The organism is Mariniflexile sp. (assembly GCF_041583155.1).
In the GTDB taxonomy this organism is placed as follows: Bacteria; Bacteroidota; Bacteroidia; order Flavobacteriales; family Flavobacteriaceae; genus Mariniflexile.
This window is the reverse complement of record NZ_JBFHGK010000001.1, coordinates 1-115,343: the sequence shown is the minus strand read 5'-3', so window position 1 is coordinate 115,343 and position 115,343 is coordinate 1. Positions and strand designations below refer to the sequence as shown.

93 protein-coding genes and 2 riboswitches (1 of these 95 running past the window's edge) are annotated in these 115,343 nt (G+C 33.9%); of the genes, 62 read left to right on the top strand and 31 right to left on the bottom strand.

What is annotated here, in order from left to right; all coding sequences use genetic code 11:
• The 22 genes from ABYI63_RS00465 to ABYI63_RS00360 all read left to right on the top strand — a co-directional run.
• A protein-coding gene (locus tag ABYI63_RS00465; RefSeq protein WP_372752274.1) for a hypothetical protein crosses the window boundary here: on the top strand, positions 1–810 show its 3' portion. It extends 741 nt beyond the left edge of the window; only the last 810 of its 1,551 coding nucleotides appear in the window; the start codon falls outside the window, past its left edge; its stop codon occupies positions 808–810.
• 118 nt (positions 811–928) lie between these two features.
• Positions 929–1,053, top strand: a riboswitch (SAM riboswitch).
• A 122-nt stretch (positions 1,054–1,175) separates the two neighbouring features.
• Positions 1,176–2,450 (top strand): O-acetylhomoserine aminocarboxypropyltransferase/cysteine synthase family protein, encoded by a 1,275-nt coding sequence (locus ABYI63_RS00460; protein WP_372752272.1) that lies wholly within the window; start codon positions 1,176–1,178, stop codon positions 2,448–2,450.
• Between the two features lie 54 nt (positions 2,451–2,504).
• Complete coding sequence (thrA, locus tag ABYI63_RS00455; protein WP_372752270.1) at positions 2,505–5,906, top strand: bifunctional aspartate kinase/homoserine dehydrogenase I; 3,402 nt, start codon at positions 2,505–2,507, stop codon at positions 5,904–5,906.
• Between the two features lie 98 nt (positions 5,907–6,004).
• Positions 6,005–7,180, top strand: coding sequence for a PLP-dependent aspartate aminotransferase family protein (locus tag ABYI63_RS00450; protein WP_372752267.1), 1,176 nt, complete (start codon positions 6,005–6,007; stop codon positions 7,178–7,180).
• Between the two features lie 124 nt (positions 7,181–7,304).
• Entirely contained in the window at positions 7,305–8,243 is a 939-nt protein-coding gene (locus ABYI63_RS00445; protein ID WP_372752266.1) for a polysaccharide lyase family 7 protein, read from the top strand.
• A gap of 42 nt (positions 8,244–8,285) precedes the next feature.
• The gene (locus ABYI63_RS00440; RefSeq protein ID WP_372752264.1) at positions 8,286–8,699 is read left to right on the top strand and encodes an Rrf2 family transcriptional regulator; all 414 of its coding nucleotides are present in this window, start codon (positions 8,286–8,288) and stop codon (positions 8,697–8,699) included.
• 175 nt (positions 8,700–8,874) lie between these two features.
• Positions 8,875–9,138 carry a DUF2061 domain-containing protein gene (locus tag ABYI63_RS00435; protein ID WP_372752262.1) on the top strand — a complete coding sequence of 88 codons (264 nt, stop codon included), beginning with the start codon at positions 8,875–8,877 and terminating at the stop codon, positions 9,136–9,138.
• 8 nt (positions 9,139–9,146) lie between these two features.
• Positions 9,147–9,767, top strand: coding sequence for a phosphoadenosine phosphosulfate reductase family protein (locus ABYI63_RS00430; RefSeq protein WP_372752260.1), 621 nt, complete (start codon positions 9,147–9,149; stop codon positions 9,765–9,767).
• A 75-nt stretch (positions 9,768–9,842) separates the two neighbouring features.
• A complete protein-coding gene (gene cysD / locus ABYI63_RS00425; RefSeq protein ID WP_372752258.1) occupies positions 9,843–10,748 on the top strand; it encodes a sulfate adenylyltransferase subunit CysD in 906 nt (301 codons plus the stop codon).
• Positions 10,749–10,837: 89 nt separating this feature from the next.
• Positions 10,838–12,085 carry a sulfate adenylyltransferase subunit 1 gene (locus tag ABYI63_RS00420; RefSeq protein WP_372752256.1) on the top strand — a complete coding sequence of 416 codons (1,248 nt, stop codon included), beginning with the start codon at positions 10,838–10,840 and terminating at the stop codon, positions 12,083–12,085.
• Positions 12,086–12,177: 92 nt separating this feature from the next.
• Entirely contained in the window at positions 12,178–14,265 is a 2,088-nt protein-coding gene (locus tag ABYI63_RS00415) for a HEPN domain-containing protein (RefSeq protein WP_372752254.1), read from the top strand.
• 24 nt (positions 14,266–14,289) lie between these two features.
• Positions 14,290–15,054 (top strand): uroporphyrinogen-III C-methyltransferase, encoded by a 765-nt coding sequence (gene cobA / locus ABYI63_RS00410; protein ID WP_372752252.1) that lies wholly within the window; start codon positions 14,290–14,292, stop codon positions 15,052–15,054.
• A 47-nt stretch (positions 15,055–15,101) separates the two neighbouring features.
• Positions 15,102–15,695, top strand: a complete 594-nt coding sequence (locus ABYI63_RS00405) for a bifunctional precorrin-2 dehydrogenase/sirohydrochlorin ferrochelatase (protein WP_372752434.1) — start codon at positions 15,102–15,104, stop codon at positions 15,693–15,695.
• Between the two features lie 17 nt (positions 15,696–15,712).
• Entirely contained in the window at positions 15,713–16,765 is a 1,053-nt protein-coding gene (locus ABYI63_RS00400; RefSeq protein WP_372752250.1) for an NAD(P)/FAD-dependent oxidoreductase, read from the top strand.
• 83 nt (positions 16,766–16,848) lie between these two features.
• Positions 16,849–17,619, top strand: coding sequence for a serine O-acetyltransferase EpsC (gene epsC / locus ABYI63_RS00395; protein ID WP_372752248.1), 771 nt, complete (start codon positions 16,849–16,851; stop codon positions 17,617–17,619).
• A complete protein-coding gene (gene cysM, locus ABYI63_RS00390) occupies positions 17,606–18,496 on the top strand; it encodes a cysteine synthase CysM (protein WP_372752246.1) in 891 nt (296 codons plus the stop codon). Before epsC ends, cysM begins: the two co-directional genes overlap by 14 nt.
• Positions 18,497–18,593: 97 nt before the next feature.
• Positions 18,594–18,708, top strand: a riboswitch (SAM riboswitch).
• 51 nt (positions 18,709–18,759) lie between these two features.
• Entirely contained in the window at positions 18,760–19,767 is a 1,008-nt protein-coding gene (locus ABYI63_RS00385; protein ID WP_372752244.1) for a homocysteine S-methyltransferase family protein, read from the top strand.
• Positions 19,768–19,784: 17 nt separating this feature from the next.
• On the top strand, positions 19,785–22,460 hold the full coding sequence (gene metH / locus ABYI63_RS00380; RefSeq protein ID WP_372752242.1) for a methionine synthase: 2,676 nt from the start codon (positions 19,785–19,787) through the stop codon (positions 22,458–22,460).
• A 77-nt stretch (positions 22,461–22,537) separates the two neighbouring features.
• Entirely contained in the window at positions 22,538–22,777 is a 240-nt protein-coding gene (locus tag ABYI63_RS00375) for a hypothetical protein (protein WP_372752240.1), read from the top strand.
• Positions 22,778–22,929: 152 nt separating this feature from the next.
• Positions 22,930–23,886 carry a methylenetetrahydrofolate reductase [NAD(P)H] gene (gene metF, locus ABYI63_RS00370; RefSeq protein ID WP_372752238.1) on the top strand — a complete coding sequence of 319 codons (957 nt, stop codon included), beginning with the start codon at positions 22,930–22,932 and terminating at the stop codon, positions 23,884–23,886.
• Positions 23,887–23,923: 37 nt separating this feature from the next.
• Positions 23,924–25,024: an acyloxyacyl hydrolase gene (locus ABYI63_RS00365; RefSeq protein ID WP_372752236.1), complete on the top strand. Its 1,101-nt coding sequence runs from the start codon at positions 23,924–23,926 to the stop codon at positions 25,022–25,024.
• A 1-nt stretch (position 25,025) separates the two neighbouring features.
• On the top strand, positions 25,026–25,772 hold the full coding sequence (locus tag ABYI63_RS00360; protein WP_372752234.1) for a head GIN domain-containing protein: 747 nt from the start codon (positions 25,026–25,028) through the stop codon (positions 25,770–25,772).
• Here the strand turns inward: ABYI63_RS00360 and ABYI63_RS00355 are convergent.
• The 3 genes from ABYI63_RS00355 to gldA all read right to left on the bottom strand — a co-directional run bounded on the left by ABYI63_RS00355 (position 25,758) and on the right by gldA (position 30,143).
• Complete coding sequence (locus ABYI63_RS00355; RefSeq protein ID WP_372752232.1) at positions 25,758–26,945, bottom strand: acetate/propionate family kinase; 1,188 nt, start codon at positions 26,943–26,945, stop codon at positions 25,758–25,760. The genes ABYI63_RS00360 and ABYI63_RS00355 overlap by 15 nt on opposite strands.
• A 4-nt stretch (positions 26,946–26,949) precedes the next feature.
• A complete protein-coding gene (pta, locus tag ABYI63_RS00350) occupies positions 26,950–29,040 on the bottom strand; it encodes a phosphate acetyltransferase (protein ID WP_372752230.1) in 2,091 nt (696 codons plus the stop codon).
• Positions 29,041–29,246: 206 nt separating this feature from the next.
• Positions 29,247–30,143, bottom strand: coding sequence for a gliding motility-associated ABC transporter ATP-binding subunit GldA (gldA, locus tag ABYI63_RS00345; RefSeq protein ID WP_372752228.1), 897 nt, complete (start codon positions 30,141–30,143; stop codon positions 29,247–29,249).
• Positions 30,144–30,427: 284 nt separating this feature from the next.
• Here gldA and ABYI63_RS00340 point away from each other — a divergent pair, with 284 nt between their 5' ends.
• The 4 genes from ABYI63_RS00340 to ABYI63_RS00325 all read left to right on the top strand — a co-directional run bounded on the left by ABYI63_RS00340 (position 30,428) and on the right by ABYI63_RS00325 (position 34,506).
• Positions 30,428–31,255 (top strand): prephenate dehydratase, encoded by an 828-nt coding sequence (locus ABYI63_RS00340; protein WP_372752226.1) that lies wholly within the window; start codon positions 30,428–30,430, stop codon positions 31,253–31,255.
• Positions 31,252–32,397: a pyridoxal phosphate-dependent aminotransferase gene (locus tag ABYI63_RS00335; protein ID WP_372752224.1), complete on the top strand. Its 1,146-nt coding sequence runs from the start codon at positions 31,252–31,254 to the stop codon at positions 32,395–32,397. Before ABYI63_RS00340 ends, ABYI63_RS00335 begins: the two co-directional genes overlap by 4 nt.
• Before the next feature lie 67 nt (positions 32,398–32,464).
• Positions 32,465–33,316 carry a prephenate dehydrogenase gene (locus ABYI63_RS00330; protein ID WP_372752222.1) on the top strand — a complete coding sequence of 284 codons (852 nt, stop codon included), beginning with the start codon at positions 32,465–32,467 and terminating at the stop codon, positions 33,314–33,316.
• Between the two features lie 107 nt (positions 33,317–33,423).
• Positions 33,424–34,506, top strand: a complete 1,083-nt coding sequence (locus ABYI63_RS00325) for a chorismate mutase (protein ID WP_372752220.1) — start codon at positions 33,424–33,426, stop codon at positions 34,504–34,506.
• 50 nt (positions 34,507–34,556) lie between these two features.
• On the opposite strand, the gene ABYI63_RS00320 is transcribed toward ABYI63_RS00325, so the two are convergent.
• Positions 34,557–35,219, bottom strand: a complete 663-nt coding sequence (locus ABYI63_RS00320; RefSeq protein ID WP_372752218.1) for a hypothetical protein — start codon at positions 35,217–35,219, stop codon at positions 34,557–34,559.
• Between the two features lie 97 nt (positions 35,220–35,316).
• Between ABYI63_RS00320 and rsgA the strand changes: the two genes are divergently transcribed.
• From rsgA to rlmN, 6 genes are all read left to right on the top strand, one after another.
• Positions 35,317–36,267, top strand: a complete 951-nt coding sequence (gene rsgA, locus ABYI63_RS00315) for a ribosome small subunit-dependent GTPase A (RefSeq protein WP_372752216.1) — start codon at positions 35,317–35,319, stop codon at positions 36,265–36,267.
• An 87-nt stretch (positions 36,268–36,354) separates the two neighbouring features.
• A complete protein-coding gene (gene dtd / locus ABYI63_RS00310) occupies positions 36,355–36,807 on the top strand; it encodes a D-aminoacyl-tRNA deacylase (RefSeq protein WP_372752214.1) in 453 nt (150 codons plus the stop codon).
• Positions 36,808–36,812: 5 nt separating this feature from the next.
• On the top strand, positions 36,813–37,139 hold the full coding sequence (locus ABYI63_RS00305; RefSeq protein WP_372752212.1) for a nucleotide pyrophosphohydrolase: 327 nt from the start codon (positions 36,813–36,815) through the stop codon (positions 37,137–37,139).
• A gap of 120 nt (positions 37,140–37,259) precedes the next feature.
• Complete coding sequence (gene aroA, locus ABYI63_RS00300; RefSeq protein WP_372752210.1) at positions 37,260–38,486, top strand: 3-phosphoshikimate 1-carboxyvinyltransferase; 1,227 nt, start codon at positions 37,260–37,262, stop codon at positions 38,484–38,486.
• A 112-nt stretch (positions 38,487–38,598) separates the two neighbouring features.
• Positions 38,599–39,648: a tRNA preQ1(34) S-adenosylmethionine ribosyltransferase-isomerase QueA gene (gene queA, locus ABYI63_RS00295; RefSeq protein WP_372752208.1), complete on the top strand. Its 1,050-nt coding sequence runs from the start codon at positions 38,599–38,601 to the stop codon at positions 39,646–39,648.
• Positions 39,649–39,937: 289 nt separating this feature from the next.
• Complete coding sequence (gene rlmN, locus ABYI63_RS00290; protein WP_372752205.1) at positions 39,938–40,978, top strand: 23S rRNA (adenine(2503)-C(2))-methyltransferase RlmN; 1,041 nt, start codon at positions 39,938–39,940, stop codon at positions 40,976–40,978.
• Positions 40,979–41,036: 58 nt separating this feature from the next.
• Here rlmN and ABYI63_RS00285 read toward each other — a convergent pair whose 3' ends face one another.
• Positions 41,037–41,858, bottom strand: a complete 822-nt coding sequence (locus ABYI63_RS00285) for a T9SS type A sorting domain-containing protein (protein ID WP_372752203.1) — start codon at positions 41,856–41,858, stop codon at positions 41,037–41,039.
• A gap of 152 nt (positions 41,859–42,010) precedes the next feature.
• Between ABYI63_RS00285 and ABYI63_RS00280 the strand changes: the two genes are divergently transcribed.
• Positions 42,011–42,988, top strand: a complete 978-nt coding sequence (locus tag ABYI63_RS00280; protein WP_372752201.1) for a polyprenyl synthetase family protein — start codon at positions 42,011–42,013, stop codon at positions 42,986–42,988.
• 51 nt (positions 42,989–43,039) lie between these two features.
• Here the strand turns inward: ABYI63_RS00280 and yccS are convergent, their stop codons facing one another.
• The 5 genes from yccS to ABYI63_RS00255 form a co-directional block, all read right to left on the bottom strand.
• Positions 43,040–45,175: a YccS family putative transporter gene (gene yccS / locus ABYI63_RS00275; RefSeq protein ID WP_372752199.1), complete on the bottom strand. Its 2,136-nt coding sequence runs from the start codon at positions 45,173–45,175 to the stop codon at positions 43,040–43,042.
• 188 nt (positions 45,176–45,363) lie between these two features.
• A complete protein-coding gene (locus tag ABYI63_RS00270) occupies positions 45,364–45,753 on the bottom strand; it encodes a hypothetical protein (RefSeq protein ID WP_372752197.1) in 390 nt (129 codons plus the stop codon).
• Between the two features lie 129 nt (positions 45,754–45,882).
• Entirely contained in the window at positions 45,883–46,860 is a 978-nt protein-coding gene (locus ABYI63_RS00265) for a transglutaminase domain-containing protein (protein ID WP_372752195.1), read from the bottom strand.
• Between the two features lie 15 nt (positions 46,861–46,875).
• On the bottom strand, positions 46,876–47,802 hold the full coding sequence (locus ABYI63_RS00260; protein ID WP_372752193.1) for an alpha-E domain-containing protein: 927 nt from the start codon (positions 47,800–47,802) through the stop codon (positions 46,876–46,878).
• Between the two features lie 22 nt (positions 47,803–47,824).
• Positions 47,825–49,267, bottom strand: coding sequence for a circularly permuted type 2 ATP-grasp protein (locus ABYI63_RS00255; RefSeq protein ID WP_372752191.1), 1,443 nt, complete (start codon positions 49,265–49,267; stop codon positions 47,825–47,827).
• Positions 49,268–49,650: 383 nt separating this feature from the next.
• Here ABYI63_RS00255 and ABYI63_RS00250 point away from each other — a divergent pair, with 383 nt between their 5' ends.
• The 4 genes from ABYI63_RS00250 (at position 49,651) to dnaG (ending at position 54,270) form a co-directional block, all read left to right on the top strand.
• Positions 49,651–50,217, top strand: a complete 567-nt coding sequence (locus ABYI63_RS00250) for an RNA polymerase sigma factor (RefSeq protein ID WP_372752188.1) — start codon at positions 49,651–49,653, stop codon at positions 50,215–50,217.
• Positions 50,204–50,926, top strand: coding sequence for a hypothetical protein (locus ABYI63_RS00245; protein ID WP_372752186.1), 723 nt, complete (start codon positions 50,204–50,206; stop codon positions 50,924–50,926). The genes ABYI63_RS00250 and ABYI63_RS00245 overlap by 14 nt, the downstream gene beginning before the upstream one ends.
• A 104-nt stretch (positions 50,927–51,030) precedes the next feature.
• The gene (locus ABYI63_RS00240; RefSeq protein ID WP_372752184.1) at positions 51,031–52,125 is read left to right on the top strand and encodes a hypothetical protein; all 1,095 of its coding nucleotides are present in this window, start codon (positions 51,031–51,033) and stop codon (positions 52,123–52,125) included.
• Positions 52,126–52,311: 186 nt separating this feature from the next.
• Positions 52,312–54,270 carry a DNA primase gene (gene dnaG, locus ABYI63_RS00235; RefSeq protein WP_372752182.1) on the top strand — a complete coding sequence of 653 codons (1,959 nt, stop codon included), beginning with the start codon at positions 52,312–52,314 and terminating at the stop codon, positions 54,268–54,270.
• On the opposite strand, the gene ABYI63_RS00230 is transcribed toward dnaG, so the two are convergent.
• Together ABYI63_RS00230 and nadE are read right to left on the bottom strand one after the other, a co-directional pair.
• Positions 54,265–54,894 carry a response regulator gene (locus tag ABYI63_RS00230; protein WP_372752180.1) on the bottom strand — a complete coding sequence of 210 codons (630 nt, stop codon included), beginning with the start codon at positions 54,892–54,894 and terminating at the stop codon, positions 54,265–54,267. The genes dnaG and ABYI63_RS00230 overlap by 6 nt on opposite strands.
• A 105-nt stretch (positions 54,895–54,999) precedes the next feature.
• Positions 55,000–55,788, bottom strand: coding sequence for an NAD(+) synthase (gene nadE / locus ABYI63_RS00225; protein WP_372752178.1), 789 nt, complete (start codon positions 55,786–55,788; stop codon positions 55,000–55,002).
• Between the two features lie 93 nt (positions 55,789–55,881).
• Between nadE and gldB the strand changes: the two genes are divergently transcribed.
• Positions 55,882–56,844, top strand: a complete 963-nt coding sequence (gene gldB / locus ABYI63_RS00220) for a gliding motility lipoprotein GldB (protein ID WP_372752176.1) — start codon at positions 55,882–55,884, stop codon at positions 56,842–56,844.
• Entirely contained in the window at positions 56,844–57,179 is a 336-nt protein-coding gene (gene gldC / locus ABYI63_RS00215) for a gliding motility protein GldC (RefSeq protein WP_372752174.1), read from the top strand. The genes gldB and gldC overlap by 1 nt, the downstream gene beginning before the upstream one ends.
• Before the next feature lie 5 nt (positions 57,180–57,184).
• Here the strand turns inward: gldC and ABYI63_RS00210 are convergent, their stop codons facing one another.
• The 10 genes from ABYI63_RS00210 to ABYI63_RS00165 all read right to left on the bottom strand — a co-directional run bounded on the left by ABYI63_RS00210 (position 57,185) and on the right by ABYI63_RS00165 (position 67,244).
• A complete protein-coding gene (locus tag ABYI63_RS00210; RefSeq protein ID WP_372752172.1) occupies positions 57,185–58,009 on the bottom strand; it encodes a dienelactone hydrolase family protein in 825 nt (274 codons plus the stop codon).
• A gap of 58 nt (positions 58,010–58,067) precedes the next feature.
• The gene (gene def / locus ABYI63_RS00205) at positions 58,068–58,694 is read right to left on the bottom strand and encodes a peptide deformylase (RefSeq protein WP_372752170.1); all 627 of its coding nucleotides are present in this window, start codon (positions 58,692–58,694) and stop codon (positions 58,068–58,070) included.
• A 34-nt stretch (positions 58,695–58,728) separates the two neighbouring features.
• Positions 58,729–60,003, bottom strand: a complete 1,275-nt coding sequence (rodA, locus tag ABYI63_RS00200) for a rod shape-determining protein RodA (protein ID WP_372752168.1) — start codon at positions 60,001–60,003, stop codon at positions 58,729–58,731.
• A 38-nt stretch (positions 60,004–60,041) separates the two neighbouring features.
• Positions 60,042–62,018: a peptidoglycan D,D-transpeptidase FtsI family protein gene (locus tag ABYI63_RS00195; RefSeq protein WP_372752166.1), complete on the bottom strand. Its 1,977-nt coding sequence runs from the start codon at positions 62,016–62,018 to the stop codon at positions 60,042–60,044.
• Positions 62,015–62,521, bottom strand: a complete 507-nt coding sequence (locus ABYI63_RS00190) for a rod shape-determining protein MreD (RefSeq protein ID WP_372752164.1) — start codon at positions 62,519–62,521, stop codon at positions 62,015–62,017. The genes ABYI63_RS00195 and ABYI63_RS00190 overlap by 4 nt, the downstream gene beginning before the upstream one ends.
• Positions 62,514–63,338: a rod shape-determining protein MreC gene (mreC, locus tag ABYI63_RS00185; RefSeq protein WP_372752162.1), complete on the bottom strand. Its 825-nt coding sequence runs from the start codon at positions 63,336–63,338 to the stop codon at positions 62,514–62,516. Before mreC ends, ABYI63_RS00190 begins: the two co-directional genes overlap by 8 nt.
• Positions 63,339–63,349: 11 nt before the next feature.
• Complete coding sequence (locus tag ABYI63_RS00180; RefSeq protein WP_372752160.1) at positions 63,350–64,378, bottom strand: rod shape-determining protein; 1,029 nt, start codon at positions 64,376–64,378, stop codon at positions 63,350–63,352.
• A gap of 379 nt (positions 64,379–64,757) precedes the next feature.
• Positions 64,758–64,928, bottom strand: coding sequence for a hypothetical protein (locus ABYI63_RS00175; RefSeq protein WP_372752158.1), 171 nt, complete (start codon positions 64,926–64,928; stop codon positions 64,758–64,760).
• Between the two features lie 201 nt (positions 64,929–65,129).
• Positions 65,130–66,662, bottom strand: a complete 1,533-nt coding sequence (gene purH, locus ABYI63_RS00170; RefSeq protein ID WP_372752156.1) for a bifunctional phosphoribosylaminoimidazolecarboxamide formyltransferase/IMP cyclohydrolase — start codon at positions 66,660–66,662, stop codon at positions 65,130–65,132.
• Between the two features lie 123 nt (positions 66,663–66,785).
• A complete protein-coding gene (locus ABYI63_RS00165) occupies positions 66,786–67,244 on the bottom strand; it encodes a GAF domain-containing protein (protein WP_372752154.1) in 459 nt (152 codons plus the stop codon).
• A 36-nt stretch (positions 67,245–67,280) separates the two neighbouring features.
• Here ABYI63_RS00165 and xrtF point away from each other — a divergent pair, with 36 nt between their 5' ends.
• The 9 genes from xrtF (at position 67,281) to ABYI63_RS00120 (ending at position 77,796) form a co-directional block, all read left to right on the top strand.
• Positions 67,281–67,892, top strand: a complete 612-nt coding sequence (gene xrtF / locus ABYI63_RS00160) for an exosortase family protein XrtF (protein WP_372752152.1) — start codon at positions 67,281–67,283, stop codon at positions 67,890–67,892.
• A complete protein-coding gene (locus tag ABYI63_RS00155; RefSeq protein WP_372752150.1) occupies positions 67,885–68,313 on the top strand; it encodes an exosortase F system-associated protein in 429 nt (142 codons plus the stop codon). Before xrtF ends, ABYI63_RS00155 begins: the two co-directional genes overlap by 8 nt.
• Before the next feature lie 58 nt (positions 68,314–68,371).
• A complete protein-coding gene (locus ABYI63_RS00150) occupies positions 68,372–68,779 on the top strand; it encodes a hypothetical protein (RefSeq protein ID WP_372752148.1) in 408 nt (135 codons plus the stop codon).
• Between the two features lie 99 nt (positions 68,780–68,878).
• A complete protein-coding gene (locus tag ABYI63_RS00145) occupies positions 68,879–71,374 on the top strand; it encodes a heavy metal translocating P-type ATPase (RefSeq protein ID WP_372752146.1) in 2,496 nt (831 codons plus the stop codon).
• 4 nt (positions 71,375–71,378) lie between these two features.
• A complete protein-coding gene (locus tag ABYI63_RS00140) occupies positions 71,379–73,631 on the top strand; it encodes a TonB-dependent receptor domain-containing protein (protein ID WP_372752144.1) in 2,253 nt (750 codons plus the stop codon).
• Positions 73,632–73,754: 123 nt separating this feature from the next.
• A complete protein-coding gene (locus ABYI63_RS00135; protein ID WP_372752142.1) occupies positions 73,755–74,108 on the top strand; it encodes a heavy-metal-associated domain-containing protein in 354 nt (117 codons plus the stop codon).
• Between the two features lie 155 nt (positions 74,109–74,263).
• On the top strand, positions 74,264–76,474 hold the full coding sequence (locus tag ABYI63_RS00130) for a S9 family peptidase (protein ID WP_372752140.1): 2,211 nt from the start codon (positions 74,264–74,266) through the stop codon (positions 76,472–76,474).
• A gap of 72 nt (positions 76,475–76,546) precedes the next feature.
• Positions 76,547–77,083, top strand: a complete 537-nt coding sequence (locus ABYI63_RS00125) for a redoxin domain-containing protein (protein ID WP_372752138.1) — start codon at positions 76,547–76,549, stop codon at positions 77,081–77,083.
• A 17-nt stretch (positions 77,084–77,100) separates the two neighbouring features.
• A complete protein-coding gene (locus ABYI63_RS00120) occupies positions 77,101–77,796 on the top strand; it encodes a thioredoxin family protein (RefSeq protein ID WP_372752136.1) in 696 nt (231 codons plus the stop codon).
• Positions 77,797–77,945: 149 nt separating this feature from the next.
• On the opposite strand, the gene ABYI63_RS00115 is transcribed toward ABYI63_RS00120, so the two are convergent.
• Together ABYI63_RS00115 and ABYI63_RS00110 are read right to left on the bottom strand one after the other, a co-directional pair.
• The gene (locus ABYI63_RS00115; protein WP_372752134.1) at positions 77,946–78,707 is read right to left on the bottom strand and encodes a helix-turn-helix domain-containing protein; all 762 of its coding nucleotides are present in this window, start codon (positions 78,705–78,707) and stop codon (positions 77,946–77,948) included.
• 45 nt (positions 78,708–78,752) lie between these two features.
• Positions 78,753–79,895, bottom strand: a complete 1,143-nt coding sequence (locus ABYI63_RS00110) for an MFS transporter (protein ID WP_372752132.1) — start codon at positions 79,893–79,895, stop codon at positions 78,753–78,755.
• Positions 79,896–80,202: 307 nt separating this feature from the next.
• On the opposite strand from ABYI63_RS00110, the gene ABYI63_RS00105 reads away from it, so the two are divergent.
• Positions 80,203–81,096 (top strand): hypothetical protein, encoded by an 894-nt coding sequence (locus tag ABYI63_RS00105; RefSeq protein WP_372752130.1) that lies wholly within the window; start codon positions 80,203–80,205, stop codon positions 81,094–81,096.
• Positions 81,097–81,248: 152 nt separating this feature from the next.
• Here ABYI63_RS00105 and groL read toward each other — a convergent pair whose 3' ends face one another.
• The 7 genes from groL to miaB all read right to left on the bottom strand — a co-directional run bounded on the left by groL (position 81,249) and on the right by miaB (position 88,227).
• Positions 81,249–82,877, bottom strand: coding sequence for a chaperonin GroEL (gene groL, locus ABYI63_RS00100; RefSeq protein ID WP_372752128.1), 1,629 nt, complete (start codon positions 82,875–82,877; stop codon positions 81,249–81,251).
• A 124-nt stretch (positions 82,878–83,001) separates the two neighbouring features.
• Positions 83,002–83,277, bottom strand: a complete 276-nt coding sequence (groES, locus tag ABYI63_RS00095; protein ID WP_372752126.1) for a co-chaperone GroES — start codon at positions 83,275–83,277, stop codon at positions 83,002–83,004.
• A 146-nt stretch (positions 83,278–83,423) separates the two neighbouring features.
• Positions 83,424–83,762, bottom strand: coding sequence for a preprotein translocase subunit SecG (secG, locus tag ABYI63_RS00090; protein ID WP_372752124.1), 339 nt, complete (start codon positions 83,760–83,762; stop codon positions 83,424–83,426).
• Positions 83,762–84,727 (bottom strand): hypothetical protein, encoded by a 966-nt coding sequence (locus ABYI63_RS00085; RefSeq protein ID WP_372752122.1) that lies wholly within the window; start codon positions 84,725–84,727, stop codon positions 83,762–83,764. The genes secG and ABYI63_RS00085 overlap by 1 nt, the downstream gene beginning before the upstream one ends.
• A gap of 79 nt (positions 84,728–84,806) precedes the next feature.
• Entirely contained in the window at positions 84,807–85,316 is a 510-nt protein-coding gene (locus tag ABYI63_RS00080) for an LptE family protein (RefSeq protein ID WP_372752120.1), read from the bottom strand.
• 111 nt (positions 85,317–85,427) lie between these two features.
• Positions 85,428–86,699 (bottom strand): sigma-54 interaction domain-containing protein, encoded by a 1,272-nt coding sequence (locus ABYI63_RS00075; RefSeq protein ID WP_372752118.1) that lies wholly within the window; start codon positions 86,697–86,699, stop codon positions 85,428–85,430.
• A 79-nt stretch (positions 86,700–86,778) separates the two neighbouring features.
• Positions 86,779–88,227 carry a tRNA (N6-isopentenyl adenosine(37)-C2)-methylthiotransferase MiaB gene (miaB, locus tag ABYI63_RS00070; protein ID WP_372752116.1) on the bottom strand — a complete coding sequence of 483 codons (1,449 nt, stop codon included), beginning with the start codon at positions 88,225–88,227 and terminating at the stop codon, positions 86,779–86,781.
• 627 nt (positions 88,228–88,854) lie between these two features.
• On the opposite strand from miaB, the gene topA reads away from it, so the two are divergent.
• From topA to ABYI63_RS00005, 13 genes are all read left to right on the top strand, one after another.
• Positions 88,855–91,362: a type I DNA topoisomerase gene (gene topA / locus ABYI63_RS00065; protein ID WP_372752114.1), complete on the top strand. Its 2,508-nt coding sequence runs from the start codon at positions 88,855–88,857 to the stop codon at positions 91,360–91,362.
• 160 nt (positions 91,363–91,522) lie between these two features.
• Positions 91,523–92,689: a formimidoylglutamase gene (locus ABYI63_RS00060; protein ID WP_372752112.1), complete on the top strand. Its 1,167-nt coding sequence runs from the start codon at positions 91,523–91,525 to the stop codon at positions 92,687–92,689.
• Between the two features lie 160 nt (positions 92,690–92,849).
• A complete protein-coding gene (gldK, locus tag ABYI63_RS00055) occupies positions 92,850–94,211 on the top strand; it encodes a gliding motility lipoprotein GldK (RefSeq protein WP_372752110.1) in 1,362 nt (453 codons plus the stop codon).
• A gap of 89 nt (positions 94,212–94,300) precedes the next feature.
• On the top strand, positions 94,301–94,939 hold the full coding sequence (gene gldL / locus ABYI63_RS00050; protein WP_372752108.1) for a gliding motility protein GldL: 639 nt from the start codon (positions 94,301–94,303) through the stop codon (positions 94,937–94,939).
• A gap of 50 nt (positions 94,940–94,989) precedes the next feature.
• Positions 94,990–96,549: a gliding motility protein GldM gene (gene gldM, locus ABYI63_RS00045; protein ID WP_372752106.1), complete on the top strand. Its 1,560-nt coding sequence runs from the start codon at positions 94,990–94,992 to the stop codon at positions 96,547–96,549.
• 51 nt (positions 96,550–96,600) lie between these two features.
• Positions 96,601–97,491, top strand: a complete 891-nt coding sequence (gene gldN, locus ABYI63_RS00040; protein ID WP_372752104.1) for a gliding motility protein GldN — start codon at positions 96,601–96,603, stop codon at positions 97,489–97,491.
• Positions 97,492–97,862: 371 nt separating this feature from the next.
• The gene (locus ABYI63_RS00035; RefSeq protein WP_372752102.1) at positions 97,863–100,811 is read left to right on the top strand and encodes a DNRLRE domain-containing protein; all 2,949 of its coding nucleotides are present in this window, start codon (positions 97,863–97,865) and stop codon (positions 100,809–100,811) included.
• 301 nt (positions 100,812–101,112) lie between these two features.
• Positions 101,113–103,752: a carbohydrate-binding protein gene (locus ABYI63_RS00030; RefSeq protein ID WP_372752099.1), complete on the top strand. Its 2,640-nt coding sequence runs from the start codon at positions 101,113–101,115 to the stop codon at positions 103,750–103,752.
• Positions 103,753–103,767: 15 nt separating this feature from the next.
• Entirely contained in the window at positions 103,768–107,250 is a 3,483-nt protein-coding gene (locus tag ABYI63_RS00025) for a carbohydrate-binding protein (RefSeq protein WP_372752097.1), read from the top strand.
• Between the two features lie 194 nt (positions 107,251–107,444).
• The gene (locus ABYI63_RS00020) at positions 107,445–109,691 is read left to right on the top strand and encodes a T9SS type A sorting domain-containing protein (RefSeq protein ID WP_372752095.1); all 2,247 of its coding nucleotides are present in this window, start codon (positions 107,445–107,447) and stop codon (positions 109,689–109,691) included.
• Positions 109,692–109,714: 23 nt separating this feature from the next.
• Entirely contained in the window at positions 109,715–112,078 is a 2,364-nt protein-coding gene (locus ABYI63_RS00015) for an Ig-like domain-containing protein (RefSeq protein ID WP_372752093.1), read from the top strand.
• 163 nt (positions 112,079–112,241) lie between these two features.
• On the top strand, positions 112,242–113,993 hold the full coding sequence (locus ABYI63_RS00010) for a leucine-rich repeat protein (RefSeq protein ID WP_372752091.1): 1,752 nt from the start codon (positions 112,242–112,244) through the stop codon (positions 113,991–113,993).
• 238 nt (positions 113,994–114,231) lie between these two features.
• Positions 114,232–115,343: sialate O-acetylesterase (locus ABYI63_RS00005; protein WP_372752089.1), on the top strand; the 1,112-nt coding region annotated here is incomplete at its 3' end.

The window sequence follows — 115,343 nt, the reverse complement described above, 5'->3', positions numbered from 1 at the left end:
TATGCCACCAAATGGGTTGATTTATTTTATGAAAACAAGGATCAAATTATTTTAAACCCAGTGTTTTTCTTGAGGGGAAACCATTACTTGTTAGAAGCCTTATTTTATTTAAGTCATTATGATAAATTCAAGGAATCACTCGTAAGACTGGAAACGGTTACAAAAGAAAAATGGTTTCCAATGGATGATAATCTAGATGGATTAGCTTTTTTATATATATACAATAATAAATTTAATTTGCACTTTATTGAAGGTAGCTTTAAAGAGGGTTTGCCTTTAATTGATGAGGTTTTAGAACGCTTAAAAGATTATAGTGACCGGATAGATGAGCATCACGTTATGGTGTTTTATTATAAAATTGGAAGTATGTATTTTGGGGCAGGTGAAAATAAAAAGTGTATTTATTATCTCGAGAAAATCATTAATAACAAATCGTTACAAATGCGTGAAGATTTGTTGTGTTTTGCCAGAATATTGAATTTAGTTGCGCATTATGAGGCGGGAATGGATTATAATTTGGATATCCTAATTAGAAGCACTTATAAGTTTTTAATTAAAATGGAAGATTTGTATGAAGTGCAAAAAGAGTTTATCAAGTTTTTAAGAGGTTTAGGAGATATATATCCGCATGAAGTTAGAAATGAGTTTATAAAACTTCATAAGAAACTTAAGGAGTATGAAAATGACCCTTACCAAAGTAGATCCTTTTTGTATTTAGATATTATTTCTTGGTTAGAATCCAAAATTCAAAATAGAGCCATCAGTTTAGTGATTCAAAACAAGTTTTATGATAAGCGGTTTAATAAGTGATAATCAGTATCTTGCTTAAATTTTTTTTGTAAAATTTTTAAAATTATTTAAAAAAAATTAGGATTTTTAAAATTTCTAACTGAATATTTGCATTCACAAAGTTCAAACACTTACTGAAATGTTATCAAGAAAGGTGGAGGGATTGGACCCTTTGAAGCCTTAGCAACCCTTTAAATTTATTAAAGAAGGTGCTAAATTCTACTTAATTTTTAATTCATTTATTAAAAATTGGATAGATAACCCAAAACTATTTTTTAATAATAGTTGTATTTTCTTTTTAACATTTTTCTATTTTAAGTACATCAGTAACATGATGCATTTGGCTTTTGGTTTAATCAATTTATTAACTAAAAAAAGACAGAAAAATGAGTACACAAAAATTAGCAACAAACGCACTACACGCAGGACACGACGTTAAAGCACATGGCGGCACCAGAGCAGTGCCTATTTATCAAACATCATCGTATGTTTTTAACAATTCCGATCATGCTGCTAACCTATTTTCATTAAAAGAATTAGGGTTTATTTATACCAGACTTAACAATCCAACAAATCAAATTTTACAAGAACGATTAGCTGCTGTTGAAGGGGGTATTGGAGCCGTTGTTTTTGCTTCTGGAACTGCTGCAATTTCAACAGGTTTATTAACTTTATTAAAAGCAGGTGACCATATCGTGGCATCAAGCAGTTTATATGGAGGTACCTACAACTTGTTAAAAGTAACATTACCGAGATTAGGAATTACAACCACATTTGTTGATGCTGATAACCCTGATAACTTTGCAAATGCTGTACAGGATAATACTAGAGCTTTTTTTGTAGAATCATTAGGAAATCCAAAACTAGATGTTTTAGATTTAAAATCAATTTCGGTTCATGCTAAAGCTGCAGGTGTACCATTTATTGTGGATAATACGGTAGCAACACCAGTGCTTTTAAACCCTATAGAGTATGGGGCAAATATTGTTATTCATTCATTAACCAAATACATAGGCGGCCAGGGAACATCCTTAGGAGGCGCTATTATTGATGCAGGAACTTTTGATTGGGCAAATGGAAAATTCCCTGAATTTACAGAGCCTTCAGCAGGATACCACGGTTTAGTATATCATGAGGCATTGGGTGCAGCAGCATATACTTTTAAATTAATTCTTGAAGGATTAAGAGATTTTGGCGGTGCTTTAAGTCCAACGAATGCCTTTAATATTATACAAGGTTTAGAAACGCTTCCAGTAAGAATTAAACAACATAGCCAGAATGCACTGGAACTAGCAAAATGGTTGGAGGAACAACCAGAAGTGGCTTGGGTAAATTATCCGGGGTTAGAAAGCAGCAAGTACAAAGCATTATCCGATAAATATTTGCCAAAAGGTCAGAGTGGAATTGTTACCTTTGGAGCCAAAGGAGGATATGATGCAGCAAAGGCTATTGCCGATAATTCAAAATTATTTTCATTATTAGCAAATATTGGCGATACAAAATCACTTATTATTCACCCGGCAAGCACAACGCATCAACAATTAACAGAAGCAGAACAAGCGGCAGCGGGGGCTCCAAAAGACTTAATCCGTCTATCTGTTGGATTAGAAGATATCGACGATTTAAAAGCCGATTTAAAAGAAGCTTTCAAATCCATATAACTCATAATTTGGCAAGGTTGTTTCCTTGCATAAAATTTTAAATTTATTTTTTACTTGAAAAAAGAATTGCAACATATCATTATTAAAAACTATACCACGGAAAATAAGGTGCTTATCCCAGAAATAAAGTTAAGCTATCAATTATTTGGTAAACCTTTGGGTACTGCGCCTATTGTGTTGGTAAATCATGCTTTAACAGGTAATAGTAATGTCGCGGGAGAAGATGGTTGGTGGAAAGATTTAGTGGGCGATGATAAGGTTGTTGACACCAATTTATATACCATCTTGGCATTTAATATTCCTGGGAATGGATTCGATGGTTTTGTAATTGACAATTACAAAGATTTCGTTGCCCGAGATATTGCCAATCTGTTTTTAATAGGCTTAAAAGAATTAAAAATCGATAAGTTATTTGCGCTTATTGGCGGTTCGCTAGGTGGTGGAATTGCATGGGAAATGGCAGTGTTAAGTCCTGATATAACCGAAAACTTAATACCAGTGGCAACCGATTGGAAATCGACAGATTGGTTAATTGCCAACTGTCAGATTCAAGAGCAATTCTTATTGAATTCAAGAAATCCAGTGCATGATGCCAGAATGCATGCCATGTTATGTTATAGAACCCCCGAATCTTTTAATGAGCGTTTTCAACGTTCAAAAAATGAAGAACTAGAGATTTTTAATGTGGAAAGTTGGTTGCTTCATCATGGGAATAAGTTACAGGAACGTTTTCAGTTGTCAGCTTATAAATTGATGAATCAATTATTAAAAACCATTGATGTGACTAAAAATAGGCCATCGGATTTTAATGTGTTGGAAAACATTCATGGAAATATTCACATTATAGGTGTAGATTCCGATCTGTTTTTCACTGCTGAAGAAAATAGGCAAACCCATAAGCAATTGGCAGTATCAAACCCGAATGTTACTTATAATGAAATTCATTCTGTTCACGGGCACGATGCATTTTTAATGGAGTATGAGCAATTAGAAAAAATAGTAGAAGGCATTTTTGTGCCTAATTCGAAAAAAAGACGCATGAAAGTATTAAAATTTGGAGGTAAATCTTTAGCTAACGGCGATGGATTGAATACCGTTATTTCAATTATAGAAAATAAGGTAAAAGAAGGAGAAAAAATTGCTGTGGTGGTTTCAGCAAGAAGCTCAGCAACCGATGATTTAGAAGATATTCTAAACAAAGCCGTAAAAGGGCATCCATATAAAGAAGTATTACAGGTTTTTAAAAACTATCAAACAGAACCATTTAAGGATGTTGATTTTTCAAAAGAATTTTCAACCTTAGATAAATTGTTTGAAGGTGTTAGCCTTTTAGGTGATTACAGTCAAAAAACTAAAGATGAAATTTTAGCTCAAGGCGAATTGCTTTCGGTAAAATTAATTGCAAGTTTGTTAAACCAGAAATCAATAAAAGCAGCGGCAGTTGATGCGCGCGTTTTAATAAAAACGAATGACACTTTTGGAAATGCACAGCCTATATCTCAACTCTCAAAAGACAATGTTAAAAAATATTTTAAAGAAGCAGGTAGCGATGTTGTAAATATTGTTACCGGTTTTATTGCCTCAAACTCTAAAAATGAAACCACTACATTAGGCAGAAATGGTAGTAATTATACAGCTGCTTTGTTAGCTAATTATCTGGATGCTGAAGAGTTGCAAAATTATACTCATGTAAATGGGATTTATACAGCAAACCCTGATTTGGTTGAAGATGCCAAAAAGATTAGAGAATTATCATTTAGTGAAGCGAATGAGCTTGCCAATTTTGGAACTGAAGTTCTGCATGCAAAAACTATCATTCCTTTAGTTGAAAAGAATATAAACTTACGAATTTTAAATACCTTCAACCCAAATGATGAAGGGACGCTTATTACTGCAAAACCAAATTCTAAAGAAGTGACCTCTTTATCGGTATTGGATAACGTTGCTTTATTAAATTTAGAAGGTCGTGGGTTATTAGGTAAAAGTGGGGTAGATGCCAGAATATTCGGAGCCTTGGCAAATCATAATATAAGCGTGAGTATTATTTCGCAAGGTTCTTCAGAAAGAGGCATTGGTTTAATTATTAATGCAGACCAAGCAACTCAAGCTGTAATTGCGTTAGAGCGTGAGTTTGAAAAAGATTTCTACTCACAAGATGTTAATAAAATTGCGGTGGTTGATGATGTATCGGTAATTTCTATTATTGGTATCGAGTTAAGCTCGTTTCATAAACCTTTCAATGCGCTAATTAAAAACCAGATTACCCCGTTGTTATTCAACAATACGGTTACTGGGAAAAATGTAAGTTTGGTGGTTAGAAAAGATCAACTTCACAAAGCAATGAATGTGATACATGGTGAGATTTTCGGAATTTCAAAGAAAATTAACATCGCTATTTTTGGTCACGGGTTAGTAGGAAGTGCACTTATTTATCAAATTTTAAAATCGAAAGATGATATTGAAAAACGCAAAGGCATTAGTTTAAATGTGTTTGCTATTGGAAATTCAAAAAAACTACTTTTAAATAAAAAAGGCGTAGATAGTAATTGGAAAACAACAATCCAAACATCGCCTTTAGAGAGTTCTATTGAAGATGTTATTGCGTTTGCAAAAACCCATCATCTAGAAAACCTAATTGCGGTTGATAATACGGCGAGTTCTAGTTTTTATAAAAATTATATACCACTTGTAGAAGCCGGTTTCGATTTAGTATCATCAAACAAAATAGCCAACACAATATCGCATCAGTTTTATACCGATTTACGTTCTAAATTAAAAGAACAAAACAAGCAGTATCTTTATGAAACTACGGTTGGTGCCGGATTACCGCTTATTGATACTATTAAGCTGTTACACGAATCGGGTGAAAACATTACCAGAATTCGCGGGGTGTTTTCCGGTACGTTAAGTTATTTGTTTAATAATTTTTCGGTACAAGACAAACCGTTTAGCGCTATTATTCAAGAAACAATTGATAAAGGATTTACGGAGCCAGATCCAAGAGAAGATTTTTCAGGAAATGATGTGGCTAGAAAGTTGTTAATTTTAGCTAGAGAATTAGATTTGCAAAATGAGTTTGAAGATGTATCGGTTCAGAATTTAATTCCTGAAGCATATCAAAATATTTCTGTTCAAGAGTTTTTAGGTCAGTTGAATGTTCTAGATGAGGAATTTCAAAAGATAAAAGAAGCCCAAAGTCCAGGATATGTTTTAAGATACATAGGTGATTTATCGGGCGACTTATCGAAAGATAAAGGTCAGTTAGAAGTGAAATTAATATCAATCCCTAACGATAGCACTTTAGGGCAAATTAAAGGTTCTGATGCTATTTTTGAAATATTTACAGAAAGTTATGGAGAGCAACCAATTGTAATTCAGGGTGCTGGCGCTGGCGCAGAAGTAACAGCTAGAGGTGTTTTTGGTGATATCTTAAGATTGTCAAAACACATAAACTAATGTATTTACCTTAAGAAGGAACCTGAAATAAAAAAAATAAATTCACTAATGTTTTATTTATCATTATTAGCGCATTAGTTGAAAGAAAAAAAAGAAAAATGAGCGAGGAAAAAAAACAATTTGAAACAGAAGCAATTCGTACACAACTTAATCGTACTGAATTTTTAGAGCATACAAGTCCAATTTACTTAACGTCTAGTTTTGTGTTTGAAGACGCTGAAGATATGCGTGCCTCTTTTACAGAAGAAAAAGAGCGCAACATTTACAGCCGATTTACAAATCCAAATACTACCGAATTTGTAGAAAAGATATGTAAAATGGAAGGGGCTGAAACTGGTTATGCTTTTGCCACGGGTATGGCTGCAATATTTTCAACTTTTGCTGCTTTACTTAAGAGTGATGATCATATTGTATCTGCTCGCTCGGTTTTTGGTTCAACCCATACTTTATTTACAAAGTATTTACCAAAGTGGGGAATTACAACAAGTTATTTCAACATCAACGAGCCAGAAACTATTGAAGGGTTGATTACTCCAAGCACAAAAATTTTATATGCAGAGTCTCCTACGAACCCTGCCATTGATATTATTGATTTAGAGTTGTTAGGGAATATAGCTAAAAAGCATAATTTAATTTTAATTATTGATAACTGTTTTGCAACACCGTATTTACAACAACCTATAAAGTTTGGAGCCGATTTGGTAATACATTCTGCAACTAAATTAATTGATGGTCAAGGACGTGTATTAGGAGGTGTAACGGTAGGAAGAGCCGATTTAATTAGGGAAATTTATCTGTTCGCAAGAAATACAGGGCCAGCAATGTCGCCTTTAAGTGCTTGGACATTGTCTAAAAGTTTGGAAACACTTGCAGTTCGAGTAGACAGACATTGTGAAAATGCATTGAAAGTTGCTGAATTTTTAGAAAATCATCCAAAAGTAAATTGGGTAAAATACCCGTTTTTAAAGTCACATCCTCAATATGAAGTGGCCAAAAAACAAATGAAATTAGGAGGAAACATAGTAGCTTTTGAAGTTAAAGGTGGAATTGAAGCGGGTAGAAACTTCTTGAATTCTATAAAAATGTGTTCGTTATCTGCTAATTTAGGAGATACCAGAACGATTGTTACACATCCAGCATCAACCACACATCATAGCTTGGGTGAAGAAGCGCGCTTAGTAGTTAATATCACCGATGGTTTGGTTCGGATTTCTGTTGGCTTGGAACACGTGGATGATGTTATTAACGATTTAGATCAAGCTTTATCTAATTAAGCAGACTTATTTCATGTGATTCTTGGTTTTACTCATTTGGTTTGATTGTTAAAATTTTGAGTATTTTTAGGTTAATATCATCTTTAGGGTTTATTTTTAAGCAAAAAAAATGAACATGAAATCAATGAAAACAATTTTTATGCTTCCAGTAGTTACACTCCTATTAGGTTGCAGTGCTTCAGATTCAATTGAAGTCGAGCCAGAAGAAGAGGTAATTGTTGTTGAGGAAGATAATACACCTTCAGCTAATTTCGATTTATCAACTTGGAATTTAAGTATCCCAGTGAATAGTGGAAATGGTACCGCACAGACCATTACTGTAGCTCAGCTAAATAACAAATACGAAAACGCTACATATTTTTACACCGCTAATGATGGGGGAATGGTTTTTAAATGTCCAATAGCTGGTTTTAAAACATCAACCAATACAAGTTATACCAGAGTAGAATTACGTGAAATGCTTAGAGGGGTAAATACAAGTATAAGTACGCAGGGTGTTAACAAGAATAATTGGGTTTTTGGTACAGCTCCTGCAGCAGATAAAGCGGCCGCTGCTGGTTATGATGGAGAAATGAGTGCCACTTTAGCTGTAAACCATGTTACTACCACAGGAAGTAGTAGTCATATAGGACGTGTTATCATTGGGCAAATACACGCTAATGATGATGAACCCGTTAGGTTGTACTACAGGAAATTAAAAGACAATCAACTTGGCTCTATCTATTTTGCACACGAACCCGCAGAAGGTTTTGGTAGTGAACAATGGCATGAAATGATTGGCTCGAGGAGTAATAGTGCTTCAAATCCGTCAGATGGCATCGCATTGAATGAAAAATTTAGTTACACCATCAAAGTTGTAGGAGATATTTTAACAGTTACCATTAGCAGAGATGGGCAAACCGATGTTGTTAAAACTGTAAATATGGTAAATAGCGGTTATAATGTAGGTGGTCAATTTATGTATTTTAAAGCAGGTGTTTATAATCAGAATAATACTGGTGATGATGATGACTTCTCGCAGGCCACATTTTACGCTTTAAAAAAATCACATACAATGAATTAAATTCATGCTTTTTGGATTTCATAAAATACTTATCTTCGCAACATGTTATCTAAAAAAACAAAATACGGATTAAAAGCACTAACCTTTATTGCTAGAACTGGTAGCGATGTACCTGTGCAAGTAGGTGAAATAGCTAAAGGAGAACACATTCCTCAAAAATTTTTAGAAAGCATTCTGCTTACTTTAAGAAAGGCGGGCATATTAGGTTCAAAGAAAGGCAAGCATGGGGGGTATTATTTAAGAAAAGACCCTTCGGAAATTTTAATGACGGAGGTAATGCGCGTTCTTGAAGGTCCAATTGCCATGGTGCCTTGTGTAAGCTTAAACTTTTATGAAAAGTGTGATGACTGTCCTGATGAAGATTCGTGTAGTGTTAATAAACTGATGATACAAGTTAGAGATAGTACATTAGAAGTATTTAAGAATACAAGTTTAAAGGATTTGTCAGAGCGATAAACGTAGCCTAAGCTAATATATCAATAATGAAATTCATATTTTTTGCTGGAGTTCATTATAAAGTGTTAAAAAGCCGCATAGCGAAAAAAAACAAAAAAATATTTTGATAAAATATAAAAAGTATTAAATTTGCAAACCCTACTAAATCGATAGGATTAATATAATACTAAGTAAAATGATTGAGCAAGTGTTAACAAATTCAAATCAAAAAGAGAAAACCAGTTATAAAACAGATATTACAAAAGAGAAGCCTTTAAGAAGCGTTGTAAAGTCTATTAGTTGGAGAATTATAGGAACTTTAGATACTATTCTTATTTCTTGGATAATAACAGGTCACTTAACCTTAGCTTTTAAAATTGGTTCCATAGAGTTAGTTACAAAAATGGTATTGTACTTTTTTCACGAACGCATTTGGAATTCTATTAAATGGGGAAAATAATATAGAGTATGATTACACAAGAAGTTATAAACGAATTAAACACGCTTTTGAAGGACGCTAAGCCATCTGAAATCATTCAGAAGGCTTTTGAGCTTAATAAAGAAGCGGTAGTAACAACTAATTTCAGACCTTACGAGGCAGCAATATTACATGCGGTGTCTTCAATAGAAGCCACAATTCCAGTGGTTTGGTGCGATACAGGTTACAATACCCCTCAAACTTATAAGCATGCCGAGAAGGTAATAAATGATTTGAACCTAAACGTATTCTTATATGTCCCAAAACAAACAACAGCACATCGTGATGTGGTTATGGGAATACCTACTGTAGATGCTCCAGAACATGCTTTGTTTACAGAACAAGTGAAGTTGGAGCCTTTTAAGCGTGCCATGGAAGAGCACAAGCCAAAAGTGTGGTTTACGAATTTACGTCAAGGTCAAACCGCATTTAGAGACAGTATTGGTATTTTTAGTGTTAGTAAAGATGGTGTTTTAAAGGTGAGTCCGTTTTATTATTGGACGGATGCAGAATTAGATAAATACCTAGAAGAAAATAACTTGCCAAACGAATTTAAATATTTCGACCCAACAAAAGCATTAGAGAATAGAGAGTGTGGTTTACATGGTTAATTAGGGTTGAACTAAAAAGTATAAAAAAAGAAGGTCACAGCACAGATAGTATTCGTGACTAACAAAAATAAGATTATGAAGAAAGACACATCAAATATTAATTCACTAGAAAACGAAGCAATTTACATTATTAGAGAAGTTGCTGCGCAGTTTGAAAAACCTGTGTTATTGTTTTCTGGAGGTAAAGATTCTATCACATTAGTACGTTTAGCGGTAAAAGCATTTTACCCTGCTAAAATTCCATTTCCATTAATGCATATTGATACCGGACATAATTTTCCTGAGACTATTGAATTCCGCGACCGTTTGGTTAAAGAATTAGGTTTGGAATTAATTGTTAGAAACGTGCAAGATTCTATTGATGCAGGTAAAGTTAAAGAAGAATCAGGAAGATATGCGAGTAGAAACCAACTTCAAACCACTACGCTTTTAGATGCTATTGAAGAATTTAAATTTGATGCTTGTATAGGTGGTGCACGTCGTGATGAGGAAAAGGCCAGAGCAAAAGAACGTATATTTTCTGTGCGTGATGATTTTGGGCAATGGGATGAAAAAAACCAACGTCCAGAGTTGTTTGATATGTTGAATGGTCAAATTAATTTAGGTCAAAATGTACGGGTGTTCCCAATTTCAAACTGGACAGAATTAGATGTTTGGTCTTATATTGAAAAAGAAAATATTGAAATCCCATCGATTTATTTTGCTCATAAACGTAAAATATTTTTAAGAGATGGCATGATTTGGTCTGCAGAAGATGATGTTGTTTATAGAGATGAAAGTGAAGAGGTAATTGAAAAGATGGTACGTTTTAGAACCGTTGGGGATATGAGTTGTACAGCAGCTGTATTGTCTGAAGCTTCCACAATTTCTAAAGTGGTTGAAGAAATTAGAGATTCAACTATTTCAGAACGTGGTGCTCGAATAGATGATAAACGTTCGGAAGCAGCCATGGAAAAACGTAAACAACAAGGTTACTTTTAGGTTATTGAAAGTAAGTTCTGGACCAATATAAATAAGATAAAGTCAGATTGCTTAACGCGCAGGCGTAAAGCATAAAGCATAAAAATAAAATGGAAGTATTAAAAATTGCAACAGCAGGAAGTGTAGATGATGGAAAAAGTACCCTAATAGGGCGCATACTTTATGATACAAAGTCATTAACTACCGATAAATTAGAGGCTATAGAAAAAACAAGTAAACAAAAAGGTTATGATTACTTAGATTTTTCGTTGGCTACTGATGGATTAGTGGCAGAAAGAGAACAAGGAATCACCATTGATGTGGCACACATTTATTTTTCAACAGCCAAAAAAAGTTACATTATCGCAGATACACCTGGCCACGTAGAGTATACACGTAACATGGTTACAGGTGCTTCAACATCACAAGCATCTATCATCTTAATTGATGCAAGAAAAGGGGTGATTGAGCAAACAAACCGTCACTTCTTCATCAATAATTTGTTAAGAATTAAAGATGTGGTTGTTGCTATTAATAAAATGGATTTGGTTGATTACTCTGAAGAGGTTTACAACAAAATTAAAGCAGATTTCTCCGAGTTAATGAGTAAGAGAGATTACCAAGACCAAAAAATTACATTCATCCCAGTAAGTGCTTTAAAGGGAGATAATGTTGTTAATAAATCTGATAAAATGCCTTGGTATAAAGGAGATGCTTTATTGGAACATTTAGAGGAATTAGATAAAAAAGATATATTTAATGTAGGTACCCCACGTTTTCCTGTACAATACGTTATTCGTCCTAAAACAGAAGATTTTCATGATTTTAGAGGTTATGCGGGTAAAGTATATGGAGGAGAATTAAGTGTTGGAGATAATATTTTGGTATTACCATCAAAAACAAGATCGAAAATTAAAGACATCTATTTCTACGATGAAAAATATCAAACGGCTTCAAGACGTTCATCTGTAACTATCACTTTAGAAAACGATATTAATGTTAGTAGAGGCGATATGATTGTTAAAGAAGGCGATTTACCAACTATCGATAAACAATTTACGGCCAATATTTGCTGGATGGATTCTACGCCATTAGAAGCTGGTTCAAAATATGTGTTACAACATGGCGTGAATAAAGTTTTGGCAAGAGTAGAATCTATCAATCATAAAATAAATCCAGATTATTCCGGAATAGAAAAGAATGTTAAAGGTTTAGAAGTGAATGATATTGCATCGGTTACTTTTAAATTTAACAAACCATTGTTTTTCGATCAATTTAAAAACCACAGAACTAACGGGTCTTTTATTTTAATTGATACTCAAAATAACCATACTGTAGGAGCCGGTTTTATCCAGTAAAGAAGTATAAAGTTAAAAAGTTTGAAAGTGAAAAGTTGATAAGCTAACTACTTTTCAACTTTAAGACTTTCAACATTCAAACAAAAAAGAAAATGCAAACTTTTAGAACAGAAATAGAGAATCCAGTTGTTGCAAATGAAATTTTAGAGTTATCTAAAAAGATTGAGTTATTCAATACCGGCAAAATTGATGAAGAAAAATTTAGAAGTCTTCGTTTAGCACGTGGTATTTACGGTCAGCGTCAAGAAGGGGTGCAAATGATTCGTATTAAACTGCCTTACGGAAAAGTGAAAAGTAATCAGTTGCGAAGAATTTCAGATGTTTCTGATGAGTATTCTCGTGGCCGTTTGCACATAACTACACGTCAAGATATTCAAATTCATTACGTGGATTTGAACAGAACCCCTGAGCTTTGGGCCGAATTAGATAAAGATGCAATTACCTTAAGAGAGGCTTGCGGAAATACAGTTCGTAACGTAACGGCTTCAGAATTGGCAGGTATAGATCCAAACGAACCTTTTGATGTGTCGCCTTATGCTGATGCTTTATTTCGTTTCTTCTTAAGAAACCCTATCTGTCAAGAAATGGGACGTAAGTTTAAAGTATCTTTTTCATCTTCTGATGAAGATACAGGACTTTCATACATGCACGATTTAGGTTTTATCGCTAAAATTGAAAATGGAATTCGTGGTTTTAAGGTTATGATTGGTGGTGGCTTGGGCTCACAACCGCGTCATGCAGACGAACTTTATAACTTCCTGCCTTCAGATAAAATCATTCCTTTAATGGAGGGTGTTGTTCGTGTTTTTGATCGTTATGGCGAGCGTAAAAGTCGTGCTAAAGCCAGAATGAAATTCTTAATAAAAGACATTGGTTTAGAGGCTTTTAAAGAATTGGTTGAAGGTGAGCAAAAAGCAATCGAGTTTAAAACAGTAGCTATTGATGCCGATGCCTATGTAGCTTCAAAACCAGTTTCGGTTGAAGCGCCAAACGTAGAAATTAAAGATGAAGCGGCATTTAATTTGTGGAAATCTACAAACTTGATTCCTCAAAAACAAGCAGGCTATGTTGCTATTGGTATCAAAGTACTTTTAGGCGATTTTTACACAGATAAAGCACGTTTGCTAGCCGATTTAGTTGAAAAACATGCTGCAGGCGAAATTCGTCTGTCGTTACGCCAAAATATAGTAATTCCTTTTGTAAAGGAAGATTTAGTGCCTTTTTTCTATACTGAATTAGAAAAATTAGGTTTTGTTGAAGCTGGTTATAACAAAGCAGTTGATATAACAGCATGTCCTGGAACCGATACTTGTAATTTGGGTATTGCAAGTAGTACAGGTATCGCCGATGAGTTGGAGCGTGTTATAAAAGCGGAATATCCACAATATTTAAAAAACGACGATGTTGTTATAAAAATTAGTGGTTGTATGAATGCTTGCGGACAACACAATATGGCCAACATCGGATTTCAAGGGATGTCCGTTCGTACACCAGATAAATTGGTGGCTCCGGCATTACAAGTTTTATTAGGTGGTGGTAATTTAGGAGATGGTACAGGTTTATTTGCCGATAAAGTAGTAAAAGTACCAAGTAAAAGAGGACCAGAAGCATTACGTAGAATTTTAAATGATTTTGAAGCTAATGCCAATGGTAAAAAGTTTGTTGACTATTATAAAGTTACGGGAGAACGTTATTACTATGATTTATTAAACGATTTACAAGATGTTTCAAATTTAACTCAAGACGATTTTATAGATTGGGGAACAGAACAGAAATATGAAAAAGAAATTGGAATTGGTGAATGTGCAGGTGTGGTTATCGATTTAATTGCAACTTTGTTTTTAGAAAGTGAAGAAAAAATTGAAAATGCACAACAAGCTTTTAACGACAAAGTATATTCAAGTGCCATTTATCATGCCTATAGTTCTTTAGTAAACTCGGCAAAAGCAATGTTATTGGCTGAAAACAAAAGCACCAATACACATGCAGGAATCGTTAGTCAATTTGATGAGTTCTTTATTGAAAGTGGAAAACTAGATCTAGGGACTTCTTTTTCAGATTTAATTTATCAAATTAATAAGAACGCACCAACAGAGGCATTTGCAAAGGAATATATAAATAGTGCTAACCAATTTTTAGAAAAAGTAAAAGCCTTTAGAACAGCAGATACAAAGCTTTAATTTAAGGCGATTTAAATAATTAGAATGAGTTTGATAAACCCAAAATTAACAGTTGTAGGCGCAGGTCCGGGAGATGTCGATTTAATTACACTTAAAGGAATTAAAGCGATTGAATCTGCAGACGTGATTTTATACGATGCGCTTATAAATGAAGAACTTCTTAAATATGCTGCGCATGATGCAGAGCTTATTTTTGTGGGGAAACGTAAAGGGTGTTATGCATATCAGCAGGAACAGATTAACGAACTCATTGTAACAAAAGCTAAGGAAAAAGGACATGTAGTACGTTTAAAAGGTGGCGATCCATTTATTTTTGGAAGAGGTGCTGAAGAGATTGATTATGTTAGGCAGTTTGGTTTAGAAACCTTTGTGGTGCCTGGAATTTCATCTTCCATAGCTGTGCCTGCCTATCAAGGCATTCCGCTTACAAAACGTGGGGCTTCAGAAAGTTTTTGGGTTATAACAGGAACTACTAAAGCGCATAAATTATCGGGTGATGTAGCTATCGCAGCAAAATCAACTGCAACAGTGGTAATTTTAATGGGTATGGCAAAATTGGAAGAAATTGTTCAGATTTTTTCCGATGAAAATAAGCAAGATACGCCGATAGCTATCATCCAAGAAGGTACCACTGAAAATGAAAAATTTGGTTTTGGCACCATCAGCACCATTATAAAAGTGGTTGAAGAAAAGCAATTAGCAAACCCATCCATTATTGTAATTGGTGATGTTGTTAAGGAACGTGTTCAACTTTCATCAATTTATAAAGAAGTTGTAAATAATTCATGAAGAAGGAACTTATAAATGCAGGAGAATCAAGTGAGCAAGTTTCCCTAATGGGTAATGTAGGTGCTGAACGAAATAATTTATACCCAATATTTTTAAAACTTAGTAGCCTGAATGTACTTATTGTTGGTGGCGGAAATGTAGCAGAAGAAAAACTAACATTTTTATTAAAGTCAAGTCCCGATGCTAAAGTAACTATGGTGGCGCCTATGTTTAGAGAAGGCACAATCGAATTAGCAAAGAAAGGCAATGTTAAATTAATTAAGCGTCGTTATAATAAAAAATATTTAAAAGGTAAGCATATCGTGATAGCAACTACCGATGTGCCAACCGTAAATGTAAAAGTGCACAAGCATTGCCGTAAGCGTAGCATTTTGGTTAATGTTGCTGATAATCCTCCTTATTGTGATTTTTATATGGGTGGAATAGTTACAAAAGGTAATGTGAAGGTGGCAATTTCGACTAACGGAAAGTCGCCAACAACAGCCAAACGTTTACGTCAGTTTTTTGAGGATGTTATTCCAGAAAATGTAGATGATTTGGTAAAGAATTTAAATGAATATAGAAAAACAATAAAAGGTGATTTTGAACAAAAAGTGGAAACACTTAACGAATTTACCAAAGGATTAATTGAAAAAAAATAGAGTAAAAGAATCTTAAAATGATTAAAACAGATATACTTATTATAGGGGCAGGTCCTACAGGATTATTTACAGTTTTTGAAGCAGGATTGTTAAAATTAAAATGCCATTTAATTGATGCGTTGCCACAACCAGGGGGGCAATGTTCAGAAATTTATCCTAAAAAACCTATTTATGATATACCAGGGTTTCCAGAAATTTTAGCTGGCGATTTAACTAAAAACTTGCTAGAACAAGGTAAACAGTTTGAGCCAGGCTTTACTTTAGGTGAACGTGCAGAAACTATTGATAAATTAGAAGATGGTACTTTTATTGTTACGACTAACAAAGGAACAAAACACCATGCGCCTGTGGTTGCCATAGCCGGTGGTTTAGGCTCTTTTGAACCTAGAAAACCAGGGTTGGATAATTTGGATATTTACGAAGATAACGGTCTGGAATACTTTATTAAAGATCCAGAAGTTTACAGAAATAAACGTGTTGTGATTTCTGGGGGTGGTGATTCGGCATTAGATTGGAGTATCTTTTTAGCTGATGTAGCTTCAGAAGTAACACTAATTCATAGAAGAAACGAATTTAGAGGGGCTTTAGATTCTGTTGAAAAAGTAGGGGAATTAAAGGAAGCTGGAAAAATCAATTTAATCACCCCTGCTGAAGTTACCGAACTTCATGGTGATGGAAAAATTGAAGCCTTAACCGTAAATGTTGATGGGGAAGAAAAACGAATTGAAACGGACCATTTTATTCCACTTTTTGGGTTGTCACCAAAATTAGGTCCTATAGCCAATTGGGGATTAGAAATTGAGAAGAATGCGATTAAAGTAGATAATACTTTAAACTATCAAACAAACATACCTGGTATTTTTGCAATCGGTGATGTGAATACCTATCCTGAAAAATTAAAATTAATTCTTTGCGGGTTCCATGAAGCTACTTTAATGTGTCAGGCAGCATACAGAATTATTAATCCAGGAAAAAGATATGTGTTAAAATACACAACAGTAAGTGGAATTGATGGGTTTGATGGGTCGCGTAAGGAAGCACCAAAAGCAGTTGTTCAGTCCATTCAATAATAAGTTCTTTAAAAGTCTTGTTTTATTGTTGTAAATTTCAAGCTCGAAGAGCGACAATTAACAGGTAATTAAATGTATTTGATATGGATCCATGCCAAGAATTAAATGATAAATTAATTCAAAAAAAATATAACGTCCGTTTAAAAGATGTAGTTAAGACTTTTACAAAACGTTTGTTTTATTATATTTTTGATGAACATGAAAATGAACTTCAGGCTTTAAAGAAAACCTTTTTAGATATCACAAGTAATTTAAATATTGATGGAGGTGAAGCTATTTGGAATGAATTTCAAAGTAAATTTTCTTCTATCAGAACTAAATTAGATTTAGATGCTGTTGCGGTTGTTAATTTCGATCCAGCTACTAAAACCTTAGAGGAAGTTTATTTAGCTTGTCCGGGTTTTTATGCCATCTCAATTTATCGTTTAAGTCATGAGTTATATGTGCAAAATGTACCTATCATTCCTAGAATGATGAGTGAATATGTTCATGGCATAACAGGTATTGATATTCATCCAGGTGCAACCATTGGTGAATCCTTCTTTGTGGATCATGGAACCGGAATTGTTATTGGCGAAACTTCTGTTATTAAAAATAATGTTAAAATTTTTCAAGGTGTTACTTTAGGTGGAATTCAAGTGAAAAAAAGCATGGAATCTATCAAACGTCATCCAACAATTGAAGATAACGTAACCATTTATGCCAATGCTACAATTTTAGGTGGTGATATTTCTATTGGAGCCAATAGCACTATTGGAGCAAATGTTTGGATTACCGAATCCGTTCCAGAAAATTCATTAGTAACATATCAAACTGAAATAAAAATCAGACATAAAAAGAATGGCACCCATTAAAGGTATTTTAAATAGAATTGGAAACACTCCGCTTGTTGAAGTAAGTCATTTGATTTCAAAAAAGGGCGTAAAACTGTATTTAAAACTAGAAGGCGATAACCCAGGAGGAAGTGTAAAAGACCGTGCTGCCTTTAATATGATTAATGAAGCTTTAAAGCGAGGAGACATAAAAAAAGGTGGTTATTTAGTAGAAGCTACCAGCGGGAATACCGGTATTGCGTTAGCATTTATTGCGAATTTATTTGGTTTGAATATGGTGTTAATAATGCCTGAAAACTCAACAGAGGAACGAGTTAAAACCATGCGTGCTTACGGTGCTGAAGTGATACTAACCCCAGCTGATGCGGGAATTGAAGGTTCTAGAGATTTAGCATTTCAATTAAGAGATGAAAAAGGATATACGCTTTTGAATCAATTTGAAAACGACGATAACTGGAAAGCACATTATAAAACTACAGGTCCAGAAATTTGGAAGGATACCGAGGGTCAAGTAACACATTTTGTTTCTGCCATGGGTACTACAGGAACTATAATGGGTGTTTCAACTTATTTAAAGGAGAAAAATAAAAATATCACTATTGTTGGAGCACAACCAGAAGATGGCGCTAAAATTCCTGGGATTAGAAAATGGTCGCCCGATTATGTGCCAAAGTTTTTTAATCGGTCTAAAGTTGATGTGGTGGTTGATGTTAGCGAACAAGATGCTAAGGCTACAACGCAGCGATTAGCCAAAGAAGAAGGCGTGTTCGCAGGAATGAGTAGTGGGGGCTCCGTGTATTGCGCTTTAAAAATAGCGGAAACAATTGAGGAAGGTATTATTGTGGCAATTATTTGTGACAGAGGCGACCGCTATTTATCTTCAACATTATTTGAATAAAACATAATTCAAACCTAACCATTCTCACAAACAAATTAAATAGGATAACAAAAATATAGTTAGTATTTTTGCAAACTAGTTCATAAACGTATTAATAGTGTTATCAAGAAAGGTAGAGGGACTAGACCCGTTGAAGCCTTGGCAACCTCCCAAAATCTTGGGAAAGGTGCTACGTTCTACTAATATTTCAAGGAATATTAGAAAGATAACGAAAAGTGTTTCTTTTACTTTTCTTGATGACATACAGATATAAATTATCAAAAATGTCAAACATACAACAAGCTTTACAAGATCGTATTTTAGTGCTGGATGGTGCTATGGGGACTATGCTTCAACGTTATAAATTTACAGAAGAGGACTTTCGTGGTGAGCGCTTTAAAGATTATCCAATACCATTACAGGGTAATAACGATTTACTATCTATAACGCAACCAGAAGCTATAAAAACCATTCATGCCAAGTATTTTGAAGCTGGCGCAGACATTGTTGAAACCAATACATTTTCTGGTACAACCATCGCTATGGCCGATTATCAAATGGAAGATTTGGTGTATGAACTAAATTTCCAATCTGCAAAAATAGCAAAGGAAGTAGCTGATGAATTTACAAAACGTGAACCAAACAAACCACGTTTTGTAGCGGGTTCTATTGGGCCAACAAACCGAACAGCTAGTATGTCGCCAGATGTTAATGATCCAGGTTATAGAGCTGTAACCTTTGACGAATTACGAATTGCTTACAAACAACAAGTAGAAGCCTTGTTAGATGGTGGTGCTGATTTATTGTTAGTGGAAACCGTATTTGATACCTTAAATGCAAAAGCGGCATTATTCGCAATTGAAGAAGTTAAAGACGCTCGAAATATCGATGTGCCAATTATGTTAAGCGGAACTATTACTGATGCTTCAGGCAGAACATTGTCAGGGCAAACAGCCGAAGCCTTTTTAATATCTGTGTCTCATATTCCATTGTTATCTGTTGGGTTTAACTGTGCATTAGGTGCTAATTTATTGCAACCACATTTAGAAGCAATTGCCAATAAAACAGATTTTGCTATTTCAGCACATCCCAATGCTGGTTTACCTAATGCTTTTGGTGAGTACGACGAATCTCCAGAAGAAATGGGAGAACAGATTGAAGAATATTTAAAGAAAAATTTAATTAATATTATTGGCGGATGTTGTGGAACAACACCAGAGCATATTAAAATTATCGCAAATATTGCCGCAAAATACAAACCACGTACTGCTGCCGCTTTGAGCGCAGTGTAAGGTACACGTTAAGAGTTATGAAAATTAAGCAAACTAAATATATGAAATTGTCTGGTTTAGAACCTTTGGTTTTAAACGAAAACAGCAACTTTATAAATGTTGGAGAACGTACAAATGTAGCCGGTTCTAGAATGTTTCTTCGTCTTATAAAAGAGGAAAAATTTGATGAAGCCTTAGCAGTTGCTCGTCATCAGGTTGATGGTGGTGCCCAAATTATTGATATAAATATGGACGACGGATTGATAGATGGTAAAGAATCTATGGTTCGTTTTTTAAACCTTATTGCTGCCGAACCCGATATTGCTCGTGTGCCTATCATGATTGATAGTTCTAAATGGGAAATTATTGAAGCTGGACTTCAGGTGGTTCAAGGGAAATCGGTTGTAAACTCTATTTCCTTAAAAGAAGGTGAAGAAAAATTTATTTGGGAGGCAAAACAAATTAAACGTTACGGTGCAGCTGTTATTGTCATGGCTTTTGATGAGGTCGGGCAAGCCGATAATTATGAACGAAGAATAGAAATAGCAAAACGATCGTATGATATTTTAGTGAATAAAGTAGGTTTTCCTTCTGAAGATATTATTTTCGATTTAAATATATTTCCAGTTGCTACTGGCATGGAGGAACACCGCAGAAATGCCATCGATTTTATTGAAGCTACGCGTTGGGTACGTGAAAACTTGACAAATGTAAGCGTTAGTGGTGGTGTAAGTAACGTGTCGTTTTCATTTAGAGGAAACGATGGCGTGCGTGAAGCTATGCATTCGGTGTTTTTATATTACGCCATTCAAGCAGGAATGAATATGGGTATCGTAAATCCAGCACTTTTAGAAATATATGACGATATACCTAAAGATTTATTAGAACACGTTGAAGATGTAATTCTAGATAGGCGTGATGATGCCACAGAACGCTTATTAGAATTTGCTGAAACCGTTAAAGGCTCCAAAGTTGAAAAAGGTGTTGACTTATCGTGGAGAGAAAATCCTGTTCAAGATAGAATTACTCATGCTTTAGTAAAAGGAATTGATGCCTTTATTATTGAAGATGTAGAAGAAGCAAGATTACAAGCCGAAAAACCGATTGATGTTATTGAAGGTCACTTAATGATAGGAATGAACGTGGTAGGCGATTTATTTGGCGCAGGTAAAATGTTCTTGCCTCAAGTGGTAAAGTCTGCTCGCGTTATGAAAAAAGCCGTAGGGTATCTAAACCCATTTATTGAGGCTGAAAAAGGAGATTTACAAGAGCCCGTTGGTAAAGTGCTTATGGCAACTGTAAAGGGTGATGTGCATGATATCGGAAAAAATATTGTTAGCGTTGTATTAGCGTGTAATAACTATGCTATTGTAGATTTGGGTGTTATGGTTCCGCCAGAAAAAATTATTGAAACCGCCAAAAGGGAAAATGTTGATGCTATTGGTTTGTCTGGTTTAATTACACCGTCACTTGATGAAATGGTGTATTTAGCCAAAGAAATGGAGCGTCAAAATTTTACAGTGCCATTACTAATTGGTGGTGCAACCACCTCAAAAGCGCATACGGCTGTAAAAATTGATCCTCAATACAAAAACGCAGTAGTTCATGTTAATGATGCGTCGCGCGCTGTAACGGTTGTAGGTGATTTATTGAATAAAAAAACAAGTAATGAGTATGTTGCTAATTTAAAAAAGGATTATGATGAATTTCGCACCAAGTTTTTAAAGCGTGGTAAAGAAAAATCATATATTTCATTAATTGAAGCCAGAAAACGTAAGTTTAAAATTGATTGGGATACGTCTGAAATTGTAAAACCAAAAGAAATGGGTATTCAGATGTTGAAACAATTAAGTTTAAAGGAATTAGTGCCTTTTATAGATTGGAGTCCGTTTTTTAGAAGTTGGGATTTACACGGTAAATTTCCAGATATATTAACTGATGAATTGGTAGGTGAACAAGCAACAATCATGTATAACGAAGCACAAGTAATGATTGAAGAAATCATTGCCAAACAACTATTGAAACCAAGAGCTGTTTTCGGTTTGTTTGAGGCTAATGCTATAAATGATGATGATATTTCTATTCAGAAAAAAGGAAATGAAATAGTGAGGTTTAGAACCTTACGTCAGCAATTAAGTAAACGCGAAGGCATTCCAAACCTTGCTTTGGCCGATTTTATTGCTCCAAAAGAAACCGGTAAAATAGATTACATGGGAGCCTTTTGTGTTGCTATTTTTGGAGCACAAGAATTGGCTGATAGTTATAAGGCTAAAGAAGACGATTACAATGCGATAATGGCCCAAGCCATAGCCGATAGGTTTGCAGAGGCTTTAGCGGAATATCTCCACAAACAAGTAAGAACGAAACATTGGGGGTATGATGCAGGTGAATCGCTTTCTAACGATGATTTAATTAAAGAGAGTTATAAAGGCATTCGACCAGCACCAGGGTATCCTGCGTGTCCTGATCATTTAGAAAAGGAAACTATTTGGGAGTTGCTAGAAGTTGAAAAAATAATTGGTGTGAAATTAACCGAAAGCTTAGCCATGTGGCCCGCTGCAGCAGTTTCAGGATATTATTTTGCTAATCCGGAAGCGAAATACTTTGGTTTAGGTAAAATTACTGATGATCAAGTTACCGATTATGCGGTTAGAAAAGGTATTACTAAAGAGAAAGCTAGAAAGTGGTTGCATCCAACCATTGCTGATGAATAAGGTTTTCACGAATAGACACGCTTAAGCATCCAATAGATGCCTGAAATGTTTTAGCAATGACGAATTAATTGAAAAAAATGAAACCACAGTTTATAGAATTAACATTAGGTAGTTATATTATATCTCACGGTTATAATAGCAAAAACAAGGAAATGTTGGAGCCTATTCCTTCGGGAAATTTTTCGAAGAAAATAATTCCAGTTGATCGTATTAAATCGATTAGTGATAAATATATTTTAACCGATTATGTGGATGGAAGATGGATTTATTGGGAATATGAAGAAGACTATAATGCCGTTAAAAAGTTATTGCTTTAATTTGTAGTCGCATTTGCGTTAGGGATAGCAGCGGAAAGCCCGCAGCGAGGTACGAGCGAGGACTTGTAGCGTATAGCCCGACCCTTGGGTAACGCCCATAAAATATTTGAATTAAATTAAAATAAGATTTCTGTCTACGCAGGAAACAAGGAATGAAAGTAACAGACCATATAAAAAAGGCAAACGGAAAAACATTATTTTCTTTTGAAGTGATACCACCACAAAAAGGGAAAAACATTCAAGATTTATATAATAATATCGATCCGTTAATGGAGTTTAAACCACCGTTTATTGATGTAACAACTTCGAGAGAAGAATATGTTTATATTGATAAAGGTAACGGACTTTATGATAAACGCATAACTCGTCTTCGCCCAGGTACCGTTGGTATTTGTGCCTCTATAATGCATAAGTACAAGGTGGATGCCATTCCGCATTTGTTGTGTGGTGGTTTTACTAAAGAAGAAACCGAGTATGTATTGGTGGATTGTCATTACTTAGGTATTGATAATGTGGTGGCATTGCGTGGCGATTCTAGAAAGGATGAACCTTATTTTACACCAACTGTTGGTGGAAATGCCTATGCAAGCGAACTAGTGCAGCAAATTACAAACTTAAATAATGGAAAGTATTTGCATGATGATATAGAGGTTGAACATAACTATGACTTTTGTATTGGTGTTGCAGGTTATCCAGAAAAACACATGGAGGCACCTTCGTTTAATACTGATTTAAAACGTTTGAAAGAAAAGGTAGATGCTGGTGCGGATTATGTGGTGACCCAAATGTTTTTTGATAATAAGAAGTACTTTGATTTTGTTGAAAAGGCTAGAGCAATAGGTATTACAGTGCCTATAATTCCAGGTATAAAACCAATTGCTGTAAAGCGTCATTTGCAAATTTTACCTCAGGTATTTAAAATAGATTTACCAGAAGAACTTATTGAAGCGGTTGAAGCTTGTAAAGATAACAAGGCTGTAAGACAAGTGGGTATTGAATTTGCTATTCAACAGTCTAAAGAATTAAAAGCAGCCGGTGTACCATTTTTACATTATTACTCCATGGGAAAAAGTGATAATATAAAAGCAATAGCATCTGAATTATTTTAAATAAATAGATGCGTTTTGCTCAGCAGGACATTTGTTAATGAAGTCAATTTTTACTTGCTTTTTTTTAGTCTTAACCTGGTTGAGTTCTTCACAGGATAAACGAAACACATCATATTTTGATGTTAACTATTTTAAGGGAAATATAGCGTTACATAATAATGATATTCTACATTTAATACAAGGGCATCCAGAAGGTGTTATTATAGGCTGGAATAAAAAAACATATGGTTTTAACGATTGGGAACAACGCTATAATTATCCCGATTTCGGTATCTCTTTTGCTTATCAAAACTTAAAAAATGATGTTTTAGGGAATAATGCCTCGTTATATGCGCACTATAATTTCTATTTTCTGAATCGGAATTTAATGTTCAGAATCGCACAAGGTATTGGATATGCTCCAAACCCTTACGATAAGGAGACCAACTCTCGGAATATAGCCTTCGGTACACATCTATTAAGCAGTACCATGATGATGCTTAATTACAAAAAAGAACGCATTATAGATAAGTTTGGTTTACAAGCTGGTTTTTCATTAATTCATTATTCAAATGCTAATGTGAAAGCACCAAATGCGAGTGTGAATACTATCGCTTTTAATTTAGGGGTGACTTATAATCTAGATGATGAAGAACCAGAATATATTACCACGATAGCAGATAGAGGAACTGAAAAATTTACACAACCAATAAAATACAATGTCGTTTTAAGAGGCGGCTTTAACGAAAGTGATGTAGTTGGAAGCGGTACTTATCCATTTTATATAGTCTCGGCTTATGCAGATAAACGCATTAATGTTAAAAGTGCATTGCAGATAGGAACTGATGTGTTTTTTTCAAAGTTTTTAGAGGAACTTATTTACTATCAAAGCGTTTCGTTTCCTGAAAATAATGTTTCAGGTGATGAAGATTATAAGCGGGTTGGTGTTTTTGTAGGACATGAATTATTCTTAAACAGAACCTCGCTTGAAACACAATTAGGTTATTATGTGTATTATCCGTTTGATTTTGAAGGACAAATGTATTCTAGAATAGGCTTAAAGCGTTACATTAATAATAAATGGTTTGGTGCTTTAACTTTAAAAACACACGCAGCTAAAGCGGAGGCGGTAGAGTTTGGTATTGGGGTAAGATTATAATATGAAAAAACTAATTTACATTATTACAATTCTTTTACTTATTTCTTGTAACAGCGAAAATGCTGGTGATTGTTTTCAAACAACAGGGTCAATTGTTCAACAAGAAATTAGTGTTTCTGCGTTTGATAAAATTTTAGTTAATAGGGATGTTGAGTTAATTATTAAAGAAGGAAACGAGCAAAAAATTATTGTTGAGACTGGGACAAATTTATTTAACGAGGTAGAAGTTGTTGTTATTGATAAAAAACTTATTCTTACAGATAATAATACTTGTAATTTAATTAGAGATTACGGTGTTACTAAGGTGTATGTTACATCGCCAAACATAATAGAAATTAGAAGTTCTACACAGTATGAAGTGCGTTCTGATGGGGTGCTAACCTACCCAAATTTAACTATTTTGGCAGAAGATTATTTTATGCCAGAATCTTTTACAAGTGGAAACTTTAGCTTAGAAATTGACAATAATAGTTTTTCTGTAGAATTCAATAATTTATCCAATTGCTTTGTTTCAGGCAAAACAAATAACTTAAATATTTCATTTGCTTCTGGTACTTCACGTTTTGAAGGTGCATCATTAATAGCTCAAAATGTAACTATTTGGAATAGAAGTTCCAATGATATGATTGTGAATCCGCAACAGTCTATTACTGGAAGAATTTCGGGAACAGGCAATGTTATTGTCGTATCCAATCCACCAGTAATAGAAGTTGAGGAAATTTATAAAGGGAAATTAATTTTTAATTAAATTCACTGCTTGTTTAGCAATTTCCAATTCTTCATTAGTTGGAATTACTAAAATTTTAGTTTTTGAATCTTCTTTATTGATTGTTCGGATAACTCTTATGTCTGAATTATTTTTTTCAGTATCTAAATTGATTCCTAAAAACTCTAAGTCTTCACAAATTAGACCACGCATGTATTTTGAGTTTTCTCCAATACCAGCTGTAAATACAATAGCATCCAATCCGTTTAATATAGCAGCATAACTACCAATGTATTTTCTAATACGGTACGCATTCATTTGTAAGGCTAAAATACAGTCTTTATTGCCTTTTGCAGCCATACTTTCAATATCTCTCAAATCGCTATAACCTGTTAGTCCAAGCATACCACTTTTTTTGTTTAAAAGGGTGTTTATGTCTTTTAAGTTATATCCTAATTTGTCTTTTAAATAAAAAATGATAGCAGGGTCAACATCACCAGAGCGTGTTCCCATAATTAATCCACTAACAGGAGAGAAACCTAAGGAGTGATCGATGCTTTTTCCATCTTTAACAGCAGTTACACTACAACCATTTCCTAAGTGAACGGTTATGATTTTAGATTCTTTTTTACCTAAAAATTCAATAGCTTTTTCTGAAACGTATTTGTGACTTGTTCCGTGGAAGCCATATAAACGTATGTGGTGCTCCGTTAAAAACTCATTTGGTATAGCATATTTATAAGCTACTTCAGGGATGGATTGATGAAACGCTGTATCAAAAACGGCAACTTGTTTTGCAGTTGGGAAAATTGATTCGGCTACCAGTATACCTTCTAAATTAGCAGGGTTGTGTAAAGGTGCTAAAGATGATAATTCTTTAATTTTATCTTTAACATCTTCAGTTATTTCAGTTGTGTCACTAAAATAAACACCACCATGAACAACCCTATGGCCAACAATAGCTATGTCTTCCGGTGATTTTATCACACCTATAGCATCATCTAACAGGTGTTTTGCAACTAATTTTAAACCAGCTTTATGGTTTAAAATTGGAGATTCAGTTTCAACAGTGTTTTTGTCTGTTTTATATTTAAAAATAGCATCGTTTGATCCAATACGCTCTATAATACCAGAACAAAGAATAGTTTCTTCTGGCATTGAAAATAATTGAAATTTTAAGGATGAACTCCCAGAGTTTAATATTAATACTTGCATGTTTTTATATTTCTTGTGCTTGAATTGCGGTTATAATTACTGTACTGTAAATATCGTCTGCTGTACAGCCTCTACTTAAGTCGTTAACGGGTTTGTTTAATCCTTGTAAAATAGGGCCAATAGCTAAAGCGCCAGTTTCTCTTTGTACCGCTTTATACGTGTTATTTCCAGTATTTAAATCTGGGAAAATAAGTACACTTGCACGTCCTGCAACTTCAGAATTAGGAAGTTTACTTTGACCAATTCGTAAATCTACCGCAGCGTCATATTGAATTGGACCTTCAATTTTTAATGTTGGTTCTTGTGTGTTTACCATTACAGTAGCTTCTCTTACTTTTTCAACATCAGCACCTTTTCCTGAGGCACCAGACGAGTAAGATAACATGGCTACTTTTGGTTCAATTCCAAATTCTTTTGCTGTTTGTGCAGATGAAATAGCAATTTCGGCTAATTCTTTAGCATTTGGATTTGGGTTTATAGCACAATCGCCAAATACAGATACACGATCTTCTAAACACATGAAGAATACTGACGATACAATATTTACTCCTGGTTTGGTTTTTATAAATTGTAACGCAGGAAGTAGGGTGTGTTGTGTTGTGTTTACTGCTCCAGAAACCATACCATCTGCATGACCTTTGTAAATCATCATGGTTCCATAATATGACACATCAGCCATGGCATCTCTAGCCATTTCCATGTTCACATTTTTATGTTTTCTTAACTCATATAATGTGTTAACATAATCTTCAAAATGAGGTGATGTTTTTGGGTGTACAATGTTTATGTCGTTAATATCTAAGGCAATATCATACCTTTCAATACGTTCCTTAATTTTTTCAACTTCACCAATTAATGTCAATTCAACAACTTGTGCGTTTATTAATCTTGCTGCAGCTTGTAACACACGTTCGTCATATCCTTCTGGTAAAACAATGTGTTTTTTATTTTTAAGTGCACGTTGTAATAAATTGTATTGGAACATTCTTGGAGTAAAAATGTCTGATTGAAATGTAATTAATTGATCAGCTAATTTATCTGAGTTTACATTTAAGTCGAAGGTAGCGATAGATGTTTCAATCTTATCGATATTCTCAGCGTATATTTTAGATTTAATATTACCAATACTGTTGGTTACTGAATAGGTGCCACCTTTTACACTTATAATAGGAACAACGCTTGAAAGACCTTCAATTAATTTTAATATTGGTTCTTCAGGAATTAATCCTCCTGTTAAAACGATACCCGAAACTTTAGGATAATTTTTTGAAATATTAGCTTGTAAAGCACCTAAAATGATGTCTGCTCTATCTCCAGGGGTAATAACTAAAGCATTTTCTTTTAAGTGTGTAAGATAGTTTCTTAGTTGCATGGCTCCAACACTAAAACTATCAATTAGATTGTTTTGCATGTCTTTTCCAAAGAGTACTTTTCCGTCTAGGGATTTAATTACTTCTTTGATTGTAGGACTCGATAAGCTATGAATTTTTGGTATTACAGAGATATCCGTATTATTGTTAATACGCTCTTGTAATAATTTTTTCAATGTTCCCGTGTCTTTAGGCTCAACTTTATTAGTCATTATAGATAACACATCTACATCACTTCTAAAAGTATCGTAAGCTATTTGAACACTGTCTACAATTTCCTTATGATCTTTTTTGTCTCCCTGCATAACAATGATAACAGGTAAGCTAAGGTTTTTAGATATTAGAATATTCAAATCTAATTCTATACTCGAGTTTTCATGCGAAAAATCGGTACCTTCAACTAAAACAAAATCGAATTGCTCTTCTAGATATTTGTATTTTCTAATTATTTCATCAATCACCTGGCCAGATTTACCCTGGTTATACAAATCAAACACTTCATTCCTTGTAAAGGCAAATGTTTTTTTATAATTGATGTCAATTTCAAAATGTGATAGAACGGTACTTATATGGTTATCCATTTCTCCCATTTCTAAATCTTCAATGACAGGTCTGAAATAACCTACCTTAGCTGTTTTGCCTAAAAGCATACGCATTAAACCTAAAACAACAACAGATTTTCCGCTGTTTGGTTCAATGGTAGCAACATAAATTCCTTTACTCATTTTAGTGTTTTTGAATTGTCGCAATCGTTATCGTTTTTAAAATTTTGATAACTATGCGTATTTTATATAATGTTACAATTTGATTGAAAGCCACAAAATTAGCATCTAAATATTTTAGTAAAGATGATATTCGTCATGTTTGCGCTACAAAATTAGTAACTTTTGTAAAGTCTTTGCAATTTATTTTAAGTAAAGGTGTGTTTTTTTTAATTTGAAGTTAAATCTCTGAAAAGGGTTTCTAAACTTGCGTTTTTTTGATTTAGCTGTAAAATCTTTAATTTGTTATCATGAGCAAAATCGAACACATGCGAGCGCATATCTTCGGAAGTTAAAAAAGTGATTTCGTAAACAAAATCGTAGGTGTTTACAACCTTTTCAACTTTAGGTAGTTTTAATAAAAAGGCATTTTCAACACGGTAATCAAACTCTACGATAACAGTTTGCTCTTTACTTTCGCGCAATTGATTTAGTTTTTTATCTGCGACAATCTCACCTTTGTTAATTATAATAACACGATCGCACATGGCTTCCACCTCCTGCATTATATGCGTAGAAAGAAAAACCGTTTTAGTTTTGCCTATAGTTTTTATAAGGTTTCGTATTTCTACCAATTGGTTTGGATCTAAACCGGTGGTAGGTTCATCAAGAATTAAAACGTCGGGATTATGTAACAAGGCATTAGCAAGTCCAACACGTTGGCGGTAACCTTTTGATAGTTGTCCGATTTTTTTATGAGCTTCTTCTGTTAGTCCTGTAAGTTCTATTACCTCCTGGATGCGTGTTTTATTAACCTTATAAATTTGTGCATTAAAAGCTAAATATTCTTTTGCATACATTTCTAAATACAGTGGGTTGTGTTCTGGTAAGTAACCAACACTTTGCTGTACTTTCTGTTTGTGGGTAGTTACATCATAGCCGTTCACTATGGCAACACCTTCATTAGCACTTAAATAAGTGGTTAAAATTTTCATCATAGTCGATTTTCCAGCACCATTCGGACCCAGAAACCCAACTATTTCTGGTTTATCAACCTTAAAAGAGATGTTATTCAATGCTTTTTGGTTTCCGTATAGTTTCGTAACCCCTTCAACGAGTATCGACATATTTAATAATTTTTAAACAAAAATAATGATTATCTAATGTAATGTGTGTTTTGCTGTAAAATATTTAAAACTTTAATCAAATATGAAAAAAAGATTTTATCATGCTTTTGTTTCTTAAAATATTATTTACTTTAGCAGCATAATTATGAAGACAACAGTAGGTTATACATATTTTAGCGGTTTTTATTTTTTCTTTAGCAGAAAAAACGAGGCGTTGTATGTGTAATTTATAAACATAAATTTTAATACTAAGTCTCGATGAAAATCGGGACTTTTTTTTGTATATGATTAAAACAGTAGCCATACAAGGTGTAAAAGGGTCCTTTCATCATATTGTTTCCCAGCAATATTTCGATAAGCCTGTTGATGCTATTGAATGTTCAACATTCGATCAGGTAGTCGATTCTTTAATTACAAAACAATGTGATGCCGCAATTATGGCTTTGGAGAATTCTATTGCGGGTTCTATCATTCCAAATTACGCTTTAATTAACAAATTTGGATTGCATATTGTAGGAGAGCATTATGTGGATATTCAGCATAATTTAATGGTACTTCCAAATCAGAATATAAAAGAAATAAAGGAAGTGTATTCGCATCCAATGGCATTATTGCAATGTATGGAGTTTTTTAAACTTCATCCTCATATAAAATTGGTAGAAGATAAAGATACAGCCGAAGTTGCACAGCGTATTCAAGAAAAGCAACTAAAAGGTGTTGGAGCAATTGCAAGTGTTATGGCAGCTGAGATTTTTGAGTTGGAAATTATAGCACATAGCATTCAAACTATAAAACACAACGAAACACGCTTTGTTATTGTTAAACGAGTAAACTCCGAAATACCGCAAAACGAAATAAACAAGGCTTCTGTAAGGTTTGAGGCAGATCATAAACGAGGTAGTTTAGCTGCTATTTTAAATGTAATGAGCGATTGTAAGTTGAATTTAACAAAAATTCAGTCCTTACCAATTATTGAAACACCATGGAAGTATGCCTTTTTTGTTGACGTTACGTTTGAAACCTACGAAGAGTTTAGAAAAGCCAAATCTATTATAGAAATTATGGCACAAGGATTTAAAGTATTAGGCGAATATAAAAACGCGAAAAAATGATTGAAGCAGCAAATAGACTAAACACCGTTGAAGAGTACTATTTCTCTAAAAAATTAAGAGAAGTAAATCTGCTTTTAGCTAATGGCAAGCCTATTATAAATTTAGGTATTGGTAGCCCAGATATGCAACCGCCACAAAAGGTTATTGATGCTCTAAATGAAGGATTCACAAATCCTAATGCTCATAAATACCAAAGTTACCAAGGTTTACCAGAATTAAGAGAAGCCATTGCAGGGTTTTATAAAGAACATTTTTCTGTGAGTTTAAGTCCATCCACCGAGATTTTACCATTAATGGGAAGTAAGGAAGGGATCATGCACATTTCAATGGCATACCTTAACGAAGGGGATGAAGTTTTAATACCAGATCCTGGATATCCAACCTATGAATCGGTTACCAAATTAGTAGGTGCAAAACCAGTTTTTTATGAATTGGATGAAGCTAACCATTGGCAACCAGATTTCGAAGCTCTAGGAAAATTGGATTTAACGAAGGTTAAAATAATGTGGGTAAACTATCCACACATGCCAACGGGTGCCCAACCAAGTAAATTTTTATTTGAAGAATTGGTGGCTTTTGGTAAAAAACATGATATTTTAATTGTAAACGATAACCCATATAGCTTCGTTTTAAATGAAGATCATCAAAGTATATTAGGTGTAAAAGGAGCAAAAGATGTTTGTTTAGAACTTAATTCACTTAGTAAAACGTTCAATATGGCAGGTTGGCGTGTTGGAATGGTTGTTGGAGACAGTAAACACATTAGTAATGTTTTAAAAGTAAAAAGTAATATGGATTCTGGAATGTTTTACGGCATTCAGAAAGGAGCTATTGAAGCTTTAAAATGTTCTAAAATGTGGTTTGTTACACTTAATAATGTTTATAAAGAACGACGTGATTTAGTTTGGCAATTAGCGGAAGCATTAAATTGTACTTATGATAAAAATGCCACAGGTTTATTTGTTTGGGCAAAATTACCACCGTTTGTAAAATCAGAAGAGTTCATAGATTTGGCATTAAAAAACAATCATTTGTTTATCACGCCAGGAACTATTTTTGGAAGTAAGGGCGAAGGTTACATTAGGTTTTCATTATGTGCTTCAACAGAAGTATTGGAAGAAGCTATAAGAAGAGTAAAATGAGTTTACAGGCAAGGTTTACTGCATGATAGGCAGAAAAACAATTGCAGTATAAAAGAGTAAAACAGAAATGAAAAATATATATATTATAGGGGTTGGGTTAATCGGTGGAAGTCTTGCTATTGATATTAAAAAGAAATATCCAGATGTGATAATTCATGGTATTAGTAGAAAAGAAACCACTCTAGATGAAGCTTTAGCACTTAATTTAATTGATAAAAAAGCTACGTTAGATGATCTAGAAAATGCCGATTTAGTAATTATTTCCATTCCTGTTGATGCTACGGTGAAATTATTACCGACAATTTTAGACAAAATACCAGACTCCGGTTTGGTGGTTGATGCCGGCTCTACGAAGGTTGATATTTGCAAAGTGGTAGAAAACCACCCAAAACGTAGAAACTTTTTAGCAATGCACCCAATTGCTGGGACCGAACATTCAGGACCAAGTGCAGCTATTCCTAATTTGTTTGTTGGTAAAACGAATATTATTTGTGAAGTAGAGAAAACAACATTCAAACTTCAGGAAAAAGCATTGGATTTGTTTAAATCTATTGGCATGCGTATTCGATATATGAATCCTGAGGCGCACGATAAGCACATTGCCTATGTATCGCATTTGTCGCATATTAGTTCGTTCATGTTAGGTAAAACCGTAATTAATAAAGAAAAAAACGAGCGCGATATTTTTGATATGGCCGGAAGTGGATTTGCATCAACAGTACGTTTAGCAAAAAGTTCGCCTGAAATGTGGACCCCAATTTTTAAGCAGAACAAACAAAACGTTATTGAAACTTTAGAAGAATACATTATTAACTTAACTCAGTTTAAAGAATTGATGAAAGAAGATAATTTTGATGCTGTTTTTAACGAAATGAAAGACACCAACCGAATAAAGGATATTTTAAACGGTATTGTATAAGAAGGCAACGCCCAACTAAATAAATAAAGAGTAAAAATTAATTATAAAGAATTATTTCGAAAAAGGTGAGAATTCACAAGGAGTAGATTTAAAGTAAATTAAATAAAATGGAAAACAAAAAAGAAATGAGAACGTGGTTGGATGAATTAAATTTAAGTCATCCACTTGTAATTGCAGGACCTTGTAGTGCTGAAACAGAAGAACAAGTATTAAAAATAGCTCATGAGCTAAAAAATACGGATGTAAGTTATTTTAGAGCAGGTATTTGGAAACCAAGAACACGTCCAGGAATGTTTGAAGGTGTTGGAGCTTTAGGTTTAAAATGGTTACAAAAGGTAAAGGCAGAAACTGGTATGAAAATTTGTACCGAGGTTGCTAATGCAGCCCATGTAAAATTGGCTTTAGAGCATGATGTAGATTTATTATGGATTGGTGCCCGTTCTACAGTAAGCCCATTTATTATGCAAGAAATTGCAGATGCTTTGGAAGGAACTGATAAACCAGTTTTAATTAAAAACCCAGTAAATCCAGATTTAGCCTTATGGTTAGGTGGTATTGAGCGTATTTACAAAGCTGGTGTTAAAAATATTGGTGCGATTCACAGAGGCTTTTCAACGTATGAAAAAACGAAATATAGAAATAACCCAGAATGGCAATTGGCTATCGAGTTTCAAAATAAATATCCAGATATTCCATTAATTAACGATCCGTCGCATATTACAGGAAAGCGAGATATGATTTTTGATGTATCGCAAACTGCATTAGATTTAAATTTTGATGGTTTAATGATTGAAACTCATTACGATCCAGATAACGCATGGAGTGATGCATCGCAGCAAGTTACACCAACTACATTAGTTCAAATTATGAAAGATTTGAAAATAAGAAAAGAAAGCAATACCGAAGCTGATTATAACAAACAACTTGAGAATTTAAGAGCTCAAATTGATGTGGTTGATAATCAAATTATCGAATTATTAGGTAAGCGTATGAAAGCTGCCGATGGTATTGGAGAACTTAAAAAATCTAAAAACGTTGCTGTTTTACAAAGTAAGCGTTGGAATGAGATTTTAGGTAGAATGGTTATTGAAGGAGAGGCTCAAGGATTGAGTGAAGAATTTATTTTGAAAATGTTTAAAGCAATTCATCAAGAATCAATTAATCACCAAGAAAAAATACTTAACGGTTAATATTGTTATTAAAAAACGCCTCACATTTGTGAGGCGTTTTTGTTTAAAAATTAATCTTCATCTTTACTGTTTTTAGTATAAGCTAATCTTCGCGATGCTTTACGCATTAAGATATTTATCAAATCTTCGGTGTCGCTTCCTATTGTACCGCTTACTTTTTTATTGTAATTCCAAAGTAAAACCCCATCGGCAGCATCATGAACACTCATGTTAATGGTTGCGCTATTCGTGCTTCCAAAAAAGCCAAATAATGCACCAAGGACAACAGACGCCCCTTCAGACATAGGCTTATTTGTTTCGAAATCTCCAGAAATTACAGCATCAACTTCAAGAAATTTAGCTAATTCCTGTGGAGTGAAATCCATTATTGTATTGTAATCAATGTTTTGTTTTTTTAACATGGCAGTAGTTGTTCTTGGGTCTTGAATTTCTAAACTTTGCAAGTCGCCTCGTTTTTTGCGTTTTAAAAACCAAGAATACATAGCTGTTTGAATGCTTTCTCCTTCCGATTTTTCAATACGGTTAAGTTGTTCGGCACTCATTTCTTTCATTTGCTTTGGCCTCAGTTTAACCTGAGTCTTAAAAGGGACAATGGCAATAATTTTATGTGCTTTTGCTAGTTCATCAAAATTTGGGTTTTCGTACAAATTCGTTTGTGCCATTGCGTTTTGGAAAATCACCAAAAGTAAAAAAGGGAATAAAATTTTTTTCATGTTGTTGTTGGTTTGTTTTATGTTCTAAATGTATTAAATATAAACATATTCGCACATGGAAGTTGGTTTTTTTATTTTACTTTTGAAGATAATAATTATGACAGGACTCGTTTATAAATCTACAGGAAGTTGGTACACGGTAAGAACCGAATTAGGGGATACTTATGAATGCCGTATTAAAGGAAAATTCCGTTTAAAAGGTATTAAAAGTACCAACCCAATTGCGGTTGGAGATTTGGTGGATTTTGAATTAGAAACGGATAACGATCAGGTTTCTGGTGTAATTCATAACATTCATGAAAGAACTAATTATATTGTTCGAAAATCTGTAAACCTTTCCAAGCAAACTCATATTATTGCATCTAACATTGATCAGGTGTTTTTAATGATTACTATTAACAATCCGCCTACGTTAACCAGTTTTATTGATCGTTTTTTAGTAACTGCTAATGCATATTCTATAAAAACCATTTTACTTTTCAATAAAATTGATACTTATGATGAAGATACCTTAAACGAAGTAAGGTATTTGGCACACATTTATAGAAAGATAGGCTATGAATGTATTGGGGTTTCGGCAAAAACCGGAAAAAATGTAGATAAAGTCAAAGCCTTAATGCATGATAAAGTAAGTATGTTTTCTGGGCACTCTGGTGTTGGAAAATCCACGCTTGTAAACACCATTGAAGCCGATTTAAATCTTAAAACAAAGGCAATTTCAACGCTTCATAGTCAAGGACAACATACCACTACATTTGCGGAAATGTTCGACTTGAGTTTTGGAGGAAAAATTATAGACACACCAGGAATTAAAGGTTTTGGGGTTGTTGATATGGATAAGGAAGAAGTAGGCGATTATTTCCCAGAAATATTTGAATTAAAGCAAGATTGTAAGTTTAATAATTGCTTACACATAAAAGAGCCACATTGTGCGGTAAAAAATGCACTGGATCGTGATGAAATTGCCGCTTCGCGCTACCGTAGTTATGTGCAAATAGTTGAAGGTGAAGATGAACATTATAGAACGGATAATTGGGAAAGGGAATAATGACTTTAAAATTCAGCTTACAGACTTTCGTAAAATTTTAAATATATATTAAAGAATTAGAAAATCCACTTTTTAGGATTTATTAAAATGAAAATAGTAATTCAAAGAGTTTTAAAAGCAAGTGTAAGTATTGAAGGCAAAGAAGTCGCTTCAATTTCAAACGGATTATTAGTCTTTATAGGAATTGTTGAAGGTGATACTTCCGAGGATATAAAATGGCTATCAAATAAAGTTTCAAATCTTCGGATTTTTTCCGATGAAAATGGTGTGATGAATAAATCGCTCTTAGATATTAATGGCGAGGCCATAGTGGTAAGTCAATTTACACTTCATGCCGCCACCAAAAAAGGAAATAGACCAAGCTATATAAAAGCAGCAAAACCCGAAGTTGCAATTCCTATTTATGAAGCTTTCTTAAAACAGTTAGAACAGGATTTAGGTAAACCAATTCAAACTGGTGAGTTTGGAGCTGATATGCAAGTAGGTCTTATAAATGATGGACCCGTAACGATAATTATCGATTCAAAAAATAAAGAGTAATTAAAATGGATATCAAAAATGCACAACAGGAAGTAGATAACTGGATTAAAACCCACGGCGTTCGTTATTTTAACGAGCTAACTAATATGGCACAGCTTACCGAAGAGGTTGGAGAAGTAGCACGAATTATAGCCAGACGCTACGGTGAACAAAGTGAAAAAGAAAGCGATAAAAATAAAGATTTAGGTGAAGAACTTGCCGATGTTGTTTTTGTAGTATTATGTTTAGCAAATCAAACAGGTATTGACTTGCAAGCGGCTTTTGACAAAAAATTAGATTTAAAAACCAATCGCGATCACGATAGGCATCATAATAACGAAAAATTAAAATAAATAATAAGTATATTTGAGCGCTTCTTTTAAGAAGCGTTTTTTTTATGTTAGTTAGAGCCGTTCGACTTGGCTCATAATGAATTTAAGTCGAGTACTATTTACCAGCTTTTAATAAATACAATGAATATCACACTTGAAAAATCACGAATTGCAAATCGTCAATCTAAAATAATCATAACAGGCTCAAAAAGCGAGTCTAATAGATTATTACTTTTAAAGGCACTATATCCTGAATTCACGCTTCAAAACGTTTCAAATTCTGATGATAGCTGTTTAATGGCTGATGCTTTAAAATCTGATTCCGAAGTTGTAGATATACACCATGCAGGTACCGCCATGCGTTTCTTAACAGCTTATTTTTCTATACAAGAAGGTCGCGAAGTAACCCTTACAGGGTCCAAACGTATGAAAGAACGCCCCATTCAAATTTTAGTTGAAGCTTTAAAAGAACTTGGTGCAGATATTAGTTATGTGGAGAATGAAGGGTTTCCTCCAATCAACATAAAAGGAAAAAAATTAACAAAACATAAAGTATCGTTACAAGCAAATGTAAGTAGCCAGTATATTTCTGCATTATTGCTAATTGCTTCAAAACTAGAGAATGGGATTGAATTAACGTTAGAAGGTGAAATCACTTCAGTGCCATATATTAAAATGACCTTAAGCTTATTAGATGAAATTGGCTTAGAATCATCATTTGTTGGAAATACAATCACGGTAAAACCGAATACCAAAAAACTAACACCTAAAACCCTTACAGTAGAATCCGATTGGTCATCAGCATCCTATTATTTTAGTATTGCAGCCTTGAGTGAAGTTGGTACAGAAATAACGCTGTCATCTTATAAAGAAAACTCATTGCAAGGCGATTCGGTATTAGTAGACATATATAAACATTTTGGTGTAAATACTAGTTTTAAAAATAATACAGTGGTTTTAGAGAAAATCACAGAAAACTTAAAACCATTTGCTTACGACCTTGCTAATGCACCAGATATAGCTCAAACCATAGCCGTAACCTGTTTTGCCTTAGGGGTACCTTGTGATTTAACAGGGCTCCATACCCTAAAAATTAAAGAAACGGATAGACTAGTAGCTTTAAAAACAGAAATTGAAAAACTGGGAGGAAATGTGGAAATAACGGAAAAATCTCTGCATCTTTCAGCTTCAAGCTCTATAAAGGAATACGTTCCAATTACAACATATAATGATCACAGAATGGCTATGGCATTTGCGCCTTTAGCACTTAAAGTACCTGTTGTAATTGAAGATGCCGAGGTTGTTTCAAAGTCATATCCAACTTTTTGGGACGATTTAGAGTCTGTTGGTTTTAAAATAACTAAATAATAATCACCCATTTACTTGACAACGCCTATTTCACAATCGTATATTTGCATCCGTTTGTATTTTTAGATACTTATAAACGATTAAATACTTAAACACATAAACACATTTTTTCATGAAATTATCACACTTTGGTTTTAATTTACCAGAAGAATTACTTGCAGAATATCCAGCGGAAAACAGAGATGAATCTCGTTTAATGGTTTTAGATAGAAAAAAACAAACTATTGAACACAAAATGTTCAAGGATATTATTGATTATTTTGATGAAGACGATGTTTTAATACTTAACAATACCAAAGTATTTCCTGCTAGATTATATGGAAATAAAGAAAAAACAGGCGCCAGAATTGAAGTGTTTTTATTACGTGAACTTAACGAAGAACAACGTCTTTGGGACGTTTTGGTTGATCCCGCTCGTAAAATCAGAATAGGTAACAAACTATATTTTGGTGATGATGACACATTAGTGGCAGAGGTTATCGATAATACAACATCTCGTGGCCGTACATTGCGTTTTTTATATGATGGTTCTTATAAAGAGTTCCGTAGAAAATTAAATGAGTTGGGAGAAACCCCACTTCCAAAGTATATTAAAAGAGAAGTACAGCCAGAAGACGAAGATCGTTATCAAACCATCTACGCTAAAAATGAAGGGGCCGTAGCAGCGCCAACAGCAGGGCTCCATTTTTCTAGACACTTGCTAAAACGTTTAGAGATTAAAGGCGTTAATTTTGCTGAGGTAACACTACACGTTGGTTTAGGAACTTTTAATCCAGTTGAAGTTGAAGATTTATCTAAGCACAAAATGGATAGCGAAGAACTTAAAATTGACGAAAAGGCAGTAGAAATTGTAAACAAAGGTATTCAAAATAAAAAACGAGTTTGTGCCGTTGGTACAACTGCCATGCGTGCTATAGAGAGTTCAGTGTCTTCAGACGGTCAATTAAATGAAATTGAAGGTTGGACAAATAAATTCATTTTCCCTCCATATGATTTTAGTATTGCTAACTGTATGATTACTAATTTTCATACCCCGAAATCAACTTTGTTAATGATGGTTTCAGCATTTGCAGGACACGATTTCATTAAAAAAGCATACGAAGAAGCTGTAAAAGAAAAGTATAAGTTCTACAGTTATGGCGATGCCATGTTAATTCTATAAATTTTAAAAGCCTTGATAATTCAAGGCTTTTTTTATAACTGTATAAAAGGCACCCTTTTAATTATCTAATAAATTTTATTTTGGGCATTACCCTAAAGGGTCGCGTTTTACGCTGCAAGTCCTCGCTCGTACCTCCCTGTGGGCTTTACGCTTCAACCGCTAATGCAATTTATAGTGTCAAAGAATAATTAAATTTCCGACATTAAAAGTCGCTAATCATCATACTTTAATCAAATTCATCATAGGTTAATCGTAATTCATCAATCCTTTGCTTATTTTTGCATTACTTATGGCAACAACAAAAAAAGACATTAGGGCATTAAGCAAAGAGCAACTTCGAGAATTCTTCGAAAAACAAGGCGATAAGGCCTTTCGTGGGAATCAAGTTTATGAATGGTTATGGCAAAAGGGCGCTCATTCTTTTGATGATATGACGAACGTTTCAATTGAAACGCGTCAAATGCTTGAAGATAATTTTGTTATCAATCATATAAAGGTAGATACCATGCAACGTAGTAACGATGGAACGATTAAAAATGCAGTTCGGTTACACGATGGTTTAATTGTGGAATCTGTTTTAATTCCTACTAAAACACGAACTACCGCCTGCGTTTCTAGTCAAGTTGGCTGCAGTTTAGACTGTAAATTTTGTGCAACAGCGCGCTTAAAACGTATGCGTAATTTAAATCCAGATGAAATTTATGATCAGGTTGTAGCTATAGATAACGAAAGTAAATTGTATTTCAAACGGCCGTTAAGTAATATTGTTTTTATGGGTATGGGCGAACCACTTATGAATTACAATAATGTTATAAAGGCTATAGATAAAATAACTTCGGAGGAAGGTTTAGGGATGTCGCCAAAACGGATTACTGTTTCAACATCTGGAGTGCCAAAGATGATAAAGAAAATGGCAGATGATGGGGTTAAATTCAATCTAGCTATATCTCTGCATTCAGCAATTGATGAGGTTAGAACAACCATTATGCCTTTTAACGATAACTTTCCGTTGGAAGATTTAAGGGAAGCCTTGGAGTATTGGTACGCTAAAACTAAAAGTAAAATTAGCTACGAATATGTTGTTTGGAATGGTATTAACGATACCCAAAAGGACATTGATGCACTGGTAAAGTTCTGTAAATATGTACCATGTAAGGTCAATATTATTGAGTATAACCCTATTGATGACGGCGAGTTTCAACAAGCGTCTCCAGAAGCATTACAAAATTACATAGATTGCTTAGAGAAAAATAGAATCGTAGTGAATGTGCGTAGAAGTCGCGGCAAAGATATTGATGCAGCTTGTGGTCAATTAGCTAATAAAAGTTAAAAAAAAGAGCTGCAATTTGCAGCTCTTTTTTTAAATTAAGAAGTAAGTAATATAATTTTTATTGCTTGATTATTTTAATAGCTTGAGATTTGTCTTCAATCCTAACATTCATAAAATACACGCCCTTATCCAAAACACTTAAATCTACAGTGTTGTCAATAATACTTGTTTTTTTTATGTCCAATACGCGTTGTCCTAACTGGTTTGTAATAGATACAGCATCAACAATTTCGTTTGTTTGAATTTTAACTTGGTCTTTAACTGGATTTGGATAAACTCCGGCAATATTCAATGTGTTATCTTCTGTTGATAAGGTTGTTGTATAAGATACTTCAAAATCATCAATTAACAATAAAAATTGGTCAGTACAATCAAAATGTCTAATTAAAACACCAATTGTTTTATTAGCAAAAGATGTTGGTATTGCAACAGCAATGTCTTTAGCACTATTAAGACCTCCTGCAGTCAAGGTTTCCTGATGTATTAGTGTAGCAGGAGCTTCACTGTTATTAGAATCATAAACATAAACAGCATATTTTTCCGCAAAATAGGTCGGTTCTGCTGCCGCAACTTTCATTTTAAAAGTAATGGAAGTTGCTGTTTCTGGAATAAAGAAAGTAGGTGTATAAAGCCGATTGTCTGGAGTTAAGGCTAGTCCAGTTTCAGTGTCATTTTCTTGCCAAGATTCAGAAAATAAAACAGTTCCAGTATTAAATCCTATGCTTTCCACGGAGTTTAAAGTCCCCCAAGAGTTACCATCACCATCAAAGTCGCTTGCACCCCATCCGGTTAAAGATTCGGAATCCGAAGACCAAACTACAGTTTGCGCTGAGATTATTGAAGAGGTTAATAATAAAAATAATAATGTAATTTTTTTCATGCTCGTATGCTATTAATTAATTAATAGCGGCCAATTTATAATAATTATCGTGTTTTTTAAACTCAAATACCCAATAAAATCTAGCTTATGTTTATTTTTACGAGGTTAATAAATTTTTAGTACGTTTGTTATCATAATGTAATTTTTTTAATTTGAAAATTGTTGAACAAATAAAGCAGCCGATAGCCTTTGAAATGGATCTTTTTGAGCAAAAGTTCCTGCTTTCAATGTCTAGTAAAGTGGCCTTGCTTAATCGCATAACAACCTATATAGTAAACCGTAAAGGGAAACAAATGCGACCCATGTTTGTGTTTTTGGTTGCAAAAATGGTATCGAATGGTGAAGTAAGTGAACGTACTTATCGTGGTGCTTCGGTTATTGAATTGATTCATACGGCTACATTGGTACATGATGATGTGGTTGATGATAGTAATAGAAGGCGTGGTTTTTTTTCTATAAATGCCCTTTGGAAAAATAAAATCGCTGTTCTTATTGGTGATTATTTACTATCTAAGGGATTGCTATTAAGTATTGATAATAATGATTTTGATTTATTAAAAATTATATCAATAGCAGTACGTGAAATGAGTGAAGGTGAACTGCTTCAAATTGAAAAAGCTAGAAAACTTGACATCACTGAAGCTGTTTATTATGAGATTATTCGCCAGAAAACAGCTACTTTAATTGCGGCTTGTTGTAGTTTGGGGGCAGCATCGGTAAAACCAGAATCGCAGCACGTTGAAACTATGCGAAAGTTTGGTGAGCTTATTGGTATGGCATTTCAAATTAAAGATGATTTGTTTGACTACACCGATGATCAAATAGGAAAACCCACGGGCATTGATATTAAAGAACAAAAAATGACCTTGCCTTTAATTTATGTGCTTAACAATGCTGATAAGAAAGATAGAAAATGGCTCATTAATTCCATTAAAAATCATAATAAAGACGCGAAACGAGTTAAGGAAGTAGTGGTTTTTGTAAAAAATAATGGTGGTTTGGATTATGCTACCAGTAAAATGAAACAGTTTCAGGAAGACGCATTACAATTGTTATTCTCTTATCCTGAATCAATTTATAGAAACGCTTTAGAATTGATGGTGAATTATGTAATTGATAGAAAGAAGTAATTTTTTAGCATTAAGTGTTGTGTTTGTTTTTTCTAAGGCTACTATTTAATGTTAAACAGTGATTGATTGTAATGATTTTGCTTCTTCAACTATTTGCAAGGTAACTTCAGCAATGTTGTACAAAAGAATATTTTCCATTTGTGTGCTTTCTCTATTATTCTTAAGTAAATGATCGCTTATTTCTTCTAAACTATCTTCAATATTTTCTAAATTGGAATTTATTTGTCCTGTTAAACTGTTAGAAGTTTTTTCCAACACCTTTAAAATGTGATTTTCAAAAGTTAACAAGTGTGAGATTTCTTTGTTTTGCTTGGTTCTATGAGCTCCTAAAGCAGAAAGATAGGAAAGCAGCGCATGATTTAAATACGTTAAAGTAAATGCTGTATTTTTTAATTGTTGCTGTTTCTTAGGGTCTAATTGCATATTTTGCCAAGCCATAACCAAAGCATTATCTGCTCTGTGTGCTTCTCTTCGGGCTATTCTATATGCTAAATCATCGGTGGTTGATTGTTTGTATTCATTTAATATAGCTCGGAAGTATGCGGTATTTTTGTGTATAACTTCTTTTAATAATACGGGTAATTTTTCATACTGCCACTCAGGCCATAAAAAACGAACAACAAAAAATGAAATTAAAGCCCCTATTAATGTGTCTATTAATCTTGGAGCCATAACATCAACTCCTTTATTGGCAATGATATTGAATGCACATAAAACAAAAATTGTGATAAAAATGACGCCAACCGAGTACCGGCGTTTCATCCAAACGAAGAAGAAATAGGCTGATGTTATCATTAATACTATTTGACCGTGAAATGTGAATAGTCGGATAATTAAAATACCAATTACTACTCCGGAAAAAGTTCCTATGATTCTTTGTAAAAGGCGCCTTCTTGTTTCGCTATAACTAGGTTGTAAAACAAATAAGATTGTTAATAAAATCCATTCTCCTTTGGCTATCTGGAAATATTCGGAAATAGAGTATCCTATTAAAAAAGCAATGCTTAAACGTAATGCATAGCGCATTCTTGGGTGATTAAAATTTAATTGAACTTTCAATCGTTCAATGTAAGTTCTATTGTCTTTTTCTAATTTTGGCAATAAATTATTGTCTTGATTATAATAAATTCCCTTTAATGTTTGGTTCGATTGTCTTAAATTTCTTAGTAGTAGGCTTAAAGGATCGCTTGGTTTTAGTTCATTACTAATTAATAAGTTGTTTATGGTATTCATTAACCAATCCAAAGCTATTGGATGTTTATAACGAGTACCAGTTAGTAAGTTTTCAGAGAAATTTTTTATGGCACGAGAAAGTTCGTGTAATACTTGCCTAATGCCTCCAATTAATGCGCCGCTTAATGGGTTGGTGCTTAATAAATCGTAGCGTTCGTGACTGGAGGCTGCTCTTTCATGTAAGCCTTGTAAAACCATGAAATAATTTAAATACGGGATTAATGGAGTTTGGTCAGTTAGTGATTCGCTATAGCTATTTAAAACCTCTTTACATTTATCCAAAGCCTCAACCGTTTGCACATTTAATAAGGCAAGTTTCGCTCTTATTTCTTTTCCTTCCTTTTCATCACTAGGGAATAGTTTTGACTTTTCTTCAAAGTACAATGACAGTGCTAAAAAACCTCTGGATAATTGTTCTTCTAATAAACTATATGGTTTTAGCCGTAACACTAAATACGAAAACACACCATATATAAAGGCTCCCGCAGTTAATAATATGGGTTGAATATACCAGGTAGGGCTTATTTGTGCACCAATCATGGTGTAAATACCCACAAGTAAAGCGCCGAATGTAACGCCTCTAAAGCGTTCACTTATTCCTCCAATTACAATAAAAACGATTGTTGACACAGCTAAACCTGCCGCCAAAATTACGGGGTAGGGTTGAAGCAATTCTACCGAAAAACTTGAAATTGCAAAGCTTAGCACCTTCAAGGCAGTAGACTTTAAACGGCCATTTGGATGTTCATCCGTTTCAGAGAGTGTTCCAGCAAGTGCTCCTAATCCTAAAGTTACAGCATAAAATGGTAAGCCTAAACTTAGCATTAAAACAACAAGAAATCCAATTACGGTTGTTCCTTTAAACGCCAATAATCTATTAGGGTTGTTTAAGAAATTGGTGAGTAATGACTTAAGCCAATATAGTTGATTTTTGAAATATGAAAGTTGCTGCATTTTATTGAAAACAATTACAATGTAAAAGTAAGCAATGGCTATAAAAAGGCGGCATTTAAAGGGTGTAAATAATGTACTTGTTTAACGAAGGAATGATAAGTTTTAAGCTAAAGAATTTCAGGAAAAAGTAACTTGTTAGTTTTTTATTCGTCAAAATTGGTATTTTCCGTTTTTGATAAAAAGAATTTTCAATTCCATTCTACATGTAATTTTTCTAATTCAGAATTTAGTGTTTCTAAAGATTTCGGGTCTATTATTTTTGTGTTTATAGTTAAGGATTTATGGTTGGTTTTTAAGATGTAATCTCCTGCAAATTTTTTAATTTGCTTAACCTCCAAAAGATTTATTTTCTTTCCGAATAAATCGTTAACCTGTAAAATTTCATTTTGAATTGTCAGGTATTTATTTTGTTTTTGATAGAAATATAGAATAATATAACAAAGAGCAAATAGAATGTATCCGTAATCATTCCATCTAATTTCTTCGTTGAAATTAAATCCTAATAACCCAAATATCAACCAAACCGAACCCAGCAGTAACGAGGTGTTTAGGTGTTCCTTTTTATAAGCTATTTTCATCTGTAACTAAAAAAGTTTGAATATATTTTGGATATATTCAAACTTAAATGTTGATATCAAGTTTATATACAAAGTGAATTGTTAAAAAGGATTTATTCTAATTAAATTTACACTTGTAATTTATAATAATTATTGTTGCTGCTGCTGGTTTTGTTGAATTTGTTGTTGTTGGTGCTGGATACGATCTAAATTACGTTGATAACTATTGCTTGATTTCGTATCGGAAAACGAATTTGTTGGTAATTCGATGTTTTCTTTGTTTTTTGTTGTGCTTATTTCAACTACAACAAATAAATCAGACTCCACTTTGCGTTTAAAAACACCTTTAACAGGAGAACAGTCGGCATAATTTCTACCAACAGCCAAACGCACGTGGTTTCCATTGGCAATGGCGTTGTTGGTTGGGTCTACACCAAACCAGCCATAAAAGGGAATGTAAGCTTCTATCCAAGCATGCGTGGCACCTAAACCTCTGGTATTGTCTTCAGCAGGACAAATATAACCGCTAACGTAACGCGCAGGAATACCACAAAGTTTTACCATTTGCAACAAAACGTTTGTAAAATCCTGACAAACACCTGCTTTTAGTTTCCAAACTTCATCTATGGTTGAGTCTACATTTGTTACACCCTTTACATATTTAAAATTGTTATATACATAGTCACACAACTCTAAAACCACCCTGTAAGGCGTTTTTTCTGTAAGTTTTCTGGATGCAATTAAATCCAATACCTCTTCGGTTCCAATAAACGGGGTCGGTTTCAAGAAATCGATTATTTCTGCATCGTATTTTCTAGCTTTTAATTCTTCCCATTGGGTTTTGGCATCAACGGTATCTGTAGGAAATAATTTGTCGTAAGTTATGACTTCCACATCTGATGTAATTATTAATTCATCGTGTGGTTCAGTAATTAAAAAAGTGCCAATTCGGTTATTATAAAAATCATTAAATGATTCTATATAAGGGTTGTTGGTAACAGACAGGAAATGAGATACTACTTTTTGGTATTCATCATTTATTGGGTGCAATCTAATTAAATTTGCGCCATCAACTACAGGATTACTATAACTGAACTTTGTAATATGTTTTATAAAAAATGTAGGCATAATAAATTTTTAAGATCAATTAATATTAGAAAGATAAACGGAGTTAATATTCATAGAGATATTTCTAATATCCTGCTTAATACCATTTATATAATTTTGTAGCCCTTGCTCTTTTATGCTTTCAACAGTTGTGTATTTTATAGAGCTTTCTAATTTACCAATTAAAAATTCTAAATTGGTTTTTTCAAGTTCATTGGCATCTATAAGCTTTGTTATATACCAGCTTAATTTATTTACACAGTAATATACCGATCTAGGAAATGACTTTTCCTGAAATACCAATCGTATGACGTGCTCTTCATTAAAAGTAGATTTATGTGTTTTTAGATATAATTGATAACCACCAATAGAAAGTAGTAAATTTTTCCAATAAAAACTTTTCTCTAAGCTATCGGAAGTATTTCCAATTTCCATCAATTTAAATTCTGTGAAATCGGATATTTGAATTACACGTTCCAGAAATTTACCAATGCTCATAAAATAATAGGAAGGACCACGTTCTTGTGTAACATCGGAAGTTCCGTAATATATTAAATGGTGTTTTCTTAAATCTTCTAAAAACTCTATTGGATCTTCCTCACGAAGCCTTCTAGGTAAATCTCTGTTGGTAAGATATAAATAGTAATTATTAATACATAACCAAAGTTCTCTAGAAATATGTTCTTGTACACTTCTTGCGTTTTCTCTAGCCTTTGTAACAATATTTAAAATAGAGTTAGAATTACCAATATTAAATACCATAAAATCGATGCATTCTATAGCGTCTTCAGTATAAAACTCATTTTCTGAATTTGTAAAATTTTTAATAATTGGTGTCCAAGAAAATAGTTCGGGCGAGTCTTGATTTGCTAAAAAATTCACTTTAAGTAAACTTAAAATGCCATTGCCACGTTCCATATATCGGTCTAACCAAATCAGGTTATTTGCTACTCTACTTAACATACTTTAAAAAGTTTTTTTTTGATTATTGTAATACCCAAGTGTCTTTACTACCACCACCCTGCGAACTGTTTACTACTAATGAGCCTTTTTTTAGCGCCACACGTGTTAAACCACCAGGGCAAATATCGATACCATCTTTACCCATAAGCGCAAACGGACGTAAATCAATACAACGAGGTGATAATTGTCCATTAATAAAGCATGGAGCTGTTGATAGCCTTAGAATAGGTTGTGCAATAAAATTTTCAGGCTTCTTTTTAACATTATCCAGATAATCTTTTATTTCTTCATCCGAAGCTTCATGGCCCATAAGCATCCCGTAGCCACCACTACCATCTGTTTTTTTAATTACCATTTCTTTTATGTTTTTGGTAACATATTCTAACTCATCTGGTCGGCCTAGCTGATAGGTTTCAATATTTTTTAAAATCGGTTCTTCGTTTAAATAATATTTAATCATATCTGGCACGTAAATGTAAATTGCTTTGTCATCGGCAATTCCAGTTCCTGGTGCATTTACAATATTCACATTTCCTTTTCTATATGCTGCCATAATACCGGCAACACCTAGAACACTATTTGCATTAAATTCCAGCGGATCTAAATAATCATCATCAACACGTCTGTAAATAACATCTACTTGTTTTAAACCGTTAGTGGTTTTCATGTAAACAAAATGGTTTTTTACAACTAAGTCACTGCCTTCAACCAACTCAATTCCCATTAATCTGGCAAGTGTAGTGTGTTCATAATAGGCAGAATTATAAATACCTGGAGTTAAAAGAACAATATTAGGGTTTACCTTATCGGAAAGTTCTTTTAACTTTTTATAAAGCATGTTTGGATAATTTGAAACTGAGCGTACATGGCTTTTTGGAAGAACCCCAGGAAATAAACGTTTAGAAATTTCTCTGTTTTCTAACATATAACTTACACCAGAAGGTGTTCTTAAGTTATCTTCAAGTACATAAAATTCACCATCATTATTGCGAATTAAATCCACACCAGAAATATGCACATATACATCATATGGCACTTTTACACCTTTCATTTCGCGAAGGAAATTGGGGCAGGAATAAATTAAATCTGCAGGAATAAGTCCGTCTTTTATAATAAACTGTTCATTATAAATATCTTTAATAAACAAGTTCAAAGCTTTAAGGCGTTGTTTAATACCTTTTTCAATTTTATTCCATTCTTCAGCGGTAATAATTCTGGGTACAATATCAAACGGAAATATTTTTTCGATACCTTCATTGTCATTATAAACAGTAAAGGTAACGCCTTGGCTCATAAATAGCTGTTTGGAAAGGTCTTCTTTCTTGGTCAATTTTTCAGGTGAAGTTTTCTTTAAATACTCAATAAATCCTTCATATTGAGATCTGAATTCTTCATTATCAGAGTACATTTCATCCCAAGTTTTTGGGAGTTTTTCGTAAGACGAGAAAAGTGGATTGTCGTTCATATATTATAAGGTATTAAGCCAAATGTAATGAATTGTTGAAAAAAATTTAAAGATTTGGCTTTATATGTATAAAAAAATCAAACTTTATTTTAATTTGTTAAAAATAATTCCAAAATTTTAATGAGAAAACTAATTTTTGAAGCGATAATTGAATTCTAAACAATTTGTACTACAAAGTATGTGCTTAAATTACTAAAATAATTGTAGCAAATGGATAAGTTGAAAAAAAACTTTTGCATCAGGCAACCATTATCTTAAAATATGCGTCTTTTAAAATAGAAGACTGAAGTAACATTTGTAATCATGAATTTTAATTAGGTTAGAATAAAGAACTGAATGTTAAGTGGGGCTGATGAATAACAAAAAACAGATATATATATTTTTTGAAAGTCATACAACTACATAAAAACCAAGAGGCACTCATTAAAAAAGCCATAAAAAACAATCGTGAAGCACAACGTGTATTGTATGAGTTGCATGCGCCCAAAATGTTAAGTGTTTGTAGGTATTACATTAAAGATTTACAACATGCGGAAGAAGCTATGCTTAACGGATTTTTTAAAGTGTTTTCCAATTTAAGCAGTTTTAAGGGAGAAGGTAGTTTTGAAGGTTGGGTACGACGTATTATGGTGCGGGAATCCATTTCATATTTAAGACAGAAAAAAAATATTGAATTCTCGGTAGAAGAAGTAGATTTTAAAAACGATTTTACCAATAATATAAAAACAGATATAGAGGTTGCCCAAATACAGGAATTGATTGATGCCTTACCCGAAGGCTATAAAATAGTTTTTGTTATGTACGCCATTGAAGGTTACAAGCATCATGAAATTGCCAACATGTTGAAAATTACCGAAGGTACTTCAAAATCGCAATTATTTAAAGCACGGAAAATGCTTCAGGAGCAATGGCGAAAATTAAATAAAACAACAAGTTATGGAACCAAATAAATTCGAAAACAGTATAAAAGAAAAGTTGGAGGCTAGAAGGTTACAGCCTTCTAAGGAAGCTTGGGCTAAACTTTCAGGACGCTTAGAGCAGACAGTTGAAAGAAAAAATAACAAAGCGTTTTGGTGGTTGGGTATTGCCGCTAGTGTGGTAGGTGTAATGTTTGTGGCGTTTCAGCTTTTAAATACTGAAGAAGTAACACCTGTAGTTGTAGATGCGCCTACTGTTATTCAACAAAAAGATAATACTCCGGTGGTAGTTGAAACAGTTGAAGCACCAAAGGAGGTTTTAAAAGAAGAAACTTTAATAAAACCAAGATCAAAATATATAATAGAAAATCATACTGTTGTTGCGGCTGAAGAGAAAGTTGTTCCGGAAGAAACTAGTAAAGTATCAATACCAACTGTCGTAATTCAAGAAAAATTAACGTTTGAAGAACAAAAAATTCAAGACGTTGTTGCCAAAGTACAGCATATGAAAAACCAAAACCAAGAAGTTACAGATGCTGCTATTGATGCCTTGTTGTTTGAAGCCCAAAAGGAAATTAGGTTACAAAGAATGTATAATATTAACACAGGAATTGTAGATGCTACCATACTGCTTCAAGAGGTAGAATCCGATTTAGACCAATCGTTCAGAAATAAAGTGTTCGATGCCATAAAAGCGAGTTACAATTCTATAAAAACGGCAGTGGCACAGCGTAATAATTAGTCTGTCATTTCGGCTAAGGCGGGAGTTTAATCATATAAATAAAAAAAAATCATCAATCAAAATCAATTATTAACACCCATTTGGGGTAAAAAAAACGAACAGTTATGAAAACAATTACGAAGTATTTAGCATTAATCACGCTAATTTTAAATGTGCAAGTTATTATGGCACAAGACACAATTCAGAATTCAAACAACAAAAACAAACTTGAAAATTTACAGAAAATTAAGGCGCAAATTCAAAATGAAGAACGCGACAATTTAAAAGTAGAAGTAGAGGCGATTAACAGTCGTTTGGAAAAAGGCGAAATTACAAACGCAGAAGCAGAATTATTAAAAAAAGAAGTGGCGAAAAAGCGTGCGTTAAATATTGAAAACCGCATTGCTATTATCGAAAATAAATATGCCCTTTCAGAACGTAATGAAGAAGGCTATGAATTCGTAGGTGAGCATGCTATTAATGGCATTGTAAGAGTTGGAGGCGCTAACGAGAACACAAGTGAAAGTTTTATTTTTGTAGGCGATAAAGCAAAAGACAAACCAAAAAATTTAAAATATGATAGACGTACCACCAGCGATTTTGTGCTAGCCTTTGGTTTAAACAACGCCATAATTGAGGGAGAAAAGTTAGACGATTCTCCGTATAAGTTTGGCGGTTCGCGCTTTTTTGAAATTGGATGGGCGTGGAAAACTCGCGTATTTAAAGAATCGAATTTTATGCGTTTAAAATATGGTTATTCCTTTCAAATTAATGGTTTAAAACCAATGGATAATCAATATTTTGTGCAAAACGGAAGCGAAACCACTTTAGAGGAATTTCCTGTAGATTTAAAAAAAGCAAAACTATCCGTTTCTAATTTGGTTTTTCCTGTTCATTTTGAGTTCGGACCTTCCAAAAAAATAGATAAAGACACTTATTTTAGGTATTCTACCGACAATCAGTTTAAAATAGGTATTGGTGGTTATGGCGGATTTAATATTGGAAGCCGTCAAAAATTGAAATACGAGCTAGACGGCGATCGAGAAAAGGAAAAACAAAAACAAAGCTTTAATACCAGTAATTTAGTATATGGTTTAAGTGGTTACATTGCTTTTGATGATGTGGCGCTGTATGTTAAATACGATTTATCACCTATTTTTAAAGACCAAGCTATCAAACAAAACAATATATCGCTTGGGTTGAGGTTTGATATGGATTAGTTTAAGAATATTCACTTAAAAAACTTCCTCGGAAGTTTTTTTGGTTTTGTAAAATTGAAAATTATTGTTTCGTTTTCAAAAAGTTTTATCGATTGCTACAAGAAACTTTGTTTTTTCAAATACAGTCAAATTTCAAAAATCAATTGTTTATAATTACATTTACATTCTAAAAATAATTTTCCAAAATTGATTTCACCAGCATCCATAGATTTAGTTTTTGAAACCGCTAGAGTAGAAGAGGTTATAGGCGATTTTGTACAGCTAAAAAAATCTGGCAGTAACTTTAAAGGCTTAAGTCCGTTTAGCGACGAGCGTTCTCCAAGTTTTATGGTGTCTCCTGTTAAGCAAATATGGAAGGATTTTTCAACCGGAAAGGGGGGAACGGCCGTTTCTTTTTTAATGGAACACGAACACTTCACCTATCCGGAAGCTATAAAATATTTAGCCAAAAAATATAATATAGAAATTGAGGAAACCGAGCAAAGCAACGAGCAGAAGGATCAGGCAAACGAACGTGAAAGTTTGTATTTAGTAAGCGAGTTTGCTAATAGCTATTTTCAAAAAATACTACATAAAACCGATCAAGGAAGATCTATTGGTTTAAGTTATTTCAAGGAACGCGGTTTTACAGAAGACACGATTAAGAAGTTTGATTTAGGGTATTCTTTGGATGAGTGGCAGGCCTTTACTGATGAAGCTTTAAAGCAGGGCTATAAGTTGGACTTTTTAGAAAAAACCGGACTTACCATTGTAAAAGACGATAAGCGCTTTGATAGGTTTAAAGGGCGCGTTATGTTCCCTATTAAAAGTATGAGTGGTCGTGTGCTAGGTTTTGGTGGACGTATTTTAACTAGCGATAAGAAGGCTGCAAAATATGTTAACTCGCCAGAAAGTGATATTTACCATAAAAGTAATGTGCTTTATGGTATCCATCATGCTAAACAAAGTATCGCTAAAGAAGATAATTGTTTCTTGGTTGAGGGGTATACCGATGTTATTCAGTTTCACCAATCCGGTATCACAAATGTAGTGTCTTCATCAGGAACAGCTTTAACTTCAGAGCAAATACGTCTAATAAACCGACTAACAAAAAACATTACCGTGCTTTTTGATGGCGATGCGGCAGGTATGCGCGCCTCACTTCGTGGCATTGATTTAATTTTGGAGCAAGGTATGAATGTTAAAGTTTGTACCTTTCCCGCCGGTGAGGATCCCGATAGTTTTGCTAGACAAAATAGTCTTGAAGAACTTACGGCATATCTAAAAGAAAATGCTAAAGATTTCATTCAATTTAAAGCATCGGTGCTGTATGAGGAATCTAAAAATGATCCCATAAAAAAGGCTGATACAGTTCGTGATATTATGAATAGTATCTCTAAAATTCCGGATCAAATTAAAAGAGAAATCTATATTCAGGAGTGTGCCAGAATCATGGATATTAGTGAGGAAGTGTTGTTTAGTACACTGGCTCAAATAAATAAGAAGGATGTTAAAGAAGAAAACGATCGGCACAAAAGTGAACAACAAGCTTTTAAAGTCATTCGTCATGAACAACCAGTTGAAAAGGTTGATGTTCAATATTTATTAGAACGGAAAATTATAGAGGTGTTGTTGCTTTACGGTAATAGAACGGAAGAATTTGAAGATTTGGTTTATAAAGAAGACAACAAAGGTGATTTGGTTTTAGAACCAGTTATACACCAAGCTAAAGTATTTGAAAAGGTTTTTTTAGATCTTCAAGAGGATGAAATGGAATTTTCGAATCCGCATTTTAAAACCTTGTATTATAGGGTTATTGATGCCTTAAATCAGAATCCAGATTTCGAATTGAATAATTTTATAAATTCAGTGGATGTGGAATTAGGTAACGAAATTACCCATATTTTAATGGAAGATGAACGCTATTCCTTAGATAATTGGCAACGCATGAATATCTTCCCAAAGGAAAAAATTCATAGCGTTGCGCAATTAGTAAGTGAAACTATTTTAAGCTTACGTTGTTTTTTAATAGATCAAAAAGTCAAAGAATTTCAACAAGAAGCCTCGTCCAATATCACTGATATTAATAAGGAAATCCTTGAAGGAGTCATCGAATATTCTGGTCTAAAAATGTTGCTCTCTCGGAAATTAAATCGTGTTCTATAAGTTTTCGTTTAACTTTGCTTGACTAACTAGATCAACCAAATTTGTAACTTTTAATTTACGCATTAAACGAGCCTTGTAAGTACTAACGGTTTTTTCGTTAATATTTAGTTCTTTTGATATTTCTTTATTTTTTCTACCAATAGTAAGAAGTTTTAAAACTTCAGCTTCTCTGGTAGAAAGTTTTTTGTAGAAAGATCCGCCTTTGTTAACTCTGTTACCAAAAGCTAATTGTTGGGTTAGGTCATTACTTAAATAAATGCCACCTTCATGAACTTTTAAAATTGCCTCATTAATTGTAATCACATTAACCGATTTGTGGATGTATCCGTAAGCGCCAGCTTTTATGGCATTTACTGCATATACTTCCTCTGGTTGTGCACTAAAAATGATGGTTTTAATGTTAGGGTAGTCATTTTTTAAATAACGTAAAACTGTTAAACCGTTAAGTTTTGGGAGATCGGCTTCAGTTAAAATGATGTCTACAGGATTATTTTTGATGTATTCCATAATGGCCTCGCCATTGTCAACACTTGCAACAATTTTAATGTTGGTAGATGCTGAAAAAAGAATTTCAAGCCCTTTCCTTGTAATAGGGTGGTTGTCTGCTATTAATAATTTTATCATAATTGTATAAGCTTTTTTGTAATTATAAATTAGTTAGAGAGAATAATATAATTGAGAGAATAAGCTTGCTGCAAATGTAGTAAATATTTAAACGATTTGCAAAATTTATGATAAATTATTGGGAATTTCGCAAATCGGAATAGGAATCATCTTATGTTTATTGGCCATGTTAAATCGTTTGTATATCTTAAAGACGGTTTGCTCTCTACCTTCAAAGTCTTCAGCTGTTTTACCTTCGTCGTCCATTTTCATAGCCCACTCTAGTTCAGGGTATGACGCACCTATTTGGTCTTCATCCGTTCTATCATCGCCCCACAAACCATCTGTTGGTGGTGCCACAATAATTTCCTGATTAATACCTAAATACTCTGCAATGGCATAAACTTCTGTTTTTAGTAAATCCGCAATAGGACTTAAATCCACTCCGCCATCACCATATTTAGTAAAAAAACCAACACCAAAATCTTCAACTTTGTTACCGGTACCGGCAACCAGATATTTGTGTAAAGCTGCAAAATAATAAAGCGAAGTCATGCGTAACCTAGCTCTTGTATTTGCTAAAGCCATAAAACGTTCTTCTTCATTCTTAACGCTCGGTAAAGATGCTACCAAACTATCAAAAACAGGAGTTAAATTAACTTGGGTCATGCTTACAAGCGGATACTGTTGTTTTAACCAATCAATGTGGTTTAACGCACGACTAACCTGATTAGGTGCTTGATGAATTGGCATTTCCAAACAAAGTAGGGGGAGACCTGTTTTGGCGCAAAGAGTTGATGTTACGGCAGAATCAATGCCTCCAGAAACACCTATAACAAATCCATTTACACCCGCTTTAGTAGCGTAATCTTTTAACCAATTAACTATGTAATCAACAACTTTTTCTGTTTGCATTTTTAAATGAATTTAAGTTCAAGAATTGTACCTTTGCAAACAAAAATAAACGAATCACCCAATTAATAAAAATTTATAGCTATTAAGTTTCGTATGAAGCATGTAATATTTTTTTTCATTGTTATACAAGTCCTGGTTTCTTGCAAAAATGACAACAGAATAGAGTCTGAAATTTCTAAACTGAATTTAGATGCTAATATTGAGCGATTTGATTTATTGTTTGCTAAAATTGATGCTGAAACCTTGCCAGATTTAAAGCAAGCTTATCCTTTTATGTTTTCGGAAAAATATCTTGATTCTTTCTGGATTGAAAAAGCATCAGATTCGCTACAAAAAGAACTATATAAAGAAGTTGAAAATACATTTTCCGAGTTTGAATCCACCGAATTGGAAATTGAATCTTTGCTCAATCATTTAAAATATTATTTTCCAGAATTTCGTACACCCAGAATTATTACCACAACTAGCGATGTGGACTATAGAAATCGCGTAATTGTAACGGATACGATTGTTTTAATTGCCTTGGATAATTATTTAGGTGCTAATCACCCTTTTTATGAAAACATACCAAAATATTTAAGAGAAAATTTAAAAAGGGAACAGATTGTTGTTGATTTGGCGGATGAATATGCTAAGAAATACTGTTTTCAGACATCTAGCAATACTTTTTTGGATGAAATGATTTATTTTGGTAAACAGCTTTATTTTAAAGATGTCATCATTCCATTTAAAACAGAGGCAGCAAGAATTGGATATACTTCAGACGAATTGGATTGGGCTAATGCTAATGAAAGTTATATTTGGCGGTACTTCATTGAACGTGAATTGCTTTTTAGTACCGATTCTAAACTAGCAGGTCGGTTTTTAACTCCAGCGCCTTTTTCAAAATTTTATTTGGAGGAAGTTGATGCCGAATCTCCAGGAAGGTTGGGGCAATATATAGGCTGGCAAATTGTTAGAGCCTACATGGAGCAAAATGATGTTACTTTAAAGGAAATGCTAATAGAAAGTCCTGAAGATATTTTTAATAAATCCAAGTTTAAACCACGTAAATAATGTCGAAAAAAATCACCTCTAAAATTGAATTAAAAGTAGAATTGGATGCTAATAGAGTGCCAGAAAAATTGTTTTGGACAGCAGAAGATGGGGGTATAACCAATGAAGAAGCTAAAGCCATGATGTTGGCTGTTTGGGATTCAAACACTCAGGAAACCCTGCGTATCGATTTATGGACCAAAGATATGCCTGTTGATGAAATGAAAGTATTTTTCCATCAAACCTTGGTTGCCATGAGTGATACTTTTAACAGAGCTACGCAAGATGAAAAAATGACCGCAACCATGAAGGATTTTTGCGATTATTTCGCAGAAAAGTTAGAGATTAAAAAGTGATTTTTTTAATTTTTTACCTGTAAAAACATCCAATCGTAAATACTCATATTAAAAGCATCGTAATCGTTGCTCTCTGTTCCCATACCAGTACCATCAAAAGTTCTAGTGTCGGAATTGTGACCAACTCCTGGGTAAATAGTTACTTTGGCGCTAGTATTAGGATTTGAAGCGTTTATAGCATTTACCATATCTATTGAGTAGTTTTTTGAAACCGATGTATCACTATCGCCGTGAAATGCCCAAACAGCAACATCGGTATATTTGTCTGCAGAACTGATACTACCGCCTCCGGCAATGGGAACAATAGCCTTAGCGTAGGACTCAGACCCGTATTTGGATATGTAATTGAAACATCCAAAGCCACCTAAACTATAACCAGTTAAATAGATACGATTAGTATTAATTTTATAGTTGCTAATTAAATAGCTAATAAAACTATGAACATCATCGGCATTCCAGCTTCCTGATGTAAGTTGTGGGGAGGCAACAATCATTGGGTATTTTGGTGCCCATTTTTTTTGTGCAATCATGTTTGGTGGCCCAGTCCATAACAAAACCTTTAGGGCATCTGGATTTGTTTGGCTATTACCTATTTGCCCAGATCCATGAAGAAAAACAAGCAGCGGATATTCATCGGAAGAATTATTGTATTCACTCGGGGTGTAAATATAATGTCCAAATATGGCATTGGTACTTCCAAGACTATTTTCAGTTTGTATTCCACCAATATCTATAGGTAGTGATTCTAAATCGTTTTGGTTTGGACTATCGTCGCTACAACCAAAAAAGAATAGACTAAAAAATAAGCTAAAGTAGAAGATTTTTTTCATAGGTAGTTGTAATACATTTACTTAATTACGTAATAAAATACTGTTTGGATGTTAGGGTTTAAAAATCTTTTTTCGATTCCTTTTCCAAATGATCCAAATACAGAATGCCATTCAAATGATCAATTTCGTGCTGAAAAATAACGGATGTAAAACCTTCTATAGTTTCTGTTTTATGTTCGGCTTCCATAGTATCGTATTCAATTTCAATTAGAAATGCCCGTGTATTTAAGATTTCACTTCTGTTAGGGATGGATAAACAGCCTTCTTTTCTAGTTTGTTTTTCCTCTGAGTATTTGTTAATTGTTGGGTTTAAATAGACTTCAAAAGGTAAGTTTTCTTTATCAAAACGTTGAACCCAAATAATGTTTTTCAATATGCCTACCTGTGGTGCTGCGATACCAACACCTAATGAAATGCTATCTCTAACCGTGGCGTAAAGACGACTTACAAATCGTTGTAATATAATGTCGTTTGGATTGGCCATTATATGTTCACTTTTAGTTCGAAGTAACAGCGAGTCTTGCTTATTATTAATTTTGAAAACACGCATTGGTGTTGAGGCACTGGAACTCATAATCATATCAACTTGTTCCGAAGAAAAAGAATCATTAAAAACTTTTTTTGAACTATTACAAGCGGATACTAGGATTGTAATTCCTAATATTAAAAGATAATTTGACTTCATAAATATAAAGCTAAAAGGAGTTTATTTTTAGAGCTTACCATTGGTTAATTCTATCCGAATCTAACTTAATAAATATAAATAGTAAAATAGTAAAACCCCAAAGCCCAGAGCCACCATAGCTAAACATTGGTAATGGAATGCCAATAGTTGGAATGATACCCATAACCATACCAATGTTGATAAAGAAATGCATGAAAAATATAGAAGCGACCCCGTAACCATACATGCGACTAAATTGGGATCGTTGTAATTCTGCTAAATGTAGAATCCGAAGTAGGAGCAAAATAAAAACGATAATAACAGCAGTACTTCCAATAAAGCCCCATTCTTCACCAACGGTACTAAAAATATAATCGGTATGTTGTTCTGGTACAAATTTACCTGTGGTTCTTGTGCCTTCTAAAAATCCTTTTCCTTTTAAACCTCCAGAACTAATAGCCTTTTCTGATTCATTTAAATTATAAGCAATGGTTTTTTTCATACGTTCTAATTTCACAGGGTCTTTTTCAAGACTTAACCAAATAGTAATCCTATCTTTTTGATGAAAAGGTATGATTTCATCGTAGAAATAGCGAACACCAAATGCCACTGCCACACTTATAGTAATTATAGAAATAGGTTGAATGAGCAACGGCTTACGCCTTCTTAAAAAATGATGTCCCAAAATAACAACAGTGATAATTATGGATGTTATTATTACACCAAATTTTAAAGCGCTTAACGAAATGCCAATAAGCATAGCGGCCAAAACTAAAAATAAAGGAGATAAGCCTTCCCTATAAAGTACAAATATAAAACTACCATATACAAGCGTACTACCCGCATCCTTTTGAAGTAACACCAAAATGGCAGGGATCGCAATGATTCCAAATACATAAATTTGATCTTTTATTTTTCTAATATCAGTATTTAAATCACTCACATATTTTGCAACAGCCAATGCTGTAGCGGCTTTAGCAAATTCACTGGGTTGAATGGTCATAGCCCCGACGCCATACCACGATGTGGCACCATTTACGTTTTTTCCAAAGGCAAAAAGTCCTACTAAGGAAAGCATGGAAACAATATAGATAACACTTGAAAACCGTTCATAGAACTTAGATTCTATAGCTAATATGAGTACGATAAGGCCAATGGTTAAAAATATAAACATGAGCTGCTTCCCATAAGGTTGCGAAAAGTCGAAATAATTAATAGTATCTCCTGTATGTGATGCCGAGATAATATTGATCCAACCAAAACCAACAAGCATGAAAAATAGGATAATAGTAATCCAATCAAATTTATAATATCTACCTGCTTCAACCATTTTTATTCAGCGGAGTTTTAATAGTTCTTAATTATCATTTATAAATTAAGTCCTTGATTTTTCTTAATTACTTTAGGATCTCTGGATTTCTTATTTAGTTGTTTTAGTAGTTCTTTAAGTTCTAAATATTCTGGTTCACTAATTTGTTCCAATGTGGTGTTCTTGTTAATTCCAAAAGGTTTCCCAGAATATGGTTTTGCATATTCGTGTTCCAGTGTGTGTTTAAGAAGGTAGTCTTCCATGTCAACTCTGGTAATAGTATCAGTTAAGTATTTTTCAATCATTAAACTCGCAATTTTTCCAGCAAATCGCGCTCCCCAATACCCGTTTTCAACAAAAACTGCCAATGCAATTTTAGGGTCGTCCTTGGGAGCAAATGCTATGAAAATGGAATGGTCGGTAAGCTGCATACGCTGGCCGTTTACTTTTACAAAGTTTTCGGCAGTACCTGTTTTTCCACAAATTTCAATACCATTAATTCGCACGCCTGATGCTGTACCGTAATTATAAACATCAAACATACCTTGTACTATAGGTTCAAAATGCTTCTTGTCTATTGTTGTATGGTGTGGTGTGGTGTATTTTTCATCTATAGTTTGGCCTTCAATATGTTTTATGATATGAGGTGTATAATAGTATCCACGATTGGCAATAGCAGCCGTCATATTTGCTAACTGGATAGGGGTTGTTAAAACTTCACCTTGACCAATAGAGTTTGATAAATTAAATGTGCTTCCCCACCTGTTTTTCCCATACAATTGGTCGTAAGTTTTACTAGTTGGTATTTTACCAGGTTGTCCTACCGATAAATCGTTATTTAGGTAATCACCTAAGCCGAAACTTTTAACATGGTTACTCCAAATATCTAAACCTTTTGCTGGATTTTTATGTTTGTCGATAATGCGTCGGTAAACATTTGCAAAGTAGGCATTGCATGAGTTATAAATACCGCCATTCATAGCCAACGGACTAGGGTGACCGTGACATCCCATTTTTCTGCCACCATAACTATAGCCATGGTTGCAGTAAAAACGATCTTCGGTGGTTACAACTTCTTCTTGTAGACCAATAAGGGCATTTAAAATTTTAAACGGAGAACCTGGAGGGTACATGGCTTGAAGTCCACGGTCATATAAAGGCTTATTAATACTATCGTTATATAGTTTTGAAAAGTTCTTAGAACGATCTCTTCCCACCAATAAATTAGGATTGTAGGTTGGGGTTGAAACCATAGATAAAATTTCACCACTACTTGGTTCAATTGCTATAATACCACCGTGTTTGTTGGACATTAACAATTCCCCATAAGCCTGCAACTTAGCATCGATAGTAATGGTAATGTCACTTCCAGGTTTTGGAAGCGTATCATAAATCCCGTCCTTATAGGGTCCTAAATCCCTATTAAAACGGTCTTTTTGAATAACTTTAAGACCTTTTACGCCTCTTAATGTTTTTTCATATGAAATTTCTACGCCTTGTTTTCCTATTAAATCACCCATTCTATAATAAGGGTCTCTTTCAATTATAGCATCATTTACTTCACCAATATCACCTAAAACATTGGCTCCAATAGAAGTCTCGTAATGTCTTAAAGAACGCTTTTGAATATAAAAGCCTTCAAATTTTCGCATTTTCTCCTGTAAACTAGCATAATCTTCTTTTGATAAATGAGGAATAAAAACAGATGGTAGCCAAGGTGAGTAATGATAGGCTTTTTCATAAATAGTTTTAAATCGCTCTTTATCAATTTTTAAGAGCCTGCAAAATTCTAAGGTGTCCAAGGGTTTTACTTCCCGCGGAATAAACATAACGTCGTAGGATGGTTGGTTGGAAACCAAAAGCTCACCGTATCTATCAAAAACAAAGCCTCTTTTTGGGTAGTCATATACTTTTCTTAGAGCATTATCACTAAAAATATCGTCTATCCTACCATCATAAACCTGAAGATAAAATAGTCTTAATATGAATATGATACCAGCAAAGGCTATAGCGCCAACAAGTAAGAATCGTCTCATTTAGATTTTTTACTAAAAATAATTGTTATTACTAAGATTAATAAAATAGTAAAAATACTTGAGAATAGTGTTTTTTGAAGCACTAAAATTATTTTTGAAGCACTAAAAAAATCTAAATAAAATAAAACAAAGTGATGAATAAATGTAAGTAAAGTTAAATAGGTTAATTTTTCACCAAATTCAACAGTGTTAAATTTTATGGTTTGATGTTCATAAATAACACCAAAGGAGAACTTAAGTAATACTGGTCTGATGTAGGCAATAAACACGCAGGCTGCGGCATGAATTCCTCCGGTATCAGAAAAAAAGTCGATTGTAAGTCCTAAAAAAAAACTTAATAATATGATAATTAGGCGATTGTTCTTTACAGGAAACAGCGCAATAAACATGATGTAGGCATATGGATTGATATATCCTAAAAAGTTAATATTGTTAAACACCAAAGACTGCATTAAAGCCAGTGAAACAAAGCGCACAATATGTATAAACACTGAATTATTCATCCACTTTTGGTGTTAGTAAATTATTTATTTCTTCAGTATCAATGTTTTCTATAGCGTAAACATGCTCAAGATTGGTCATGTCATTAAATAGCTTAATGTTTATTTCATAATAATTTTGAGCAGCATCCAATTTATAATTATGAATTGTTCCAATAGGTATCCCTTTTGGGAAAATTGAAGAACGTCCTGAGGTTATAATTGTATCCCCTTTTTTAACGGGTGCTATTTTAGGAATATCAATTAACTGAATAAAATAAGGCGATTTGGCATCCCAATATAAGGTTCCAAAATGATTAGTTTTTTTTAACTGCGCACTAATTTTATTTACGGTATTCAAAACTGATATTACGGTAGCGTAACGTTTACTTGTACGATCAATAATACCAACAATTCCTTTAGAACTGATTACGCCTAAATCTTGTTTTAAACCATCAGATCTCCCTTTGTTTAAAAGTAAAATATTGTTGGCACCAGAATAGGTGTTTCTTGTAACATTTGCTAATGTAAATTTGTAAGTTCCGCTATAGGAAACAGTATCTAAATAGATGGAGTCCTTTTTGCTTTCCGAATTAAACAAAAGCATTTTTAGCCGACTATTCTCTTCCGCTAGTACTTGGTTTTGAGATTTTAAATTCAAATAGCCGGTAAAGTTATTTATAGAATTGTAAATACCTCCAGTTAAAAAATTAGCAGAATTAAAAAACTTACTTTTATGATACGAGTGCGTTTGTATAGTGAAAACTAAGGATATAGAAAACAGCAACAAGGATAACAAAAAGTTTTTGTTTCTTATTACAAAGTTAATAATCTGTTGCATGTTTTATAAGCCTATTTAATCAAAACACTTTTGTATTTAGCTAAATTTTTAAGTGTGATACCAGTTCCTCTTACAACGGCTCTTAAAGGATCTTCGGCGATATACACAGGAAGGTCAGTTTTTTGCGATAAACGTTTATCCAAACCTCTTAACATGGAACCACCACCTGCTAAATAAATACCTGTATTGTAAATATCGGCAGCTAATTCTGGAGGTGTTTGAGATAAGGTTTCCATAACAGCATCCTCAATTCGTAAGATAGACTTATCTAAAGCTTTTGCAATTTCTCTAAAAGATATTGATACTTGTTTTGGTTTACCGGTAAGTAAATCACGTCCTTGAACACTCATATCTTCTGGAGGAAGATCTAAATCTTCGGTTGCGGCACCAATTTGTATTTTTATTTTTTCAGCAGTGCGTTCTCCTACATATAAGTTGTGTTGTGTACGCATATAATAAACAATATCATTAGTGAAAACATCACCAGCAATTTTAACCGATTTATCGCACACAATACCACCAAGAGCAATTACTGCTATTTCGGTAGTACCACCTCCTATGTCCACAACCATATTACCTTTAGGTTGCATGATATCAACACCAATACCAATAGCTGCAGCCATTGGTTCGTGTATTAAATATACTTCTTTACCATTAACACGCTCGGCACTTTCTTTTACCGCACGCATTTCTACTTCGGTAATACCAGAAGGGATACAAACCACCATACGTAAAGCAGGCGTGAAAAATTTCTTTTTTAGTGCAGGTATGTTTTTAATAAACATACTTATCATTTGCTCTGATGCATCAAAATCGGCAATAACACCATCTTTTAGCGGGCGAATGGTTTTAATGTTTTCATGGGTTTTACCTTGCATTAAGCTGGCTTCCTGACCAACAGCAATAATTTTACCAGAAACTCTGTCGCGTGCGACTATGGAAGGCGCATCAACAACAACTTTGTCATTATGTATTATAAGAGTATTTGCAGTACCTAAATCTATTGCAATTTCTTCGGTTAGGAAGTCAAAAAAGTCCATAAGCTGTAACTAGTATTAGAAGTTTTAAAACGAATGTGTAAAAGTAATAAATCTAAATAAAATATAAGCGTTTATTATGTTTACTTGTATAATTAATTTTATCTAACGTTTGGTTTTGTTAAAAAGTGCAATTTTATGTGGACTTTTTCTTTTGTTTTAATTCAACTGCTTGGAATTGTGGTTGTTCTATTGATTGTATGTTAAATTATAAAATAAAGATTAATTACTTTTTTTGTTCCTTCACGTCATTTCAACGCTTTCTGTTTCCTTTTTTTTAACACAAAACCTTTTGCCGTCACTTTGAATATGTTTTTTGGAAAATCATTTCAAATGATGAATCCACTTTGTTCAACTCTGGATTAATATTTCAAAAATAAATCTATGTAAATAGGAGAAAATTATTAATATCAGAAGCTGCTTTGCTGGTTATAATTTTAAATTTAGAAAAGTGCGATATTATAGCATCTTTAATCAAATCTGCAGTAAAACCATTGCTTTCGGCAGATTCTAGTGTTGTTGTAATTGTAGCGGAAAAAATGGAAGAAGCCACAATTTATATTAAGGCTAATAAAAAATTGAATCTTTTTTAATCGGATGGAGACCTAGTGAGTTTCAGAGGGACGGTTATATAATTGTGAGAACTAAGCTGTATTTAAAATGAGTTTAAGTAGAAATGATAATGCTATTAATTCCAAAAAGAAAAGAGCACTATTGTTATAGTGCTCTTTTTATTAAATGAGGTGTAATTTGATTAGTGTTTGAAATGACGTGTTCCAGTCATTACCATAGCTACATTATTTTCGTTACAATAATCAATACTTAATTGGTCTTTTATTGAACCTCCTGGTTGAATTACAGATGTAATTCCTGCATTTTTAGCAATTTCTACACAGTCAGGAAATGGGAAAAATGCATCACTCGCCATAACAGCACCGTTTAAATCGAATTTAAATGTTTTTGCTTTATGAATGGCTTGCTCTAAAGCATCTACACGGCTTGTTTGTCCTGTTCCGCTGGCCAATAATTTTTTGTTTTTCACTAAAACGATAGTATTCGATTTAGTATGCTTACATATTTTTGAGGCAAATATTAAATCTTCTAAATCGTTTTGTGATGGTTTTGTATTTGTAACATATCTTAAACCTTCAATGGTGTCGGTAACATTATTTCTATCCTGAACTAAAATACCGTTTAAACAACTTCTTACGTTAGTTTGAGGTAATTCAACATCATTTAAAATTAAAATGATTCTGTTTTTCTTTCCTTTTAAAATTTCTAAAGCTTCCGCATTATATGAAGGAGCAATAATAACTTCACAGAATAAACTGCTAATTTCTTCGGCAGTTGCTTTATCAATTTCCGTATTGCTAATCAAAACACCGCCAAAAGCTGAAACTGGGTCGCCAGCTAAAGCATCTACATAGGCCTGGTGGATGCTGTTGCTTTGTGCAAAACCACAAGCATTGTTATGTTTTAAAATAGCAAATGTTGGTGCTTCACCTTTAAACTCGTTTATTAAGTTTACCGCAGCATCAACATCTAATAAATTATTATAACTTAGTTCTTTACCGTTTAGTTTCGTAAACATGGCATCGAAATCGCCAAAGAAGAATCCCTTTTGGTGAGGGTTTTCACCGTAGCGTAATACATTACCTTTAGTTTCGCTGATTTTTAAAACAGTTTCTTCGTTGTTTTTGTTGAAGTAATTAAAAATAGCAGTATCGTAATGAGATGATACATTGAAAGCTTTAGCAGCAAAACGTTTTCTGTTTTCTTCTGAAATACTTCCGTTATTTTCTGAAATTAAATCTAAAAACTCAGCATAATCATCAACAGAAGCTACACAAATTACGTCGGCAAAGTTTTTTGCTGCTGCTCGAATTAAAGATATACCTCCAATATCGATTTTTTCAATAATATCTTGTGCACTTGCGCCTGAAGCTACTGTTTTTTCAAATGGATACAAGTCAACAATAACAACATCTATTTGTGGGATTTCAAAATCCTCTAATTCTTTAATGTCGCCTTCATGGTTTTGTCTGTTTAAAATACCGCCAAATACTTTTGGGTGCAAAGTTTTTACACGACCACCAAGAATAGAAGGGTAAGATGTAACCTCTTCTACAGGAACTACATCAATACCTAAATCGTTAATAAATGTTTGAGTGCCACCAGTTGAATAAATGGTTACACCTTGCTCGTTTAGTTTTCTAACAATTGGCTCTAATCCATCTTTACTGAAAACGGAAATTAATGCAGATTTTACTGTTTTTTCGTTGCTCATTTTATAAATCTAATTTTGAAGTTGCAAAAGTAGTTATTTCAACTAGAAAACAACTCTTTAAGAAACAAAAAACAAAGCGATTTTTTATTTAAATCAGCAATTTATTAAGTAAAAGACTTGAATTTACTTAAGCATTGTAGCAACTTGCGTACAAACAAACTCTAAGAAGCGTTCATCGGCTTCTGTAAACGGATCGGGCGTATTCGAATCTATATCAATTTGTCCAATGTTTTCACCGTTTACAAAAATAGGTACTACTATTTCGGCCTTTACCGTGATACTGCATGCAATATAATTGTCTTGGGCAGTAACATCGGGAACTACAAAATTTTGATTACTTACAGCTACTTGTCCACAAATTCCTTTACCGAACGGAATAATGGTATGATCGGTTGGTGCGCCTACATACGGACCAAGTTTTAATTCTTCTTTATTGCCATTCCTAAAATAAAACCCCACCCAGTTGTAATATGTTATGTGTTTTTCAAGTAATTCACAAATATTTAAAAGGCGTTGGTCTACCGTTTGTTCAGTATTTAAAACAATAGATTCCACTTGCGGTTTAAGTTCGTTAAAGGTCATAAATTTCAAAATTTTTGGTAAAAGTATTTAAAAGGTATGAAAAAAATGATTGCTTTGCATAATTTTAACCATGTTAACAAAAAGTCATTTTTATTTTTGAAAGCACTCTTAGTAAAATATAAATTAGTTATAAGGTTTATTATAACATTTTTGTTGGTGTATACTGTGCTTTCTGTGTCGTATAAGTTTTATCTACAGTTTTCTGACGGGAGTAAGTATTATCCTGATTTTATGACACATTTAGTAGCGAAACAAAGTGAGGCCATATTGAATTCTTTTAATTATAACGCCAAAGTATTACCACATGCAGACGAGCCTTCCATGAAATTGATTGTAAATAATTTGTATATAGCACGTGTTATTGAAGGCTGTAATTCCATTAGTATTATCATTTTATTTATTTCATTTATCATTGCTTTTGCTTCTAAATTAAAAACAACCTTTTTTTATATTTTATCCGGAAGTGTTTTAATTTATACTGTAAATTTAATTCGTATCGTGTTGTTGACTATCGGTTTGTATCATTATCCACATCAAAAAGAGGTTTTTCATAGCGTAATTTTTCCAGCAATTATTTATGGGATGGTGTTTTTATTGTGGATATTCTGGGTGAATCGGTTTTCTAAATTGAAGAAAGGCAATGAATAAAGCTATAAAATTTACCTCGTTATTCGTGTTATTTGGGTTGTTGATTTTAATCCGTTTCTTTGAAGATGAATTGTTCTACGATCCCTATTTAACATTTTTTCAAAATGATTACTTATATATTGACAGTCCTAGGCGAGAAGTGTTTAAAGTAACCTTATTTACTTCACTCCGCTATCTTTTAAATACAGTTATTTCCCTTGGGATACTGTATGTAGTTTTTAAAGATAAAAGCATGCTTAAATTTTCAGCGCTCATATACGCTGTTTCATTTGTTTTATTAATTGGAATTTACTTGTATTTTGTAGTGAACCCGAGGCAAGAAGATTACTATCTGTTCTTCAATTTACGTCGATTTTTAATTCAGCCAATTATCTTAATTCTTTTACTTCCTGCATTTTACTACAACAAAATTAAAACCTAAAATGTTAATCATTTAGTAAATGAATGTCAATGTTTTTAATTTTTTGTACTTTTGAGGTGTGATAAAACATTTTTTACATAAAAGTTTTTCCGTGCTTTTGGCATTGCTGGTTTTGTTTTCAACAGTATCTTTTACTTTTGAAAAGCATTACTGTGGCGACATTTTAATTGATGTTTCTATTTTTAGTGAAGCCCAAAAATGTGGTACTGATACTGTTGAAGAAGAGATCACAACTAAAATGATGTGTTGTAAAGATGAGATTAAACTTGTAAAGGGGCAAGATGAATTAAAGGTTTCAAATTTTGATGATTTAAACTTTCAGAATCAACTTTTTATTTCAACTTTTACTTACGCATTTATTAACTTATTTGAAGGGTTACCTCAACAGGTAAGCCCTCATAAAGATTATTCTCCACCCAACTTGGTTGCCGATATTCAGGTATTAGACCAAGTGTTTATAATTTGATTTTACTCATTCTCTTTAAAAAAGGGAGTTTCCTATTATTTTCCGTCGTTAGCGGAATTGATAAAGAATTTTTTAAATCAAATTAAAATTACAATTACAATGAAACATATATATACAGTTACAGGTATGACCTGTAATGGATGCCGAACATTCGTTGAAAAAAAACTCAATGCAATGGATGCTGTTTTAGAAGCTACTGTAGATTTGGAAACATCAGAAGCTGTAATAGAGTCCCAAGAGCATATTGCAACTGAAGCACTACAAGCCGCATTGGGAGATCATTATATTATTTCACTTCCGGGTGAAGATAATAGCAAAAAAAATTTAGCGGAATCAAAAAATAAAAAAGGAAAGGGAACGGGTATGTTTTATTGCCCAATGCAGTGTGAAGGGGAAAAAACCTATAATGCCCCAGGAGACTGTCCTGTTTGCGGAATGGATTTGGTAGAAGAAGTTAGCCTAGTTCAAAATTCTGAAACTACATATACCTGCACCATGCATCCGGAAATTATAAAGGATGAGTTTGGGTTATGTCCTATCTGCGGGATGGAATTAGTACCCGCTGAAGTTGAGGAATCAGAAGAAATAAAAACCTATAAAAAACTATTCCATAAGTTTTGGATTTCGGTAGTTTTCACGGTTCCTATATTTTTAATAGCCATGTCCGATATGGTTCCCAATAATCCCATATACCACATTTTAGATCTAAATTATTGGAATTATATACAGTTTTTACTATCCATTCCAGTTGTGTTTTATGCCAATTGGGTGTTTTTTAAGAGGGCATATAAATCTGTACTTACATGGAATTTAAACATGTTTACCCTTATAGGAATTGGTTCTGGTGTGGCGTGGTTGTTTAGCGTTTTTGGAATACTTTTTCCCGATTTATTTCCCGCGCAATTTAAAACGGCTACAGGTACGGTACATGTATATTTTGAGGCGGCTACAGTAATTCTAACTTTAGTTATGTTAGGACAATTACTAGAGGCAAAAGCACATAGTAAAACAAATTCTGCGGTAAAGGAATTATTAAAACTTGCGCCAAACAAAGCTGTAAAAGTGGTTAATGGTAAAGAAGAGATTATTTCTATTGATAAGATTGTTGTTGGAAATATTTTACGAGTTAAACCAGGGGATCGAATACCTGTAGATGGTGTTATAGTTGAAGGTGAAAGTTCGGTTGATGAATCCATGATTACTGGAGAACCTATTCCAGTTACAAAAACTAAAAACGATTTAGTAAAAGCTGGAACCATTAACGGTAAACAATCCTTTTTAATGAAGGCAGAAAAAGTTGGGGCGGATACTTTACTATCTCAAATTATAGTCATGGTAAATAATGCCAGTAGAAGTAAAGCTCCAATTCAAAAGTTGGCGGATAAAATTTCAGGTTATTTTGTACCAGTAGTAGTAATCATTTCAATCATAACATTTTTTGTTTGGAAAATTTTTGGTCCCGAACCATCCTATGTTTATGCCTTGGTAAATGCCATTGCAGTACTAATTATTGCCTGTCCTTGCGCTTTGGGCTTGGCAACTCCTATGTCTGTTATGGTTGGAGTGGGAAAAGGAGCAAAAGCCGGAGTTTTAATTAAGAATGCTGAAGCACTGGAAAAATTAAATAAAATAAATGTGGTAATTATTGACAAAACGGGAACCATTACAGAAGGTAAACCATCGGTTGAGACGGTTGCTGAAGTTTCCGAAGGTTTTAACCACAAAAAGGTTTTGCAATACATAATTTCTTTAAACACATTAAGCGAGCATCCCATTGCAGAAGCCACTGTTAAATATGGTAAGGAACAGAATGAAGTAGGCCTAAAGGTTAGCAATTTCACTTCTGTAACAGGAAAAGGCGTGAGCGGTTTTATTGAATCGAAGAAAGTAGTGCTTGGTAATGACCAATTAATGAGGGATTCAGGGGTAACAATCTCTAATAAATTAAAAGAAGAAATAGTAGCGTACCAAAAATTAGGAAAAACAGTTCCTATGTTGGCCGTAGAAGGTAATTTGATGGGCTATGTGGTTATTAGCGATAAAATAAAAGAAACTAGCAAGCGGGCAATCGCACAGCTACACGAAAAAGGTCTTAAGGTTATTATGCTTACAGGAGATAACGAAGAAACCGCGAAAGCAGTAGCTTCAGAACTTAAATTGGAAGAATTTAGAGCAGAGGTGCTTCCTGAAGACAAACTTAAAGAAGTAGAAAGGTTACAAAACGAAGGAGCTGTAGTAGCTATGGCCGGTGACGGTATTAATGATGCTCCAGCTTTAGCAAAGAGTGACGTAGGTATTGCTATGGGCACAGGAACCGATGTAGCTATTGAAAGTGCATCCATTACATTGGTTAAAGGCGATTTGCACGGTATTGTAAAAGCTCATAATCTCAGTGTAGAAACAATGAAGAATATAAAACAAAATTTATTTTTTGCACTTTTTTATAATAGTTTGGGAATACCAATTGCCGCAGGCGTTTTGTTTCCGTTTTTCGGGTTATTACTTTCCCCTATGTTAGCTGCCGTAGCCATGAGTTTTAGTTCGGTATCGGTAATAGCCAATGCACTTCGTTTAAGAAAAATAAATATTGAATAGAATAATGAAAAACATATTATATATAGTACTAATGCTTCCTTTTTTTATGACTTCCCAAGACAGAATTAATGGGATGATTATGGAGGCAAATGATAATAATGAACGTATCGGTTTAGCAGGAGCTAACGTATATTGGTTAAATACCAGTATTGGAACAGTAACTAATATTGATGGGAAGTTTATAATTCCTTACTCAAAGCAAAACAGTAAATTGGTTATCAGTTATGTTGGATTTAAAACAGACACGATAACAATTAGACAGCCTAAAATGGTTAATCATTGGTTGAAACCATTAGATAATTTGGATGCTGTTACAGTAACATCTAGAAAACAAACTACAGCAAAATCGTATTTGCAAGCAACAAATACTTTTACGGTTAGTAGTGATGAATTACTTAAAGCAGCTTGTTGTAATTTATCTGAAAGTTTTGAAACCAATCCGTCTATCGATGTGAATTTTGCCGATGCCGTTACTGGTACCCGACAAATAAAAATGTTAGGTTTAACAACCCCGTATATTTTAATAGCAACTGAGAATATACCCTCCATCCGCGGTGCTTCACAAGCTTACGGTTTAAGTTTTATACCTGGTACATGGGTGGAAAGTATTCAAATTACTAAAGGAGCCGGAAGTGTTGTTAATGGTTATGAAAGTATTGCAGGACAAATTAATGCAGAATTAGTTAAACCTTCTATGGACGACAAGTTGTTTGTAAATCTGTATGCTGCAAGTAGCGAGCGTATGGAATTAAATACGCATATAAACACTAAAGTTAGCGATAAATGGGATACGGGTTTTTACATACATGGAAATACTCATCATGGTGTGCACGATGTTAATGATGATGGATTTTTAGATATGCCACAGTACGACCAAGTAAATGTGATGAACCGTTGGCAATACACCAATCCCGAAAAAGGAATTTTAAGTTTTATTAATTTGAAATACCTAAATGATAAAAAACAAACTGGTGAACTTGATTTCGATCCGAAAACCGATAAATTAACTACAAACGCTTGGGGAAGCGAAATTAGTACTGAGCGCTACGAAGTGTCGGCCAAATTAGGATATGTAAATCCCGAAATTCCTTGGCAAAGTATTAGTTTGCAATCGGCATTCAGTGGTCATAAACAAGAATCATACTTTGGATTGAAACAATATGATATTTCACACAATAGCTTGTATTCTAATGCTATATATAATTCTATTATCAGCGATTCTCGCCATAAAATTAAAACAGGATTAAATTTTACATACGATCATTATGATGAATTTTTGGTAACACCAAACCTAGATTCTGATTATGAAAGAATAGAGCGTTCGGTTGGTGCATTTTTTGAGTATAATTATGATGATTTGGATAAGCTAAACCTAACAGCAGGTGTACGTATTGATAGTCATAATTTATTAGGTACTTTTATAACGCCCAGATTTCATGCCCGTTATACCCCTTGGGAAAAGTCGGCCTTTAGGGCTTCTGTAGGTAGAGGAAAGCGTAGTGCAAATATTTTTGCTGAAAACCAGAATATATTTGCTACGTCTAGGTCTATAAATATTTTGAATACTACAGGAAAAATTTATGGTTTAGATCCTGAAATTGCTTGGAATTACGGCGTGTCTTATTTGCAGGGATTTAATCTTTTCGGAAGAAAAGCTGATATCACTTTTGATTTTTATAAAACAGATTTCATAAATCAAGTAGTGGTAGATTATGAAAATCCACAGGAGGTTAATTTTTATAATCTTGAAGGTAAAAGTTTTGCCAACAGTTTTCAAACAGAAGTAAATTATAATGTATTTACTACTTTCGATTTGCGATTAGCATATAAGTTCTACGAAGTGAAAACACAGTATCAATCGGGAGAATTAGAAAAACCATTAACACCTAAACACCGATTATTTGCAAATGCTTCTTATGAAACCCCGTTGCGTGAAAATACGAATGCACATTGGAAGTTTGATGCAACCTTCAACTGGTTGGGAGCACAGCGTTTTTCAGCAACTGATACAAATCCATTAGCTTATCAGTTGGATGATAAAACACCCAAACTGGCAACACTCAACATGCAAATTACCAAAGTATTTTCTCCAAAATTTGAATTATATTTAGGCGGTGAAAATGTAACTATTGTGAGGCAAAGCAACCCAATTTTGGGTTCGGACGATCCGTTTGGTTCTTATTTTGATACCACATTTGTATATGGCCCAATTTTTGGAAGTATGTATTATGCGGGTTTAAGGTTTAAAATAAAATAATAATTAACCACAAATATTCGAATATTTAATAAATTATTTGTGTTGTCCTGGTAAAAAGAAAATTAACATTGAATAAATAATAAGTGTCGACTTTGCTCGACTTGACAAAAAAAAACAATAAAAATGAAAAAACTAATAATTGTATTAACGGTATTAATTTCAACAGTAACTTTCGCGCAAAACAAGAATGAAAAAGCATCGCTAGAGGTCGATGGCGTTTGTTTAATGTGTAAATCTAGAATTGAAAAAGCATGTTTTGGCACTAAAGGTGTAAAAAGTGCTATTTGGGATGTGAAAACACATGAATTGAAATTGATATACGATGCTAGAAAAACAGATTTAAAAACAATAAAAAATAGTGTGGCAGCTGTTGGTCATGATACAAAAGATTTAAAGGCCACTACCCAAGCTTATGAATCGCTGCACCCTTGTTGTAAATACAGAGATACTAATGTAGTAGATGACCATAACGAGTAATTATAAAGAAACCCAGACCTATAAGTTTGGGTTTCTTTTTATATATATCATAAGAATCTGTTAAACACTTTGCAAACAGTTTCAGATTTCAATTAAAATATTAAATTCGAGAATTATATTTTTCAAAATAAACTTATCTTATTAAAATACATTACATGTTCATTTTCAAATTTCAATTTAGATTAAAATCGATCTTAATTTTAGGGTTTTTAATTGCTTTTTCGTTACAAAGTTTTTCGCAAGGCGGCTTCAAATGGTCAAATGATGGTAAATCATATTACCGAATTCAAAGTGAAGGTATTGTTCAATACACATTACCTAATAACGATGCCAAAGTGTTAATATCAAAAGAACAATTAACGCCAGCAAAAAGCGAACAACCACTTTCCGTTAGTTATTTTAAATTTTCAGAAGATGAGCAAAAAGTATTATTATTTACAAATACTAAACGTGTTTGGCGTATTCATACAAAAGGGGATTATTGGGTGCTGAATTTGGCAACAGGAGCTTTACAGCAATTAGGTAAAACCCTGCCAGAATCATCACTTATGTTTGCTAAAATATCTCCTGATGGCACATTGGCTGCTTATGTAAGTAATAATAATATATATGTTGAAGATTTAAGCACTTCAAAAATTAAAGCATTAACCACCGATGGTACTAAAACCTTAATTAACGGAACATTTGACTGGGTTTATGAAGAAGAATTTGCTTGCCGTGATGGTTTTCGTTGGAGTCCAGATAGTAAATCGATTGCCTTTTGGCAAATTGATGCGAGCGACACTAAAACATTCTACATGATTAACAATACGGATGCTATTTATTCTGAATTAGTGCCTTTAGAATATCCTAAAGTAGGAGAACCACCATCAGCTTGTAAAGTAGGTGTTGTTAATGTTGAAGATGCAAAAACCACATGGATGAATATACCAGGAGATGTGCGTCAAAATTATTTAGTGCGTATGGAGTTTATTCCTTCTACCGAAAAATTGTTAATTCAACAATTAAACAGAAAACAAAACCACAGTAAATTATTTATTGCAGAGCCTAAAACGGGAGCTTCAAAAGTAATTCATGAAGAAAAAGATACTGCCTGGGTAGATATTTACCAAGCAGGAAATAGTTATACTGTAGATTTTACCAATAATTTTATCTGGTACAACGAGGGTAAAAATATTTTATGGGCAAGTGAAAAAGATGGATGGAGGCACTTGTATAATGTATCTTTAGAAGGGAGAAAGGAACAATTAATAACGAAAGGAGATTACGATTTTACCGATTTATCATTTATAGATACTAAAAAAGGTTATGTGTATTTTATGGCATCTCCGGAAAATGCGACTCAAAGTTATTTATATAGAACCAAATTAAATGGGAAAGGTAAATTAGAATTGATGAGTCCAAAAGCACTGCAAGGTACGCATAGCTACAATGTATCACCAACAGGAGCGTTTGCCATACATTCATTTTCAAATCACTTTACAAAACCAGCTTCAGAGCTAATTTCGTTATCAAACCATGAGCCTATAAACCCTGAAAATGGTATTGAAGCTAATATTTCTAAATTAACAGAAACTCCTAAGGTAGAATTCTTTAAAGTAACCACTTCTGAAGGTGTTGAAATGGACGGGTGGATGGTGAAACCAACAAATTTTGACGCTACCAAAAAGTATCCAGTTGTTTTTTATGTGTATTCTGAACCTGCAACAACTACTGTAAATGATACTTATGGTGCTGGAAATAACAGAAATTATAACGGCAGTATGGCTGATGACGGTTATATTTATATGTCTTTAGACAACCGAGGAACACCTGCTCCCAAAGGTCGCGAATGGAGAAAAAGTATCTATAGAAATATTGGAAAAATAAACATAAAAGATCAAGCATTGGCGGCCAAAGAAATTTTGAAATGGGATTTCGTTGATCCAGAACGTATTGCGGTTTGGGGGCACAGTGGAGGTGGATCTACTACGCTAAATTTATTGTTTCAGTACCCTGAAATTTATAAAACAGGTATTTCAATTGCGGCTATTACAAATTTATTGACTTACGATAATATTTACCAAGAACGTTACATGGGCTTGCCACAAGAAAATATGCAAGATTTCGTAAATGGTTCGGCAATAACACATGCTGAAAACCTGAAAGGAAACTTATTATACATTCATGGCACGGGAGATGATAATGTACACTACCAAAACGCAGAAATTTTAGTTAATGAGTTGGTAAAGTACAATAAACAATTTCAATTTATGCCTTATCCAAATCGTACTCACGGAATTCGTGAAGGTGAAGGAACTACGGAACATTTAAAAACCTTGTTTACTAATTATCTGAAAACCTATTGCCCTCCAGGAGCTAGGTAAATTGTAAAAACGTTTGCAGATTAAACTTTTTGTTATAGTAATAGTCTAAACAATATAAACTTTTTAATAATCATGATTAGAAAAATCGTGTCAATAGCAGTCCTCTTACTGGTTCTTATTTTCAGTGTTAGTTTTAATGGTAAAAGTGCAAAATTGACTACCATTCAAAAAGAAACGATTGAAATTAATACCGATATTCCGGTATACAATTTTAATGAGTTGGAACCCTTACTTTATATTCACAATAATAAAACTGTTATTGTAAATTTTTGGGCTATGTGGTGTGCGCCTTGCGTTAAAGAATTACCTTATTTACAGGCTTATGCTAATAATAACCCAGACGTTGAATTATTATTAGTGAGTCTTGATTTTCCAAAAGATATTGAAACGAAACTGAAACCATTTTTAAAGAAAAATAATATTAAGGCAAAGGTTGTTTTGTTGGACGATCCAGATGCTAATGCTTGGATAGATAAAATTGACCCAAATTGGTCTGGTGCGCTTCCCTTTTCAATTATTTTTAATAGTAAGAAAAGAACGTTTCATGAACGTACTTTTGAAAGTCTTGATGATCTTGCGCTTGAAGTAAATAATTCTATAAACAAATAAAAATTAATTAAGTAAAAATGAAAAAAACAAATGCGATTCTTGCAGTTATCCTTTTTTTAAGTTGTTCGCTAGTTAGTATAAATAGTTTTGGGCAAGAACGTCAAGGACCACCTCCGGGTGAAAGAAAAGGGCCGCCAAGAGGTGGTAGTCCAGAACAAACAAAAACTTTGGAAGAAATGGGAGGTTATAAAATTGGAGATGTGGCTACGGATTTTACGCTTAAAAATGTTGATGGAAGTATGTTTTCATTAGCAAATATTAAAAATGCCAAAGGTTATATTGTTGTTTTTACTTGTAATGAATGTCCTTTTGCAAAAATGTATGAAGACCGATTAATTGAGCTACATAAAGCATATGCGCCTAAAGGGTATTCTGTGGTGGCAATAAATCCAAATAGTCCTGAAAATGAAAGTGAAGGTTATGTAGCCATGCAGAATAGAGCTAAAGAAAAAGGTTTTCCTTTTGTGTATTTAGTAGATGAAGGACAAAAGATTTATCCACAGTATGGTGCTGTAAGAACACCTCACGTGTTTTTATTAGATAAAGAAAGAAAGGTTCAATACATAGGCACAATTGATGATAATGCAAAATCAGCAGACGATGTAAAAGTAAAATATCTTGAAGATGCTATTAAGGCATTAGAAAAAGGAGAACAACCAAGTCCGAATATTACTAAGGCAATTGGTTGCCCTGTAAAGGTTAGTAGAGCTTAAAAAGATTAGGAACCTATAACGATAAAATAAAAACTCCAAAGTTAATGGCTTTGGAGTTTTTTTATGCTTTTCATTTTAGAATTAAAATAATTTGAAGTGGTAGTAGGTTTTAGTTGAGGTTTATAGTTTTTAAGATTGATACAACACTTCTAGTTTTGTAATCGGAAGTCTGTTGGCGTTATTCCAACATGTTTTTTAAAAAACCTTGAAAAACTGCTTTTTGAGTCGAAACCAAGTAAAAATGCTATTTCCTTGGTTGTTATTTCGCCTCTTGTAAGCCTGCGTTTAGCTTCTGTAATTTGGCGTTGTTGGATTATTTGTTTGGCTGTTAATTTCAGTTTCTCTTTTAAAATTTGGTTTAGTCGTTTACTGCTTATTCCAATTTCATTTGCGTAAAAAGCGGTGTGGGTTTCTTTTAAAAAAGTGGATTCCATTAATTCTAAAAACTGAAAAACGCGTTTTTGATTTAAATCTTGTTTTAAAAAACTATTATTTTGAAAACGAATTAAATGTAATATTAAAACTTTAAGTAACGTTTTAAGCATGATGTAGGATGCAGAGTCATTGTTATATTCCTCTTTCAGAAGTCTTATAAGATTTCGTATAAGACTAACTTGCACTAATATATTTATTTGAAATTTTGGATATTTATTGAAGAGCGACATTACATCCAATGCATATTCAATATCATCTTCATCAATAAGATCTCTTTCAAAATTTATTAAAACGCCATCATTTTCATTGAATACTTCACTGCTAAAATTTTCATTTAAGGGCTTAAAATGTACTATTAGGGAGTTCTTTGAATTGAATTCAAAATAAATTCCCATAGAGTTATCTGAAAGTATTTTGGTATTGTTTTTAAAGTTTTGAACAATTTGAATTTTATCATTCCAATTTGCTTTCTCCATTCAAAATAAAAGTGTTTTTCAAATATAAGAAGAAAATTTTCAAAATTAGTTTTTGGATAACTTTTGAAAGAGGTATAGAATTGTGGCTCCAATTAAAAATGCTAATAAGGCACCTATTCCATAAACTGCAGTGTAATTATTAGAAATATATTCGATAAAAGTTGATAAAAACTGACCACCAAAAACAGCCATAGAGAATAAACCTAGATTTTTTCCTTGATTTTGTATGGTACTTGCCTCAATCATCATATGATTTAAAAGAGGAATTGTGAATCCAAAACCTATGCCGATAAAAACAGCAGCCATAATTAAAAATGGCACATTAGCAGTTATTGCTAAAACCAAATATCCAAGCATAAAAAACATAAATCCCATACTTACTGTTTTTCCATCTCCAAATACCTTCACCATTTTTGGCATTTGGCTAGCTGTAATAATGGCTATTAAAGAAATGAAAGCTAGATAATAACCTATGCTAGAGGTGCTTAAGCCAAATGATTCGGGTAAGTATAAAGGTAAAGTAACAAAGCCTATAAAGAATAACATCATGGCTAGTAAGGAAGCGTAAAAAATAACTTCAACCTTTTTGTTATTTGGCTTTTCTGTTTTTAAAGTTGCTTCTGGACCTTTTTTAATAGATGTCGAGTTTGGCAAGGTTTTCAAAACTAAAATCAAGCATACTAAGGCAATTAAATAAATACTGAATGGTAGTTGCCAGCTCATTTGGCCTAAAATACCTCCAATAGCTAGAAAAACAACACCGCCAAGTTCAATGGACATGCCTTGCCATGCAATCATTTTCATTCTTTTTTCGCCTGTAAAATATTCGGCTATATAAGTTGTGGCAGATACTTGAATGGCAACGGTAGCGGCACCTAGCAGCAACCTATCTAATATCAATAAATAGTTGTTAGATATGAAAGCTCCAATAACTCCTAATATGGCATATGGAATCAGTCCGAGAATTAATAATTTTAAACTACCTAGCCTATTAACTAAGTTACCAATCAATGGCGCAAATATCACAACACCTAAGGAAGGAATGGTTATTAGCCAACTTGGCGAAAATGCAAAATTTAAATGTTTAACAATTCCAGATAGGGAAGGAGCTATAGCTGTTCCTACCATAATAGTTAAAGAGCTTACAAGAAGTAGCGTGAAAATTCCAGATTTTGATATATCGTTCATGTTGCAAAAATCAAACTAATCTTTCGTAAATAATTTACTTGTTTTCTAAATAGGTATACAAAAATGGAAATTGTTTAATAGTTGCTACTTTTATGTAATTAAGCAGATGATATATGTGATTTTTTGATGCTGATTAGTTTTTATTATTAGAAATGATTGTAAACATAAAGCGTATATGGTCAACCAAAACAGGTGTTTTTTGTACTTAATAATTTAATAGTTTTTTTCTGTATTTTTTATAAGAAAAAAACTATGTAAATGTTTTTTCTGACTTAGAAATTAATTAATTTAGTTGAATATTGCTTTTATGAAAGACGATCTGGTTGTTACCATTATTATTAGTTTTTTGTTTTTGTCGGTAGGCTTTTTGTTATTGCATTTTGAACAAATAACCTACGGAGTTTCTTTTTTTGTGCTTTTACCTTTTATAATCGGATTCATTACAGGGAATAGTGCTATTAAAAAAATTAGTTTATGGGGGCATACTATTGCATTAATTATCTTTTTTGTTTTGTTAATCTTAGGAGGTTTAGAGGGTGTGATTTGTATTCTTATGGCTATGCCATTAATAATTGTGGCCATAGCCCTAGGCATGCTATTTAAATATTATTTTAAAAAGAATAAGATAGACCACCAACGAAAGAATATGGCTAAAAGTTCTGTTCTGCCTTTTTTGATATTTGTTTTTTTTGCTTACGCTGAAAAAATATTAACCAAAGAAGGTAAGGATATTATAGAAATAAAATCTGAAATCATTTTGCCTTATAGTGCAACTCAAGTTTACGATAAAATTAAGCAGGTGGACACACTCGATGCTGAAAAGCCATTTTTAATGAAACTTGATTTGCCAGTGCCTCAACGCTGTGTGTTAGAAGAAGAAAAAGTAGGAGCATTAAGAGTTTGTTATTTTGATGGAGGTAAAATAGTTGAACGAATTACAGAAATTGAAAGAGGAAAATTTTTAAATATGGAGGTTATCGATTATCAGGTAACAGGAAGAAAATGGCTCGGATTTAAAAGTGCGTCTTATGAGTTTGAGAATTTAGTGGGAGGGAAGTTTAGTAAAATGACCAGAACCACAACCTACACCTCCAAGCTTAAACCTCGATTTTATTGGAGGTTAGCAGAAAAGATTGGAATAAAACAAGAACACGAATATGTATTTAGGAATTTAAGAAAGGATTTAGAAAATTCCTTTTAGAATGAAATGGGCAAAGTTCATGAATCGCCATAACATTTAAAGGCTTTATTATTTTTTTATGAAAAGATTGAATTGGTTTATTCTAGTTTATATAAATTAAAAAAGCCTTTGAATAATTTCAAAGGCTTTTAAATTGATAATATTTAATGATATTACATCATTCCTGGCATACCGCCACCCATTGGAGGCATAGCAGGAGCATCTTCTTTAATGTCAATTAAAGCACATTCGGTAGTTAAAATCATACCTGCAACAGAAGCTGCATTTTCTAAAGCTATACGTGTAACTTTTTTAGGATCTATAATACCAGCTTCTAACATGTCAACATAAGTTTCAGACTTCGCATCATAACCAAATGATCCTTTGCCTTCCATTACTTTAGAAACTACAACGCTACCTTCACCTCCTGCATTTTCAACAATAGTTCTTAAAGGAGCTTCAATAGCACGTGCAACAATTTGAATACCTGTAACTTCATCAAGGTTTTCAGTAGTTATTTTTTCTAAAACCGATTTTGCTCTTACTAAAGCAACACCACCACCAGCAACAATACCTTCTTCAACGGCAGCTCTTGTAGCATGTAATGCGTCATCAACACGATCTTTCTTTTCTTTCATTTCTACTTCAGAAGCTGCACCTACATAAAGAACAGCAACACCACCAGCTAATTTAGCTAAGCGCTCTTGTAGTTTTTCTTTATCGTAATCGCTTGTAGTAGTTTCAATTTGTGCTTTAATTTGGTTTACGCGTGCTTTAATAGTATCAGCTTCACCTGAACCGTTTACAATTGTAGTATTGTCTTTATCAACAGTTACCGTTTCAGCGGTACCTAACATGCTTAAATCGGCATTTTCTAAAGTGAAACCTCTTTCTTCAGAAATTACAGTTCCACCAGTTAAAATAGCGATATCCTCTAACATAGCTTTACGTCTGTCACCAAATCCTGGAGCTTTTACAGCAGCGATTTTAAGTCCACCACGCAATTTATTTACTACTAAAGTAGCTAATGCTTGACCGTCAACATCTTCAGCAATGATTAATAATGGACGTCCAGATTGTGCAACTGGTTCTAATATTGGAAGAATTTCTTGTAAGTTAGAAATCTTTTTATCGAATAATAAAATGTAAGGATTGTCTAAATCAACAATCATCTTATCAGTATCTGTTACGAAGTAAGGTGATAAATAACCACGGTCGAATTGCATACCTTCAACAACATCAACATAGGTATCCATTCCTTTAGCTTCTTCAACAGTTATAACACCTTCTTTGCCAACTTTACTGAATGCTTTAGAGATTAAATCTCCAATAGTTTCATCATTGTTAGCAGAGATAGAAGCCACTTGTTTGATCATTTCAGAAGAGTTACCAACTTTTTTTGATTGGTTTTCTAAGTCTTTAGTAATAGCCTCAACAGCTTTATCTATACCGCGTTTTAAATCCATAGGATTCGCGCCAGCGGCTACGTTTTTTAAACCTTCTTTTACGATAGCTTGAGCTAAAACGGTAGCAGTAGTAGTACCATCTCCCGCCAAATCGTTGGTTTTAGAAGCAACTTCTTTAACCATTTGTGCTCCCATATTTTCTAGAGCGTCTTTTAATTCAATTTCTTTCGCTACAGATACACCGTCTTTAGTTACTTGTGGTGCTCCGAAAGATTTACCAATAATAACATTACGACCTTTAGGTCCTAAAGTTACTTTTACTGCATTTGCTAATGCATCAACACCACGTTTTAAACCGTCGCGTGCTTCAATATCAAATTTTATGTCTTTTGCCATAATTAAAAATTTTAATTTAAAATTTTAAACCTTCAATTTATTTATCTCAAATTCCATTATTGGAACTGTTAGATGTTTATGAAAGTTATTGGAATTTGTTTTTTAGTTTTTTTGGAATTTGAAATTAAATAATTGCAAGAATGTCGCTTTCACGCATAATTAAATAATCTTTACCTTCAAGTTTTAATTCTGTTCCAGCATATTTACCATATAAAACAGTGTCGCCAATTTTTACCGTAATAGGCTCGTCTTTGGTGCCTGTACCGGCAGCAATTACAGTGCCTTTTTGTGGTTTTTCTTTAGCGTTATCTGGAATAATTAATCCTGAAGCTGTTTTAGTTTCAGCGGGTGCAGGTTCGATAAGAACGCGATCTGCTAATGGTTTAATGTTTAATGCCATTTTAAATATATTTTAAGTTTAAAAATTAATGTTAACGGATAGCTACTATTCTAAAAGTGTGCCAATGGTTGTAAACTGACAAACTTACAGCAACAAAAAATGCCAACTTGAAAAAGTTGGCATTTTTTGTATTATAATCGCATAAATTATTCTGCAGGAGCAGTGTCGTTTGCTGGTTGTGTTGGATTAGGTAATGGCTTAGAAGTTGTTGCATCTAAATCTAAAGCTTTAGAATCTAAACTATCGCCACCTCTATTAATAGCTACATTAGATAATAATATTAAAGCTAAAAGTAAAGTTGCTAAAGTCCAAGTGCTTTTATCTAAAAAGTCGGTTGTCTTTTTTACACCACCAAGTTGTTGTGAACCACCACCACCAAATGATGATGATAATCCGCCGCCTTTAGGGTTTTGAACCATGATTACCACAATAAGTAAAAAGGCAACTATAACTATTAAGGCTAAAAATATTGTAAACGTACTCATTATTTCTTATTATTTTGTTCTTGTAATTGTTCTAATGCTTTAATTTGGTTTGCAAAGAAACTACTTTTTTCTGGATATTTCAAACTTAAAATTTTATAAGATTGAATTGCCTTTTTATAGTTTTTTTGTTCCATGTAAATTCTGGCCAAAGTCTCTGTCATTAAGGCTTCGGGTTGTATCATTTGTGCTTCGGCAATATTAACTTTTGAAGCCGAAACTGTAATTGGATTTATTTTTGGATTTTCGGAAATGAATTTTTCTATAAGTTCAAACTTCTTATTTTTATCAAGGTTAGAAACAGATTCTGTATTCTGTTCGGTGACTGTTTCTTGTAATTCTTCCTGTTTTTTTACTGTTTCAACTTTGTTTTCCGCACGATCAATAGGTGTGAGTCTTGTAAGTTTTAGCCACTCATTAAACGAATGTGTTTCACGTTTATTAAATTCTAGTGGTTTTCCTAATTCAAGTACATCTGTTGATGGTGCTTCTGGAATTGATGCTTCTTCAACGTCAGGTTGTATGTGCTCTGGTGTCTCAATTTCAACTTTAGAATCTTCTTTAGTTGTAAATAATGTGGGGTCTAAAACACCCGACGTTTCTGTGATTTGTTGTTTTAAATATTCGTCAATGAGTACACGTTTGTTAACCGAAATATCTTCAAATTCAATTTCAATATCTTTTAAATGTTCCGTGTTTTGTTTAATGAATTCTGAAATTTCATTTTGAACAAAGACGTCCGATGTAATAAAATCGAATAAAATACTTCTGTCAGTGGTGTAAGCCGCTGTGGTTTTAAGTTCCTGATTGTATTTAAAGCTGTTTTCGTTTTTTAAACCCTTAAGATATATAGCCCGTGCCGATTGAAAATATGGGAATTCATCTACAATAGATTTTACTGCCTCAGTAAATCGATGTGTAATGTTTTCTGGGTTTTGAAGAATATATGTAAAATCAGTTTGATTCATTGGCTAAGCCAAATTTAATTATTTTTTTATTTTCAAGTCAATAGACTTAAATACAATGTTTGAAAATGGCAATTGATAATTACCATTTTGCCAATGTTGCATTGAATATGTCTTGTGTTAATCGTTCAAAAATTTCTTCGTGAGCTGTAATTTTTACACTTCCTATTAATTGAGAGGTGCCGTCATAATCGTAAAAGAATGAAAAGTTTTGTTCTAAATCATCGTCCTCTTTTTTTCTATTAAAAAATCGAACTCTTACGCTTATGGTTAATCTGTTTTGTGCAGCTGTATTTTCAGAAGTTGCAGTTGTTGGAGATATGCGATATTCGCTAATTTCACCTTCATAAACAATATCGCCATTAGAAGTAACTAAATTTAAATTAGTTTGGTTTTGTATTAAGTCTTCTAAAGCAATTTTAAAGGCGTTTTCTAACCCAGGCTCTACTAAAAGGGCGTTGTTTTCAAAACGATTTACTTGAAATGTTTTTACATTGGCAGGTATTGAAGCTCCTGTAAACGAGTAGAAACCACAACTTGTAAAAAAGAAGCTGAAAGTTAAAAGGAAAAAGTAAATGATGTGTTTTTTCATATTTCTTAAGTCACTTGAAATGGGCCTTGTGTGACATTCGTTTTTAAACGTTTGTTTTTATAATTTGTTGCAGTTTTATGCCAAAAACCTGAAATGAAAAAGGCAACTCGATTAAAGATCGTATTGTTTAATTTTTCTATATAAGGTTCGTTCGCTAATACCTAATTCGGCAGCTGCTAATTTACGTTTTCCGCTGTGACGTTCTAACGATTTTTTAATTAATTCTAATTCCTTGTCTTGTAAAGAAAGTGTTTCTTCCTCTTCAATTTCTTCAGCAAAATGATATTTATCTAAAACCGAATCATTTTTCTCAAGAGTTGCTGTGTGTTCTGTAATAGAAAGAACTTCACTGTTTTCTATAGGGTCTTCTTCATAATCGGCATCATCTTCGTCAATATTACCATAGATTTTTTGAATTAAACTTTCGTTGTTTTTTTCAACATCTTTGGTGTTGCCAGTTTTCATTAACTCTAGTGTAAGCTTCTTTAAATCGTTTAAATCTGCTTTCATGTCGAACAATACTTTGTATAATATTTCACGTTCGCTGCTAAAGTCGGTGTCCGATTTTGTGTGTTTTATAACAGCAGGTAAATTGGCACCCACCGTTGGTAAATAACTTTTTAAAGTTTCGGCAGAAATAGTTCTGTTTTGTTCTAAAACGGATAATTGCTCTGCAATATTCCGTAACTGACGAATATTACCACTCCAACGGTGTTTTTCTAGGAGCTGAACCGCAGCATCGGTTAATTTGATGGTTGGCATTTTGTATTTTAATGCAAAATCGCTCGCAAACTTTCGGAATAATAAGTGGATATCCTCATGACGATCGCGTAAAGGTGGTAAATGAATATCAACAGTACTTAGCCTATAATATAAGTCTTCTCTAAATTTTTCTTTTTCAATAGCTTCAAACATGTTTACGTTTGTGGCAGCCACAATTCGTACATTTGTTTTTTGCACTTTACTAGATCCTACTTTTAAAAACTCACCATTTTCTAAAACACGAAGTAAACGTACTTGGGTTGTTAAGGGTAATTCACCAACTTCATCTAAAAAAATAGTACCGCCATCGGCTACTTCAAAATAGCCTTCACGGGTTTGTGTTGCACCTGTAAAAGCACCTTTTTCATGCCCAAAAAGTTCACTGTCAATGGTGCCTTCTGGAATGGCACCACAGTTTACAGCAATATATTTATTATGTTTTCTGTGCGAAAGTTGATGTATTATTTTAGGAATACTTTCTTTACCAACACCACTTTCACCTGTAACTAATACCGAAATATCGGTGGGAGCAACCTGTATAGCTTTTTCAATGGCACGATTTAGCGCTGGTGTATTACCAATAATACCAAAACGTTGTTTTATAGCTTGAATTGATTCCATTTTTTATATTTTGTCTGGTCGAGCGGAGTGGGGCGTGTTTAAAGACTTTCCACTCCGCTTAAGAAGACTTTTTTATTTTTTAATTATTAATTGAATACCCAATCGCTTCTCCAATTAAAGTAGCACTTGTACAATCGTTAACCTGTACGTTTACAAAATCACCTATTTTATAATCGCCCTTAGGGAACACTGTTACTAGATTTTGTGGAGTACGACCAGACCAGTGCGTATCTGATTTTTTAGACTCTTTTTCAATAAGTACTTCTACAACTGTGTTTAGATTTTGTCTGGTTCTAAAACCGCTGTGTTGTTGTTGAAGTTCTACCATTTCTGCAAGTCTACGTTTTTTAGTAGCCTCGGGTACATCATCTTCCATTTTCCGTTCTGCCAATGTTCCTGGGCGTTCTGAATAAGTGAACATATATCCAAAGTCATATTTAACGTATTCCATTAATGAAATAGTATCTTGAAAATCTTCTTCCGTTTCCGTTGGAAAACCAACAATCATATCTTGACTGATAGCGCAGTTTGGTATAATACGTTTTATATTGTCAATCAACGTCATGTATTCTTCGCGGGTGTGTAATCGGTTCATTTCCTTTAAAATACGATCGCTGCCACTTTGAACAGGCAAATGAATATGATTACAAATATTTTGATGTTTTGCCATAGTTTCAACAACATCCATGGTTAAATCTTGCGGATTTGATGTTGAAAAACGAATACGCATTTTAGGTTGCGCCTTAGCACATAGGTCCAATAAACTAGAAAAGTTTACAGATGTTGCTTTTTGTAAATCTGTAGCTTTATCAAAATCCTTTTTTAATCCACCACCGTACCATAAGTAACTATCTACATTTTGGCCTAAAAGCGTTACTTCTTTAAAACCACGATTCCATAAATCGTTGATTTCTTCTAAGATACTTTGTGGTTCTCTGCTGCGCTCACGTCCACGGGTAAAAGGTACCACGCAAAATGTACACATGTTATCGCAACCACGCGTAATGGATACAAAAGCAGTAACACCGTTAGTGTTTAAACGTACGGGAGAAATATCGCCATAAGTTTCATCTTTAGATAGGATAACGTTTATGGCATCTCTACCTTCATCTACTTCAGAAAGTAAGTTTGGTAAATCTTTATAAGCATCTGGACCAACTACTAAGTCTACAATTTTTTCTTCTTCAAGAAATTTAGTTTTTAGTCGTTCTGCCATACAGCCTAAAACCCCTACTTTCATTTTTGGGTTATGGTCGCGTTTTACGGCATTATATTTTTCTAATCGTTTTCGTACAGTTTGTTCTGCTTTATCACGTATAGAGCAGGTGTTTACCAAGACTAAATCTGCTTCTTCAAGTTTTTGAGTGGTGTTAAATCCTTGGTCAGCCAAAATTGAAGCTACAATTTCACTGTCGCTAAAATTCATGGCGCACCCGTAACTTTCAATAAAAAGTTTACGTTTGTTATTTTCCTTTTGTTCAAGAACTAAGGCTTCTCCTTGTTTATTTTCGTCAATTATTTTTTCCATAGTCTGCTAGAAACTCACATCTTTTCAATAAGCATGCAAAGATACAACTTATTTATGGTTTGTGACAAAGTGTCATATTTAAAAATTTATTAAATTTTGATTGTACACAAGAAAGGGTTTATTTAAAAAAAAATAAATTTAACTTCCAATTGAGATTTTCTGGACTATTTATTATAGTTAATCTATCGAATTGTTTATTAAAGTTCGGTTTTAGAAATACAACTCAATACCATGCCTTTTATGGTGTGTCTTTATTTAATACGTATTAACCAACGTTGTATATACGTTTGATTGACCCTGAAATATTTAAAAACATGAGTTATGGGAAGGGCTTAGTTTGTTTTAAATGATGAGTTCTGATTTTTCATTGTGTTGCTTTGGGGGATATGTTATAAAATCATTCTCATATTTATATATAGTATTTACAATAAAATTGTTGATTTTAATGATGAAAAAATAAGTAAGGATTTAGGATGTCTTAATAAATAGATTGTAAAATAAAGTATTAATAATGGTGCTGTTTGTTTTAAAATGTGGCTTTTTTTATTTAAAAAGATTACAGATAATCCCTAAAATTAGTCAGATAAACTTTTTTTCATATACATTTGTAGCTTCAAAAATTGAAGTATGGCGAAGAATTTAGTAATTGTAGAGTCACCTGCAAAGGCAAAAACTATCGAAAAATTTTTAGGAAAAGATTTTAAGGTAGAGTCTAGCTTTGGGCATATCGCAGACTTGCCTTCAAAGGAGTTGGGGGTGAATGTTGAAGGTGATTTCAAACCAAAATATGAAGTATCAAAAGATAAAAAGGCAGTTGTAAAAAAACTAAAAGATTTAGCTAAGGGAGCGGATGTAGTTTGGTTGGCAAGTGATGAGGATCGAGAGGGTGAAGCCATTGCTTGGCATTTAGCTGAAACCTTAAAATTAGATAAAAACAAAACGAAACGAATTGTTTTTCATGAGATTACCAAAGCAGCAATTCAAAAGGCCATTGAAAACCCGCGTGGTATAGATTACGATTTGGTTGATGCGCAACAAGCTCGTCGTGTATTAGATAGAATAGTTGGTTATGAATTGTCGCCTGTTCTATGGCGAAAAGTAAAAGGAGGCTTGTCCGCTGGTCGAGTACAATCCGTTTCTGTTCGCTTGATAGTAGAAAGAGAACGCGAAATACAGGAATTTAATGCCGAAGCATCTTATAGAATTGATGCTGAATTTTCGAATGAAGAAGGGCAAACGTTTAAAGCAAAATTGCCTAAAACGTTTTCAACCAAAGAAGAGGCGCAGAAATTTTTAGAACTAAATGCAACAGCTAGTTTTAAAGTTTCTGACTTAGAGAAAAAACCAGCTAAAAAATCACCTGCAGCACCGTTTACTACATCAACTCTACAACAAGAAGCATCTCGAAAACTTTATTTTTCAGTAAGTAAAACCATGACTATGGCTCAACGCCTTTATGAAGCTGGTTTAATTACATACATGAGAACTGATAGTGTTAATTTATCTGATGAAGCGCGTAAAGGGGCGCAAGCTGAAATAGAAAGTGCCTACGGATCAAAGTATAGTAAACCAAGAAATTATACAGGTAAAGCCAAAGGTGCCCAAGAAGCGCATGAGGCCATACGTCCTACAGATTTTGCAACACATTCTGTAGATATTGATAGAGACCAAGCGCGTTTATATGATTTAATTTGGAAACGAGCCATCGCATCGCAAATGAGTGAAGCAGAGTTGGAACGTACAAATGTAAAAATAAGCGCATCTACGCATCAGGAAACTTTCTCTGCAAACGGAGAAGTGATAACTTTTGATGGTTTCCTTAAAGTGTATTTAGAAAGTACCGATGATGAGGATGTAGAGCAAGAAGGTATGTTGCCTGCTATGAAGGTAAATGAAAAGCTGCTTAATAATTATATTACGGCTACAGAACGTTACACTAGAGCGCCTTACAGATATACCGAAGCATCTTTAGTTAAACAACTAGAGGAATTAGGAATCGGTCGTCCGTCCACTTATGCACCTACTATTTCAACAATTCAAAATAGAAATTATGTTGAAAAAGGAACGATTGATGGCGTAGAACGTAATTACACACAGCTTACTTTAAAAAAGGGGGTTGTAAAAGATAAGTTACTTACCGAAAAAGTAGGTTCCGATAAAGGTAAATTAGTGCCTACAGATATTGGAATGATTGTAACAGACTTCTTGGTGAACCATTTCGAGAATATCTTAGATTATAACTTTACGGCAAAAGTTGAAGAAGATTTTGATAATATTGCTGAAGGTAAAGTAAATTGGATAAAACTAATGAAAGAGTTTTATCATGATTTCCATCCGCAAGTAGAAAATGTTCAGGAAAACGCCGAAAGAGAGTCAGGTGAACGTATTTTAGGAACCGATCCAAAAACAGGTAAACAAGTACTTGTTCGTTTAGGTAAATTTGGCCCAATGGTACAAATTGGATCGCCTGATGATGAAGAAAAACCTCAATTTGCGAGCTTAACACCAGACCAGCAACTAAACACGATTACCTACGAAGAGGCCATGGATTTATTTCAGCTTCCTAAGAGTTTAGGTACTTACAAAGGAGAAGAGGTAGAGGTTAATAACGGTCGTTTTGGACCGTATGTTAAGTTTGGAGACACCTTTGTGTCTCTTCCTAAAGGAGTAGATCCACTAAGCGTAGAGTTAGATGATGCTGTTATTTTAATAAAAGAAAAGGAAGCGGCAGATGCGCCAATTTATATCTATAAAAAATTACCCGTTCAAAAAGGAAAAGGACGTTTTGGACCATTTATTAAATGGAACAATATGTTTATTAACGTAAATAGCAAGTATGATTGGGATAATTTATCAGATTCTGATATTGTTGAATTGATTGAAACAAAAATTCAAAAAGAAATTGATAAAGTTATCCATAATTGGGAAGCTGAAGGTATTCGTGTTGAAAAAGCTCGTTGGGGCCGACATAACGTGATTAAAGGTAAAGTGAAAGTGGAGTTGGATAAATCGGTTGATGTTTCCAAAATGACTCTAGATGAGGCAAAAGCATTAATAGAAGTTAAGACTCCAAAAAAGAAAACTCCAACTAAGAAAGCGTCCGTTAAGAAAAAAACGGCTACTAAGAAAAAATAGTTATTTAATAAAAGTCAAGTTTACCTGCTTTAAATTAACTAATTGATATTTTTTATAGATTATTTTTATGTTAACGGCAAGTAAAAAGTCATTTATTCTTTTGATATTTGTGAGCATACTTAATTAGGCAGAATTAAGAAGTAAACCACGATTTTTATACATGAATTTTAATTTTCTCTCCCCTGTTTCAGACGTAGTTTTAGCTCATAATGAGTTGTTGTCTATGCAAGCGTTGGGGCGTAAAATTAAAATCCATTCCGCACAAAAGGGACTTCCAGATTTGGAAGGAGCTAAAATTGCCATTATAGGCGTTTTAGAGAATAGAAACGACATTAATTATATTGGTGAAGAGTTTCAACTAAACGAAATACGAAAGGCTTTTTATGGACTTTTTCCAGGAAGTTGGAACACTACAATTGCCGATTTAGGGGATATAAATAAAGGTGAAAGTGTTGAAGATACTTATTTTGCTTTAAAAACCACCATTAGTATTTTAATCAAAAAAAATATTATTCCTATAATAATTGGAGGCACGCAAGATCTTACTTACCCCAATTACCGAGCTTATGATACTATAATGCCAATGGTTAATATAGTAAATGTGGACTGTAAGTTTGATTTGGGTGATTCAACAAAACCTATAAAGAATGATAGCTTTGTAGGTAAAATAATTTTGGAAGAACCTTACAACCTTTTTAACTACGCTACCGTAGGGTATCAAACCTATTTTAATTCGCAAGAAGAGAAAGATTTGATGGATGGTTTGTATTTTGAATCGTATCGTTTAGGAGAAGTTTCAAAGGATATCACGCTTGTAGAACCAGTGATGCGAGATGCAAATATTGTGAGTGTTGATTTAAATTCACTTAAAGGTTCAGAAGTAAGTTCAAATCAAAGACTCTCGCCAAACGGTTTAAATGGCAAAGAAATTTGCGCGATAACGCGTTATGCAGGCATAAGTAATAAAGTGAGTTCTTTTGGTATATATGAATATAAACCATCTAAAGACGATGAAATGACATCTATGCTAATAGCACAAATGCTTTGGTATTTTGTTGAAGGTGTAAATTGCAGAGTTAAAGATGATGATTTTACAAACGATAACAACTATCAGAAATATATAACGCTGGTTGAAGACCAGGAATTAGTGTTTTATAAAAGTAATAAGACAGGGAGATGGTGGATTGAAATACCTTTTTTAACAGAAATTAACAATAAACTGAAAAGGCATACGTTATTACCTTGCATGCATCAAGATTATTTGGATGCATGTAATAATATGGTGCCAGAACGTTGGTATAAAGCTTTTCAAAAGAACTGTGTTTAGGTCTGAAAATAGCCTAAATGCTCATTTCATCGGTAAAACGCCAAATTTTCACGATGAAATGTATTTTTTTTCGCTAAATAGTTGTTTTTTTGAAAATATATAAATATGTTTACGCTCTCAAAATAAAGCTTATACAATTAACCTCGAGTTTTCTATGGATATGAAAAAGTTTATATTATTAACCGCAGTATTAACATTACTAGCTAGTTGTGGCTCAAATGATAAAGGCGAGCTAGTGGGTGTCAAAGGTAAAAAATGGCATCCAGAAAAACCTTACGGAATGGAGCTCATTCCTGGAGGTGCATTTATAATGGGTAAAGCTGATGATGATTTAGCTGGGATTCAAGATGCTCCAGCTAAAACAGCTACAGTAAGAGCCTTTTATATGGATGCTACTGAAATTACAAATAGCGAGTACCGTGAGTTTGTGAATTGGGTAAGAGATTCTATTTTACGATATAGACTTGCAGTTTTAGCCGATGAAATTGGCAAAGTGCCAGAAGACGGAGGTATAGGTGAGTATGCTTTTAAAGATGCAGATACAGCTAATATGTCTGTTTATGAAAAGTACATGTTTGAAAACTATACAGGATTAGGACCTACTGGATACGAAGGAAGAAAAATTAATAACAAAATTGCTTTAATTTTTGATACCTCTAAATATCCAGATGAATATTATACCGAAGTAATGGATAGTATGTATTTGCCTTTAGAAGATTCTTATAATGGACAGCGTACTTGGGATGTTAAAAAGTTTAAATTCCAATTTAGCTATATGGATATCCAAGAAGCAGCTAGAAATAGAGGTATTAAACGTAGAGATGCCATAGTAAAAGAAGAAGTGGAAGTATATCCTGATACAGCAGTATGGATTAGAGATTTCGCATATTCTTACAATGAGCCAATGCATAATGATTACTTTTGGCATGATGCTTATAGCGAGTATCCGGTAGTAGGTGTTACTTGGAAACAAGCAAAAGCCTTTTGTGAGTGGAGAACAATTAAGAAAAATTCATATCTAAAATCTAAAAAAGGTGCCACTTTGGTAAACACGTTTAGGTTACCATCGGAAGCTGAGTGGGAATATGCGGCTCGTGGAGGTTTGCAAGCAGCAACATATCCATGGGGTGGGCCATATACAAAAAGTGATAGAGGTTGTTTTATGGCAAACTTTAAACCTGTGAGAGGTGATTATTCTGCGGACCAAGCACTTTACACAGTTGAAGCCAAGTCTTATGAGCCAAATGATTACAACTTGTATAATATGGCTGGTAATGTAGCCGAATGGGTAAATGCATCTTATGATCCATCATCCTATGAATTTACTTCAACGATAAACCCAAGTGTAAATGATAAAAACAACCAGCGTAAAATAGTACGTGGTGGTTCTTGGAAAGATGTAGCATACTTTTTACAAGTTAGCTCTAGAGATTACGAATATGCAGATTCTGCAAGAAGTTATATTGGTTTTAGAACAGTTCAAGATTACATGGGGACACAAGTAACTGGAGGAAGAAGATAAAACTAATACATTTGAATCAAATCAATAATAATTTTATAACCTATTAATTAACCTACTTAAGTATTTACTTAAATTAAAAATCAAAAATTATGGCACAGTCAAAAGCAGGCAAAAAGTTCATGAATATGGCTTACGGATTAGGAGCAGCAATTGTAATTGTTGGAGCGCTATTCAAAATTATTCACTTTGAAATTGGACCTTTAACAGGTAACTTTATGTTAACCCTTGGTCTTGTAACAGAGGCAATCATCTTCGCATTATCGGCATTCGAACCAGTAGAAAACGAATTAGATTGGTCGTTAGTTTACCCGGAATTAGCAGGTGGACAAGCATCTAAAAAAGAAAAAAGCGAAAACCCAGAAGGATTATTATCTAAAAAACTAGACAATTTATTAAAAGAAGCTAAAATTGATGGCGAATTAATGGCAAGTTTAGGAGAAAGTATTAAAAACTTTGAAGGTGCAGCAAAAAATATGTCGTCTAGTGCAAGTTCAATTGAAGCTTCAAAAAAATATGGTGAGGAATTATCATTAGCAGCAGCTCAAATGGAATCTTTGAATGGATTGTATAAAGTGCAATTAGAAAGTATCAGCAAACAAGCAACAATTAACGAGGAGTCTGTTGAAAATGCCGCAATTTTAAAAGAGCAAATGAAATCATTAGCATCAAACTTATCTTCATTAAACAATGTGTACGGCGGTATGTTAACTGCAATGAACAAAAACTAATTAGGAGTTAATCCCAAATTTTTATAATTAACCAAAAACCCTAATTAGACATGGCAGGAGGAAATTTATCACCCAGACAGAAAATGATTAATCTGATGTATTTAATATTTATAGCGATGCTAGCGTTAAATATGTCTAAAGAAGTGCTTTCAGCATTCGGATTAATGAACGAGAAGCTTACGGAGTCTAATCAAGCAACAAGTGAAAGAAATGCTGCTTTCATGGCAAGTTTAGAACAAAAGGCTACAGATCAACCAGAAAAATATGTTTCTTTAAAATCTAAAGCAGATCAAATTGATGCGTTAGCTTCAAAATTTGACAACTATTTAGAAACATTGAAAGCCAATATGGTTGAAAAAATAAAAGACCCTACCGATTATGAAGTAATGGATAAGGGAGACTATCTTGATAATAATTTCTTTAAAGGCGCAAAATTAAAACCAGAAGGTCAAGAATTTTTAGATCAAATGGCTGGATTTAGAGAAGGTGTGGCTAAAATACTATCAGGAGAAGATGGTATGAAATCTGTTGTAAGCGATGTAAAAGAGAAGTTTAGCACCGACGATGTTACCAATAGAGATGGAATCAAACAAGGTTGGTTAGATTATCACTATAAAGGATTTCCTTTAGTGGCATCTTTAACCAAAATGACACAGTTGCAAGCCGATATTAAAACAACCCAATCGGAAATATTAGCAACTATGTTACAAGGTACACTTGCTAGTGAAGTATCTATGTCCAATTATACAACTTTAATGGAAACTTCAAAATCGGCTTATTTTAATGGTGAGCAGTTTGATGGCGAAATTGTTTTAGGTCGTACAGATGCTACAACAAAACCAAATAGAGTAGAATTAACTTTAGATGGAAGAAAGCTTTCAGAGAAAGAGTATTCTATTGAAGGCGGTAAAGTTAAATTGAAAGTAGGCGCAGGAAGCGTGGGAGAACATAAAATTCAAGGTAATCTATATTTCGCTCAAGATGGTGAAGAGTTACCGGTACCAGTAAACCAAACCTTTGCGGTTGTAGCTAAACCAAATGCAGCCACGATTTCAGCAGATAAAATGAATGTAGTTTACCGTGGTGTTCAAAACCCAATGACTATTTCATTCGCAGGTATTGCCGATAATAATGTAACAGCAACGGCCCAAGGATTAAGCAGAGTAAGTGGTAGTAAATACGTTATGGACGCTCAAAAAATTCAAGGAAGAGAAGTTACAATTAATGTTACTGGTAAAATTGATGGACAAACCGTTAGTGATAAAGCAACGTTTAGAATTAAAGATTTACCAAAACCAACAGGTACATTAAGAGGTGAAGATGGTTCATTAAGTATGCAAAGAAATGCCCTTGAAATTTCAACAGTTGGCGCTAAATTTGAAGATTTTGATTTTGAATTACCATTGCGTGTAACAGGTTTCAAATTTAAAGTACCAGGTCAACCTACTATCGAGGTTAATGGTAATAAACTAGATGCAAGAGCAAAAGCAACATTACTTAAGGCTAAGCGAGGTGAAGGTATTCAAATATTTGATATTGAAGCTAAAGCTGATGGATCTAGTGTGATGCTTAAAAAGGTATCTCCTGTATTTATTGAGCTTACAAACTAAAATATTAGGTTTAACAAGTCGTTTATTCCTAGTAATTAATATTATAAGAAGATGAAGATAAAAAGTTTTTTATTAACCGTTACAACTGTTTTGGCAGTGTCTAGTGTATTTGCACAAGCTAATATATTAAACGCGAAAAGTCCTGAAGAAATTGGGGTTAGAACATCGGCACAAAAGGCAATCGACAATGATAAACCATTGGAATATGGCTATGTTGATGATAGAGACATCCTTTATTCTAAAATGGTTTGGGAAAAAATTATTTTAGATGAGCGTGCTAACTTTCCGTTGTATTATCCTATTGATACTAATAATATTGGTAGTGACAGACGTTGTTTGTACGATGTGCTTATGAAAAGCATTAAGGAAGGAAGAATAAAAAACCTTTATGATGATTCTTACTTTAAGTCTAAACGTACTTTAAAGGATATTCAAGCTTCTTTAGTGAAAATTGACACTACTGAATCTGGTATTGAACAAATAAACGCTGGCGAATCTTTATCTGCGGAGTATATTAACAGACGTGATATTTCAGCAGCTGATATAACTGAGTACCATATTAAAGGATTGTGGTATTTTGATAAACGTCAGGCAGAAATGAAATATAGACTTTTAGGAATTGCGCCAGTAGCACCTGATGTTAACTTTATAGATAGTGATATGCCTGATTTAGTTGAATTATTTTGGATATTTTATCCAGATGCTAGAGAGGTATTGCACGAAGCGAAATCATTTAATAACAAAAATAGTTCTATGCCATTTTCTTTTGATCATGTGTTGAATTCAAGACGTTTTCAAGCATATATTTATAAAGAAGAAAATGTACAAGGCGATAGAGCAGTCACTGAATATATAGCTGAAAATGCTTTAATGCAGTTGTTAGAATCTGAAAGAATTAAAGAGAAAATTAGAGATTTTGAATTAGATATGTGGACATATTAGTTCAAATCATTTAAATTAAAGTTAAAGGCTGTCTGAAAAGACAGCCTTTTTTTTTGGAATTAATTTTAAAAATCTGTCTTCATCTTGTATCCGGAGTAAACAGTTTTATTTGTTGTTTTATTTGATTTTTGGGGGATAAACAATCGAAATTTAATCCTTTACGAATTAGTTATAATTATGTTATCTCTTGATATTTTATTAGCCTTGAGTATGAAGTGATAGGAAATGGCCTATAATTTAAAAACATTGCGCTATAATTTATAAAAATTGTTGTTTTCAGATGCTAATATTACAATTATCAAATGAATTATGAATCATTTCAATTTTTTGTATTTATAAAAGAAATAATTCTAATTTTAAAAAACAACTAAATGAAAAATAACATTACTCAAAAGGAATTAACCAATCCTAATTTTAACAAGAGCCTAATTATAGTGATGGCTCTTTTATTTGCTATTATGGCTCCGCTTCACGCACAATTTGTGCATCCAGGAATTACACACAAAAAGTCCGATTTAGACCGTATGAAATATATGGTGGAGGCACAAATAGACCCTTGGTACACATCATATCAAGATATGGTAGCCGATTCCAAGTCTAGTTATGATTATGTAGTGCGGGGAGATGCAAGTTTTACAGAATTAGGAAGAGATTCAGGTGTAAATGAAAGTGCATGGAATAGCGATATTAGAGCTGCCTATTATAACGCTATTAGATGGTATGTAACTGGAGATACTAGGCATGCCGAAAAATCAATTGAAATATTTAAGGCATGGAGTAATCTTACATCGGTTACCAGCGGAGGTACCGATGCCTTAAGTGGAGGTATAGGTTACATCATGATTGAAGCTGCCGAAATTATAAAAAGTACTTATTCAGGTTGGGCACCTGCCGATTTACAAGCGTTTAAAGACATGTTGGTATATCCTGGATATTCTTCAACTACGCCAGTAACAGGTCCAAACAAAACCTTTTATTGGATGGCGTATCAAGGGGATTCAGGACGCCATGGAAACCAAGGATTATCTGGTTGGCGTACCGTAATGGCTATGGGTATATTTTTAGATAATGAAAAAATGTACAATCGTGCGCTTAAATATATACAAGGAGATTTAGCATCTCATTTAAATGATATACCTTATCCAGCAGGTCCAAGTACACATACAACCCTGAATCCAGAGAAGTCTAATGAATATGCTGACGATTACAACGTTAATCGAGGTAATAGTATCGCTAATTACGGTTTTAATGAAGTGATGACCAATTATATTTGGGAAAATGGCCAATGTCAAGAAAGTTCAAGGGACCAAGCACATACAGCCTTTGGTATTGGGTTGCTCACATCCATGTCTGAAATGGCATGGAATCAAGGAGTAGATTTATACAGTCATGCTAACGATAGATTGTTATTGGGGCTTGAATACAATATGAGATATAACGTTTCAGCAATTCAATCGTATCCAGACCAACCAACTCCATGGGTGCCAACAGTGGGCTCGGGTGAATTTATACAACGTTTTGATAGAACAGAGCGTTGGTTTTCAAAAGCAATCAGTCCTGATGCCGTAGGAGGGTTTCCTAATAGTAGACCCGTGTTTGAAATGCCTGTTGCCCACTTTATAGGCAGAGGTTTTAAAACTGAAGCTGATTTAAAATGGACAGTACGTGCGCGCGATAAATCCATAGAAGTAGGCGGTTATGAAAAGGCGGGCTGGACCAATGATGCTATAGGTTGGGGCGGACTTTCTGCACGTAGACCTGCATTTTGTTATGGAGACCCTATTAGTGGTTTCGATTCCAATAGTTTGCCAGTATATGATATGAATGTGATTCCAAACATGATTGAGGCAGAAAATTTTGATTATGATCCAATTAAAAATGGAGAAGGTCGTATCTATCATGATTTAAGTGCTAGCAACACTGCAGGAGCATACAGAACTATGGATAACGTAGACATAGAAGCTACTGCTGGAGGAGGATATAACTTGACTTCTATAGAATCAGGCGAATGGCTTACCTATACCGTTTCGGCTCCCGAAACAGCTGTTTATAGTCTTACCATTCGCTATGCAGCTTCTCAAGCAGGAGGAACTATTAAAATTAGTGCAGGGGGAGAGGAGAAAACGACTGATTTAGTTGTTCCCTTCGGCGCACCAAACTCAACGGGAGATACTGATTGGAAAGAGTATGTTATTGCTAGTGATATTATTTTAAATAAAGGCGTTCAAAGTTTAAAATTAACTTTTGGTGGTGTGTCAGGATCTTTTAAGCTTGATAATTTTACATTAACTCAAACTGGTATCGTAAAACAAGACCAAACCATAAAGTTTTTTACTATTCCAAACAAAGTTGTGGGTAGTGCAGATTTTACTCCTGAGGCAACCGCAAGTTCGGGTTTACCTGTAAGTTTTTCAAGTACAAACACATCGGTAGCAACTATTGTAAACGGAAAAATACATATAGTAAGCACAGGAACTACAACTATTACGGCTACGCAAGCAGGTGATGCAAATTACAACGCAGCCCCTAACACAACCCAGGAATTACGTGTTGTTGATGCGGTAGATGGGTCAATTAAGCTTTTAACTATTGCAGATACTTATGTACACGAATCAGCCATAACAACTAATTATGGTGCAGCTGATAATTTGGTAACAGCTTCTACGGGACGCTATGCGTATTTTAAGTTCGACTTAAGTTCAGTGCCAGGTCCCATAGTTTCAGCAAAGCTAAGGGTATATCAAAGAACAGGTTTTAGATATCTACGCAGTGTTTACGATGTTGCAGATGATAGCTGGACAGAAACTGGAATTACCTGGAACAACAAGCCTTCTTTTGAAAATGAACGAGCTCGTATTACTACGAATCCAGCTTGGAATGAATGGGATGTTTCTTCATACACTGCTCAAGAATATAACAATGATAAAATAATAACCGTAGTGGTTAAAGACCCAATCGATCCCGTACCTACTGCAAAAGGTATTGATTTTTACCCAAAAGAGTTTGATTCAGGTAATTTTACACCCGAATTGGTTATTGAGTATTCTAGTGAGTCATTAAGTGTTTCTTCCGAAGATATTAATGTAAATATGTATCCAAACCCTGTTTTGAACGATCTGCATATTTCGTTGGATACTGCAAACTTGAATATAAAAGATACTGAAATAGCTTTGTATACCTTAAACGGGCAAAAAGTAATGCAAACAAAATTAGATACCAATTATGCTAAAATGGATCTTTCTAAATTGAACAGAGGTGTTTATATTTTAACAATAAAAGATGCTTCTAAAAGTATTACTAAAAAAATAGTGAAATTATAAGTTTAATTACCAATTGACAAAAAAACTGTTTTCTTAAATGGGTAATAGCTAAACAAACCTAAACTATTATGAATAATTAATAATGATTAAAAGTTCTACTAAATGAAAGTTTCGTAGAACTTTTTTTGTATGGTAATAGATTGATAAAAACCACATTAAAATGATTTATAAGTTAAAGCCAAAGGATGATAATTTATATTCTATTAACAATCTGATTACTAATATTGATTATTGATGTTTGGCTTTATTTTTTTTAAGCTTCTCAGAGCAAAATTCACCAACAACTAAAACTAAATTAAACATGAAAAAAACTATTTTTCTATCTTTTACATTCTTAACTTTTAAACGAACGTCACTCGGATACATTTTCTTTTTGATACTCGGGTTAGTATTCACAAATGTTAGTGCTCAATTGGTACATCCAGGTATATCCCATAAGTTATCAGATTTGGAACGAATGAAACATATGGTTGAAGCAGGCATAGAACCTTGGGCAACTACGTTTCAAAACCTTAGCAACCACTCTAGAGCTAAGTATACTTATCCTATTAATGTAGATCCGGCTATTACTACGGAGTACAATAGCACAAGTGACGCTTGGTTTATTAACGATGGCACAGCGGCTTACTATAATGCCTTAATGTGGTATATAACTGGCGATTCAAGACATGCTGAAAAAGCCATAGAAATTTTTAATACCTGGAAAGGCTTAAAACGAAATACCATGACAGTGCCACTAAGTTCTGGTAGAATTTGGAGAATTATTGAGGCAGCTGAAATTATTGCACACACTTATGATGGATGGGCTGCATCCGAGATTCAGGAATTTAAAGATATGCTTGTATATCCAGGCTATTCTAGTACCACAGTGCCTACAGCTGCCATAAATAGTGGTGATGTAACCTTTTATTGGAGAGTGTACCAAGGGGACCCTGCAAGACATGGAAACCAAGGATTATTTTGTATGAGAACCATGATGGCTATGGCAATCTTTTTGGATAATGAAGTTATGTATGATAGGGCCCTGCGTTACCTTCAAGGAAATTCGCATCGTCTAGATGATTTGGCTTATCCATCGGGGCCGCCAATCAATAATACCCAAAAGGTGTCATGCGAGTATTTTGATGAATTTACTCAGGATGGATTCGCATCTACCATACCAGATTACGGCTATAATGAAGTAATAAGCAATTATATTTATGAAAACGGTCAGTGTCAAGAATCATCTAGGGATCAAGCTCATGGTTTGGCAGGTGTTTCTACCATCGCTGTAATGGCCGAAATGGCATGGAATCAAGGTGATGATTTATATGGACATTTAGATAACAGACCGCTTTTAGGCTTAGAATTCTATTACCGTTACAACCTAAGTTATAATAATGTTTATCCAGACCAAACAAGTCCTTGGGAACCTACAGTAGCTTCAGGTGAATATATTGAAAGAACAGATCGTTCCGGTAGATGGAAGGCATTGAAAATAAATCCTTATTTGGTTTGTAGTGTTGGAACTGAATTTATTGAACGCGGAAAGCACAATCTACAACCAGTTTATGAAATGAATTTAGGGCATTACAAAGATCGGTTAGGATTACCAAGGGACAATTATAAATGGTTGCAAAGAGGTTTCGACTATTTAACAACACAATCAGGTGTAGAAGGTGAAGGAACAGTAACCGATCACCCGGGGTATGGCGGGTTAAAATTCCGTAGAGTTAGCCCTGGGGATCCTATTAGTGGATTTGATGGAAATGGACTTCCTCAATACAAAATGAATGCATTACCAATGACTGTTGAAGCAGAGAACTATGATTATTTTGTGCTTAGTGGAGAAGGTCGAGTATATAGCGATAATGCTACTGGTAATTCAGGAAATCAATATAGAACAGATGAAAATGTTGATATTGAAGTATGCTCAGAAGGAGGTTATAACATAACGGATATAGAGAGCGGAGAATGGCTTACTTATACTGTAAACGTGCCTTCAAATGGAACTTATGACATAAGCATAAGATACGCAGCAGCCAATGCAAATGGAAAAATAAAATTTAATTTTGGAGGCGAAGATGTTACTTCGGATGTTTCAGTTCCTTTCGGTGCGCCTAATTCTACAAGTCTAACAGATTGGCAAAATTTCAAAGTAGGGAATGCGGTAACGCTTACAAAAGGTGTTCAAGCAGTAAAAATTTTATTTAGTGGCGCAAGTAATGCCTTTAAATTAAACAGTTTCACGGTGTCTTTAGTTGCGGTAGAACCAGATCCTATAAACCTAGCCGTTGCACACGGAACAGCAACTCAATCTACCAACAGACCTAGCGATGGTTTTGCGCCCAATGCTATAGATGGAAATACTAATGGTGTTTTTGGAAACGGTTCTGTAAGTCACACAGGAGGCAATGCTACTGTAGATCCTACACCTTGGTGGAAAGTAGATCTGGGTAATAACTATAATATTGAAACTATTAAAATTTTTAATAGAACTGATTGTTGTTCAGATAGATTAAACAATTTTACTGTAGAGGTTTTAGATGCTAATGACAATGTAACATTTAGTCAGTTTTATGCAACAGCACCTAGTAACGCATTTACAATTACCACTGGGAATGTTGTTGGTAGAACAGTAAGGATATCAAAGACATCCTCTACGGCGCTTACTTTGGCAGAAGTTGAAGTTTATGGTGTTGATGCTATAGTATTATCAAACATAAAACATGAATTAAACCAGGTAAAGATATATCCAAATCCAGTAACCGATGTTATCACAATTAGTAATGCTATTGGAGCAGAAGTGGAGATTCTTAACATCTTAGGAAAATCAAAGCTAAAGGCAAAGGTTGAACAATCAAATCAAACAATCGATATAAGCCATTTTAATAGCGGTGTATATTTTGTAAGGTTGAATAAGAATGGCGTTATGGCAAGTAAAAAAATAATTAAAAAATAAACGAAGTACCTTCCTATGAAAACTCAAAACAAGAAATTTCGTTTCATAAATAACATTTTTTACGTTGTGTTGTTTACGTCTGGAATATTGGCAACAGCGCAATCAATTACCGTAAATTCAACTAATTACAAACAAACAATTGATATGATAGGAGGCGATATGGAACGTAGCGCTTCTGCAATTCAAAATGCTAAGAATAAAACAGAAATTATTCAATGGGGTTTTGGAGATATTAATTTTAATGTTTGTAGAGTTCAATATGATAAAAATCAAGAACTGGTTGAAGGTGTTAAAAACTGGTCGTTTTATAACAAGCAAGTTGCTACCATGCAAGCCATAAAAGCTATTAATCCAGATATTAAGTTTTTTGCTACTATGCGGTCTGATTATGATGGATATGGAGATGATAATAATATGCCCGATTGGATACATACTTACAATACAAAGGTAACAGATGTTCAAAAATATGGTGTGTTTTTAGCTGATTACTGCGAGTATATGAGCCAGCAAGGGGTGCCAATTACTTTTCTTTCAACAGCAAAAGAATGGATGTGGCATGTAAGGGCTTCAAAAGCCAAAGATATTATCAATACCTTGTACAGTGAATTAGATAAGCGTGGTATTCAAAGGCCTGTAATTTCCGATCAAGGATTCTGGAGTATTTCTCAGGGAATAACTTATTTAGGCCATGTAGAAGATCTTGGCACCAAAGATATGTATCATTCTTTTTGTAGTCATAATTATGATAATGAAGCTCCTGAAAAATGGGTTGAGATTATACAAAAGTCAGCCGCATTAGGAAAACCTATGTATGATGATGAAACTAGTACAGGAAGTGGCTCTCCAACGTATGGAGAAGAACGGGCTATGTTTAAACAAATTGATGAATACATAAAGAAAGCGCAAAGATATGCGGCTGGTTTAAGCGGAGAGATTTTCTTTGAAATTTGGTCTCGTGGTATTGATAAAGAAACGAGGGCTATTTATTATCCGGCTTCTGGAACAGGTACAAGGCTTAGAGGATATTATATGATGAAACAATTTTCTAATAATATCTTAAATCATACCTATGTTACAGCTTCGGTAAATGACGCTTCAAAAGTCTATACAATGACTTTTAGAAAAGATAATAAAATAGTGCTGTGGGTTATCAATGAAGGTACAGTTGAGTATACCCTGCCAATAAAAATGGATCAATCTACAATTACAAGTAGTGTGGCATCACATTACTGGACGAATGATACTCCTATTGAAGGTTCTACAACATCTTACACCGCTTCAGGTAATACATTCATTCCAACGGTTAAAGGTGAAAGTATGAATTGCTACATATTTGATGTAACTGAAGATGCTGTTGATGTATGTAGTCTGCCAAAAACAAATTTATATGAAGCTGAATGCTACGATGCGATGTTAGGTGTAGGAACGGAGGCAAGTAGCGAGGGGACAGATAATGTTAGCAATATTAATAATGGCGATTGGATTAAATTTGATGCTATCGATTTTAGTACAGGCTTAAACAAATTTAGTGCACGAGTTGCTAGTAATACATCAGGCGGAAAAATTGAACTACGCACTGGCAGTAGTACAGGTGCTTTGATAGGGGAATTGGATGTTAATAACACGGGAGGTTGGCAAAATTGGACAACAAAAGTTTCAGTTTTTAATGTAGTAAGTGGTGTGCACGATTTGTATTTGGTGTTTACGGGAAGTACAGGTAGTCTGTTTAATCTAAATTGGATAAAGTTAGAAGCAATTCCTCCATCTGTTACTTTAGTTGCAACTCCTGGTTATGAATTAGTAACTCTAGAATGGTCATTGAATTATGTAGAATTAGGAACTCAAAATATATACAGAAATACGAGTCCTAACCCGGCAACACGTACTTTAATAGCAGGAAATGTTACTGGAACAAAATATGAAGATAAGACAGTAACAAACAATGTAAATTATTGGTATTGGGTTGAAGCTATAGATGCATCGTCTGTTGTAATTAATTCTGAGGCAATTGCGGCGACTCCATCTGCGGACAATTTGGCTTTAAATGGTCTAGCATCCCAATCTACAACGGCTTATGATGCACCGGCAGAAAGAGCTATTGATGGTAATACCGATGGTGATTTTAACAACGGCTCTGTAAGCCATACGGCGCCATTGGATAATGATAAATGGTGGCAGGTTGATTTAGGTGAAGATAAAAAAATTGAATATATTACGATTTATAACAGAACACAACAGTCTTATAGTGAACGATTAAATAACTTTACAGTAAACATAATTGATTCAGAAAACAATACGGTTTTTTCACAGTTTTTTGTAGATTATCCAGATCCTTCTGTCAATATAAATACAGGGTCAGGAGGTGTTATTGGTCAAATAGTAAAAATATCTAAAAGCTCTGATGAACCAATAACTTTGGCTGAGGTAGAAGTTTATGGAATAGATATTCCAAATCCTGGGTCTCTTGACTTTGCTTTGAATGCTGTTGCAATATCTGAAACGGAAATTAATTTGAGTTGGAAAAAAGGAGTATTTCAAGAAGATGGTTTCAAAGTAGAAAGAAAGGTAGGTAATGGCACTTATCAGGAAATAGCAAGCTTAAGTGCAAATAGTTTGACTTTTAGTGATACAGGACTCACTCCTGAAACCACCTATACGTATCGGGTGATGGCATTTTACACAGGAAGAGCTTCAAATTACTCTGTTGAAACACCAGTAACTACTTTTAATTCTGATTTTGAAACCGTTATTTATAATGCTACTGAAGATGTTTATGTAAGGGGTGGTGACTCTGCAGGGCTTAATTTTGGTACAGCAACTAATCTTGTTGTAAAAAAGGGAACTGTTGATAATTTTTTCAGAAAAACCTTATTAAAGTTCAATCTGACTAACAAAAATTTGGTGAAGGAGGAGATTGGCCGGGTAATACTCAAACTTTATATAAAATCGGGAGATAAATTCACGCTTACGGCATCTAAAATTGGCAATGATTGGTCAGAATCTACGGTTACTTGGAATACTGCACCAGCAACCGGAGGAACAATAACTTCAACAGATATATCAAGTAATGCAGGCTTTTATGAGTGGGATGTAACAGCATATGCAAAGGAGCAACTTGCCAATAACGAAAGTATTTCCATTTCCTTAGAGGATTTGGGGGCAACAAATAAAACAGTTGAATTTAATAGTAAAGAAGCTGCAAGTAATGTCCCAGAACTTATATTAACTATGGTAGATCTTAATCCTTTGAGTGTCTCAGAATTTACAACATTAAATGATATTGGATTGTATCCAATCCCTGTTAAAAATATTTTTACAATTACAAACAGTCAAGGTTCTAATTTAGAGATTTATAGCATTGTTGGAAAACTAATGCTTAAAAATAATATAGAAAGTAATCACCAATCTATTGATATAAGCCATTTTGTTGAAGGACTTTATGTAGTAAAGATTAACAATAATGGATATACTACAGCAAAAAAGTTAATCAAAAAGTAAAGCATCTAGTTAACGTTTATTAATGCGGAATAGCAAAAGTCTAATTTTAAATGAAGGCTTTTATTGTATTACACTGTTAACCTTAATTCGATTTTAAATTAAATTAAACGATAGTTTATATTAAATGGATGATAATTTATAATCTAATATTTGCTATTAGAATATCTTTACAACACCACTAAACTAACTAATATATGATAACAAAACTACTAGCTAAAGGAAGTAAAAATCTTAATTTTTCAATTGAAAAATATTATTTCTTCTTAACATTTTCACTAATAAGCTTTTTTAGTGTTTCTGCACAAATAACAGTATCAAGTGTCGCACAACTAGCCAATGTGGCGTCTCAATCTGGGCAAACGGTTACCATGACACCTGGTAATTACTACATGGCAGATTATCTCACAGCAACTGTTATTGCGAATAATACACCTGCCGATGAATTTAACAGAAGAGCGATGATTCGGTTCAGTGGAAGTAACAATACGTTTGATTTTACAGGTGTAACTATTTATGTTGATACGGCCTTATTAAACGATTTAGGGGGTAATGTTATTGAATTTCACTTAACAGGTAACAATATCAATTTTAAAGGTTTAACAGTAACCGATGTGGGATATGAACCTACAGCAAGTGGAGGTCAGTCCTTTGTGGTGTCTGGTGATGATACTGTAGTAGAAAATGTGACCTTGAATATGAAAGGATCATCACCTTATGGTTATGGTGATTTACTAGGAAAAGGCGGTGGAAGTTTAGTTCCCATGAGAAAGCACAGTGGTCTATTAGTTGGAGGTCAGAATGTGACTATTAAGGGGTGTTCAATATATTCGGAATCCTTTGGGCATTTGTTTTTTGTTCAAGGTGGTCGAAATGTGCTTTTCCAAGATTGTTATGCCGAAGCGGTAACAAGAACAACCGACGCTATGTTGGCTGAAACGTCAGGGCCTGCTTATAATTTAAATTTTGAATCTGTTTATCCAAATTATGATGGTGTAAATGTGATTACTCCGGGGTATACCAAATCGTTAAGCGAAGTTGGTTTTCGCACCTATGGTGAAGGCGCCGGAAATACTACAGCAGGTGTAACACTTATAAATTGTACTGCAAGAAACGCTCGTGTTGGTTTTGCTTTAGAAGTAGGTGGCCCTATTTTACTTCAAAATTGTGAGGCTACGGGATGCGAATCTGGTTATAATATTACTGAAGGCAAAGTTGAAAATAGTCGTGGCGATGCTGTTAATGGTCCGTTATTATATTTAAGTGGTTCAAATACCGAAGTGGAATTAGAGTTAATGCCAACACTTCCAACTACCACCTTGCACGCTATTGCTACCATTTCAGGAACCAATCATAAGGTGACTTTAACAAAATATCAAGATAACACAAGAACTCAAGAACATAAAATTCTGGTAGGAGCTACAAGACCAACGGGAACCAATCCGTTTTCGCCTTTAGGCTCTGAATCAACCTCTGGTATTGTTCTGAATAACTGTACAGAAATGCCAGTGGAAATTCTTTCAACTACAAGCTCGAGCATTATCAATACTACGGGAACGGTTACCAATAACGGTACCGGGAACGTAATTAACACCGATTCATGCACGGGTACAGATTCTGGTTCGGGAACTGATGGTTTAATTGATGAAACTTATGAAATTCCTGCAGCTTCTGTAAGTCCAGACCCTTTTTATGGCTGGAATCCAGATGTTAGCGGTACTTTTGGGTATATGGCTATTGATGAAGCTAACGATCAATTGGTATGTACTTTTGAAGATAATGGCTCGGGTTATATAAGGTTTTACTGGCGTAAATTAGACCCAAGTCAGCATAAATTAAATTCAGCTAATTATCCTATTCTTGCCATGAAGGGTAGCAGGCCTGCCAACTACGATAATTTCACGCTTAATTTAAAAAATAACCCTGAGGGAACAGGTAATGATATTCAATTTAAAGATGGAAAATCTACAAACGGTGTAGAAACTTTGTCGTATGCAAAACTGTTACCGGGCACTACCGATGTTTATTATTGGGACTTATTAAATATCGTACCAATTACTGAAACATGGTCGCTTAGTGGTTTTAACTGTGTGAATACAAAAGAGATTGATCCTATATCGGTGATGCGATTGGATTATCTAAAAACATTTAAAAATTTAGATGCTTTAAAAGCTCAAGAAGGTTTGTTAAGTACAGATGATAGAAGCATTGCGGATAATCAATTAAAACTATATCCCAATCCATCAATTAACGGCAGTTTTAATATAAATGCATCTACAATTTCAAAAGCAAATATTAAAATTTATAACGTTTTAGGGAAATTGGTTTTAGAGAAGGATTATCCAGTAAACTCAAAAACGGTTACCGTTTCTCATAATTTAAAATCGGGCATCTACATTGTGAAATTAAACAATACAGGTGTCACTAAATTAGTGGTTAAATAAGTTTAAAGTTCATACCTCATTTTATGAAAAACTTAAAAAAAGTAGCCCTTTTACTATTGGCTTATTTATCAGCTCATTTAAGTGCCTATACACAAACAACGGTAAACTCTATGGCAGAGTTGTTGCCATATTTGGATGATGATGGGGTAAATATCATCATGGCGCCAGGTACGTATGCCATTACTGGAGCGGATATTGATAACGGTTTATACGGAACCATACATCCATTGTTTACAGATAATACCATGCTGCTGAATTTTTCGGGTTCTAACAGTACCTACGATTTTACGGGTGTAAAACTAAATATCGACACGGTTGTTTTTACAAAATTCGGGAGCAACCATGTGAATGAAATTCATGTAACAGGTTCCAATGTGGTAATCAAAAACCTAACCATGGAAGACATCGGTTGGACAAAACCCAACAAAACAGCTTTGGGTATTGCTTTAGATGGTATTGGCAATACTTTAGAAGGTATCCATATGACTGTTAGGGGGTCTTTTCCTTACGGCTATGGGGATATGTTCGGTAAAGGTTCAGGAGCTGTTATTGGGCACAATAAACACGCAGCCATATTAGTGCGGGGAGAAAATAACACCATTAAAAACTGCACCATTATGCACTACGCCTATGGGCATGGAATTTTTGTTCAAGGCGGCATTAATACCACAGTTGAAGGCTGCTATTTAGAAGGCGAATTAAGAACAACCGATGATGTTTTAGCCGAAGCCGGAACAGGATCTCCTGCCGATTTGGTTAACTTTATGACTGTTTACGGTTACACAGTGCCAGCAGGTTGGATGTTCAGTAAGCAAGAAGATGGTATTAGAGCCTACAATAATGGTCCGCATTGGCAAACTGGTGCCACCACAAATACTAGTAACATGATTGTTAAAGATTGTACTGTAAAGAGAATGCGTTCTGGAGTTGTTATTGGATTTGCCGACAATACAAAATATGTTGAAAATTGTACAACCATAGAATGCGAAACCCAATACAGTATGGGTACGGGTGCCACAGTTGTAAATTCAAGAGGCGACACCAAATATGGCCCTTTGTATGTAGATGAATATGATACATCTAGAGATAATACCATGGATTTTACGGTTTTAAGTAATAGAGGTGCCTATGGCAATGATATGTTGGCTTATTTTGGCGGACAAGGTCATAACGTAACCTTCAGGGATACAGAGCCTCACGATGATTCACAAATGGATATCATTGTGTCTGGTGATAGAAGAGGACTGCGATTTGGTCCTGGAACTACAACCGGTTTTGATGCATCGGGTATGGTATTAAAAAATTACACCAATAACCCTGTACTTAGTGGTTCGCTCAGTTCCAATAACAATATTGAGTCTTGTGGCTTGGTAACAAATACGGGTTCTAATAACACTATCAACCAAATAACAACGTGTACCAATGGACAAACAACAACCGATGTGGCTGTACAATGGGTTTCTATGGCACCATATAAATTGGCCTTAAATGTTGGAGAAACACAAGCGTTAACAACTACAATTTATCCAGCAAACGCAACCAATCAAAATGTAACGTATGTAAGTGATAATCCAGCTATTGCTTCGGTAGATGCTAATGGAACGGTTACGGCCCATAAGCTCGGTGATACCTTTATAAATGTTATTTCAGAAGATGGTCATTTAATCGATACAAGTTATATTTCAGCTAGTTATTCAACAGCAAACAATTTAGCTTTGGCAACAAACGGAGGCGTAGCTACCCAATCAACCACAGATTATGGCGGCGTTCCAGAACGAGCCATAGACGGTAATACTAATGGTAATTTCGGAAGTAATTCCGTAACTCATACAGCACACGGAACTGATGGTTCCAATACACTTAAATGGTGGCAGGTAGATTTAGGTTCCAATAAATTAATTTGGGATATAGTAATATATAATAGAACCGGTGGTACTTACGGAACAAACTTAAATAATTTTACCGTTGAAGTTATAAATGCTAATAACGAGGTGGTGTTTTCAAAATTTTTCGCTTCACCACCAAGCCCCTCCATAATCATAAATACGGGTGATGTTGTGGGTAAAGTAGTAAAAATTTCAAAAACTTCAGATAAGGGAATAACTCTAGCCGAAGTTGAAGTTTATGGAACCAATACCTTAAGTGTTAACAATGAAGTAGCGAATAAAACCATAATAGTTCCTAACCCGGTAAAAGATGAATTCAGAATTACAGAAAGTGTGGGTGCTATGGTTGAAATATATAATGTACAAGGTAAATTGCTTCTTACAAAAACCATAGAAAACAATAACCAAATACTTGATATAAGCAATTTTAATAGCGGATTGTACTTGCTTAAAATAGCAAAAGAAGGTATGGTTATTACTAAAAAAATTATAAAAAAATAGAAAGTAGATATAAAGTAGTGCAATTATTCGCAAGAACGTTCATTTTACCTATAAATGAACGTTCTTTTATATGTTTTGAATGATAATTTATAGCTTAACAATATGGATTTCATAATTTAGATGCACAACTTAAACATAAATTAATTAACCAAAACTCTTTATTATGAAAAAAACATTACAATTCTTAATTGCCTTACTGGTGACAACTACATTGAGTGCGCAAACAGTAGGAGATGTCTTTACGGAAGGCGATTACAGTTACAAAGTAACATCGGTTGCACCGAATGAAGTAGCAGTCACGGGAAGTACCTTAACAGCATTAGTGATACCAGATACGGCAACAGATGCTGCAACTGCAACAAATTATAGTGTTACTTCAATTGGAGCTAGCGCATTTGAGAATTCAGCTGTCACTACGGTAGTACTATCATCAAATGTTGTGAGATTAGAATCGAAAGCCTTTGCAGGTTGTGCGTCTTTAAGCAGTATAGAAGGTACAACAAATGTAACTTATTTAGGAACTTACTGTTTTAACAACTGTAAGGCTCTTACAAAGTTGGAGTTTCCTTCTCTTATAGAAATAACTACAGGTGCGATTTATAATTCAGTTGTTGGGGCTGGAGGAATTAGTACTTTTAATGTTCCAAGTTCTGTAACAACTATTGCAAATATTTTCTTGGGAAGACTTAAAAACTTAACGGCAGTACAAGTGAATTGGCAAGATCCGGCTACAGAAGTTACGGTTAACCCCACTCTTTTTTTTAGAGATATAGCTATTGGAACTGAAGGTACGGTAAAATTATATGTGCCATTAGGAAAAAAATCAACTTATGAAACTACAGCGCCATGGAATCTGTTTCATGTTAACAATATAGTTGAAGGAACCATACCAGAGCCACCTGCAGATCCAGTTGGAACTCTATTTACTATAGATGACATTGAGTATAGAGTTACAAGTGTGGATAACCTTGAGGTAGAAGTTGCGTCTTGTGCATTAGCATCGGTAATAGTGCCATCAACGGTGACAAAATTAGATGGTGATGCTCAAACTTATACAGTTACGGCAATAGGAAATTCTGCATTTTTAGGAGATGTTGTTCCGGAGCCAACAGATCCAGTTACTGGTATAAAAATCAATTCTGCCTTAGTGTCTGTAACACTTCCTAATACGGTTAAGGTAATTAAGGGTGATGCATTTATAAGATGTCAAAATTTAGAAACAATAAACCTTGAGAATGTTGTTACAATTGAAACTCAAAATGCGTTTTTTGATTGTCCTAAACTTACCGCTGTTAATCTTGCTGCAGCAACTTCTGTAGGTAATTATGCTTTTCATAGTTTATCAAATAGTACATTAGCCTCAATTAATATCCCAAGTATGGTAACTATTGGTGGGTCTGCATTTAGAACAACTGTAATACCTTCTATAAATATTCCCGCAACTGTTACTTCCATTGGAGGAGCAGCGTTTAGGGATTGTGCATCTTTAACAGAGGTTCAAGTAAACTGGACGGTTGCTAATGAAATTCCAGTAATTGATGCTAATGTATTTGAGAATTTAACATTAAGTGGTATTAAATTATATGTGCCAACTGGTACATCAAATCTTTATCAAGCGGCAGCAGTTTGGCAAGATTTCAATATTGTTGAAGGCACATTAAGCACCAGCAAACTAGAAAAAGAATTAGGTTTCGGTTTCTATCCAAACCCAACAAACGGTGTGGTTACAATTAAAAGCAAGCAACTTAATAACGCAAGCGTGGGTGTTTACGACTTAAATGGGAGAGCTTTGTTGAATAGAAATATCAATGGTACATCTTCAGAAATTAATATTTCAAACTTAGCTTCAGGTATCTATTTATTTAAAGTTAAAGTGGATGATGCTGAATTTACAAAACGTATTGTAAAGCAATAAAATTCGGAGAATAGTCACTCTTTTAAAACCCGTTTCAATAATTTGTTGAAACGGGTTTTTTATTTCATTCAAAAATAGATTCCTAATTAGAAAGTATCTTAAAAAAGGCAAATATAAATCCAGTTAGAGCCAAATGAACCATCGTTTATAGTATATGGATAATTAGTTATACACTTAGTCTTAAATTTTTACAAAATTGCGTAGTAAATCAAACCATTGGTAAATTATTAAGTTCAATATGAAATTAAAACTCAAAATATTACTTTTTATAGTGGCGGTATTGCCAATAGCATTGTTTGCTAATGTAAAAGTGAATGCCATATTTTCCAACCATATGGTTGTACAACGCGAAACAAAAATTCCAATTTGGGGTTGGGCAGATCCTAGCGAAAAAGTAGTCGTAACAGGAAGCTGGGGTAAAAGCGCAAGCACCATAACGGGAGCAGATGGCACATGGCGCGTAGATTTGCAAACACCCAAAGCTGGTGGGCCATATACCATTACCATTTCTGGGAACAATAAAATTGAAATAAACGATGTATTGTCGGGCGAAGTTTGGTTATGCACAGGACAATCGAATATGGATTTTGCCTTAGGTAAATTCCTGAATGATTCCAGAGAACCGCAATACCAGCCATTGGTAGACTATATTAGAAATGAAGTTGCTACGGCTAACGACAACCAACTTAGGCATATAGAAGTGCTTCAGAACACCTCCTTATTTGAAAAGCAAACCGAATTTAAAGGACAATGGATTAGTGCTGTTCCAAATGATGTTAAAAAAATTACGGCTACAGGCTATTTCTTTGCAAAAGAACTGCGCAAACAATTAAATGTACCTATTGGTTTAGTGGAATGTTCTTGGGGGGGTACACGGGTGCAACCTTGGATTTCAGAAGAAACGTATATGGCAGACAAAAACATGAAAGATTATTTTGAAGCTAGCAGAAAGGAAATCAACGAAACCATAAAAATAATGGATGCCGATGATTATGTAGATGCCGATTACGAGCGAGCAATAGCAACTTGGAAAGAAAAAGGGGAAAAAGGCAACAAACCAAAACCAGCTACGCATCCAAAAAAGAACATGCAACTTCCAGCAACCTTATACAATGGGATGCTTAATGCCATCATTCCTTATGCTATAAAAGGTGCTATTTGGTACCAAGGTGAAAGCAATGCGGTTTATATGCCCAATGAATACGAAGATTATTTTACTGCAATGATTAAAGGTTGGCGAGCCGATTGGAATCAAGGCGATTTCCCGTTTTACTGGGTGCAATTGGCAGGCTGCAGAAGAGCCAATGATGAAGCCGATAAAGGTTGGGCAACGGTAAATGATAAATTACG

Bases quoted from the DNA above. Each gene is read 5' to 3' on its own strand.
- ABYI63_RS00460 (WP_372752272.1), top strand. From the start codon at position 1,176: ATGAGTACACAAAAATTAGCAACAAACGCACTACACGCAGGACACGAC.
- ABYI63_RS00450 (WP_372752267.1), top strand. From the start codon at position 6,005: ATGAGCGAGGAAAAAAAACAATTTGAAACAGAAGCAATTCGTACACAA.
- ABYI63_RS00445 (WP_372752266.1), top strand. From the start codon at position 7,305: ATGAAAACAATTTTTATGCTTCCAGTAGTTACACTCCTATTAGGTTGC.
- ABYI63_RS00440 (WP_372752264.1), top strand. From the start codon at position 8,286: ATGTTATCTAAAAAAACAAAATACGGATTAAAAGCACTAACCTTTATT.
- ABYI63_RS00435 (WP_372752262.1), top strand. From the start codon at position 8,875: ATGATTGAGCAAGTGTTAACAAATTCAAATCAAAAAGAGAAAACCAGT.
- ABYI63_RS00430 (WP_372752260.1), top strand. From the start codon at position 9,147: ATGATTACACAAGAAGTTATAAACGAATTAAACACGCTTTTGAAGGAC.
- cysD (WP_372752258.1), top strand. From the start codon at position 9,843: ATGAAGAAAGACACATCAAATATTAATTCACTAGAAAACGAAGCAATT.
- ABYI63_RS00420 (WP_372752256.1), top strand. From the start codon at position 10,838: ATGGAAGTATTAAAAATTGCAACAGCAGGAAGTGTAGATGATGGAAAA.
- ABYI63_RS00415 (WP_372752254.1), top strand. From the start codon at position 12,178: ATGCAAACTTTTAGAACAGAAATAGAGAATCCAGTTGTTGCAAATGAA.
- cobA (WP_372752252.1), top strand. From the start codon at position 14,290: ATGAGTTTGATAAACCCAAAATTAACAGTTGTAGGCGCAGGTCCGGGA.
- ABYI63_RS00405 (WP_372752434.1), top strand. From the start codon at position 15,102: ATGGGTAATGTAGGTGCTGAACGAAATAATTTATACCCAATATTTTTA.
- ABYI63_RS00400 (WP_372752250.1), top strand. From the start codon at position 15,713: ATGATTAAAACAGATATACTTATTATAGGGGCAGGTCCTACAGGATTA.
- epsC (WP_372752248.1), top strand. From the start codon at position 16,849: ATGGATCCATGCCAAGAATTAAATGATAAATTAATTCAAAAAAAATAT.
- cysM (WP_372752246.1), top strand. From the start codon at position 17,606: ATGGCACCCATTAAAGGTATTTTAAATAGAATTGGAAACACTCCGCTT.
- ABYI63_RS00385 (WP_372752244.1), top strand. From the start codon at position 18,760: ATGTCAAACATACAACAAGCTTTACAAGATCGTATTTTAGTGCTGGAT.
- metH (WP_372752242.1), top strand. From the start codon at position 19,785: ATGAAAATTAAGCAAACTAAATATATGAAATTGTCTGGTTTAGAACCT.
- ABYI63_RS00375 (WP_372752240.1), top strand. From the start codon at position 22,538: ATGAAACCACAGTTTATAGAATTAACATTAGGTAGTTATATTATATCT.
- metF (WP_372752238.1), top strand. From the start codon at position 22,930: ATGAAAGTAACAGACCATATAAAAAAGGCAAACGGAAAAACATTATTT.
- ABYI63_RS00365 (WP_372752236.1), top strand. From the start codon at position 23,924: ATGAAGTCAATTTTTACTTGCTTTTTTTTAGTCTTAACCTGGTTGAGT.
- ABYI63_RS00360 (WP_372752234.1), top strand. From the start codon at position 25,026: ATGAAAAAACTAATTTACATTATTACAATTCTTTTACTTATTTCTTGT.
- ABYI63_RS00355 (WP_372752232.1), bottom strand. From the start codon at position 26,945: ATGCAAGTATTAATATTAAACTCTGGGAGTTCATCCTTAAAATTTCAA.
- pta (WP_372752230.1), bottom strand. From the start codon at position 29,040: ATGAGTAAAGGAATTTATGTTGCTACCATTGAACCAAACAGCGGAAAA.
- gldA (WP_372752228.1), bottom strand. From the start codon at position 30,143: ATGTCGATACTCGTTGAAGGGGTTACGAAACTATACGGAAACCAAAAA.
- ABYI63_RS00340 (WP_372752226.1), top strand. From the start codon at position 30,428: ATGATTAAAACAGTAGCCATACAAGGTGTAAAAGGGTCCTTTCATCAT.
- ABYI63_RS00335 (WP_372752224.1), top strand. From the start codon at position 31,252: ATGATTGAAGCAGCAAATAGACTAAACACCGTTGAAGAGTACTATTTC.
- ABYI63_RS00330 (WP_372752222.1), top strand. From the start codon at position 32,465: ATGAAAAATATATATATTATAGGGGTTGGGTTAATCGGTGGAAGTCTT.
- ABYI63_RS00325 (WP_372752220.1), top strand. From the start codon at position 33,424: ATGGAAAACAAAAAAGAAATGAGAACGTGGTTGGATGAATTAAATTTA.
- ABYI63_RS00320 (WP_372752218.1), bottom strand. From the start codon at position 35,219: ATGAAAAAAATTTTATTCCCTTTTTTACTTTTGGTGATTTTCCAAAAC.
- rsgA (WP_372752216.1), top strand. From the start codon at position 35,317: ATGACAGGACTCGTTTATAAATCTACAGGAAGTTGGTACACGGTAAGA.
- dtd (WP_372752214.1), top strand. From the start codon at position 36,355: ATGAAAATAGTAATTCAAAGAGTTTTAAAAGCAAGTGTAAGTATTGAA.
- ABYI63_RS00305 (WP_372752212.1), top strand. From the start codon at position 36,813: ATGGATATCAAAAATGCACAACAGGAAGTAGATAACTGGATTAAAACC.
- aroA (WP_372752210.1), top strand. From the start codon at position 37,260: ATGAATATCACACTTGAAAAATCACGAATTGCAAATCGTCAATCTAAA.
- queA (WP_372752208.1), top strand. From the start codon at position 38,599: ATGAAATTATCACACTTTGGTTTTAATTTACCAGAAGAATTACTTGCA.
- rlmN (WP_372752205.1), top strand. From the start codon at position 39,938: ATGGCAACAACAAAAAAAGACATTAGGGCATTAAGCAAAGAGCAACTT.
- ABYI63_RS00285 (WP_372752203.1), bottom strand. From the start codon at position 41,858: ATGAAAAAAATTACATTATTATTTTTATTATTAACCTCTTCAATAATC.
- yccS (WP_372752199.1), bottom strand. From the start codon at position 45,175: ATGCAGCAACTTTCATATTTCAAAAATCAACTATATTGGCTTAAGTCA.
- ABYI63_RS00270 (WP_372752197.1), bottom strand. From the start codon at position 45,753: ATGAAAATAGCTTATAAAAAGGAACACCTAAACACCTCGTTACTGCTG.
- ABYI63_RS00265 (WP_372752195.1), bottom strand. From the start codon at position 46,860: ATGCCTACATTTTTTATAAAACATATTACAAAGTTCAGTTATAGTAAT.
- ABYI63_RS00260 (WP_372752193.1), bottom strand. From the start codon at position 47,802: ATGTTAAGTAGAGTAGCAAATAACCTGATTTGGTTAGACCGATATATG.
- ABYI63_RS00255 (WP_372752191.1), bottom strand. From the start codon at position 49,267: ATGAACGACAATCCACTTTTCTCGTCTTACGAAAAACTCCCAAAAACT.
- ABYI63_RS00245 (WP_372752186.1), top strand. From the start codon at position 50,204: ATGGAACCAAATAAATTCGAAAACAGTATAAAAGAAAAGTTGGAGGCT.
- ABYI63_RS00240 (WP_372752184.1), top strand. From the start codon at position 51,031: ATGAAAACAATTACGAAGTATTTAGCATTAATCACGCTAATTTTAAAT.
- ABYI63_RS00230 (WP_372752180.1), bottom strand. From the start codon at position 54,894: ATGATAAAATTATTAATAGCAGACAACCACCCTATTACAAGGAAAGGG.
- nadE (WP_372752178.1), bottom strand. From the start codon at position 55,788: ATGCAAACAGAAAAAGTTGTTGATTACATAGTTAATTGGTTAAAAGAT.
- gldB (WP_372752176.1), top strand. From the start codon at position 55,882: ATGAAGCATGTAATATTTTTTTTCATTGTTATACAAGTCCTGGTTTCT.
- gldC (WP_372752174.1), top strand. From the start codon at position 56,844: ATGTCGAAAAAAATCACCTCTAAAATTGAATTAAAAGTAGAATTGGAT.
- ABYI63_RS00210 (WP_372752172.1), bottom strand. From the start codon at position 58,009: ATGAAAAAAATCTTCTACTTTAGCTTATTTTTTAGTCTATTCTTTTTT.
- def (WP_372752170.1), bottom strand. From the start codon at position 58,694: ATGAAGTCAAATTATCTTTTAATATTAGGAATTACAATCCTAGTATCC.
- rodA (WP_372752168.1), bottom strand. From the start codon at position 60,003: ATGGTTGAAGCAGGTAGATATTATAAATTTGATTGGATTACTATTATC.
- ABYI63_RS00195 (WP_372752166.1), bottom strand. From the start codon at position 62,018: ATGAGACGATTCTTACTTGTTGGCGCTATAGCCTTTGCTGGTATCATA.
- ABYI63_RS00190 (WP_372752164.1), bottom strand. From the start codon at position 62,521: ATGAATAATTCAGTGTTTATACATATTGTGCGCTTTGTTTCACTGGCT.
- mreC (WP_372752162.1), bottom strand. From the start codon at position 63,338: ATGCAACAGATTATTAACTTTGTAATAAGAAACAAAAACTTTTTGTTA.
- ABYI63_RS00180 (WP_372752160.1), bottom strand. From the start codon at position 64,378: ATGGACTTTTTTGACTTCCTAACCGAAGAAATTGCAATAGATTTAGGT.
- purH (WP_372752156.1), bottom strand. From the start codon at position 66,662: ATGAGCAACGAAAAAACAGTAAAATCTGCATTAATTTCCGTTTTCAGT.
- ABYI63_RS00165 (WP_372752154.1), bottom strand. From the start codon at position 67,244: ATGACCTTTAACGAACTTAAACCGCAAGTGGAATCTATTGTTTTAAAT.
- xrtF (WP_372752152.1), top strand. From the start codon at position 67,281: ATGAAAAAAATGATTGCTTTGCATAATTTTAACCATGTTAACAAAAAG.
- ABYI63_RS00155 (WP_372752150.1), top strand. From the start codon at position 67,885: ATGAATAAAGCTATAAAATTTACCTCGTTATTCGTGTTATTTGGGTTG.
- ABYI63_RS00145 (WP_372752146.1), top strand. From the start codon at position 68,879: ATGAAACATATATATACAGTTACAGGTATGACCTGTAATGGATGCCGA.
- ABYI63_RS00140 (WP_372752144.1), top strand. From the start codon at position 71,379: ATGAAAAACATATTATATATAGTACTAATGCTTCCTTTTTTTATGACT.
- ABYI63_RS00135 (WP_372752142.1), top strand. From the start codon at position 73,755: ATGAAAAAACTAATAATTGTATTAACGGTATTAATTTCAACAGTAACT.
- ABYI63_RS00130 (WP_372752140.1), top strand. From the start codon at position 74,264: ATGTTCATTTTCAAATTTCAATTTAGATTAAAATCGATCTTAATTTTA.
- ABYI63_RS00125 (WP_372752138.1), top strand. From the start codon at position 76,547: ATGATTAGAAAAATCGTGTCAATAGCAGTCCTCTTACTGGTTCTTATT.
- ABYI63_RS00120 (WP_372752136.1), top strand. From the start codon at position 77,101: ATGAAAAAAACAAATGCGATTCTTGCAGTTATCCTTTTTTTAAGTTGT.
- ABYI63_RS00115 (WP_372752134.1), bottom strand. From the start codon at position 78,707: ATGGAGAAAGCAAATTGGAATGATAAAATTCAAATTGTTCAAAACTTT.
- ABYI63_RS00110 (WP_372752132.1), bottom strand. From the start codon at position 79,895: ATGAACGATATATCAAAATCTGGAATTTTCACGCTACTTCTTGTAAGC.
- ABYI63_RS00105 (WP_372752130.1), top strand. From the start codon at position 80,203: ATGAAAGACGATCTGGTTGTTACCATTATTATTAGTTTTTTGTTTTTG.
- groL (WP_372752128.1), bottom strand. From the start codon at position 82,877: ATGGCAAAAGACATAAAATTTGATATTGAAGCACGCGACGGTTTAAAA.
- groES (WP_372752126.1), bottom strand. From the start codon at position 83,277: ATGGCATTAAACATTAAACCATTAGCAGATCGCGTTCTTATCGAACCT.
- secG (WP_372752124.1), bottom strand. From the start codon at position 83,762: ATGAGTACGTTTACAATATTTTTAGCCTTAATAGTTATAGTTGCCTTT.
- ABYI63_RS00085 (WP_372752122.1), bottom strand. From the start codon at position 84,727: ATGAATCAAACTGATTTTACATATATTCTTCAAAACCCAGAAAACATT.
- ABYI63_RS00080 (WP_372752120.1), bottom strand. From the start codon at position 85,316: ATGAAAAAACACATCATTTACTTTTTCCTTTTAACTTTCAGCTTCTTT.
- ABYI63_RS00075 (WP_372752118.1), bottom strand. From the start codon at position 86,699: ATGGAATCAATTCAAGCTATAAAACAACGTTTTGGTATTATTGGTAAT.
- miaB (WP_372752116.1), bottom strand. From the start codon at position 88,227: ATGGAAAAAATAATTGACGAAAATAAACAAGGAGAAGCCTTAGTTCTT.
- topA (WP_372752114.1), top strand. From the start codon at position 88,855: ATGGCGAAGAATTTAGTAATTGTAGAGTCACCTGCAAAGGCAAAAACT.
- ABYI63_RS00060 (WP_372752112.1), top strand. From the start codon at position 91,523: ATGAATTTTAATTTTCTCTCCCCTGTTTCAGACGTAGTTTTAGCTCAT.
- gldK (WP_372752110.1), top strand. From the start codon at position 92,850: ATGAAAAAGTTTATATTATTAACCGCAGTATTAACATTACTAGCTAGT.
- gldL (WP_372752108.1), top strand. From the start codon at position 94,301: ATGGCACAGTCAAAAGCAGGCAAAAAGTTCATGAATATGGCTTACGGA.
- gldM (WP_372752106.1), top strand. From the start codon at position 94,990: ATGGCAGGAGGAAATTTATCACCCAGACAGAAAATGATTAATCTGATG.
- gldN (WP_372752104.1), top strand. From the start codon at position 96,601: ATGAAGATAAAAAGTTTTTTATTAACCGTTACAACTGTTTTGGCAGTG.
- ABYI63_RS00035 (WP_372752102.1), top strand. From the start codon at position 97,863: ATGAAAAATAACATTACTCAAAAGGAATTAACCAATCCTAATTTTAAC.
- ABYI63_RS00030 (WP_372752099.1), top strand. From the start codon at position 101,113: ATGAAAAAAACTATTTTTCTATCTTTTACATTCTTAACTTTTAAACGA.
- ABYI63_RS00025 (WP_372752097.1), top strand. From the start codon at position 103,768: ATGAAAACTCAAAACAAGAAATTTCGTTTCATAAATAACATTTTTTAC.
- ABYI63_RS00020 (WP_372752095.1), top strand. From the start codon at position 107,445: ATGATAACAAAACTACTAGCTAAAGGAAGTAAAAATCTTAATTTTTCA.
- ABYI63_RS00015 (WP_372752093.1), top strand. From the start codon at position 109,715: ATGAAAAACTTAAAAAAAGTAGCCCTTTTACTATTGGCTTATTTATCA.
- ABYI63_RS00010 (WP_372752091.1), top strand. From the start codon at position 112,242: ATGAAAAAAACATTACAATTCTTAATTGCCTTACTGGTGACAACTACA.